Annotated in this window: 106 protein-coding genes, 3 rRNA genes and 3 pseudogenes (1 of these 112 only partly in view); 41 read left to right on the top strand and 71 right to left on the bottom strand. The window is 71.0% G+C overall.

What is annotated here, in order from left to right; all coding sequences use genetic code 11:
- From der to ACH54P_RS46110, 4 genes are all read right to left on the bottom strand, one after another.
- Window positions 1-1289, bottom strand: partial view of a ribosome biogenesis GTPase Der gene (gene der, locus ACH54P_RS46125; RefSeq protein WP_489909613.1) — the 5' portion only. 178 nt of this gene lie to the left of the window's left edge; 1289 of the gene's 1467 nt are visible here — the first part of the coding sequence; it begins with the start codon at window positions 1287-1289; its stop codon lies off the left edge, out of view.
- A gap of 17 nt (window positions 1290-1306) precedes the next feature.
- Entirely contained in the window at window positions 1307-1978 is a 672-nt protein-coding gene (locus ACH54P_RS46120; protein WP_489917028.1) for a lysophospholipid acyltransferase family protein, read from the bottom strand.
- Between the two features lie 53 nt (window positions 1979-2031).
- On the bottom strand, window positions 2032-2736 hold the full coding sequence (cmk, locus tag ACH54P_RS46115) for a (d)CMP kinase (protein ID WP_489917026.1): 705 nt from the start codon (window positions 2734-2736) through the stop codon (window positions 2032-2034).
- 91 nt (window positions 2737-2827) lie between these two features.
- Window positions 2828-3394, bottom strand: coding sequence for a TetR/AcrR family transcriptional regulator (locus ACH54P_RS46110; protein ID WP_489909612.1), 567 nt, complete (start codon window positions 3392-3394; stop codon window positions 2828-2830).
- Between the two features lie 91 nt (window positions 3395-3485).
- On the opposite strand from ACH54P_RS46110, the pseudogene ACH54P_RS46105 reads away from it, so the two are divergent.
- From ACH54P_RS46105 to ACH54P_RS46095, 3 genes and pseudogenes are all read left to right on the top strand, one after another.
- Window positions 3486-3716: pseudogene (locus tag ACH54P_RS46105) on the top strand (DUF4267 domain-containing protein); the annotation flags it as partial.
- Between the two features lie 172 nt (window positions 3717-3888).
- On the top strand, window positions 3889-4371 hold the full coding sequence (locus ACH54P_RS46100) for a cation:proton antiporter regulatory subunit (RefSeq protein WP_489909611.1): 483 nt from the start codon (window positions 3889-3891) through the stop codon (window positions 4369-4371).
- Between the two features lie 7 nt (window positions 4372-4378).
- Entirely contained in the window at window positions 4379-5572 is a 1194-nt protein-coding gene (locus ACH54P_RS46095) for a cation:proton antiporter (protein ID WP_489909610.1), read from the top strand.
- A 113-nt stretch (window positions 5573-5685) separates the two neighbouring features.
- Here ACH54P_RS46095 and ACH54P_RS46090 read toward each other — a convergent pair whose 3' ends face one another.
- On the bottom strand, window positions 5686-7515 hold the full coding sequence (locus ACH54P_RS46090; protein WP_489917024.1) for a Xaa-Pro dipeptidyl-peptidase: 1830 nt from the start codon (window positions 7513-7515) through the stop codon (window positions 5686-5688).
- Window positions 7516-7618: 103 nt separating this feature from the next.
- On the opposite strand from ACH54P_RS46090, the gene ACH54P_RS46085 reads away from it, so the two are divergent.
- Window positions 7619-8437, top strand: a complete 819-nt coding sequence (locus ACH54P_RS46085; protein ID WP_489909609.1) for a class I SAM-dependent methyltransferase — start codon at window positions 7619-7621, stop codon at window positions 8435-8437.
- Window positions 8438-8459: 22 nt separating this feature from the next.
- On the opposite strand, the gene ACH54P_RS46080 is transcribed toward ACH54P_RS46085, so the two are convergent.
- From ACH54P_RS46080 to xerD, 6 genes are all read right to left on the bottom strand, one after another.
- Entirely contained in the window at window positions 8460-9212 is a 753-nt protein-coding gene (locus ACH54P_RS46080; RefSeq protein WP_489909608.1) for a pseudouridine synthase, read from the bottom strand.
- Entirely contained in the window at window positions 9199-10122 is a 924-nt protein-coding gene (gene scpB / locus ACH54P_RS46075) for an SMC-Scp complex subunit ScpB (RefSeq protein WP_489909607.1), read from the bottom strand. The genes ACH54P_RS46080 and scpB overlap by 14 nt, the downstream gene beginning before the upstream one ends.
- The gene (locus ACH54P_RS46070) at window positions 10119-11039 is read right to left on the bottom strand and encodes a segregation and condensation protein A (protein WP_489909606.1); all 921 of its coding nucleotides are present in this window, start codon (window positions 11037-11039) and stop codon (window positions 10119-10121) included. Before ACH54P_RS46070 ends, scpB begins: the two co-directional genes overlap by 4 nt.
- The gene (locus tag ACH54P_RS46065; protein WP_489909605.1) at window positions 11039-11452 is read right to left on the bottom strand and encodes a cobyrinic acid a,c-diamide synthase; all 414 of its coding nucleotides are present in this window, start codon (window positions 11450-11452) and stop codon (window positions 11039-11041) included. The genes ACH54P_RS46070 and ACH54P_RS46065 overlap by 1 nt, the downstream gene beginning before the upstream one ends.
- Window positions 11449-12420, bottom strand: coding sequence for a ParA family protein (locus ACH54P_RS46060; protein ID WP_489909604.1), 972 nt, complete (start codon window positions 12418-12420; stop codon window positions 11449-11451). The genes ACH54P_RS46065 and ACH54P_RS46060 overlap by 4 nt, the downstream gene beginning before the upstream one ends.
- A 147-nt stretch (window positions 12421-12567) precedes the next feature.
- Window positions 12568-13470, bottom strand: coding sequence for a site-specific tyrosine recombinase XerD (gene xerD / locus ACH54P_RS46055; protein WP_489917022.1), 903 nt, complete (start codon window positions 13468-13470; stop codon window positions 12568-12570).
- Between the two features lie 109 nt (window positions 13471-13579).
- On the opposite strand from xerD, the gene ACH54P_RS46050 reads away from it, so the two are divergent.
- Window positions 13580-14086 carry a DUF1707 domain-containing protein gene (locus ACH54P_RS46050; protein WP_489909603.1) on the top strand — a complete coding sequence of 169 codons (507 nt, stop codon included), beginning with the start codon at window positions 13580-13582 and terminating at the stop codon, window positions 14084-14086.
- Window positions 14087-14106: 20 nt separating this feature from the next.
- Here ACH54P_RS46050 and ACH54P_RS46045 read toward each other — a convergent pair whose 3' ends face one another.
- The 5 genes from ACH54P_RS46045 to ACH54P_RS46025 all read right to left on the bottom strand — a co-directional run bounded on the left by ACH54P_RS46045 (window position 14107) and on the right by ACH54P_RS46025 (window position 20026).
- The gene (locus ACH54P_RS46045; RefSeq protein WP_489909602.1) at window positions 14107-14736 is read right to left on the bottom strand and encodes an NUDIX domain-containing protein; all 630 of its coding nucleotides are present in this window, start codon (window positions 14734-14736) and stop codon (window positions 14107-14109) included.
- Window positions 14733-16433, bottom strand: coding sequence for a CTP synthase (gene pyrG, locus ACH54P_RS46040; RefSeq protein ID WP_489909601.1), 1701 nt, complete (start codon window positions 16431-16433; stop codon window positions 14733-14735). The genes ACH54P_RS46045 and pyrG overlap by 4 nt, the downstream gene beginning before the upstream one ends.
- A 158-nt stretch (window positions 16434-16591) precedes the next feature.
- Window positions 16592-17752, bottom strand: coding sequence for an acyltransferase (locus ACH54P_RS46035; RefSeq protein WP_489909600.1), 1161 nt, complete (start codon window positions 17750-17752; stop codon window positions 16592-16594).
- Between the two features lie 235 nt (window positions 17753-17987).
- A complete protein-coding gene (locus tag ACH54P_RS46030; protein ID WP_489909599.1) occupies window positions 17988-19193 on the bottom strand; it encodes a S53 family peptidase in 1206 nt (401 codons plus the stop codon).
- A gap of 164 nt (window positions 19194-19357) precedes the next feature.
- The gene (locus tag ACH54P_RS46025; protein ID WP_489909598.1) at window positions 19358-20026 is read right to left on the bottom strand and encodes a GntR family transcriptional regulator; all 669 of its coding nucleotides are present in this window, start codon (window positions 20024-20026) and stop codon (window positions 19358-19360) included.
- Window positions 20027-20216: 190 nt separating this feature from the next.
- Between ACH54P_RS46025 and ACH54P_RS46020 the strand changes: the two genes are divergently transcribed.
- The 3 genes from ACH54P_RS46020 to ACH54P_RS46010 are packed head-to-tail and all read left to right on the top strand — an operon-like array spanning window position 20217 to window position 23699.
- The gene (locus ACH54P_RS46020) at window positions 20217-21638 is read left to right on the top strand and encodes an NCS1 family nucleobase:cation symporter-1 (RefSeq protein ID WP_489909597.1); all 1422 of its coding nucleotides are present in this window, start codon (window positions 20217-20219) and stop codon (window positions 21636-21638) included.
- The gene (locus tag ACH54P_RS46015; protein WP_489909596.1) at window positions 21635-22342 is read left to right on the top strand and encodes an aspartate/glutamate racemase family protein; all 708 of its coding nucleotides are present in this window, start codon (window positions 21635-21637) and stop codon (window positions 22340-22342) included. Before ACH54P_RS46020 ends, ACH54P_RS46015 begins: the two co-directional genes overlap by 4 nt.
- A gap of 49 nt (window positions 22343-22391) precedes the next feature.
- Window positions 22392-23699: an alginate lyase family protein gene (locus ACH54P_RS46010; protein ID WP_489909595.1), complete on the top strand. Its 1308-nt coding sequence runs from the start codon at window positions 22392-22394 to the stop codon at window positions 23697-23699.
- Between the two features lie 12 nt (window positions 23700-23711).
- On the opposite strand, the gene ACH54P_RS46005 is transcribed toward ACH54P_RS46010, so the two are convergent.
- From ACH54P_RS46005 to ACH54P_RS45990, 4 genes are all read right to left on the bottom strand, one after another.
- Window positions 23712-24662 carry a copper transporter gene (locus ACH54P_RS46005; protein WP_489909594.1) on the bottom strand — a complete coding sequence of 317 codons (951 nt, stop codon included), beginning with the start codon at window positions 24660-24662 and terminating at the stop codon, window positions 23712-23714.
- Entirely contained in the window at window positions 24659-25843 is a 1185-nt protein-coding gene (gene steA, locus ACH54P_RS46000) for a putative cytokinetic ring protein SteA (RefSeq protein WP_489909593.1), read from the bottom strand. The genes ACH54P_RS46005 and steA overlap by 4 nt, the downstream gene beginning before the upstream one ends.
- Window positions 25844-25929: 86 nt before the next feature.
- Window positions 25930-27105, bottom strand: a complete 1176-nt coding sequence (locus ACH54P_RS45995) for a DUF1266 domain-containing protein (RefSeq protein WP_489909592.1) — start codon at window positions 27103-27105, stop codon at window positions 25930-25932.
- On the bottom strand, window positions 27102-28094 hold the full coding sequence (locus ACH54P_RS45990) for a zinc-binding alcohol dehydrogenase family protein (protein ID WP_489909591.1): 993 nt from the start codon (window positions 28092-28094) through the stop codon (window positions 27102-27104). The genes ACH54P_RS45995 and ACH54P_RS45990 overlap by 4 nt, the downstream gene beginning before the upstream one ends.
- 402 nt (window positions 28095-28496) lie before the next feature.
- On the opposite strand from ACH54P_RS45990, the gene ACH54P_RS45985 reads away from it, so the two are divergent.
- A complete protein-coding gene (locus ACH54P_RS45985; protein ID WP_489909590.1) occupies window positions 28497-29111 on the top strand; it encodes a VOC family protein in 615 nt (204 codons plus the stop codon).
- Between the two features lie 35 nt (window positions 29112-29146).
- Here ACH54P_RS45985 and recN read toward each other — a convergent pair whose 3' ends face one another.
- From recN to ACH54P_RS45930, 11 genes are all read right to left on the bottom strand, one after another.
- On the bottom strand, window positions 29147-30925 hold the full coding sequence (gene recN / locus ACH54P_RS45980; RefSeq protein ID WP_489909589.1) for a DNA repair protein RecN: 1779 nt from the start codon (window positions 30923-30925) through the stop codon (window positions 29147-29149).
- Window positions 30926-31014: 89 nt separating this feature from the next.
- Window positions 31015-31941, bottom strand: a complete 927-nt coding sequence (locus ACH54P_RS45975) for an NAD kinase (RefSeq protein ID WP_489909588.1) — start codon at window positions 31939-31941, stop codon at window positions 31015-31017.
- Complete coding sequence (locus ACH54P_RS45970) at window positions 31938-32765, bottom strand: TlyA family RNA methyltransferase (RefSeq protein WP_489909587.1); 828 nt, start codon at window positions 32763-32765, stop codon at window positions 31938-31940. The genes ACH54P_RS45975 and ACH54P_RS45970 overlap by 4 nt, the downstream gene beginning before the upstream one ends.
- Window positions 32766-32770: 5 nt before the next feature.
- The gene (locus tag ACH54P_RS45965; RefSeq protein WP_247021542.1) at window positions 32771-32968 is read right to left on the bottom strand and encodes a hypothetical protein; all 198 of its coding nucleotides are present in this window, start codon (window positions 32966-32968) and stop codon (window positions 32771-32773) included.
- 13 nt (window positions 32969-32981) lie between these two features.
- Complete coding sequence (locus ACH54P_RS45960) at window positions 32982-33962, bottom strand: HAD-IIA family hydrolase (RefSeq protein ID WP_489909586.1); 981 nt, start codon at window positions 33960-33962, stop codon at window positions 32982-32984.
- Window positions 33955-36138 (bottom strand): hypothetical protein, encoded by a 2184-nt coding sequence (locus ACH54P_RS45955; protein WP_489909585.1) that lies wholly within the window; start codon window positions 36136-36138, stop codon window positions 33955-33957. The genes ACH54P_RS45960 and ACH54P_RS45955 overlap by 8 nt, the downstream gene beginning before the upstream one ends.
- A 96-nt stretch (window positions 36139-36234) precedes the next feature.
- A 5S ribosomal RNA gene (rrf, locus tag ACH54P_RS45950) occupies window positions 36235-36351 on the bottom strand.
- Window positions 36352-36417: 66 nt separating this feature from the next.
- Window positions 36418-39541, bottom strand: a 23S ribosomal RNA gene (locus ACH54P_RS45945).
- 321 nt (window positions 39542-39862) lie between these two features.
- Window positions 39863-41383, bottom strand: a 16S ribosomal RNA gene (locus ACH54P_RS45940).
- The 16S, 23S and 5S rRNA genes sit together here, the layout of an rRNA operon.
- 343 nt (window positions 41384-41726) lie before the next feature.
- Complete coding sequence (gene tyrS, locus ACH54P_RS45935; RefSeq protein ID WP_489909584.1) at window positions 41727-43001, bottom strand: tyrosine--tRNA ligase; 1275 nt, start codon at window positions 42999-43001, stop codon at window positions 41727-41729.
- 32 nt (window positions 43002-43033) lie between these two features.
- Window positions 43034-43672: a DNA-3-methyladenine glycosylase gene (locus ACH54P_RS45930; protein WP_489909583.1), complete on the bottom strand. Its 639-nt coding sequence runs from the start codon at window positions 43670-43672 to the stop codon at window positions 43034-43036.
- A gap of 112 nt (window positions 43673-43784) precedes the next feature.
- On the opposite strand from ACH54P_RS45930, the gene ACH54P_RS45925 reads away from it, so the two are divergent.
- Genes ACH54P_RS45925 through ACH54P_RS45915 form a run of 3 tightly spaced genes read left to right on the top strand, consistent with a single transcriptional unit; the run spans window position 43785 to window position 45639 of the window.
- On the top strand, window positions 43785-44330 hold the full coding sequence (locus tag ACH54P_RS45925) for a hypothetical protein (protein ID WP_489909582.1): 546 nt from the start codon (window positions 43785-43787) through the stop codon (window positions 44328-44330).
- Entirely contained in the window at window positions 44327-44986 is a 660-nt protein-coding gene (locus tag ACH54P_RS45920) for a DUF4166 domain-containing protein (protein ID WP_489909581.1), read from the top strand. The genes ACH54P_RS45925 and ACH54P_RS45920 overlap by 4 nt, the downstream gene beginning before the upstream one ends.
- Window positions 44986-45639, top strand: a complete 654-nt coding sequence (locus ACH54P_RS45915) for a TetR/AcrR family transcriptional regulator (RefSeq protein ID WP_489909580.1) — start codon at window positions 44986-44988, stop codon at window positions 45637-45639. Before ACH54P_RS45920 ends, ACH54P_RS45915 begins: the two co-directional genes overlap by 1 nt.
- Here ACH54P_RS45915 and argH read toward each other — a convergent pair.
- The 8 genes from argH to argC are packed head-to-tail and all read right to left on the bottom strand — an operon-like array spanning window position 45632 to window position 53100.
- Window positions 45632-47047 (bottom strand): argininosuccinate lyase, encoded by a 1416-nt coding sequence (gene argH / locus ACH54P_RS45910; protein ID WP_489909579.1) that lies wholly within the window; start codon window positions 47045-47047, stop codon window positions 45632-45634. The genes ACH54P_RS45915 and argH overlap by 8 nt on opposite strands.
- Window positions 47044-47370, bottom strand: coding sequence for an argininosuccinate synthase (locus tag ACH54P_RS45905; protein ID WP_489909578.1), 327 nt, complete (start codon window positions 47368-47370; stop codon window positions 47044-47046). The genes argH and ACH54P_RS45905 overlap by 4 nt, the downstream gene beginning before the upstream one ends.
- Window positions 47367-47879 (bottom strand): arginine repressor, encoded by a 513-nt coding sequence (locus tag ACH54P_RS45900; protein WP_489909577.1) that lies wholly within the window; start codon window positions 47877-47879, stop codon window positions 47367-47369. Before ACH54P_RS45900 ends, ACH54P_RS45905 begins: the two co-directional genes overlap by 4 nt.
- A complete protein-coding gene (gene argF, locus ACH54P_RS45895; RefSeq protein WP_489909576.1) occupies window positions 47876-48802 on the bottom strand; it encodes an ornithine carbamoyltransferase in 927 nt (308 codons plus the stop codon). Before argF ends, ACH54P_RS45900 begins: the two co-directional genes overlap by 4 nt.
- Window positions 48802-50004, bottom strand: a complete 1203-nt coding sequence (locus tag ACH54P_RS45890) for an acetylornithine transaminase (RefSeq protein WP_489909575.1) — start codon at window positions 50002-50004, stop codon at window positions 48802-48804. The genes argF and ACH54P_RS45890 overlap by 1 nt, the downstream gene beginning before the upstream one ends.
- Window positions 50001-50918 (bottom strand): acetylglutamate kinase, encoded by a 918-nt coding sequence (gene argB, locus ACH54P_RS45885; protein WP_489909574.1) that lies wholly within the window; start codon window positions 50916-50918, stop codon window positions 50001-50003. Before argB ends, ACH54P_RS45890 begins: the two co-directional genes overlap by 4 nt.
- On the bottom strand, window positions 50915-52075 hold the full coding sequence (gene argJ / locus ACH54P_RS45880; protein WP_489909573.1) for a bifunctional glutamate N-acetyltransferase/amino-acid acetyltransferase ArgJ: 1161 nt from the start codon (window positions 52073-52075) through the stop codon (window positions 50915-50917). The genes argB and argJ overlap by 4 nt, the downstream gene beginning before the upstream one ends.
- Window positions 52072-53100 (bottom strand): N-acetyl-gamma-glutamyl-phosphate reductase, encoded by a 1029-nt coding sequence (argC, locus tag ACH54P_RS45875; RefSeq protein ID WP_489909572.1) that lies wholly within the window; start codon window positions 53098-53100, stop codon window positions 52072-52074. The genes argJ and argC overlap by 4 nt, the downstream gene beginning before the upstream one ends.
- A gap of 83 nt (window positions 53101-53183) precedes the next feature.
- On the opposite strand from argC, the gene ACH54P_RS45870 reads away from it, so the two are divergent.
- Entirely contained in the window at window positions 53184-54146 is a 963-nt protein-coding gene (locus ACH54P_RS45870) for a helix-turn-helix transcriptional regulator (protein WP_489909571.1), read from the top strand.
- A gap of 171 nt (window positions 54147-54317) precedes the next feature.
- Here the strand turns inward: ACH54P_RS45870 and ACH54P_RS45865 are convergent, their stop codons facing one another.
- Both ACH54P_RS45865 and ACH54P_RS45860 read right to left on the bottom strand, forming a co-directional pair.
- Window positions 54318-54815: a helix-turn-helix domain containing protein gene (locus ACH54P_RS45865; RefSeq protein ID WP_489909570.1), complete on the bottom strand. Its 498-nt coding sequence runs from the start codon at window positions 54813-54815 to the stop codon at window positions 54318-54320.
- A 200-nt stretch (window positions 54816-55015) separates the two neighbouring features.
- A complete protein-coding gene (locus tag ACH54P_RS45860) occupies window positions 55016-56599 on the bottom strand; it encodes an alpha/beta hydrolase (RefSeq protein ID WP_489909569.1) in 1584 nt (527 codons plus the stop codon).
- 193 nt (window positions 56600-56792) lie between these two features.
- Between ACH54P_RS45860 and ACH54P_RS45855 the strand changes: the two genes are divergently transcribed.
- Complete coding sequence (locus ACH54P_RS45855) at window positions 56793-57482, top strand: DNA alkylation repair protein (RefSeq protein ID WP_489909568.1); 690 nt, start codon at window positions 56793-56795, stop codon at window positions 57480-57482.
- Window positions 57483-57709: 227 nt separating this feature from the next.
- Here ACH54P_RS45855 and pheT read toward each other — a convergent pair whose 3' ends face one another.
- The 6 genes from pheT to infC all read right to left on the bottom strand — a co-directional run bounded on the left by pheT (window position 57710) and on the right by infC (window position 63706).
- Window positions 57710-60274, bottom strand: coding sequence for a phenylalanine--tRNA ligase subunit beta (gene pheT, locus ACH54P_RS45850; RefSeq protein WP_489909567.1), 2565 nt, complete (start codon window positions 60272-60274; stop codon window positions 57710-57712).
- Window positions 60274-61335: a phenylalanine--tRNA ligase subunit alpha gene (gene pheS / locus ACH54P_RS45845; protein ID WP_489909566.1), complete on the bottom strand. Its 1062-nt coding sequence runs from the start codon at window positions 61333-61335 to the stop codon at window positions 60274-60276. The genes pheT and pheS overlap by 1 nt, the downstream gene beginning before the upstream one ends.
- 233 nt (window positions 61336-61568) lie before the next feature.
- Window positions 61569-62384, bottom strand: coding sequence for a TrmH family RNA methyltransferase (locus ACH54P_RS45840; protein WP_489917020.1), 816 nt, complete (start codon window positions 62382-62384; stop codon window positions 61569-61571).
- Window positions 62381-62758 (bottom strand): 50S ribosomal protein L20, encoded by a 378-nt coding sequence (gene rplT, locus ACH54P_RS45835; RefSeq protein WP_004559056.1) that lies wholly within the window; start codon window positions 62756-62758, stop codon window positions 62381-62383. The genes ACH54P_RS45840 and rplT overlap by 4 nt, the downstream gene beginning before the upstream one ends.
- A gap of 68 nt (window positions 62759-62826) precedes the next feature.
- Complete coding sequence (gene rpmI / locus ACH54P_RS45830) at window positions 62827-63021, bottom strand: 50S ribosomal protein L35 (RefSeq protein ID WP_086672342.1); 195 nt, start codon at window positions 63019-63021, stop codon at window positions 62827-62829.
- 67 nt (window positions 63022-63088) lie between these two features.
- On the bottom strand, window positions 63089-63706 hold the full coding sequence (gene infC, locus ACH54P_RS45825) for a translation initiation factor IF-3 (protein ID WP_013227848.1): 618 nt from the start codon (window positions 63704-63706) through the stop codon (window positions 63089-63091).
- A 203-nt stretch (window positions 63707-63909) separates the two neighbouring features.
- Here infC and ACH54P_RS45820 point away from each other — a divergent pair, with 203 nt between their 5' ends.
- Genes ACH54P_RS45820 through ACH54P_RS45810 form a run of 3 tightly spaced genes read left to right on the top strand, consistent with a single transcriptional unit; the run spans window position 63910 to window position 65954 of the window.
- Window positions 63910-64269 (top strand): DUF1844 domain-containing protein, encoded by a 360-nt coding sequence (locus tag ACH54P_RS45820; protein ID WP_167441657.1) that lies wholly within the window; start codon window positions 63910-63912, stop codon window positions 64267-64269.
- Between the two features lie 57 nt (window positions 64270-64326).
- Window positions 64327-64962, top strand: a complete 636-nt coding sequence (locus ACH54P_RS45815; RefSeq protein WP_489909565.1) for a GntR family transcriptional regulator — start codon at window positions 64327-64329, stop codon at window positions 64960-64962.
- Window positions 64959-65954: a 1-aminocyclopropane-1-carboxylate deaminase gene (locus ACH54P_RS45810; protein WP_489909564.1), complete on the top strand. Its 996-nt coding sequence runs from the start codon at window positions 64959-64961 to the stop codon at window positions 65952-65954. Before ACH54P_RS45815 ends, ACH54P_RS45810 begins: the two co-directional genes overlap by 4 nt.
- 36 nt (window positions 65955-65990) lie before the next feature.
- Here ACH54P_RS45810 and ACH54P_RS45805 read toward each other — a convergent pair whose 3' ends face one another.
- From ACH54P_RS45805 to ACH54P_RS45795, 3 genes are all read right to left on the bottom strand, one after another.
- Window positions 65991-66374, bottom strand: coding sequence for a RidA family protein (locus ACH54P_RS45805; RefSeq protein WP_004558798.1), 384 nt, complete (start codon window positions 66372-66374; stop codon window positions 65991-65993).
- A complete protein-coding gene (locus tag ACH54P_RS45800; RefSeq protein WP_489909563.1) occupies window positions 66374-67132 on the bottom strand; it encodes an IclR family transcriptional regulator in 759 nt (252 codons plus the stop codon). Before ACH54P_RS45800 ends, ACH54P_RS45805 begins: the two co-directional genes overlap by 1 nt.
- A 73-nt stretch (window positions 67133-67205) precedes the next feature.
- The gene (locus ACH54P_RS45795; RefSeq protein ID WP_489917018.1) at window positions 67206-68141 is read right to left on the bottom strand and encodes a sugar kinase; all 936 of its coding nucleotides are present in this window, start codon (window positions 68139-68141) and stop codon (window positions 67206-67208) included.
- Window positions 68142-68292: 151 nt separating this feature from the next.
- Here ACH54P_RS45795 and ACH54P_RS45790 point away from each other — a divergent pair, with 151 nt between their 5' ends.
- Genes ACH54P_RS45790 through ACH54P_RS45755 form a run of 8 tightly spaced genes read left to right on the top strand, consistent with a single transcriptional unit; the run spans window position 68293 to window position 78222 of the window.
- Window positions 68293-69600: an amino acid deaminase gene (locus ACH54P_RS45790; protein ID WP_489909562.1), complete on the top strand. Its 1308-nt coding sequence runs from the start codon at window positions 68293-68295 to the stop codon at window positions 69598-69600.
- Window positions 69600-71195 (top strand): N-acyl-D-amino-acid deacylase family protein, encoded by a 1596-nt coding sequence (locus ACH54P_RS45785; RefSeq protein WP_489909561.1) that lies wholly within the window; start codon window positions 69600-69602, stop codon window positions 71193-71195. Before ACH54P_RS45790 ends, ACH54P_RS45785 begins: the two co-directional genes overlap by 1 nt.
- A complete protein-coding gene (locus tag ACH54P_RS45780; RefSeq protein ID WP_489909560.1) occupies window positions 71192-72580 on the top strand; it encodes a GntP family permease in 1389 nt (462 codons plus the stop codon). The genes ACH54P_RS45785 and ACH54P_RS45780 overlap by 4 nt, the downstream gene beginning before the upstream one ends.
- Before the next feature lie 40 nt (window positions 72581-72620).
- Window positions 72621-73754: a lactonase family protein gene (locus ACH54P_RS45775; RefSeq protein WP_489909559.1), complete on the top strand. Its 1134-nt coding sequence runs from the start codon at window positions 72621-72623 to the stop codon at window positions 73752-73754.
- Between the two features lie 26 nt (window positions 73755-73780).
- Entirely contained in the window at window positions 73781-75064 is a 1284-nt protein-coding gene (locus ACH54P_RS45770) for an extracellular solute-binding protein (protein ID WP_489909558.1), read from the top strand.
- Entirely contained in the window at window positions 75064-76011 is a 948-nt protein-coding gene (locus ACH54P_RS45765; RefSeq protein ID WP_489909557.1) for a carbohydrate ABC transporter permease, read from the top strand. The genes ACH54P_RS45770 and ACH54P_RS45765 overlap by 1 nt, the downstream gene beginning before the upstream one ends.
- Complete coding sequence (locus ACH54P_RS45760) at window positions 76002-76850, top strand: carbohydrate ABC transporter permease (protein ID WP_489909556.1); 849 nt, start codon at window positions 76002-76004, stop codon at window positions 76848-76850. The genes ACH54P_RS45765 and ACH54P_RS45760 overlap by 10 nt, the downstream gene beginning before the upstream one ends.
- A 1-nt stretch (window position 76851) precedes the next feature.
- On the top strand, window positions 76852-78222 hold the full coding sequence (locus ACH54P_RS45755) for a beta-N-acetylhexosaminidase (RefSeq protein ID WP_489909554.1): 1371 nt from the start codon (window positions 76852-76854) through the stop codon (window positions 78220-78222).
- A 17-nt stretch (window positions 78223-78239) separates the two neighbouring features.
- Here the strand turns inward: ACH54P_RS45755 and ACH54P_RS45750 are convergent, their stop codons facing one another.
- Window positions 78240-78677 (bottom strand): VOC family protein, encoded by a 438-nt coding sequence (locus ACH54P_RS45750; RefSeq protein WP_489909553.1) that lies wholly within the window; start codon window positions 78675-78677, stop codon window positions 78240-78242.
- Between the two features lie 151 nt (window positions 78678-78828).
- On the opposite strand from ACH54P_RS45750, the pseudogene ACH54P_RS45745 reads away from it, so the two are divergent.
- A pseudogene (locus ACH54P_RS45745) lies at window positions 78829-79697 on the top strand (DDE-type integrase/transposase/recombinase).
- Here ACH54P_RS45745 and erm read toward each other — a convergent pair.
- The gene (erm, locus tag ACH54P_RS45740) at window positions 79694-80437 is read right to left on the bottom strand and encodes a 23S ribosomal RNA methyltransferase Erm (protein ID WP_489909552.1); all 744 of its coding nucleotides are present in this window, start codon (window positions 80435-80437) and stop codon (window positions 79694-79696) included. The pseudogene ACH54P_RS45745 and the gene erm overlap by 4 nt on opposite strands.
- A gap of 224 nt (window positions 80438-80661) precedes the next feature.
- Window positions 80662-82413, bottom strand: a complete 1752-nt coding sequence (locus ACH54P_RS45735) for a M64 family metallopeptidase (protein ID WP_489909551.1) — start codon at window positions 82411-82413, stop codon at window positions 80662-80664.
- 112 nt (window positions 82414-82525) lie between these two features.
- On the opposite strand from ACH54P_RS45735, the gene ACH54P_RS45730 reads away from it, so the two are divergent.
- Window positions 82526-83158: a hypothetical protein gene (locus tag ACH54P_RS45730; protein WP_489909550.1), complete on the top strand. Its 633-nt coding sequence runs from the start codon at window positions 82526-82528 to the stop codon at window positions 83156-83158.
- A gap of 1 nt (window position 83159) precedes the next feature.
- On the opposite strand, the gene ACH54P_RS45725 is transcribed toward ACH54P_RS45730, so the two are convergent.
- Window positions 83160-83828, bottom strand: coding sequence for a response regulator (locus ACH54P_RS45725; RefSeq protein ID WP_160702120.1), 669 nt, complete (start codon window positions 83826-83828; stop codon window positions 83160-83162).
- A complete protein-coding gene (locus ACH54P_RS45720; RefSeq protein ID WP_489909549.1) occupies window positions 83825-85399 on the bottom strand; it encodes an ATP-binding protein in 1575 nt (524 codons plus the stop codon). The genes ACH54P_RS45725 and ACH54P_RS45720 overlap by 4 nt, the downstream gene beginning before the upstream one ends.
- Before the next feature lie 156 nt (window positions 85400-85555).
- On the opposite strand from ACH54P_RS45720, the gene ACH54P_RS45715 reads away from it, so the two are divergent.
- Window positions 85556-86902, top strand: coding sequence for a cation:dicarboxylate symporter family transporter (locus ACH54P_RS45715; protein ID WP_489909548.1), 1347 nt, complete (start codon window positions 85556-85558; stop codon window positions 86900-86902).
- A 96-nt stretch (window positions 86903-86998) separates the two neighbouring features.
- On the opposite strand, the gene ACH54P_RS45710 is transcribed toward ACH54P_RS45715, so the two are convergent.
- On the bottom strand, window positions 86999-87400 hold the full coding sequence (locus ACH54P_RS45710; protein ID WP_489909547.1) for a winged helix-turn-helix transcriptional regulator: 402 nt from the start codon (window positions 87398-87400) through the stop codon (window positions 86999-87001).
- Between the two features lie 105 nt (window positions 87401-87505).
- On the opposite strand from ACH54P_RS45710, the gene ACH54P_RS45705 reads away from it, so the two are divergent.
- Window positions 87506-88930: an MFS transporter gene (locus ACH54P_RS45705; RefSeq protein WP_489909546.1), complete on the top strand. Its 1425-nt coding sequence runs from the start codon at window positions 87506-87508 to the stop codon at window positions 88928-88930.
- Here the strand turns inward: ACH54P_RS45705 and ACH54P_RS45700 are convergent.
- From ACH54P_RS45700 to ACH54P_RS45685, 4 genes are all read right to left on the bottom strand, one after another.
- The gene (locus tag ACH54P_RS45700; protein WP_489909545.1) at window positions 88918-89361 is read right to left on the bottom strand and encodes an SRPBCC family protein; all 444 of its coding nucleotides are present in this window, start codon (window positions 89359-89361) and stop codon (window positions 88918-88920) included. The two genes, ACH54P_RS45705 and ACH54P_RS45700, sit on opposite strands and share 13 nt — an antisense overlap.
- Before the next feature lie 5 nt (window positions 89362-89366).
- On the bottom strand, window positions 89367-90071 hold the full coding sequence (locus tag ACH54P_RS45695) for an anti-sigma factor family protein (protein ID WP_489909544.1): 705 nt from the start codon (window positions 90069-90071) through the stop codon (window positions 89367-89369).
- Window positions 90068-90619 carry a sigma-70 family RNA polymerase sigma factor gene (locus ACH54P_RS45690; RefSeq protein WP_489917016.1) on the bottom strand — a complete coding sequence of 184 codons (552 nt, stop codon included), beginning with the start codon at window positions 90617-90619 and terminating at the stop codon, window positions 90068-90070. Before ACH54P_RS45690 ends, ACH54P_RS45695 begins: the two co-directional genes overlap by 4 nt.
- A gap of 145 nt (window positions 90620-90764) precedes the next feature.
- Window positions 90765-91268: a COG4315 family predicted lipoprotein gene (locus tag ACH54P_RS45685; RefSeq protein WP_489909543.1), complete on the bottom strand. Its 504-nt coding sequence runs from the start codon at window positions 91266-91268 to the stop codon at window positions 90765-90767.
- 221 nt (window positions 91269-91489) lie between these two features.
- On the opposite strand from ACH54P_RS45685, the gene ACH54P_RS45680 reads away from it, so the two are divergent.
- A complete protein-coding gene (locus ACH54P_RS45680) occupies window positions 91490-92029 on the top strand; it encodes a fibronectin type III domain-containing protein (RefSeq protein WP_489909542.1) in 540 nt (179 codons plus the stop codon).
- Window positions 92030-92032: 3 nt separating this feature from the next.
- Here ACH54P_RS45680 and uvrA read toward each other — a convergent pair whose 3' ends face one another.
- Window positions 92033-94894 (bottom strand): excinuclease ABC subunit UvrA, encoded by a 2862-nt coding sequence (gene uvrA / locus ACH54P_RS45675; protein ID WP_489909541.1) that lies wholly within the window; start codon window positions 94892-94894, stop codon window positions 92033-92035.
- Between the two features lie 77 nt (window positions 94895-94971).
- Window positions 94972-96192, bottom strand: a complete 1221-nt coding sequence (locus ACH54P_RS45670) for an acyltransferase family protein (protein WP_489909540.1) — start codon at window positions 96190-96192, stop codon at window positions 94972-94974.
- Between the two features lie 106 nt (window positions 96193-96298).
- Between ACH54P_RS45670 and ACH54P_RS45665 the strand changes: the two are divergent.
- Both ACH54P_RS45665 and ACH54P_RS45660 read left to right on the top strand, forming a co-directional pair.
- Window positions 96299-96975, top strand: a pseudogene (locus ACH54P_RS45665) (MBL fold metallo-hydrolase).
- Window positions 96976-97209: 234 nt separating this feature from the next.
- Window positions 97210-97695: an AMIN-like domain-containing (lipo)protein gene (locus ACH54P_RS45660; RefSeq protein ID WP_489909539.1), complete on the top strand. Its 486-nt coding sequence runs from the start codon at window positions 97210-97212 to the stop codon at window positions 97693-97695.
- Window positions 97696-97722: 27 nt separating this feature from the next.
- On the opposite strand, the gene ACH54P_RS45655 is transcribed toward ACH54P_RS45660, so the two are convergent.
- The 5 genes from ACH54P_RS45655 to ACH54P_RS45635 all read right to left on the bottom strand — a co-directional run bounded on the left by ACH54P_RS45655 (window position 97723) and on the right by ACH54P_RS45635 (window position 101296).
- Complete coding sequence (locus ACH54P_RS45655) at window positions 97723-98505, bottom strand: DUF1684 domain-containing protein (protein ID WP_489909538.1); 783 nt, start codon at window positions 98503-98505, stop codon at window positions 97723-97725.
- Between the two features lie 20 nt (window positions 98506-98525).
- On the bottom strand, window positions 98526-99134 hold the full coding sequence (locus tag ACH54P_RS45650; protein ID WP_489909537.1) for a hypothetical protein: 609 nt from the start codon (window positions 99132-99134) through the stop codon (window positions 98526-98528).
- A gap of 6 nt (window positions 99135-99140) precedes the next feature.
- Window positions 99141-100106 (bottom strand): hypothetical protein, encoded by a 966-nt coding sequence (locus ACH54P_RS45645; RefSeq protein WP_489909536.1) that lies wholly within the window; start codon window positions 100104-100106, stop codon window positions 99141-99143.
- A 200-nt stretch (window positions 100107-100306) separates the two neighbouring features.
- The gene (locus ACH54P_RS45640; protein WP_489909535.1) at window positions 100307-100474 is read right to left on the bottom strand and encodes a hypothetical protein; all 168 of its coding nucleotides are present in this window, start codon (window positions 100472-100474) and stop codon (window positions 100307-100309) included.
- A 114-nt stretch (window positions 100475-100588) separates the two neighbouring features.
- Window positions 100589-101296: a Crp/Fnr family transcriptional regulator gene (locus ACH54P_RS45635; RefSeq protein WP_489909534.1), complete on the bottom strand. Its 708-nt coding sequence runs from the start codon at window positions 101294-101296 to the stop codon at window positions 100589-100591.
- A 74-nt stretch (window positions 101297-101370) separates the two neighbouring features.
- On the opposite strand from ACH54P_RS45635, the gene rnhA reads away from it, so the two are divergent.
- The 5 genes from rnhA to ACH54P_RS45610 all read left to right on the top strand — a co-directional run bounded on the left by rnhA (window position 101371) and on the right by ACH54P_RS45610 (window position 107455).
- Window positions 101371-101832, top strand: coding sequence for a ribonuclease HI (gene rnhA, locus ACH54P_RS45630; protein ID WP_489909533.1), 462 nt, complete (start codon window positions 101371-101373; stop codon window positions 101830-101832).
- A 348-nt stretch (window positions 101833-102180) separates the two neighbouring features.
- Window positions 102181-102561, top strand: coding sequence for a YchJ family protein (locus ACH54P_RS45625; protein WP_489909532.1), 381 nt, complete (start codon window positions 102181-102183; stop codon window positions 102559-102561).
- Entirely contained in the window at window positions 102561-102983 is a 423-nt protein-coding gene (locus ACH54P_RS45620) for a hypothetical protein (protein WP_489909531.1), read from the top strand. The genes ACH54P_RS45625 and ACH54P_RS45620 overlap by 1 nt, the downstream gene beginning before the upstream one ends.
- Window positions 102984-103026: 43 nt before the next feature.
- Complete coding sequence (locus ACH54P_RS45615) at window positions 103027-104259, top strand: hypothetical protein (protein ID WP_489909530.1); 1233 nt, start codon at window positions 103027-103029, stop codon at window positions 104257-104259.
- A 124-nt stretch (window positions 104260-104383) separates the two neighbouring features.
- Window positions 104384-107455, top strand: a complete 3072-nt coding sequence (locus ACH54P_RS45610) for a glycosyl hydrolase 2 galactose-binding domain-containing protein (RefSeq protein ID WP_489909529.1) — start codon at window positions 104384-104386, stop codon at window positions 107453-107455.
- Window positions 107456-107612: 157 nt separating this feature from the next.
- Here ACH54P_RS45610 and ACH54P_RS45605 read toward each other — a convergent pair whose 3' ends face one another.
- Window positions 107613-107747, bottom strand: coding sequence for a hypothetical protein (locus ACH54P_RS45605; protein WP_489909528.1), 135 nt, complete (start codon window positions 107745-107747; stop codon window positions 107613-107615).
- Between the two features lie 38 nt (window positions 107748-107785).
- Complete coding sequence (locus ACH54P_RS45600) at window positions 107786-109171, bottom strand: carboxylesterase/lipase family protein (protein ID WP_489909527.1); 1386 nt, start codon at window positions 109169-109171, stop codon at window positions 107786-107788.
- 72 nt (window positions 109172-109243) lie between these two features.
- Between ACH54P_RS45600 and ACH54P_RS45595 the strand changes: the two genes are divergently transcribed.
- The 3 genes from ACH54P_RS45595 to ACH54P_RS45585 all read left to right on the top strand — a co-directional run bounded on the left by ACH54P_RS45595 (window position 109244) and on the right by ACH54P_RS45585 (window position 112318).
- The gene (locus tag ACH54P_RS45595; protein WP_489909526.1) at window positions 109244-109651 is read left to right on the top strand and encodes a nuclear transport factor 2 family protein; all 408 of its coding nucleotides are present in this window, start codon (window positions 109244-109246) and stop codon (window positions 109649-109651) included.
- A 33-nt stretch (window positions 109652-109684) separates the two neighbouring features.
- Window positions 109685-111568, top strand: coding sequence for a Na+/H+ antiporter (locus ACH54P_RS45590; RefSeq protein WP_489909525.1), 1884 nt, complete (start codon window positions 109685-109687; stop codon window positions 111566-111568).
- Between the two features lie 63 nt (window positions 111569-111631).
- Complete coding sequence (locus tag ACH54P_RS45585; RefSeq protein ID WP_489909524.1) at window positions 111632-112318, top strand: histidine phosphatase family protein; 687 nt, start codon at window positions 111632-111634, stop codon at window positions 112316-112318.
- Here the strand turns inward: ACH54P_RS45585 and ACH54P_RS45580 are convergent.
- Complete coding sequence (locus tag ACH54P_RS45580; RefSeq protein WP_489909523.1) at window positions 112302-113048, bottom strand: ABC transporter permease; 747 nt, start codon at window positions 113046-113048, stop codon at window positions 112302-112304. The genes ACH54P_RS45585 and ACH54P_RS45580 overlap by 17 nt on opposite strands.
- A 22-nt stretch (window positions 113049-113070) precedes the next feature.
- On the bottom strand, window positions 113071-113556 hold the full coding sequence (locus tag ACH54P_RS45575; protein WP_489909522.1) for an MmpS family transport accessory protein: 486 nt from the start codon (window positions 113554-113556) through the stop codon (window positions 113071-113073).
- A 156-nt stretch (window positions 113557-113712) separates the two neighbouring features.
- On the opposite strand from ACH54P_RS45575, the gene ACH54P_RS45570 reads away from it, so the two are divergent.
- A complete protein-coding gene (locus tag ACH54P_RS45570; protein WP_489909521.1) occupies window positions 113713-114678 on the top strand; it encodes a helix-turn-helix domain-containing protein in 966 nt (321 codons plus the stop codon).
- Window positions 114679-114765: the final 87 nt, after the last annotated feature.

Raw genomic sequence — 114765 nt, 5'->3', positions numbered from 1 at the left:
GGCGGGCGGATGCCGGCCTGCGTCGCGAACAGCACCTTCGGCTGCTTGCCGCCGCGGACCGGCGGCGGGGTGGCCGCGATCAGGTCGGACAGCCACGCGTTGAGCTGGCCGGTCGGCACCCGCTTGTCCCACGAGCTGAGCGCGGTCCGCAGGGCCGGCGCGAGCTTGCGCACCGAGCGGCCGGTCAGCGCGGAGATGTTGACCTTCTCCGCCCACGGCACGCGGACCAGGCCGCGTTCCAGCTCGCGGACCATCGCGTGCCGGCGGTCCTCGTCGACCAGGTCCCACTTGTTGAACGCCAGCACGCACGCGCGCCCGGCCTCGACGACCATGGTCAGCACCCGCAGGTCCTGCTCGGAGATCGGCTCGGCCGCGTCCAGCAGCACGATCGCGACCTCGGCCGCGTCGATCGCGGTCTTCGTGCGCAGCGAGGCGTAGTACTCGGCGCCCGCGGCGAAGTTGACGCGCTTGCGCAGGCCCGCGGTGTCGACGAACCGCCAGGTCTCGCCGTCCAGCTCGACCAGCGAGTCGACCGGGTCGACGGTGGTGCCGGCCACCGAGTCGACGACCGAGCGCTCCTCGCCGGACAGCTTGTTCAGCAGGCTCGACTTGCCGACGTTGGGCTTGCCGACCAGCGCGACGCGCCGCGGGCCCGACGTCACGGCGCCGCCCTCGCGCGGCGACTCGGGCAGGGCCTTGAGGATGGCGTCGAGCAGGTCGCCGGAGCTGCGGCCGTGCAGCGCGCTGACCGGGTGCGGCTCGCCGAGGCCGAGCGACCACAGCGACGCGGTGTCCGCGAGCAGCCGGTCGTCGTCGACCTTGTTCGCCGCGAGCAGCACCGGCTTCTTCGAGCGGCGCAGCACCTTGGAGACGGCTTCGTCGGTGGCCGTGGCGCCGACCGAGGCGTCGATCACCAGCAGCACCGCGTCCGCGGTCTGCATGGCCAGCTCGGCCTGCGCGGCGACGGAGGCCTGCAGCCCGGTCGCGTCCGGCTCCCAGCCGCCCGTGTCGACCAGGGTGAACCTGCGCCCGCCCCAGTAGGCGTCGTAGGCGACGCGGTCGCGGGTCACGCCCGGCACGTCCTGCACCACGGCTTCGCGGCGGCCGAGGATGCGGTTGACCAGCGTCGACTTGCCCACGTTCGGCCGGCCGACGACGGCGAGCACCGGCTGCGCGAGCGCGGCCTCTTCGGCCGCTTCCGCCGCCTCGATCTGCGCGTCGAGCTTGGCGAACTCGGTCTCGTCGGACCAGGTGCCGTCGACTTCGCCGACGCTGTCGTACTCTTCCATCACTGACCCAATTTCCCTTATGGCGTAACGAATCCGTTTTCGGTACGCCAATCGTCCAAAGTCTTCACGAGCGCCGCGAGCTCGCCGCGCAGCTCTTCGGTGCCCTGGTCGAGCCCGGTCTTCCCGGGTCCGACCGCCGGGGTGAACGGCTCCCCCACGAGGATGTCCACCCGCGGCCGGAACCGCCGGCGGCCGCTCTCCGGCTTGCGCGTGCCCCGCGTCGCGACCGGGAGCACGGTCGCGCCGGAGGCCCGGACGAGCCAGGCCGCACCGCGTTCGGCCGCGCCGACGTCGCCGGCCCCGCGGGTCCCCTCGGGGAAGATCCCGACGACACCGCCGTCCTTCAGCACGCCGACCGCGGTCATCAGCGGTTTGCGGTCGATCTCGCCGCGCTTGAGCGGGATCTGCCCGATCGCCAGCATGAACCTGCCGACGATCCCGCCGAACATCTCGGCCTTGACCAGGAACGCCGAACGCCGCGGCAGCATTCCGAAGATCAGCTGCGGTTCGATCATCGAGCTGTGGTTGGCGATCACCAGCACCGGCCCGGTGGCGGGCATGCGCTCGCGGCCGTGCACCCGGATGCGGAAGGCCGAGCGCAGATAGTACCGGGCGAAGACCCGCCCGGCGTCGTGGAGTGCGCCGACGGAGCCTTCCGGCAGTCCGCCGGCTGCTTTCGGGGGGTCCAGGGGGGCTCGCCCCCCGGCTGGGGTCCGGGGCTCGGCCCCAGAAGACCCAGCGCTCATCGAGCCACCTCGGCGTTGCACCCCGCCAGCAGTCCTCGGTGGCTGGCCAGTTCGCTCAGCGCGACGATCACCTGGTCGATCGACAGTTCCGAGGTGTCGACGTGCACGGCGTCGTCGGCGGCGCGCAGCGGTGACGCCGCCCGGGTCGAGTCGAGGCGGTCGCGGCGCTCGACGCTCGCCAGAGCGTCGGCGACCGAGGACTGCCGCCCCGCCGCGGTGTCCTGCGTGCTGCGGCGCGACGCGCGGACGTCGGCCGAGGCGGTCAGGAAGACCTTGAGCGGCGAGTCCGGCGCGACGACGGTGCCGATGTCCCGGCCTTCGACGACGATCCCGCCGCGGTGCCCCACCACGTCGCCGATGAGCTGCCGCTGCCGCTCGACCAGCAGCTCACGCACGTGCGGCACGGCCGAGACGGGCGAAACGGCCTTGGTGACCTCCGGCCCGCGGATGTCGGCGGCGACGTCCTCCCCGCCCAGGCGGATCTCGGGCCGCTCGGGGCTGGTGCCGATGCTGAACTCGGCCCGGTCGGCGACGGCGGCGACGGCGTTCGCGTCGGCCGGGTCGACGCCCGCGCGCAGCACGGCGAGGGTGACCATCCGGTACATCGCACCGGTGTCGAGGTAGCCGGCCCCGAGCCGCTGGGCGAGCTTGCGGGCGACGGTGGTCTTCCCGGTCCCCGACGGGCCGTCCAGCGCGACCACACCACGTAGGGCTCCCGTCACCGGCACTCTCCTCGCGTTCTCGTCTCGTTCGGCTTTGCCCTTCATTCTGCCGGTCGGGCCCCGGACGAGATCAGTCGCCCCGCGCGCCGAAGCGGGCGACGACCAAGGCGAGGCGCTCGTCACGGTTCTCCGGCGACAGCCGACGGCCGCGATCCAACGTCACGAGGCCGTGCAGCGTGCTCCAGAACACCTCGGTGAGGACGCCCGCGTCCTGCGTCCCCGCCACCGGCTCGATGACCGCGTGCAGCTCCGCGAAGTTCGCCTTCATCACCTCCGGGGTGTCGTCCCGCGCGAACCGGAGCTCGGACGCGAGGGTGAACATCGCGTCGTAGAGCGCCGGTTTCGCCTCGGCGAACTCGACGTACGCGCCCGCAATGCCGGCGAGGCCGCCGTCGCGCGCCCCGGCCAGTGCCGCGGCCAGCTCGGCGAAGCCCTCCAGCGCGGCCGCCGCCATGATCGCGTCCTTGCCGCCGGGGAAGTGGCTGTAGAGCACCGGCTGGCTGTACTCGATCAGCGCCGCGAGCCGCCGGGTGGTGACCGCGTCCCAGCCTTCCTCCTCGGCGAGCTCCCGCGCCGCCGTGACGATCCGCTGTCCGCGCTCGGTCCGGTCGCGCACACGCCGTTGTCGCTGGGTCATACGACACAGGCTAGCACTGCTAGACAAACTAGCGGTGCTAAGTTAGCGTTGCTAGCAACCCTAGCGATGCTAGAAAACTGGAGGGAACACCATGCTCGTCACCGGTTACGTCCTCGTCGCGATCGTCGCGCTCGGGATCATCTACATCGGCCTCAACTACCTCTTCGCGCCGGCGAAGATCGCCGCGGGCTTCGGCTTCACCGAAGTCCCCGAAAACGCCACCGGCTTCCTGAACGTCAAGGGCGGCCGCGACATCGGGGCCGGTCTCGTCCCGCTGGCCCTGATGATCTACGGCGACCCGCACGCGCTCGCCTGGGTCATCCTCACCGCGGCCGTCTGGCCCGTCTTCGACATGCTGATCATCCTGCGCCACCGGGAAGAAGGCCATTGCCTTCGGAGTCCACGGCCTCACCGCCGCCGTGATGGTTGTCGCGGGCCTGCTCCTGCTGCTCGGCTGAACGCCGCGAATCGGACAGCTGGGTTACGGTGGTCGGGTGAACGTCGAAGTAACCCCCCTGCCCGGCATCGGGGTCCGCAAGGACTTCGCCACCCGTACCGGCCGCCGCATCGGCGTCGTCACCCAGCGGGACGGTCACATCGAGCTGATCGTGTCCAAACCGGACGATCCCGATGCCTGCGCCGCCTCGATCCCGCTCACCGCGGACGAGGCCGGCGCGCTGGCCAACCTGCTCGGCGCACCGCAGCTGGTCGCGCAGCTGACCGAGGAGCACCGCGACCTGCCGGGGATCAGCACGCGGCAGCTGCCGATCAAGCCGTCCGGTCCCTTCGACGGCCGGACGCTCGGCGACACCGCGATGCGCACCCGCACCGGCGTTTCGGTGGTCGCGGTGGCCCGGGCGGGCCAGGTGCACCCGTCGCCGGCGCCGGACTTCACGCTCACCGGGGGCGACCTGCTCGTCGCGGTCGGCACGGGCGAGGGCCTCGAAGCCGCCGCCAAGATCCTCAAGTACGGCTGAGCGGCCGATGGACCACACCGCGCTGTCCCTGATCGAACTGGGGGCGGTCTTCTTCGTGCTGGGCGTGCTCGGCCGCCTGGCGGGCAAGATCGGCCTCTCCCCCATCCCGCTCTACCTGCTCGGCGGCCTCTGCTTCGGCTCCGGCGGCCTGATCCCGCTGACCGACATCGGCGGCTTCACGCACCTGGCCAGCGAAATCGGCGTCGTGCTGCTGCTCCTGCTGCTCGGCCTCGAGTACTCCGCGGCCGAGCTGTTCACCGGGCTGCGCCGGTCCTGGACGGCCGGGCTGCTCGACATCGTGCTCAACTCCGTCCCCGGCGCGGCGGTCGCGCTGCTGCTGGGCTGGGGCCCGGTCGGCGCGATGGTGATGGCGGGCGTCACGTACATCTCGTCGTCCGGGATCGTCGCGAAGGTGCTCGGCGACCTCGGCCGCCTCGGCAACCGCGAGACGCCGGTGGTCCTGTCGATCCTCGTGTTCGAGGACCTGGTGATGGCGCTCTACCTGCCGATCCTCACCGCGGTGCTGGGCGGGGTCTCCCTGCTCGGCGGCATGGAGGCCGTCGGGATCTCGCTGCTGGTGATCACCGTGGTGCTGGTGATCGCGCTGAAGTTCGGCCGGTACGTCTCGGCCGCGGTGGACAGCCCGGACCGCGAGGTGTTCCTGCTCAAGGTGCTCGGCGCGGCGTTGCTGGTGGCCGGGCTGGCGTCGGCGATGCAGGTGTCGGCCGCGGTCGGCGCGTTCCTGCTCGGCATCGCGATCTCGGGCTCGACGGCGGAGAACGCGACGCACCTGCTGGAACCGCTGCGGGACCTGTTCGCCGCGGTGTTCTTCGTCGTCTTCGGGCTCAACACGAACCCGGCGTCGATCCCGCCGGTGCTCGGCTGGGCCGTGGTGCTGGCGGTGATCACGACGCTGACGAAGGTCGGCACGGGCTGGTGGGCCGCGCGGCGCCAGGGCATCGGGAAGATGGGCCGCGCCCGCGCCGGAGCGGCGCTGGTCGCGAGAGGCGAGTTCTCGATCGTCATCGCCGGGCTGGCGGTGACGGCGGGCGCGGTTTCGGGTGAGCTGGCCGCCCTGGCGACGGCGTACGTCCTGCTGATGGCGATCCTCGGCCCCACGGCGGCCCGGGTGGTGGAGCCGATCGCCCGGGCGCTGCAGCGGAAGTCGGCGCCGAAGACCGCCCCGGCCGAGGCGAACTGACCGACTACGGCGCGTACGTCCCGGTGGCGGCGAACGGCTCGGTGGTGTTCGTGCGCGACGACGACGGCAGTCCGGCGCTGCCGGGCTAGGTCAGCGAGGAGTGCCGCGCGGACCTAGGGCAGCTCCGCCCGGCCCGCCGACGGCACGAACGCCCTCGTGTCGGGGGCCGGGTGGGTTGTCGCCGCGGGCACCACGCCCGCCAGCGGGACCGACGCCGACGTGCGGGCCAGGTCCAGCGTCACCCGGCCCGGCTGGGCCGGCCCGCGGATGAAGCTGCCGTCCGTTCCTCCGATGATCAACGCCAGGGCGTGGCCGCGAGGCACCACGTGGTCGGTCGACGCCAGCCGGAACGTCATCGTGTACGCCGTGCCGGGAGTCAACGGGCGTTCCTGCGAAAGCGACGCGTAGTTCGCGAGGTCCGCCCAGCCCCGGCTGAGGATCGTGTAGTTCACCTTCTTCACGTCCGCCGACGCCACGCGATAACAAGCGTCGTCCCCGGACGTCGACGAACCCCAGCAGTTCTCGGTGGTCCCCGTCTTGATCCCCTCGCCGCTGCCCGCGAAGTTGCGGATCGTCGCCGGGCCGAGGTCCACGAGCAAGGCCGACAGCCGCGCCGACGACGTGCTCGGCGTCGCCGTCACGGTCACCGAAGTCGTGCCCGAGACCTGCAGGTCGGAGGCCAAGGTCCCGGTCGAGTAGGTCAGCGCGGCGCTGCCCGGGTTCGTCACCCAGGTGTCCTCGCCGACGCTCGGGTTGTCGGTGAACGACGCCGTGCCCGAGCCCGCGGCCGTGCCGAGCGTCCCGGACGCGTGCGGCCGCAGCGTCGTCGCGACGGCGTTCGCCGCCGGGTACGCGCTCTGGTCCACCCACTGGTCCGGCTGCCGCTCGACGCTCGCCTGCGGCCCGTTCTGGACGCCGTTGTCGATGCCGAGCAGGTAGTGGTCGAACCACCGGTGCAGCAGGTCCACCCAGGCCGCCCGCCGGTAGTCGAACGGGTCGACGTGCCCGGTCTGCGACAGCCAGATCTTCTTCTCGACGGTCAGCCCGCTCCACCACTGTCCGAAGTGGATGGTCTTGACGTTGAGGTCGTTGACGCCGTGCGAAAGCAGCACGCTCGCCCGGACGTTGCCCGCGCGGGTGACGTAGTCCCGGTCCGCCCACAGCGGCCCGTAGTCGCCGTTCGCCGTGGCGCCGGCGGTGAGGACCTGGTTCTGCGCCGAACAGTCCTGCCCGCTGTTGCGCGCCTCGACCGTCTGCGCGAGCCCGGCCGGGTTGAAGCCGAAGGTGGCGCCGTCGGAGCGGTAGTAGTCGTACCAGGAGCTGATCGCGGAGATCGGCACGATGGTCTTCAGGCCGGCGACGCCGGTCGCCGCGACGCCGTTGGCGATCGTGCCGTCGTAGGACTTCCCGATCATGCCGACGTTCCCGGTGCTCCAGCCCGCCGTCACCGCGCTGCCGCCGGTCTTCGCGCTGTAGCCGGTCGCGCGGCCGTTCAGCCAGTCGACGACCTTGCGCGCCGAGTCGACGTCCGAAGCGCCGCCGACGTCGGCGCAGCCGGCCGAGCGGTTCGTCCCGGCCAGGTCGACGAGCACCACGGCGTACCCGCGCGGCACGAAGTAGTTGTCGTAGAACAGCGGGAACTTCACCGGCTTCCCGGCGCTGTCGTACGACTTCAGCTCGCTCTCGTTGCCGCGGCCGCAGCAGGAGTAGTAAGGGCTGGCGTCCATGATCACCGGCACGCGTGACGTCGCTTCGCTGGGCCGGACGATGTCGGCGGCGACGCGGTCCGAGCGGCCGTCGCCGTCACCGTCGTGGCCGATGTCGACCCAGACGGTTTCGCGGACCGCCTTCGCGTAGTCGTAGACCGGTTCGCTCGTCGCGGGCGCCGCGGCGGCCGGCGCCACCGAGCCGGACAGGAGCACCGCGAGGATCCCGCACACCACACCGGTTCGCATGGCGCCCACGCTAGGGACGCGGAAAACACCCCCGCCACGGCGGAAAGTCGGGGATCGCGACGCGCCCCTCGTTCGGAGTAGCTTGGCGAGGGTGACCGAGTCCCTGCCCGCGGTGAGCCGCACCGCCGTCGGCGTCGCCGCGCTGCGCGCCTACGAGAGCAACCGGCCGGACCGCCTGTTCGAAGACCCGTACGCGGCCGCGTTTTTCGAGGCGGGCCGGTCAGCGCTGCCCGGCACATCGCCCGAGGGGCCGCAGGCCGGGCTGGGCGCGCTGTTCTACCCGCAGGTCGTGATCCGCACCCGGTTCTACGACGACCACCTGCTCGGCAGCGGCTGCGCGCAGGTCGTCCTGCTCGCGGCCGGGCTCGACACGCGGGCGTTCCGGCTCGCCTGGCCGGACGGCACGCGGCTGTTCGAGCTTGACCTGCCGGAAGTGCTGGCGTTCAAGGACGAGGTGCTCGCCGGGCAGGGCGCCGAACCGGCGTGCGCCCGGGTCGTCGTGCCCGCCGATCTGCGCGAGGACTGGGCCACGGCGCTGCGTGGCGCCGGCTTCGACCCGGCCGTGCCGACCGCGTGGCTGGCCGAGGGCCTGCTGATGTACCTGACCGGCGAGGAGGCCGAGCGGCTGCTGACCACCGTCGGCGAGCTGTCGGCGCCGGGCAGCCGGATCGCGTTCGAGCACCGGCCGGGCACCCCGCCGGGGAGCCTGATCGCCCGCGCGAAGGCGGCCGCGGGCGGCGAGCACGTCACGTCCCTGTGGCGCAGCGGGCTCGGCGGCCGGGCACCGGAGTGGCTGGCCGCCCACGGCTGGACGCCGTCGACGGTCACCCGCGCGGAGCTGGCCACCCGCTACGGCCGGCCGTCGGACGACGACGCGACCGCCGGCGGCTTCGTCACCGCCGTGCTGTGACAACGGGGCTCGCCCGCGGGCGTCAGAGCTCGACGTTGCGGTAGAGCGCGCCGACCTCGCCCTTGGTCAGCCGCCGGATCGAGCCGACGCGCTGGTTGCCGAGCTGGACGTCGCCGACCGCGGTGCGGACCAGCTTGAGCACCGGGTGCCCGGTGTCCTTGAGCAGCCGGCGCACGATGTGCTTCTTCCCCTCGTGGATGACCAGCTCCACCAGCGACTTGCCCGAGTGCATGTCCTTGACGCGGAACTGGTCGACCTTCACGATGCCGTCCGGCAGCTCCCAGCCGTTGCGGAGCTCCTTGCCGAGCCCGCGCGGCACGAGGCCGTCGACCTCGGCGAGGTAGGTCTTGAGCACCCGGTACGACGGGTGCATCAGGCGGTGCCCGAGGTCGCCGTCGTTCGTCAGCAGCAGCAGGCCCTCGGTGTTCTCGTCGAGCCGGCCGACGTGCACGACCCCGGGCGTCTCCTCGTACCGGCCGGCGAGGTAGTCGCCGACGCACGGGCGGCCGCGGTCGTCCGACATCGTCGAGTGCACGCCCTTGGGCTTGTTCAGGGCGAGGTAGATCAGGTCGTCACGCAGGTTCACGCGGGTGCCGTCGACGTGGATGATCGCTTCGTCCGGCTGGACGCGGCGGCCCAGCTCGGTGACGACCTCGCCGTTCACCTCGACCCGGCCGGCGACGATCAGGTCCTCCGCCGCACGCCGGGAGGCGACCCCGGCCTGCGACAGCACCTTCTGCAGCCGGATGCCGTCGGGGTGTTCACTGGATGTCATCGATGGTGTCCACTTCGGGTAGCAACGGAGCGATGGCGGGGAGGTCGTTCAGTGACGACAGCCCCAGTCGCTCCAGGAACAGCTCGGTCGTCACGTACAGCGTCCCGGTCGTCTCGGGGTCGGTCCCCATCTCTTCGATGAGGCCGCGCGCGAGCAGCGTCCGGATCACGCCGTCCACGTTCACGCCGCGCACCGCGGCGACCCTGGCCCGGGTCACCGGCTGCCGGTACGCGATCACGGCGAGGCTCTCCAGCGCGGCCCTGGTCAGCTTCGACCGCTGGCCGTCCAGCAGGAGCTTCTCCACGAACGGGGCGTAGACGTCCCTAGTGTAGAACCGCCACCCTTCACCGACGCGCCGCAGGTCGATCCCGCTGGTCCGGTCGGTGAACTTCTGGGCCATGGTCCGCAGCGCGACGACGATCCGCGACTTCGGCTGGCCGAGGGTGTCGGCGAGCAGTTCTTCGCTCGCGGGCGAGTCGACGATGAGGAGCAGAGCTTCGAGCGCGGCTTCGAGGGCCTCGTCGGAGGTGACGTCGGGCAGGGAGTCGGCATCACCGGCGGCGACGAGGCCGGACTCGGGGTCGGCCGGGCCGGGTTCGGCGGGCCGCTCCTCGGTGGAGATCCCGTCGACCGGCGCTTCAGGCTCGACAGGAGCTTCCTCGGCCGGAGCTTCCCCGACCAGTGGTTCCCCGGCCGGCGCTTCCCCGGCCGGCGCTTCCCCGGCCGGCGCTTCCCCGGCCGGCGCTTCCCCGGCCGGCGGTTCCACCGGCTCGCCGTCCTCGGTCACCGGCTCACCCGAGAGCGCCTCGTCCAGGGCCAGCTCCGCGGCGGCCTCCGCCGGTTCGCCGGCCGGTGGCTCGGGCAGCGCCGGCGTCTCGATCTCGGCCTGCTCGTTGTCCTCGGGGTTCACCCGTACTCCTCTTCGTCTCCGGCGGCGCGGTCCAGCTCGGCCGCCGCGGAGGCTTCTTCCTTCGAGCCGCCCGTCCAGCGGACGTGCAGCTCGGCCAGTGCCTCGGTCTGCTCGAACTGGACCGTCGCCTCGCGGTAGAGCTCCAGCAGCGCCAGGAACCGCGCCACGATCTCGACCGTGTGCTCGCAGTCGTCGACCAGCTCGCCGAACGTCGCCTGGCCGCGTTCGGCCAGCATCACCCGCAGGATCGCCGCGTGCTCGCGCACCGAAATGCGGCCCATGTGGATGTGGGCGATCGACACCGTCGGCGGCGGCTTCGGCCGGAACACCGCCACCGCGATGTCGGCGAACTTCTCCGGCGTCACGCCCAGCATCACCTCGGGCAGCAGCCCGACGAACCGCTCCTCCAGCGCGACCGACCGCGGGTACCGCCGCAGCGCACCCTGCTCCAGCTCGCCGAACAGCGCCGCGACCTGCTTGTACGCGCGGTACTGCAGGATCCGCGCGAACAGCAGGTCGCGGGCCTCGAGCAGGGCGAGGTCGTCCTCGTTCTCCACCTCGGCCGACGGCAGCAGCCGCGCGGCCTTGAGGTCGAGCAGGGTCGCCGCGATGACCAGGAACTCCGTCGTCTCGTCGAGGTTCCAGTCGGAGCCCAGCGCCCGGGTGTAGGCGATGAAGTCGTCGGTGACCGTGTGCAGCGCCACCTCGGTGACGTCGAGCTGGTGCTGCGAGATCAGCTGCAGCAGCAGGTCGAACGGCCCCTCGAAGTTGGCCAGCCGCACCTTGAACTTCGACGTGCTCAGTTCTTCGGTGTTGACCCCCGCCGGGATCATCCCGCCGTGCACCGTCTGGTGCGGCTCCGGGGCCTCCGCAACCGGCTCCGGCGCGTCAGCCGAGGCCGCTGCCGGCTCGTCCATCAGCCCTCGGTTTCGCCGCCGTCTGAGCCGACCACCCGCAGCCGCTGCACCAGCACCGACTCCTCGCCGTTCTGGTCGAAGTCGGCCAGCAGCACGGCGACCGCCTCGCGGACCAGCCGGCCGCGGTCGACGACCAGGTCGTGCTTGGCGCGCAGCGTCAGGCGGGCCTGCTCCATGGCCACGAGCTCGTCCCCGGAGACGTACACGGTGATCTTCGCGTCGTGCTTCGTCCGGCCGGACCCGTGCGGGGCCGCGCTGCGGGCGAGCTGGTCCGCCCGGCCGTTGCCGGCGGGCTTGGCCTTGTCGCCCGCCTCGGCGGGGGCGGGCGGCGCCTGGGGAGGGAGATCGAGAGCGGGACTGGAGGTGATGCGGAAGAGTTCCGACGCTCCGGGCAGGGAGGCGCGCCTGCTCACCGAGCGATCACCTCGCGGGCCAGCTGGCGGTACGCCGCCGCGCCGGCCGACTTGGGCGCCCAGGTCGTGATCGGCTCACCCGCGACCGTCGTCTCGGGGAACCGCACCGTGCGGTTGATGACCGTGTCGAACACGGTCTCGCCGAATGCCTCCACCACGCGAGCCATGACCTCCTTCGAATGCAGGGTTCTCGGGTCGTACATGGTGGCGAGAATCCCGACTATGTCCAGTTTGGGGTTGAGGCGTTCCTGGACCTTCTCGATGGTGTCGATCAGGAGGGCGACGCCTCGCAGACTGAAGAACTCGCACTCCAGCGGGATGATCACGCCGTCCGCGGCGGTCAGCGCGTTCACCGTGAGCAAGCCGAGCGAGGGCTGGCAGTCGACAAGAACATAGTCGTAGTCGTTCATGACCGGACGCAGGACCCGTAACAACGTGTGCTCGCGCCCTACCTCGGCGACGAGCTGGACCTCCGCCGCGGACAGGTCGATGTTGCTCGGCAGCAGGTCAACGCCGTCGACGCGGGTTTTCATCAGCACGTCGGTGGCGCTGACCGACCGCTCCATGATGGCGTTGTAGACCGTGTGGTCCAGTTCGTGCGGCTGGATGCCGAGACCGACGGCGAGCGCGCCCTGCGGGTCGAAGTCGACGAGCAGCACCTTGCGGCCGTACTCGGCGAGGGCGGCGCCGAGGTTGATGGTCGACGTCGTCTTGCCGACGCCGCCCTTCTGGTTGCACATCGCCATGATCTTGGCGGGGCCGTGCTTCTCCAGCGGCGCCGGATCGGGGTGCTCACGGATCGGGCGGCCGGTGGGGCCGATGCCCTCGAGCTTCACCTTCTTGCCGTTGCGCTCTCGCGGGTCGTCGCCCTCGTGGACCGCGGGCGTCGCGATGGTGACCTGGCTGAGGTTCGCCGCGGCCGACCCGGCGGACGCGGCCGGCCCGGCCGGCTGGTTCGGTGTCGACATGGCGAGAAGGCTCCTTGTTCCTCGAAGTCCCCGGCAGCCTATGCGCGGAGTCGGAGCCCCGGCAAAGCAACGCGCCGGACCCGAGGGGGCAATGTCACTCGACCGTCGGTGCAGGCTGGGAAGGCTGTTGCGCCTTTGCCGGGCCATCTAGCCCAGTGCCCGCGGGTGCGCGGTCGCGTACACCTCGCGCAGGGTGTTGACCGTGACCAGCGTGTACACCTGCGTCGTCGTCACCGAGGCGTGGCCGAGCAGTTCCTGGACGACGCGGACGTCGGCGCCGCCCTCGAGCAGGTGCGTGGCGAAGGAGTGGCGGAGGGTGTGCGGCGAGACGACGGCGGTGATCCCCGCCCGTTCGGCGGTGTCCTTGAGGACCTGCCACGCGCTCTGCCGCGACAGGCGGCTGCCGCGGGCGTTGAGGAACAGCGCCGCGGTGCCGCGGCCGTGCGCGGCGAGCGCGGGCCGCGCGCGGACGGTGTAGGCGTGCAGCGCGGCGAGGGCGGGACGGCCGATCGGCACGATCCGCTGCTTGCCGCCCTTGCCGTCGAGCAGGACGGTGCGCTCGGCGTCGTCGACGTCGTCGACGTCCAGCCCGACCGCCTCGGAGATCCGCGCCCCGGTGGAGTAGAGCACCTCGAGCAGCGCCCGGTCGCGCAGCGCGCGTTCGCCGTCCGGCGGCGGGGTCTCGAGCAGCCGGAGCACGTCGTCGACCGGCAGCGCCTTGGGCAGCCGCTTCGCCGGTGTCGGCGGCCGGACCTCGCGGGCCGGGTTGTGCTCGGTGAGGCCCTCGGCGTGGGCGAACTTGTGCAGCCCCCGCACGGCGACCAGCGCCCGGGCGGCCGACGACGCGGCCAGGGGCCGGTGCTCGTCGTCACCCTCCCGCAGGGCGGCGCCGAAGGAGGTGACGTGTTCGGGGGTGACGTCGGCGATCTTCGCGACGCCCACGCCGTCCAGGTGCGCGGTGTACCGGCGCAGGTCACGGGCGTAGCTGTCCAGGGTGTTGCGCGCCGTCCCGCGTTCGACGACGAGGTGGTCGAGGTACGCGGCGATCACGCCGTCCGTGCTGTGCGGGCTGGAGGCCACGCCGGTCACCTTAGGCCGCCCGGGGGCCGTGACCCGGCAGAAACCCCGTTCTCAGCTTGACGCGGTTACCTTGGATTTCATGGAGTCGGACGAACTCCGCATCGGCACGGCCGAGCGGGAGGAAGCGGCGAGGCTGCTCGCCGACCACTTCGGCATGGGCCGCATCACGCCGGACGAGTACGAGACGCGGGTGACGGACGCCTACGCGGCGACCACCCTCGGCGACCTGCGGCCGCTGTTCCGCGACCTGCCCCAGCCGCACCCGGGGTTCTTCGGGCTGCCGCCCGCCCCGATGCCGCTGTACGCGCCGCCGCCCATGCCCGTGCCCGTGCCGTACGCGCCACCGATGCCCGTCCCCTACGCGCCGGCGTACTCGTACCGGTCGAAGACGGTGGCCGGGGTGCTGCAGATCGTGCTGCCGTTCGGCGTCGGCCGGTTCTACACCGGCCAGATCGGCCTCGGCCTGCTGCAGCTGTTCGTCTGCCTGATCACCTTCGGGTTCGGCTCGATCTGGCCGATCATCGACGGCATCCTGCTGCTGGCCAACGGCGGCCTGGACGCCGAAGGCCGCCCGCTGCGCCCCTGAGGCCAGGGGCGCAGCGCGCGTCAGGACTCGCGGCGCTTGGCGAACGCCGTCGGGCGGTCCTCCCACGGCGCGTCCGCCGGGCGCGGCGAGGCAGTCCCGGCGAGCACCGCGTGCGCGGCCAGCACCCCGGACACCGTGGCGCCGTTCACCAGCTCGCCCGCCAGGGCCATCCGCACGGCCTCGGCGAGCGGGAACTTGCGGACGACCAGGTCGGCCTCCTCGTCGCCGAGCACGTCACGATCCACATCGGACAGTCCGCGGGCCAGGAAGACCCGGACCACCTCGTCGGTGAAGCCGGGTGACGCCGCCACGTCGACCAGGGTCACCCAGTCCGAAGCGGTCAGCCCGACCTCCTCGACGAGCTCCCGGCGAGCGGTCCCGACCGGGTCCTCGCCGAGGTGGTCGATCAGGCCGGCGGGCAGCTCCCACAGCCGGTGCCCCATCGGGTGCCGGTACTGGTGGATCAGCGTGACCTGCTGGTCTTCGTCCAGCGCGACGATCGCCACCGCGCCGAGGTGCTCGATCACCTCACGGGTCGCGGTGCCGCCGCCCGGCATCACGACCTCGTCGATCCGGAGGCCGACGACCCGTCCGATGTGGACGTCCCGGCTCGACGCGACGCTGAACTCGTGCTCGCCCGGCGCGGTCACCGGGCGGCCACGGGGGCTTCGGGCAGCTCGACCGGCAGCCGCTCGGCGACCTTGCGGTCCACGACGGCCTTGACGAACGCGCTGAACAGCGGGTGCGGCCGGGTCGGGCGGCTCTTGAGCTCGGGGTGCGCCTGGGTGCCGACGAAGAACGGGTGCTTGTCGGCGGGCAGCTCGACGAACTCGACCAGGCGGTCGTCCGGCGACGTGCCGGAGAAGACCAGGCCCGCGTCCGAGAGCTGCTTGCGGTAGGCGTTGTTCACCTCGTAGCGGTGCCGGTGCCGCTCGGACACCTCGGTGGTGCCGTACGCCTTCGCGACCTGCGAACCCGCCTTGAGCTTGGCGGGGTAGGCGCCGAGCCGCATGGTGCCGCCCATGTCCCGCTCCCCCGCGACGACGTCGCGCTGGTCGGCCATGGTCGAGATCACCGGGTGCTTGGTGTTCTCGTCGAACTCCGACGAGCCGGCGTCCTCGATGCCGGCCAGGTGCCGCGCCGCCTCGATGACCATGCACTGCAGGCCCAGGCACAGCCCGAGCAGCGGGACGCCGCGGGTGCGGGCGAACTCGATCGCCCCCACCTTGCCCTCGATGCCGCGGATGCCGAAGCCGCCCGGGATGAGCACACCGTCCACATCGGACAGCACGGAGGCGGCGCCGGACGCCGTCTGCGCGTCGTCGGAGGCGACCCAGACGATCTCGACCTTGGCGCGGTGGGCGAACCCGCCCGCGCGCAGCGCCTCGGTCACCGACAGGTAGGCGTCCGGCAGGTCGATGTACTTGCCGACGACGGCGACCCGGACGGTCTCGTTCGGGTTGTGCACGCGGTCGAGCAGGTCACCCCAGACCGTCCAGTCGACGTCGCGGAACGGCAGGCCGAGGCGGCGCACCACGTAGGCGTCGAGCGCCTCGCGGTGCAGCACCTTCGGGATGTCGTAGATGGACCGCGCGTCCGGGCAGGCGATGACGGCCTCGTTGTCGACGTCGCACATCAGCCCGATCTTGCGCTTGAGGTCCTCGGGGATCTCCCGGTCGGCCCGGCAGACCAGCGCGTCGGGCTGGATGCCGATGTTGCGCAGCGCGGCGACCGAGTGCTGGGTCGGCTTCGTCTTGAGCTCGCCCGACGGCGCCAGGTACGGCACCAGCGAGACGTGCAGGAAGAAGCACTGGTCGCGGCCGACGTCGTGGCGGACCTGGCGGCAGGCCTCCAGGAACGGCAGGGACTCGATGTCGCCGACCGTGCCCCCGACCTCGGTGATGACGACGTCGGGAGCGGTCCCGGCCTCGTCGGGTTCGGCGGCCGCGGTGATCCGGGCCTTGATCTCGTCGGTGATGTGCGGGATGACCTGCACCGTGTCGCCGAGGTACTCGCCGCGGCGCTCCTTGGCGATCACCTCGGAGTAGACCTGACCGGTCGTGACGTTGGCCTTCCCGTCGAGGTCGCGGTCGAGGAAGCGCTCGTAGTGCCCGATGTCGAGGTCGGTCTCGGCGCCGTCGTCGGTGACGAACACCTCACCGTGCTGGAACGGGTTCATCGTCCCGGGATCGACGTTGAGGTACGGATCGAGCTTCTGCATCGTGACGCGAAGCCCGCGCGCGGTAAGGAGCTGACCCAGGCTGGAAGCCGTGAGTCCCTTACCCAGAGAGGAGGCAACGCCTCCGGTGACAAAGACGTACTTGGTTGCCCGTGACTGAAGTCCCACGGGCCGCCAGCATATCCCAACCCCGGGGATCCGCTCGCTGTGCCATGCCCTTAGCCGCTTTTGGGGGGTTCGTGGGGGCGAAGCCCCCGGCGCGGGTGCGGGGCTCGGCCCCGCAACAACACCGTCTTTTGTGCTCCTGACCACCCGGCGGGGTGAGGTCAGGCGGCGACCTTGGCCGGCCGCAGCCGGGGGCGCCCGGTGAGCGCGCGGCTGCCCGGCAGCCGCCGCAGCACCTCGACGAACAGGACCGTGAGGACGAGCGTCGCCAGGTAGATCACCACGCTCAGCCACGGCGCGCCGAGGTGCTCGGCCACGAGCGGGATCACCGGGCCGAGCAAAGCCAGCGCGAGCGGGTGGACCAGGAAGATGCTGAACGACCGGTTCGCCGCCCACGACACCACGCGGGCGCCCCGGCTGCCTTCGCGGCGCCGCGCGGCCCACCACGTGGTGAACGCGTAGATCGCCGCGATCACCGTGAGGAACCACGGGATCAGGTACGGCTGGAACGGGTCGCTGGCCACCTGCGGGAAGGTTCCACTGTGGACGGTCCGGAGGTAGTACCACTCGGTGCCGGCCAAGACGGCCACCAGCGCGCCGCCGAGCAGCAGCCGGTGCCGGCCCGCCCAGGCGTGCACGGCCTCGAAGTGCATGGCCACCAGCGCGCCGAACAGCGTGTAGAACTGGTACGGCACGATCGTGGCGTACAGGTGCGTGATCGTCTGGTAGCTCACGCCCAGCGGCTGGTAGGTCATGAACAGCGTCACGCCGACCTGCACCAGGCCGCTGCCGAGCAGCAGCCACTTGTGCTTGCCTTCGGTCGCCCGCAGGAGCTTCATCAGCACCGGGAACAGCAGGTACACCTGCATCGTCACGAGCAGGAAGTACAGGTGGTACCAGGCGTTGCCGGTGACGAGATCGGTCAGCAGCAGGCGCATCGACGCCTCCAGCGAACCGGGTTGCTGTTCGCCGGTCACCAGCGAGTACGCCCAGAAGAACATCGACCAGGCCAGGTAGGGCGTCGCGACCAGGGGCAGCCGACGCCGCCAGAAGTCACCGGGGGTGATCTCCCGGCGGCGGTTCTGGAACACCAGCACGAAGCCGGTCAGCGCGAAGAACGCCTCTCGCGTGAAGTGCAGCGGTGTCTCGACGGCGTTGGCGCCGACGTCCTGCGCGAAGTTCGTCGCGCCCACCACGTGGATGAGGATGACGCAGGCGAAGGTGATCAACCGGAACAGGTCGATCTGGTGCAGGTAGGGCGCCTTGCCGCCCGGTCTCGTGACGCGGGCGGGGGCTTCGAGCGTGGCCTGGGCGGTCGTCATCGTGCCGCCGATCCGGCACCGTCGTCGGCGTGGTTCACGTTGTCAGACTTGCCACCCATTCTGTGAATTTCCCATGAAGCCACTGGGAAGCGCCTGTTGGCCGGGCTCCTGGGGCATGTCGGATATGCCACGTCCGCTCGGGGAGCGGGGATGCCGTGATCATGTTAGTGCGGTGCGTGACGGTCCACCACACGGGCGGGGTGGGCGCCCGCGTGGTGGACCACTTCCGCCGGGATCAGAAGGCGCCGGCACCGTTCGGCGTGCCGAGGCCGGTCGGGCCGTCGTACCCGGTCACGGCGGTGCAGAGGTAGCTGCCGCCGCACGAGCCGTTGCTGCCGCCGCTCACGTCGTAGAGCGAAGACGTGTTCGAGTACACAGTGTTCGCGCCCGTGACGCCGCTGACACCGCCGAGCGCATACACACTGCCGACGACCGGTGCCGCGACGCTGGTGCCGCCGAACACCATCCAGCCGGAGCGGCCCTGGTAGGCCGTGCTGTCGTAGACCGCGACCCCGGTGGCCGGGTCGGCGACGGCGCTGACGTCGGCGACGGATCGCCTGCCGCAGCCGCTGTCGGTCTGCCACGACGGCTTCGTGATGTACGCGGAGCAGCCGCTGCCCGCGCCGCTCCACGCCGTCTCGCTCCAGCCGCGGGTGTTCGACGCCCTCTTCAGGCTGGTGCCGCCGACCGCGGTGACGTAGCGCGACGCGGCCGGGAACTCGACGCCGTACCCGGCGTCGCCGGAGCTCACCGTGATCGCGACGCCCGGGTGGTTGAAGTACTGGCCCTCGGAGCTCGCCTCGCCGGAGAACTCGCTGCCGCCGTAGCTGTTGCTGACCACTTCGGCGCCGAGGTTCACAGCGGTGTTCACGGCCGTGCCGAGGTTGACGAAGCTCGACGAGGTCCCCTCGACCAGCAGGATGTTGCACTTCGGGCAGATCGCCGACGCCATGTCCAGGTCGAGCGAGATCTCCTGGGCCCAGCCGCCGTCCTTGCGCGGGTAGGTGGTGCCGCCGTTCTGGTCGGCCTTGGCGAAGCACGGGGTGGTGCTGGCGTTGATCGACGACGGCGTGCAGGAGGCGAGCGCGGGGATGCCGTACTGGGCGCGGTAGACGTTGACGTCGGCGAAGGCCGTCGGGTCGTCGTAGGCGTCGACGATGGCGATCGTGCGGCCGGCACCCGCGCTGCCCGCGAGCGAGCCGAGGTTGTAGGCGGAGAGCAGGTCGGCCGGGCCGAGCCCGGACGGCGCGGCCGCCAAGGCGGCCGTGGCGGCGGTGTCGGTGTTGAGCCAGGCGTTGCAGGCCGCATACCCCGCCGGGGCGACCGAGCAGACGCGCTGGGCGTGCTGCCCGTGGTTGACGGGAGCCGGCGCCGCCTCGGCGGCTCCCGCACCGGTTAGGGCGAGGGTGAAGGCTGCGGCGAGTACTGTCGCTCTACGCACAGTGAACCTCCGGAAAGGTGGGGACCCCGGCGGGTGAAGACCGGTGAGCGAAGACGGTAAGCAGCCGTTCGGCCGTGTGACACAGACCAAAGTCGTGTCATCTTTGGTGCCAACGGATGAAAAACCGGGCGCCGGTGCGCAAATCTCGCCAAAACCGGCAGCGGTCAGCCCGCGGGCCGCTCACCGGGTGCTTCGCCGAAAAGGGAACGCAGCGTCACCTCGCGGTTCACCCGCACGTGTTCGACCGCGGACGCCTTCGCGCGCTCCACGTCCCCGGAGGCGATGGCCTCGTAGAGCCGGCGGTGCTCGTCGAGCAGGTCGCCCCAGTGCTCGTTCTGGCTCGTGAGCCAGCGCAGCCTGCCTTCGAGGGGTTGCAGCATCGTGGTGAGCAGGGCGTTGCCCGCGATGGCCACGATCTCGTCGTGGAAGCGGGAGTTGAGCACGGTGATCCGGGCCGCGTCCCCGCGGGCCGTCGCGCGGGCGGCGTCGGCGAGGACGCGGTCGAGCCCCTTCAGCTCGGCGGCACCCGCCCGGCCGGCGGCGAGTCCCGCGGCGAGCCCTTCAAGGGCCTCGCGGACGTCGAACAGTTCCTCGACGTCGACGCGCGCCAGCTGCCGGACGACGACCCGGCGCGGCGACTGGACGACGATGAAGCCTTCGGCCTCGAGGCTGCGGATGGCCTCCCGGACCGGCACCCGCGAGACGCCGAGGTCCTCGGCCAGCTCCCGCTCGACCAACCGGTCGCCCGGGCGGAGCCGGCCGGTCAGGATCCGTTCGCGCAGTTCCCCGCGGACCCGCTCCCGGGTGGCCGCGAGGGGTTGCCGCTCGTTCACCGCGCCCCCTCCTTCAACACCGGCGTAACCGGCCGTAACACGAGTTTATCGACGGAAGGGTTGACTGCCGAGGACCGCGGGGTGATATTTGGGATGCCAAGTTTTGGTATCCCAAACCGCCGTCGCTGCACTGTCTCACGCGGGGCTCCGCCACCGGACCCCCGGAAGCATCCGTAGATCGGAGGCACGCATGACCGCCGCCCCGCTCACCGATTCCCAGCAAGAGACGAGCCCGCCGCCGGACCCCCGGCTCTGGAACGAAGACCTCGCCCCCGCGAAGGAACGCCGGTGGAAGGTCTACGACATCTTCGCGCTGTGGATGTCGGACGTGCACAACCTCGGCAACTACACCTTCGCGGCCGGGCTGTTCGTGCTCGGCCTGTCGGCCTGGCAGGTGTTCACCGCGCTGCTGTTCGGGTTCGTGATCATCTACGCCGGCATGAACCTGATGGGCCGGATCGGCCAGCGCACCGGTGTCCCGTTCCCGGTCGTGGCGCGGATCAGCTTCGGCACGTTCGGCGCCAACCTCCCCGCGCTGATCCGGGCCGTCATCGCGATCTTCTGGTACGGCATCCAGACCTACCTCGCGAGCGTCGCCATCACACTGCTCGTGCTCACCATCGACCCCGGCCTGAAGCCCCTGACCGAGCACGGTTTCCTCGGCCTGCACGCGCTGGGCTGGATCTGCTTCGTCGCGCTGTGGGCGGTCCAGGCGCTGATCCTGACCCGCGGCATGGAGTCGGTGCGCAAGTTCCAGGACTGGTGCGGCCCGGCGATCTGGGTCGTGATGATCGCCCTCGCCGTCTGGATCCTCGCCGCCGGGCACTGGAACATCTCGTTCACCAGCAGCCCGAAGCACCTGTCCACCGGGGAGCAGATCCGCCAGTGGTTCGGCGCGGCCGGGCTGATCCTGGCCACCTACGGCACGCTCATGCTGAACTTCTGCGACTTCTCCCGGTTCGCCCCGGACCAGAAGACGGTGAAGCGCGGCAACTTCTGGGGCCTGCCGATCAACTCGACGGCGTTCGCGCTGCTGTCGGTCGTCGTCACGGCGGGCAGCATGCAGGTGTTCGGCGAGGCGATCACCGACCCGGCCGAACTGCTGGCCAAGGTGCACAACACGCCGGTGCTGATCGTCGGCGCGCTGACGTTCGCCGTCGCCACCATGGGCGTCAACATCGTCGCGAACTTCGTCTCCCCCGCCTACGACCTGGCCAACATCTGGCCGAAGCGGATCACGTTCACCATCGGCGGGATGATCAGCGCGGTCGCGGCGCTGTGCGTGCTGCCGTGGAAGCTGTACTCGTCGCCGGCGGTGGTCAACTACTTCCTCGGCGGGCTCGGCGCGTTCCTCGGGCCGCTGTTCGGGATCATGATCGTCGACTACTACCTGATCCGGCGCGGCGAGGTCGACGTCGCGCAGCTGTTCGTCGACGGCGGCGCGTACCCCCGGGTGAACCCGCGTGCCTTGGTGACGTTCATCCCGACCGCCGCGCTCGCCGCCGTCATCGCGCTGGTGCCGTACTTCGCCCCCGCCGCGCCGTACTCGTGGTTCATCGGGACGGCGTCGTCGGCTCTGCTCTATTACGCGGTTTCGAGGAAGCACCGATGAGGATCGTCGTCACCAACTGCAACACCACCGAAGCGATGACGAAGGAGATCGAAGCCGGGGCCCGCGCGGCCGCGAGCCCCGGCACGGAGATCCTCGCGCGGACGCCTCGCTGGGGACCGGAATCCGCCGAGGGCTGGCTCGACAGCTTCCTGTCCGCGGCCGCGGTGCTCGATCTGTTGCGGGGTCTGGAAGAACCGTTCGACGCGGTCGTGCTCGCCGGGTTCGGCGAGCACGGCCGCGAAGGCGCCCGCGAGCTGCTGGACGTCCCGGTCGTCGACATCACCGAAGCGGCCGCGCACCTGGCCTGCCTGCTCGGCCGCCGCTACGGCGTGGTGACCACTTTGGACCGGACGTGCGGGCTGATCGAGGACAGCCTGCACGCCGCGGGCGTCGCGCAGAACTGCGTCACGGTCACCGGCGCCGGGCTCGGCGTGCTGGAGCTGACCGACGAACGCCGGACGGAGTCGGCCCTGCTGACCGCGGGCCGCCGGGCGCGCGACGCCGGGGCGGAGGTGCTGGTGCTCGGCTGCGCGGGGATGACGGGGCTCGACCGGAGGATCGCGACGATGCTGGACATCCCGGTCATCGACGGCGTCGCGGCGGCGGTCCGGCTCGCGGAGTCGCTGGTGGCCCTGGGGTTGAAGACGAGCCGCGCGGGCTCCTACGCGCGGCCGCTGGACAAGCGGCGCACCTGGCCCGGTTGACACGCGCCGCCCCGCCTGGTCAGAATCCCTGCAGCCGTACCGCCGCCCGGTGACGAGTGGGGACTTCGACGTCCCCGAAAGGGCGGTCGAGGTGCGAAGCATTCTGGGCGCGCTTGCGTTGTCGGCAAGCATGATCCTGGTCCCGGTGAGCGGGACGGCGGTGGCCGCGTCGCCACCGCACACCGTCGTCACCGACGGCGCCAAGCTCGCGAGCATCCGGCAGGCCGTTCGCAGTGGCCACGCCACCGCCGCCCAGCGTGACGCGCTGAAAGTGGTGCTGGACAAGGCGAACACCGCCCTCACGGCCGGGCCGTGGTCGGTCATGGACAAGCCGGCCGCACCGCCGAGCGGTGACAAGCACGACTACACGAGCCAGGCGCCGTACTGGTGGGCGAGCCAGCCGAAGACACCCGAGAACCCGCAGGGCTGCCCGTACGTCAGCAAGGACGGCCAGCGCAACCCGGAGGCCGACGCGATCACCGACCACACCTACCGGATGTGGGCCTGGGACGCGATGTACTACCTCTCGCTGGCCTGGTACTACACCGGCGACGCGAAGTACGCGAAGCGGGCGGCACTGGACATCCGGACGTGGTTCCTCGACCCGGCCACCCGGATGAACCCGAACATGACGTATTCGCAGATCATCCCGTGCAAGAACACGATCAGCGGTACCGGGATCATCGACTCGACGCAGTCGTTCAGCCAGCTGATGGACGCGTTCGCGCTGCTCGACGGCGGCGCGCCGGGCTGGACCGGCAAGGACCGCTCCGGGCTCGAGGCGTGGCTCGGGCAGTACCTCGACTGGATGCGGACGAGCCCGCAGGCGAAGCTGGAACTGGCCGCCACCAACAACCACGGCACGTTCCTCGACATGCAGAACGCGACGATCTCGGCGTACCTGGGCCACCGCGACGCGGCGCGGAAGATCGTGCTCGACGCGGAGAAGAAGCGGTTCCCGGTGCAGTTCGCCGCCGACGGCAGCCAGCCGCTGGAGCTCTCGCGAACGATGTCGTGGCACTACGTCAACTTCAACCTCACGGCGTGGGGCCGCATGGCGGAGGTGGGGAAGAACCTCGGCGTCGACGTCTGGAAGTACACGGCGCCGAACGGAGTGACGTTGCGGAAGGTCGTCGACCAGCTGATCCCGGGCGCGTTGCACGGCGCGGAAGCTTGGCCGCACCAGCAGATCGGCGTGTTCGACCAGTCGATCGCCGCGGACATCTTCCACGCGGCAGCCGAGGAAGCCCACGACACCGCCGCGGCCGCGGCGCTCAAGCAGATGCCATTGCCCACGGGCGGCGACACGTGGCCGGTGCGCGTGTCGTGCTTCCCGCTCGACCCGCCTCTGAAGTGAGCGGCGCGCCCCTCAGTTGCCGTCGGGATTGGTGACGCCCGGCGCCGGGGCCTGAGCGTTACCCGCGATGCCGTAACGCCCGGCCCCGCCGTCGAGCTGTTCCTTCAACGCCAGCACCGCGCTCACCCGTCCCGCCGAGGAGTCCACGTTGTCCACTGTGGACAGGATGGACGTCGCCGACGTGTCCGCGCGGACCACGCCCACCGCGCCGGTGCCGTCGGCCGAGCCGGCGTCGCCCGCGAGGACCGTGCCCGCGCCGCTGCGGTCGAGCTGCGTGGCGAACCGGGCGATCGTCGCCGCCCGGTCGCCCGCGCCGTCGCCGGTCGCCGGGGCGCCCGTGAGCACGATCGCCAGCTGGGCCGGCCTGACCTCGGGACCCGCCTTGACGAACCCGCCGTCGGTGAGCCCGCCGATCGCGGCCGCGAGCTCCGGGCCCGAGGACTGCGGCTTCGCCGTGGTCTTGTCCAGCAGCAGCACCGAACCGAGCAGGGCGCCGGCGAGCGTGCCGGAGTCACCCGCCGTCGGGAACTTCGAGCCGGCCGGCTGCAGCCGCGTGACGACGTCGCGGAGCTGGTCGGCCTTGTCGGGGTCGGCGAACGCCGCCGTCAGCTGGACCTCACCCGTCACCGAAGCGCCGGACTGGCCGATCAGCTGCTTGAGCGCGTCCCGGTCGGCCGGGCGCGCGTCCTCGGTGGTCACGAGCACCACCGACCGCTTGTCCAGCGCACCGGCGACGACCTTCGGCCCCATCGAGCCGGCGAACGCGTCCGCGTCGGCCAGCCGCGCGTTGAGCGCGTTGCGCTGCGCTTCGAGGTCGGAGACCTGGCTGCCCAGGTCCTTCTTCTCCCCCGCCAGCCCGGACAGCAGCGAGCCGTTCAGGGCCGTCGAACCGAGCACGACGCCGACGGCCAGCGCCAGGAAGCAGGCGGCGATGGAAACAACGTGGTACCGCAGCGAAATCACGTGAAGAGCCCCTTGACCCAGCCGACCGACGAATTCCAGGTGTCCTTCAGCCAGTCCAGGTAGACCGAGCCGACGTCGGACACCAGCAGGGCCGCGGCGACCACCACGACCGCGGCGAGCACGAGCAGGACGACCGCCCCGACCGACACCCGGCTGTGGTGCAGCGTGGCCACCGCCTTCCCGTCGACGAGCTTCGTGCCGAGCTTCAGCCGGGTCAGGAACGTCGACGGGTTCGAACCGGACCGGCCGTGGTCGAGGAATTCGCGCAGGGTGGCCTGGAACCCGACCGTGACGACCAGGCTCGCGCCGTGCGCGTCGGCCAGCAGCAGCGCGAGGTCTTCGGCGTTGCCCGACGCCGGGAACGTCACCGCGCCGATGCCGAGGTCCTGGATGCGTTCGACGCCGGGGGCGTGCCCGTCCGGCTGCGCGGGCACCACGACCTCGGCGCCGCCGCGCAGCGTGGTGGTGCCGATGCCGGTCGGGTCGCCGACGATGACGTCCGGCTTGTACCCCTGCACGCGCAGCGTGTCCGCCCCGGCGTCGACGCCGATCAGCACCGGCCGGTGCTCGGCGACGTACTTCTTGAGCTTCTTGAGGTCTTCGGCGTGCCCGTTGCCGCCCGCGACGACCAGCACGTGCCGGTCGCGCAGCGGCACCTTCAGCTCCGGCACGCCGACGCCGTCGAGGATCAGCGTGCGCTCTCGGCGCAGGAACTCGATGGTGTTCGCCGAGAACGCCTCCAGCTGCGTCGACATCCCGGCCTTGGCCTCGATCATCTGGTCCGCGACGCTGTCGGCGGTCTGCTCGATGCCGGAGGCGACCTGCCGCTCGCCGACGTAGACGACGCCGTCGTGCAGCCGCAGCTTCGTGCCGTCCTTGATCGAGCGCAGCAGCTCACCGCCGACCGAGTCGACGAGCGGGATGCCGGCCGCGACGAGGATCTCCGGACCCATGTTCGGGAACCGGCCGGAGATCGACGGCGACGCGTTGACCACGCCGGCGACCTCGGCGTCGACGAGCGCGTCCGCGGTCGCCCGGTCGAGGTCCAGCTGGTCGAGCACGACGATGTCGCCGGGGCTGATCCGGCGCAGCAGCTCCCGGGTGCGGCGGTCCACCCGGGCGACCCCGGTGATCCCCGGGAGGGGTTCTTGGTTCCGCGTGAGCAAGCCGGTGAGCTTCATGTGGCCGATGGTGACAAATTTGCTCGTGGGACGTGGTACGCCACGCCGTAGCCGTTGTGACTCGTTGTGGTGAGCCAGGTCGCGGCTCAGGCCTCCGACTCCTCCGACAGCGAGCCGAAATCGAGGTTCGACCAGGGGCTCGCCGGGTCCTGAAGAAGCTGGTGGTGGACCCGCACGGCCGCCGGGTACCACTCGCCGAAGTCGTCGTCCTCGGCGTGCAGCACCCGGCCCATGACGTAGCCGGCCGACAGGTCGGCCCATGACTGGTGGTAGCGGCGCGCGAGGGAGCCGGCTTCGAGCACCATCAGCTCGGCGGTCAGCGCGTCGCAGTAGCCGGCCGCGAGTCCGCCGCGGGCGATGGTGACCGCGCGGCCGACGTCCCAGGACAGCGCCGTCGTGACGAAGCCGTCCGCGTCGACCAGGCCGTCGGCGCGGAACCGCTGCTCGTGGCGCGACACCCGGCGGACGGTGTGGCGCAGCTCGTCGATCTGGTCGGTGGCGTCGTTCTCCACGCACCACCGGTCGACCAGCTCGGCCCAGGTCAGCGGATCCAGCTCGCCGCCGGTCAAGCCGTACTCGGCGGCGAACCGCAGCCGCAGCATGAGCACCAGGTTGCCGGGCGTGAGCGCGTAACCGTCGCCGATCAGGTCGGCCATGGTGGCGCGCCAGGCCGGCGGGTCGGGCACGCCCCACCAGTCCCGCAGGCCCCGGACCTCGGCGACGTAGTCGTGGTAGCGGCCGTCGAGGACGTTCCACGGCGCCGCGTTGAGCACCGCCAGGTGCGCGCCGCACGCGAGCGCGTGCGCGATCGGCCCCTCGAGGTGCCCGTACGGCGCGGTGATCAGCCGCTCGACCTGCTCCTCCAGCGGCGTGACGTCGTCGAGGTGCGCGTCGAGCCACGGCTGCAGCGTCGCGCCCGGGAGCCGCCACTCGCCGCGGGTGCCACGGTTGAACACGACCCGCTCGTGCCGCCCGACCCCGTCGACCGCCCAGTCCAGCGCGCCGCTCATGGCCACGACGTCCGGGCCGAGGTCGGGCAGCGCGCCGCGGGTGAAGACCTGCAGGAACTCGTCGCCGCCGGTCTCGAAGTAGACGTTCGGGAACGTCTCCGCATGCTCGTCGAGGATGCTCCGCGCGTCCACCCGCCGGATCGGGACGAACAGCTCCTCCCCGGCGAGCAGGCCGAGGTAGCGGTCGAGGTCGCCCTCCCGCCGGGCGGCGGCGAGCTGGGCTTCCACGTCGGCGGGCGGCGGCAGGATCACGGGGCGGCTCCCTCCGCTCGGCCGGTCAGCACGACGAGCTTGCCCGCCGTCCGGTTGTGCTCCAGGTTGTCGTGCGCCTGCCGGATCTCCGCCATCGAGTAGACCTTGGCCGGGCCGAGGCTCGCTTCGCCGTCGGCGATCCGGTCGAGGTACCGCTGGAGGACGGACGCCGGCAGATCGTCCGCCTCACCACCATAAGCGGTCAACCGCACCCCGGCGGGAAGGTAACCGATCGGATAGAAATCCTTGATTGTCCACTGGTTGGACAACATGCCGGCGAAGCAGACCGTGCCGTGCACGCGGGTGGCGTTCAGGGTGTCGGGCAGGGTCGGCGTCCCGACGAGTTCGAGGGCCGCGTCGACGCCGTCCGGGACGATCTTCCGGACCTGCGCGGCGATGTCGCCGTCGTCGAGGAGCGGGTGGTCGACGCCGTGACCGGCGAGGGTCTGCAGGCGGTCCCGCTGCCGGGTGGTGGCGAAGACGGTGGCGCCGAGGTCGCGGGCCAGCGTCGCCGTCGCGAAGCCGAGGGCGGCCGTGCCGCCGCGGATCAGCAGGGTCTGGCCCTTCCGGAGGTCGAGGCCGGTGGTGAGCGAGCCGTACGCCGTCTGCAGCGTCTCCGGGACCTGGCCGAGGACCTCCCACGGCAGGTCGCTCCGGAACGGGATGACCTGCTCGCGCGGGACGAGTGTGTATTCGGCGTAGCCGCCGTCGAACGTGCGGCCCATCCCGCCCATCATGGTCGCGACCTGCTGCCCGCGCGTCAGGAGCCCGTCGGGGTCCTCGTCGACGATGCCGACGGCCTCGATGCCGGGCACGCGCGGGAACGTGACGCCGTCGGCGAGCCCGAGGCGGGTGTGCAGCTCGGAGCGGTTGAGGCCGAACGCCTTGACGGCGATCCGGACCCACCCCGGCCGCGTCGCGGGGACGGGAGGCTCGGTGAGCTCGAGGTTCTCGACCGGGCCGGGTTCACGGAGTACCACCGCGCGCATGGGGATCCTTTCTTCGCCGTCGAACAGGTCCTCCAACCACTTTGCCCGCGAGAACCTTCCGTGCCCGTGGCTGCTCTCCGAGGTGTTCGCGCGCGTTCTCGAATTTCACGAGGTGTTTTACCAACCATTTACCCGGAATGCGGCTGTCGTTGCCCGGCACTCCTGGTTGGAAAGTGACAGGCAACGCTCTCAACAGGGGAAAAAGGCCGGGTGTGGGCCGTTTGCCGCAGTGGTGACTGTGCGTTCGTGATCCGTTTCCTAACGCTGTCACAATTCTCAGGAAGATTTCTCGCGGGGACCGCCGATACTTGGTCGCACAGCCGACGGCTGTGCAATGCATCCTCATGGGGGGTGATCGCATTGCGCCACCGAGCGATTCTCATGCCACCCAGGAGTATGCCCATGCAGTCCAGCGATGTCGGTGTTCCCGGAACCGGTGTGGTTCCGGGCGTACCCACCCTGCCCGACGTCCCGGCGCCGCGGCTCGCCGCGCTCGAGCGCCTCGCCCCGCCCGCCGTGCGGACCGGCTTCAACCACGCCGCCCTGTCGGTGACCGACCTCGACCGCGCGGTCGCGTGGTACGAGCAGGTCTTCGGCCTCAAGCTCCTGCTCGGCCCGTTCTCCATCAGCAGCGACGCGCCCGGCGGCGGGCCCGCGTCGGACATCTACGGCGAGGGCTGGCAGAGCGCCCGGATCGCGCACATGGTCATGCCGGGCGGCACCGGAATCGAATTGTTCGAATTCACCGGCCCGGTGGCCGAGCGCCGTGCCGAAAACTTCGACTACTGGCGCACCGGCATCTTCCACATCTGCTTCACGTGCCTCGACGTGACCGAGACGGCCGACCGCATCACCCTTTTCGGCGGCCGCCAGCGCAGCAAGATCCACCAGGTGGGGCCGAAGTCGTGGTTCTGCTTCTGCGAAGACCCGTTCGGCAACGTGCTCGAGCTCGTCGACCAGACCTTCGAGGAGCTGTTCACCCCGCCGCCGGGTGTCGAGGACCCGGACGCCTGCTGAGCCGCGTCGGGTGGGGCACCTCGGGCCCCACCCGCCTACTTCTTCTTGGCCCGCTTCCGCTTCGGCTCGGCCTCCGCCTTGTCCTTCTCCGCCGTCGCCAGCAGTTCCTCGGCGTGCGCCCGGCCCGTCTCGTTGTCCATGCCGGCGAGCATCCGGGCCAGTTCGGAAACGCGCTCGGTCTGGCTCAGGTTCTTGACGCCGCTTCGCGTGACCCCGCCGGTGTGGCCCTTGTCCACCACCAGGTGCTGGTCCGCGAACGCCGCGACCTGGGGCAGGTGCGTCACCACCAGGACCTGGTGGGTGCGCGCCAGCCGGGCCAGCCGCCGGCCGATCTCGACCGCCGCACGGCCGCCGACCCCGGCGTCGACCTCGTCGAACACCAGCGTCTGAACCGTGTCCGCGTGCGCGAGGACCACCTCGATCGCCAGCATCACCCGCGACAGCTCACCGCCCGAAGCGGCCTTGTGCACCGGGAGCGGCGGGGCGCCGTCGTGCGCCCGCAGCAGCAGTTCGACGTCGTCGACGCCGTCCGGCCCCGCGTGCACCGCGCGGCCGTCGAGGGTCAGCGCGTGCGTGTCGCCGTGCTCGGCCGGGCGCTGCTCGACCGTCACCTCGATCGCGGCCTGGCCCATCGCCAGCCCGGACAGCTCGCGGGTGATCTCCGCCGCCAGCGATGCGGCCGCGTCGATGCGCGCGGCCGACACCTCGGCGGCGTGCGCGGCCAGCTGCACCGCGAGCCCGTCGCGCCGCATCGCCAGCTCGGCGAGCGCCTCCTCCGAGGTGTCCATGGTCTCGAGCCGCCGCCGGGCGTCGTCGGCCCAGGCGAGCACGCCGTCGACGTCCGCCGCGTACTTGCGGGTGAGCCGCTTGAGGTCGGCCTGGCGGGCCAGCACCTTCTCCAGCAGCGCCGGGTCGGCGTCCAGTGTCTCGACGTAGCTGCCCAGCTCGGCCCCGACGTCGGCCAGCAGCACCGACGCCTCCTCCAGCCGCGGCGCCAGCTCGCGCAGGACGGCGTCCTCGGACGTCGAGAGCCGCCGCAGCGCCTCCGAAACCAGGCCGGCCGCTCCCGGCGCGTCCGGATCGCCGTCCGGGGAGCCGGAGACCGCGGCGTGCGCTTCGGTGGCGGTCGCGCGCAGCTCGTCGACCGCCGCGAGCCGCTTGATCTGCTCGGTGAGCTCGACGTCCTCGCCCGGCTCCGGCGCGACGGCGTCGATTTCGGTGAGCCCGTGCTTGAGCAGGTCGGCCTGCTGGGCCATCTCCCGGGAGCGCGTCGACCGCTCGGTCAGCTCGGCGATCACCGCCAGCCACTCCGACCGGGTCTCCTGGTACGCGCTCAGCGGTTTCGCCACCGAATCGCCGGCGAACCGGTCGATCACCGCGCGCTGCTCGGCCGGGCGCAGCAGCCGGAGCTGGTCGTTCTGCCCGTGCACCGCGATCAGCTGTTCGGACAGCTCCGCGAGCACGCCGACCGGCACGGACCGGCCGCCGAGGTGGGCGCGGGACCGCCCGTCGACAGCGACCGCGCGCAGCGCGATCACGCTGCCGTCCTCGTCCACGTCGGCGCCCGAGTCGGCGACGATCCGTTCGGCGCCTTCGACGCCGGAATACGTGAACCGTCCTTCCACGAACGCCTTGAGCATCCCCGTCCGGACCTTGGACACCTCGGCCCGGCCCCCGGAGAGCAGGTGCAGCCCGGTGACGACCATGGTCTTACCGGCACCCGTCTCACCGGTCACGACGGTGAAGCCCGCGTGCAGTTCCAGCAGGGCGTCCTCGATGACTCCGAGGCCCTGGATGCGCATCTCGGCCAGCACGCCGCCTACCGTAGCGGCCCCCACCGACACTCTGCGCGCGCGGGAGCCCGGCGAGTCGCCGATATGTTCGAATTAGGCGGTGAACGGACTCATTCGGCGGGGCGGGCGTGCCGTTCGCGCCAGCTCTTCACCGGCAGCGAGAACTTCTGCACCAGGCGATCGGTGAACGGGCCGTCCCAGAGCCGCACCAGGCGCACCGGGATCGTGCCGCAGGTGACCCGCACGCGGGCACCTGGCGGCAGGTCGATGTGCCGCGTCCCGTCGCAGGTCAGCACGGCGGACGAGCCGTCCGGGTCGATCCCGACCGTGATCACCGAGCTCCGCGAGACGACCAGCGGCCGCGAGAACATCGCGTGCGCGTTGCTCGGCACGACCAGCAGCGCCTGGACGTCCGGCCAGATGATCGGGCCGCCCGCCGAAAACGCGTACGCCGTCGAACCGGTCGGTGTGGCGCACAGCACACCGTCGCAGCCGAAGGCGGACACCGGGCGGCCGTCGACCTCGATCAGCGCGTCCAGGACCCGCTCGCGGGTGCTCTTCTCGACGCTGGCTTCGTTGAGCGCCCAGGTGCGGGCGACCTCTTCGCCGTCGTGGGTGACCGTGACGTCGATGGTCATCCGCTCTTCGACCTGGTAGTCGCCGTCGACGACGCGCTGCACGGTGTCGGCCAGCGCGTCCGAGTCGGCCTCCGCGAGGAAGCCGACGCGCCCGAGGTTCACGCCGAGCACCGGCACCCCGGCGGGGCGGGCCAGCTCGGCCGCGCGCAGCAGCGTGCCGTCGCCACCCAGGACGAAGACCAGCTCGACGCCGTCGGCGGGGTTGTCGTTCGGGTCCACGACGGTGCAGGACGACCCGACGCCGTGCTCGTCCGGGTTGATCAGCGCGCAGACGTCCTCTTCGATCACCCGGATCCGGATGCCGGCCTTGGCGAAGCGCGCCGAAACTTCGCGCGCGGCCTCGCCCGTCGCGTCGCGATCGGGGTGCACCATGAGGAGCACTTCACGTTCGGTGGTCATGCGGGCCCTTCCTCGACGGCGGTTCGGACGAGCCGCTCGGCCTCAGACCTGTCTACCGCGTCCACAGTGGACCCGGCCACGTGTTCTTTCCTCAGCCACACGAAGTACTCGACGTTCCCGGACGGCCCGGGCAGCGGGCTGGCGGTGACGCCGCGCAGCGCGAGCCCCAGTTTCGCGGCCTCGTCGATCACGGTGAGCACGGATTCGGCGCGCAGTTCCGGGTCGCGGACGACGCCGCCGCTGCCGAGCCGGTCCTTGCCCACCTCGAACTGCGGTTTCACCATCGGCACGAGGTCGGCGCCTTCGCGCGCGCAGGCGGCGAGCGCGGGCAGCACGAGCTTGAGCGAGATGAACGAGAGGTCCCCGACGACGACGTCGACCTGGCCGCCGAGGTCCTCGGGAGAGAGGTTGCGAACATTGGTGCGGTCCATGACCACCACCCGTTCGTCGGTGCGGATCCGCCAGTCGAGGAGGCCGCGGCCGACGTCGGCGGCGATCACGGTCGCGGCGCCGTTGCGGAGCAGGACGTCGGTGAAGCCGCCGGTGGACGCGCCCGCGTCGAGGCAGCGCTTGCCTTCGACGCTGAGCCCGGTGAACGCGGCCAGGGCGCCGAGCAGCTTGTGCGCGCCGCGCGAGGCCCAACCGGGGTCGTCCTCGTCCTTCACGACGATCGGCGCGCCGGTTTCGACGCCGGTGGCGGGTTTGGTCGCGACCATGCCGCGCACGGTGACCTTGCCGCCGGTGATCAGGGCCGACGCCTGCTCGCGCGACCGGGCGAGGCCGCGCCGAACCAGTTCCGCGTCGAGGCGGGCCCGCTTGGGCACGCCGGTCAGACCTTGTCGATGCTGGACAGGGCGACGGTCAGCTCGGTGTGCACGGCGTCGAAGCGCTCGACGTGCTCGGCGAGCGGCAGTGCGTCCAGGTCGTCCAGGCCGGCGACGGCTTCGTCGATACCGGCCCGCGGGTCGGTCTGCGGCGAGAACGAACCGGGCGGGGGTCCCGGGACGGGGTACGGATGATCCTGCACGTTACGAACGGTATCAGCCGGTCAGGCCGAGCCGTGCCAGCGCGGGGTCGTCGCCACGGACCCGGGTGACCCCGGTCTCCCAGGCCATGTGGCACAGCGCGCGGAGCAGGTCCAGGTCGTCGCCTTCGCCGTCCACCACGAGCGCGTCGTCCCGCACCTCGACCGACCAGCCGGGGCGGGGCCCGATCCTGAGGTCCTCGGCCGGCTCGGTGAGCGCGGTGAGGTCCGCGGCGAGGTAGGTGCCGCGCTCGGCCGGGACGGCCGTGACCAGCTGCGCCGGCGTCGCGACGCCGGAGAGCACGACCAGCGAGTCGATGCCCGCGGCGACCGCGCCGGCGATGTCGGTGTCCAGCCGGTCGCCGACGACCAGGGGCCGGTCCGCGCCCGCCGACCGCGCCGCGGTCTCGAACAGCAACGGCTCCGGCTTCCCGGCGACGAGCGGTTCGACGTCCGTGGCGGTGCGGAGGGCGGCGACCATCGAGCCGTTGCCCGGCAGCAGGCCGCGCTCGCTGGGCAGCGTGGCGTCGACGTTGCAGGCCACCCACAGCGCGCCCGCGCGGATGGCCAGGCAGGCCTCGGCCAGCGCGGCCCAGGTGTTGTCCGGCGAGTGGCCCTGGACGACGGCCTGGACGCCGTCGCCGTTCTCCCGCACGGGCTCCAGCCCGGCCTGGCGGACTTCGGCGGCGAGCGACTCGGTGCCGACGACGAGGACCTCGGCGCCGGCCTCGAGCCGGTCCTTGAGGAGCACGACGCCGGCCTGGGCGCTGGTGTGCACCTCGTCGGCCCCGGCGGGCATGCCGAGGTCGACGAGGTGCTCGACGACCTCGGCCGGCGCCTTGGACGCGTTGTTCGTGACGAACCGGACCGGCGTGCCGTGCTCGCGGGCCGCCCGGACCGTCTCGGGAGCGCCCGGGATCACCCGGGCGCCGTGGTAGACGGTGCCGTCGAGGTCGAAGAGGACCGCGTCGTAGGCCGCGAACAAGGCGTCACTCATCGGTGGCTTCGGCGTCCTTCTCCTCGTTCGACAGGTCCGCGGCGCGCTCGGAAGCGTCGGTCTCGTCCTCCGCGTCGGCCTCGGCCGCGTTGAGGAACCACCGGACGGCCTCTTCCTTGCGCCCGGCGGCCGCGAGGTTGTCGGCGTAGGCGTAGAAGAGCCGCGCGCTCCACGGGTCGCGCTTCTCGGCCTTGAGGTTGTCGCTCTGCAGCGACACGACGGCGGCGTCGAGCTGCCCGAGGTCCCGGCGCGCTCCGGCCGCGACGATCGCGAGCTCGATCTGGGTGGCCTTCGCCAGCTTCGCCGTGTCGACCTCCTTCGCGAGGTCGAGGGCCCGCTCGGGGCGCCCGAGCGCGCGCTCGGCGTCGGCGATGATGGCGATGTGGTTGTCGGTGCGGGTCATCCGCCGGACGGCCCGCAGTTCCGACAGCGCCTCCGACCAGTTGCCGGCGTGGTAGGCGACCAGGCCCAGCGCCTCGCGCACGATCGGGACGCGGGAGGCCTTGGCCTTGGCGTACTTGGCGTGCTCGAGAGCGGCCTCGGGATCGCTGTCGATCAGGCCCCCGGCCGCGACGAGGTGCTTCCCGACGGTCTCGGCCAGCCCCTTCGGCAGGGTCCTCAACTCGCGGCGGGCGTCCTCGTCGAGGTCGGAGAACTCGATGTCCTCGGGCAGTTCCGGCGCCTCGAGAAGTTCCCTGGCGAGGGCTTCGTCGTCGAGCGGAGCGCCGACCTTGGGCCGCGGGTCCCGCCGCGGACGGTCGTCCCGGCGGTCTTTGCGGTCCCCATGATCCCGAGCCGCGGGACGGCTGTCCTCGCGCCGCTCGGGCCGGTCGTCGCGGCGCTGGGTGCTGTCGTAGCGCTTGCCGGCGTCGCGGGAGGCACCCCCGGTGCGCTCGCTCCGGTTGTCGCGGTTTTCGTCGTCGCGACGCTGGTAGCTGCCGCGGTCGCCGCGCGAATCGCTGCCGGTACGGCTGCGGTCTTCGGAACGGAAACCACCCGTCCGGGCGCCGCGGTCATCGTCGCGGCGCTGGTAGCTGCCCTTCGAATCGTCGCGACGCTGGTAACCACCGCGGTCACCGCGGGAGTCGCTGCTGCCCCGGCCACGGTTGTCGGAGCGGAAACCACCGGAGCGGGCGCCACGGTCATCGTCGCGGCGGCCCGAGCTGCCGCTGCGGTCTTCCCAGCGCGGCTTGCGGTCGCCGTACGAGGACTTGCCCTGCGGGCGGCCCCCGCTGGGCCGACCGCCACGGTCGTCGAAGCTGCGGCCCGGCCGGCTGTCCGAGCTGCTCCCGGAGCGGTTGTCGCTCCGGTTCTCGTAGCTACCGCCGGAGCGGCTGCCGCCCCGGTTGTCGGAGCGCCCACCGGAACGGCTGTCGCTACGGCCCTGGTAGCCACCGCCCGAGCGGCTATCGCTCCGGCCCTCGTAGCCACCACCGGAACGGCTGCCACCCCGGCTCTCGTAACTGCCGCCCGAACGGCTGCCGCCCCGGCCCTCGTAGCTACCGCCGGAACGGTTGTCGCTACGGCCCTGGTAGCCACCGCTCGAACGGTTGTCGCTACGGCCCTGGTAGCCACCGCTCGAACGGTTGTCGCTACGGCCCTCGTAGCCGCCGCCGGAACGGCTGCCACCCCGGTTCTCGTAGCTACCGCCCGAGCGGCTGTCGCTGCGGCCCTGGTAGCTACCGCCGGAACGGCTGCCGCCCCGGTTCTCGTAGCTGCCGCCGGAACGGGTGTCGCTTCGGTTCTCGGAACTTCCGCCGGAGCGACTGCCGCCCCGGCCCTCGTAGCCGCCACCCGAGCGGCTGCCGCCGCGGTCGTCGGAGCGGCCGCCGCCGGAATAGCGGTTGCCGCCGGTGTCGCGGCTGCCGTAGCCGCCGCGGCGGTCGTCACGGTCGCCCGTGCTGCGGTTGCTGTCGCGGCTCTGACCTGCGTAACCCCCGCGCTGGTCGCGGTCACGGGGACCGTCGCCGCCGCGGAAGGGCTTGCCGCCGCCGCGGACACCGCGGTCGTCGCGGCGTGGCCGCCCCTGGTGGGTACTGTCGCGCCCGCCGCGGTCCTGCCGCGCGCCGCGCCGGTCTCCCCCGGGTGCGTCCGGCCGGCCCCGGGAGCCTTCGTCCCGGCGTGCCGACCGGCCGGACCCATCATCCGCTGAGTCTCGTCGACCGAACTCGGACACCTGGCCTCCTGCCGTGGAAAAAATCATGTCTGGACATACGCGTACGGCCCGCTAGGGCAGCCAACTGGCTATCCTAACGGGCCGTACGGAAGGTTAGTTCGGCGGTGTCCTACTCTCCCACAACCCTTCGGTTGCAGTACCATCGGCGCTGTCAGGCTTAGCTTCCGGGTTCGGAATGGGACCGGGCGTTTCCCTGACGCTATAACCACCGAAACACTACGAAACAACACACACAACGTGTGGTGTTTCAGAGCTGTAGAGTGGATGCGTAACATCTTCGTGGGCAAGTCCTCGGCCTATTAGTACCAGTCAACTCGACAACACATTACTGTGCTTCCATTTCTGGCCTATCAACCCAATGGTCTGTTGGGGGCCTTAACCCACAAAGGGTGGGATACCTCATCTTGGAACAGGCTTCCCGCTTAGATGCCTTCAGCGGTTATCCCTTCCGAACGTGGCCAACCAGCCATGCCCCTGGCGGGACAACTGGCACACCAGAGGTTCGTCCGTCCCGGTCCTCTCGTACTAGGGACAGCCTTCCTCAAGTATCCTACGCGCGCGGCGGATAGGGACCGAACTGTCTCACGACGTTCTAAACCCAGCTCGCGTGCCGCTTTAATGGGCGAACAGCCCAACCCTTGGGACCTACTCCGGCCCCAGGATGCGACGAGCCGACATCGAGGTGCCAAACCATGCCGTCGATATGGACTCTTGGGCAAGATCAGCCTGTTATCCCCGGGGTACCTTTTATCCGTTGAGCGACACCCCTTCCACCAGGTGGTGCCGGATCACTAGTCCCGACTTTCGTCCCTGCTCGACATGTCTGTCTCACAGTCAAGCTCCCTTGTGCACTTGCACTCAACACCTGATTGCCAACCAGGCTGAGGGAACCTTTGGGCGCCTCCGTTACTCTTTAGGAGGCAACCGCCCCAGTTAAACTACCCATCAGGCACTGTCCCTGAACCAGATCATGGCCCGAGGTTCAGATTCCCAATTCGACCAGAGTGGTATTTCAACAACGACTCCACAGCCACTAGCGTGACCACTTCACAGTCTCCCACCTATCCTACACAAGCCGAACCGAAAACCAATACCAAACTATAGTAAAGGTCCCGGGGTCTTTCCGTCCTGCCGCGCGTAACGAGCATCTTTACTCGTAGTGCAATTTCGCCGGGCCTGTGGTTGAGACAGCCGGAAAGTCGTTACGCCATTCGTGCAGGTCGGAACTTACCCGACAAGGAATTTCGCTACCTTAGGATGGTTATAGTTACCACCGCCGTTTACTGGCGCTTAAATTCTCAGCTTCGCCCCGAAAGGCTAACCGGTCCTCTTAACGTTCCAGCACCGGGCAGGCGTCAGTCCATATACATCGTCTTGCGACTTCGCATGGACCTGTGTTTTTAGTAAACAGTCGCTTTCCGCTGGTCTCTGCGGCCACCCACCCCTAGCCCGAAAAAGGCTTCAAGGTGTTTGGCCCCCCTTCTCCCGAAGTTACGGGGGCATTTTGCCGAGTTCCTTAACCACAGTTCACCCGATCGCCTTGGTATTCTCTACCTGACCACCTGTGTTGGTTTGGGGTACGGGCCGTGCATGCACTCACTAGAGGCTTTTCTCGGCAGCATAGGATCACTCTACTTCGCCTCAAACGGCTACGCATCACGTCTCAGAGTATATAAAGCACGGATTTGCCTATGCTTTCTCCTACACGCTTACACCAGGACAACCATCGCCTGGCGGAGCTACCTTCCTGCGTCACCCCATCGCTTGACTACTACGAAATCAGGTCCCACGCTCCACACACACCCCTCCGTCCGAAGACATTGGGACGCGGCTTTGGGTGGTTAGTATCAAACGCCTCGTCATGGGCGCACATGCTCGGGTACGGGAATATCAACCCGTTGTCCATCGACTACGCCTGTCGGCCTCGCCTTAGGTCCCGACTTACCCTGGGCGGATTAGCCTGGCCCAGGAACCCTTGGTCATCCGGCGGCAGAGTTTCTCACTCTGCATTCGCTACTCATGCCTGCATTCTCACTCCCACACCCTCCACCACTGGTTTCCACCGTGGCTTCCCTGGATGCAGGACGCTCCCCTACCCATCAACACGACTACACAACACTCTCAAGGAGCGAAGCGGATCTCATGTGTCAATGACACAGCTTCGGCGGTGTGCTTAAGCCCCGCTACATTGTCGGCGCAGGACCACTTGACCAGTGAGCTATTACGCACTCTTTCAAGGGTGGCTGCTTCTAAGCCAACCTCCTGGTTGTCTGGGCAATCCCACATCCTTTCCCACTGAGCACACACTTAGGGGCCTTAGCTGGTGTTCTGGGCTGTTTCCCTCTCGACGACGAAGCTTATCCCCCGCCGTCTCACTGCCACGCTCTCACTTATTGGTATTCGGAGTTTGGTTGATTTCGGTAACCCGGTAAGGCCCCTAGACCATCCAGTAGCTCTACCCCCAACAAGAAACACGTGACGCTGCACCTAAATGCATTTCGGGGAGAACCAGCTATCACGGAGTTTGATTGGCCTTTCACCCCTACCCACAGCTCATCCCCTCAGTTTTCAACCTAAGTGGGTTCGGGCCTCCACGACGTCTTACCGTCGCTTCACCCTGGCCATGGGTAGATCACTCCGCTTCGGGTCTAGACCACGCGACTCATTCGCCCTATTCAGACTCGCTTTCGCTACGGCTACCCCACACGGGTTAACCTCGCCACGCAGCACTAACTCGCAGGCTCATTCTTCAAAAGGCACGCCATCACCCAACAAAGCAGGCTCTGACGGCTTGTAGGCACACGGTTTCAGGTACTCTTTCACTCCCCTCCCGGGGTACTTTTCATCTTTCCCTCACGGTACTCGTCCGCTATCGGTCTTCAGGAAGTATTTAGGCTTACCGGGTGGTCCCGGCAGATTCACAGCAAATTCCACGAGCTCGCTGCTACTCGGGAACACCAAACAAACAATCCACACCGTGTTTTCGCGTACGGGGCTCTCACCCACTCCGGCCGCCCATCCCAAGGCGTTCCACTAACACGAGTAATCATTCCGAGGACTGTCAGATCCTCGACGCTGGGTCCCACAACACCACACACACAACGCCTGACAGCTTGACATGTGCATGGTTTAGCCTCTTCCGCTTTCGCTCGCCACTACTCACGGAATCACTTTTGTTTTCTCTTCCTACGGGTACTGAGATGTTTCACTTCCCCGCGTTCCCTCCACACACCCTATATATTCAGGTGCGGGTAACACCACATCACTGGTGCTGGGTTTCCCCATTCGGAAATCCTCGGATCACAGCTCGGTTGACAGCTCCCCGAGGCTTATCGCAGCCTCCTACGTCCTTCATCGGCTCCTGAAGCCAAGACATCCACCATGTGCCCTTAACAACTTGACCACAAAGATGCTCGCATCCACTCTACAGTTCTCAAACACCACACCAGAAACAAAACGTCCCTCGGGGGGTTAGCCCCAGGCGTGTTGCCTCAGGACCCAACAGCGTGCCAATGAACAACTTGCCCTCCAGGCGCCGGCCCTGCTTTCCACACGGACAAGTCCGTAGTACTCACCGAGGCATTGCCAACCAGAACAAGCCATAACCAGTAGTTCCACGATTCCTTGAGCAAGCCCGGCAACACCACGTTCGGATGTTAAACCGCGCCCACCCCACGCTCTGAATCCGGGAATCCCGGGAACATGGATGTGTTGTGCTCCTTAGAAAGGAGGTGATCCAGCCGCACCTTCCGGTACGGCTACCTTGTTACGACTTCGTCCCAATCGCCAGTCCCACCTTCGACCACTCCCTCCCCTTACGGGGTTGGGCCATGGGCTTCGGGTGTTACCGACTTTCATGACGTGACGGGCGGTGTGTACAAGGCCCGGGAACGTATTCACCGCAGCGTTGCTGATCTGCGATTACTAGCGACTCCGACTTCACGCAGTCGAGTTGCAGACTGCGATCCGAACTGAGACCGGCTTTAAGGGATTCGCTCCACCTCGCGGTATCGCAGCCCTCTGTACCAGCCATTGTAGCATGTGTGAAGCCCTGGACATAAGGGGCATGATGACTTGACGTCATCCCCACCTTCCTCCGAGTTGACCCCGGCAGTCTCCCACGAGTCCCCGCCATAACGCGCTGGCAACGTAGGATAAGGGTTGCGCTCGTTGCGGGACTTAACCCAACATCTCACGACACGAGCTGACGACAGCCATGCACCACCTGTACACCAACCACAAGGGAAGCCCCATCTCTGGGGATGTCTGGCGCATGTCAAGCCCAGGTAAGGTTCTTCGCGTTGCATCGAATTAATCCACATGCTCCGCCGCTTGTGCGGGCCCCCGTCAATTCCTTTGAGTTTTAGCCTTGCGGCCGTACTCCCCAGGCGGGGCGCTTAATGCGTTAGCTACGGCACGGACAACGTGGATGTCGCCCACACCTAGCGCCCAACGTTTACAGCGTGGACTACCAGGGTATCTAATCCTGTTCGCTCCCCACGCTTTCGCTCCTCAGCGTCAGTATCGGCCCAGAGACCCGCCTTCGCCACCGGTGTTCCTCCTGATATCTGCGCATTTCACCGCTACACCAGGAATTCCAGTCTCCCCTACCGAACTCAAGTCTGCCCGTATCGACCGCACGCTCCACGTTAAGCGTGGAGATTTCACGGCCGACGCGACAAACCGCCTACGAGCTCTTTACGCCCAATAAATCCGGACAACGCTCGCACCCTACGTATTACCGCGGCTGCTGGCACGTAGTTAGCCGGTGCTTCTTATCCAGGTACCGTCACTTGCGCTTCGTCCCTGGCGAAAGAGGTTTACAACCCGAAGGCCGTCATCCCTCACGCGGCGTCGCTGCATCAGGCTTTCGCCCATTGTGCAATATTCCCCACTGCTGCCTCCCGTAGGAGTCTGGGCCGTGTCTCAGTCCCAGTGTGGCCGGTCACCCTCTCAGGCCGGCTACCCGTCGTCGCCTTGGTAGGCCACTACCCCACCAACAAGCTGATAGGCCGCGGGTTCATCCTGCACCGCCAGAACTTTCAACCCTCTCCCATGCGAGAGAAAGTGATATCCGGTATTAGACCCCGTTTCCAAGGCTTATCCCAGAGTGCAGGGCAGATTACCCACGTGTTACTCACCCGTTCGCCACTCATCCCCGGCCGAAACCGGTTCAGCGTTCGACTTGCATGTGTTAAGCACGCCGCCAGCGTTCGTCCTGAGCCAGGATCAAACTCTCCAACAATGAACAGTTTAATCGAGGCAAATTAATGCTCTCAAAGGAACCTCATACGAGGTTCAAAAATAAGCTCTACTGGCTTAGTTCACTAGCACACTGTTGAGTTCTCAAGCAACACACCCCGAACCCGCCGCGATCAAGCGGCCCGCTCGAAGCGAGTCATTCCTAGCAGTTTTTGGTGGGACACCCACTCAATCGCCTTCAGCGAGAGCTTGGTTCGTGTCCCGGCGGCCACCCGGTTTCCCTGGCGACTTGGAGAACTTTACACCCCCTCCGAGGGCCCGGAACAGGGGGGTACCTTAACCGCGTTCCCGCAGGTCAAGACCCTGTTTCGGGCCCTCGGAGGCGGTCACCCGCCGAGGGCGACGCCGGCGACGCTCCGCTTGCCCTTGCGGACCACGAGCCACTTGCCGTGGAGGGCGTCCTCGCGGGCCGGCTTCCACTCCTCGTCCGCGATCTTCACGTTGTTGACGTACGCGCCGCCCTCCTTGACCGTGCGGCGCGCGGCGCCCTTGCTGTCCACCAGTCCCCCGGCGAGCAGGAGGTCGACGATCGTCGACTCACCCGCGGGGTCGACCTGGCCGTTCGGCACCTCGGCCATCGCCGCGTCGAGCGTGCGCTCGTCCAGTTCGCCGAGCTCACCGCGGCCGAACAGGGCCTGGCTGGCGGTGATCACCTGCCGGGTCTGGTCCTCGCCGTGCACCAGGGTGGTGAACTCCTCCGCCAGCCGGCGCTGCGCGGCGCGCAGGTGGGGGCGCTGTTCGGTGTCCTCCGCCAGCGCGGCGATCTCCTCCTGGCCGAGGAACGTGAACATCCGCAGGTAGCGGATCACGTCGGCGTCGCCCACGTTGACGAAGTACTGGTACCAGGCGTACGGCGAGGTCATCTCCGGGTCGAGCCAGAGGTTCCCGCCGCCGGTGGACTTGCCGAACTTCCGCCCCTCGGCGTCGGTGACCAGCGGCGCGGTCAGCGCGTGCACGCCCGCCCCGTCGGTCCGGCGGATCAGGTCGACCCCGCCGACGAGGTTGCCCCACTGGTCGGACCCGCCGACCTGCAGCTTGCAGCCGTACTGGCGGTGCAGCTGCAGGTAGTCCTGCGACTGCAGGAGCAGGTAGCTGAACTCGGTGTAGGACATGCCGTCGCCGTCGAGCCGGCGCTTGACCGTCTCCCGGTTGAGCATGACGTTGACCGAGAAGTGCTTGCCGACGTCGCGCAGGAACTCGAGGACGTTCTGCTGCCCGGTCCAGTTGAGGTTGTTCTCGACGATCGCCCCGGTCGGCGACTCGTCGAAGTCGACGAACCGTTCGAGCTGGCCGCGGATGCGCCCCGCCCACTCGGCGACGACGTCGAGGGTGTTCAGCGTGCGCTCACCGGTGTCGCGCGGGTCGCCGATCATCCCGGTCGCGCCGCCGGCCAGCACGATCGGCCGGTGCCCGGCGCGCTGGAAGCGCTTGAGCATGAGCAGCGGGACGAGGTTGCCGGCGTGCAGGCTGGGCGCGGTGGGGTCGAAGCCGCAATAGAGCGTCACGGGACCCTGGTCGAGCTCGCGCCGGAGGGCGTCGATGTCGGTGGACTGCGCGATGAGACCGCGCCAGGACAGCTCGTCGAGGATGTGTTCGCTCACGCCTGTAGATCCTCCCGCACCAGGTCAACCGACTAACTGGCGGGTCGGACCCGCCGCTTCCCGCCGCGGCGGTAGGTGGACACGGCCGGGGAGCCGTCGACCCAGAACCGCCACGGCGTGTCCATCGCCATCGCGACGCCGACCCGGGGACCGGTGCGGATCTCCTCCGGCGGCACCCGCTCGCCGACGTGCAGACGGACCGGGGACGCCGGGTCGGTCAGGTCGACGCCGTTCTGCTCGCGGTCGATGCGGAGCACCGAAGTGAGGATGGCCGGGCCCTTCGCCAGCTCGCCGGTCCCCCGCGCGGCCGGGCGCCGCTTGCGGACGACGTCGACACCCGTGACGACCTCGCCGGCCCGCAGCAGCACCGCGCCGGCCACGCCGTCGTGGGAACCGACGATGTTCGCGCAGAAGTGCATGCCGTAGACGAAGTAGACGTAGAGGTGGCCGGCGGGACCCCACATGACCGCGTTGCGCGGGGTCTGTCCCCGGTAGCAGTGCGACGCCGGGTCGTCCTCGCCGCGGTAGGCCTCGACTTCGACCAGCCGGACGCCGACCGTGCCGTCGGGGCCGTCGGCCTCCAGGACCGAGCCGAGCAGCAGCTGGGCCAGGTCGACCGGGTCGAGCGCCAGTTCGTCACGGGTGAACAACCGGCCTGCGTCGCCGCTCAAGCGAGCTCCTCTCCTCGGCTGACTGGCGCGATCACCCTAACCCTTGAGCGATCGCTCAAAGTTCCCTAGAGTCTGTTTGAGCAGTCGCTCAAACTCTGAGGGGAGCCGAGAGATGCGGCCGAAGGCGCTCTACGTCGAGACCCTGATCCGCACGGATCTGGACACGCTGTGGCAGCACACGCAGGACCCGGTCCTGCACCGGCGCTGGGACCTGCGCTTCACCGAGATCAGCCCGCTCGAGGGCCATTTCCGCTACACCTCGCGGTTCCTGGGGATCACGGTCACCGGCGTCGGGGTGAGCGCCGCGTCGCGCACCTGGCCGGACGGCTCGCGCACCTCGGTGCTGCGGTTCGCCTCCGCCGATCCGCTGTCGCTGATCAGCGCGGGGGCGGGCTTCTGGCGGTACACGCCGGTCCCCGGTGGCGTCCGCTTCGTCACCGGGTTCGACTACGGCACCCGCTGGGGCCGTTTCGGGCAGCTGGCCGACCGGCTGTTCCGGCCCGTGTTCGGCTGGATGACGGCCTGGTCGTTCGACCGGCTCCGGCTCTGGCTGGAGACGGGCGTTGCTCCGGAAGACCAGCCGCTCACCGCACCATCGGCCGCCCGCTGCGGCCGGACCCGGCCCCGCGACCGGGTGGTCGCCGGAGCGACGCGGTGACCAGTGTCTTCGAGCGCGCGCTCGGCGCGGACTTCGCGAACCTGCACCCCCGGGTGCGGGAGCGGCTCGCCCTGTCGGACGGGCGAGGCATGATCGGCCACGGCGTGATGGACCGCGTCTGGCGCGGCCCCGGGTTCACCGTGCCGTTCCTCTGGCTCGGGTCGACCCGGCACATCCTGTTCCCCGAGTGCGGGCGGAACGTGCCGTTCACCATCGAGAACTACCCGTACGTGGACGGGCACGGCCGCGAGACGGTGTCCTTCGTGCGGACCTTCGAATTCCCGAATCGGCGCAGGCGCTTCGACGCGCAGATGGTCCACAGCCCGGAGCGCGGCCTCGTCGACTACCTGGGAACGCACCAGCGCCTGGCGGTCGACCTCGCCGTGTCGGTCCGGCCGGACGGCGGGTTCCGGATCCGCTCCGGCGAGTTCCGGTTCCGGGCGGGGGCGCGCCTGCCGCGGGGCCTCACCGTGACCGCCACGGTCGACGAGTGGTTCGACGACGGCTGCGGGCAGTTCCGGATCGAGGTCGCGGTGGTCGATCCCCGCTTCGGGCCGGTGTTCGGTTACGAAGGCGGGTTCAGCGCGCGGTACATCGACGTCGGCAGCGGGGTCGGCGGAGCCGTGAAACCACTTCGTGAGAAGGTCATGGACTGATGGGCACCGGCCGGAACTCCAGTTCGCAGGACACGAAGCAGCGGCTCGTGGACGGCGTGCTGGACGTCGTCCGGCGGCAGGGCATCACCGCCGTCTCGGCCCGGTCGGTCGCCAGTGCCGCGGGCGCGAACCAGGCGCTGGTCTTCTACCACTTCGGCAGCGTCGAGGAGCTCGTCGCGCAGGCGTGCATCTCCGCGACGGAGGCCCGCGTCGCCCTCTACCGGGACCGCTTCGCCGCTGTCGCCACGGTGGGCGAGCTGCTGGCGCTCGGCCGGGAGATCCGCACCGCGGAACGCGCGGAAGGCAACCTGGCCCTTCTGGCCCAGACACTGGCCGGGGCGCAGGGCAGCGAACGGCTCGCCGAAGCGACCCGAGAAGGCCTGAACAAGTGGATCACCGAAGTCCGGACGGCGCTCGAGCGCGTGCTCGAGGGGTCGCCGCTGGCCGAGCTCGCCGACCCCGACGGACTGGCCCACGCCGTGTCCACCGGGTTCCTCGGGCTGACGCTGTTCGACACGGTCGACCCCGACGGCGCCGAACAGGCCGTCGCCGCGCTGGAGCAGCTGGCCGTGCTCGTCGACGTCCTGGACGGGCTCGGCCCGGTGGCCACGCGGGCCGTCCGGGCCAAGCTCCGGAAATCTCGCCTCAGTTGAGCCACTGGCGGGCCGCGGTGACCCGCTCTTCCAGCCGCGCCCGCTGCTCGGCCACGCGTTCCGGCGCCGTGCCGCCCCGCGCGTTGCGCGACTTCACCGAGCCTTCGACGGTCAGCACGGCCCGCACCTCGGGGGTGAGCGCCGGGTTGATCTTCTCGAACTCCTCGTCGGTCAGCTCGTCCAGGCCGACGCCGCGGGTCTCGGCGACGCGGACGCTTTCCCCCGCCGCTTCGTGCGCGACGCGGAACGGGACGCCCTGGCGGACCAGCCATTCCGCGATGTCGGTAGCCAGGGTGAAGCCGGCCGGGGCCAGCTCGGCGAGCCGGTCGGTGTGGAAGGTCAGCGTCGCGAGCATGCCCGCGATCGCCGGGAACAGGAGCTCGAGCTGCTCGACCGAGTCGAACACCGGCTCCTTGTCCTCCTGCAGGTCGCGGTTGTAGGCCAGCGGCTGCGCCTTCAACGTGGCCAGCAGGCCGGTGAGGTTGCCGATCAGCCGGCCCGCCTTGCCGCGGGTCAGCTCGGCGACGTCCGGGTTCTTCTTCTGCGGCATGATCGAGCTGCCGGTGGCCCAGGCGTCGTCCAGCGTGACGTACCCGAACTCGGCGGTGTTCCAGATGATCACCTCTTCGGCGATCCGGGACAGGTTCACCGCGAGCATGGCGACGGCGAAGGCGAACTCGGCCACGAAGTCGCGCGAGGCGGTGCCGTCGATGGAGTTCTCGACGCTCGTCGCGAAGCCCAGCTCCTCGGCGACGGCCTCGGGGTCGAGCCCCAGCGACGAGCCGGCGAGCGCGCCCGAGCCGTACGGCGACTCGGCCGTGCGAGCGTCCCAGTCCTGCAGCCGCGAGACGTCGCGCAGCAGCGCCTGGCCGTGGGCCAGCAGGTGGTGCGCGAGCAGCACCGGCTGGGCGTGCTGCAGGTGCGTGCGGCCGGGCAGGATCGCGTCCGGGTGCCGCTTGGCCTGCGACACCAGCGCGTCGACGACCTCCAGCGTGCCGGCGACGACGCGGCGGGCCGCGTCCCGCAGCCACATCCGGAACAGCGTGGCCACCTGGTCGTTGCGGGACCGGCCGGCACGCAGCTTGCCGCCGAGGTCGGTGCCCGCGCGTTCGAGGAGGCCGCGTTCGAGGGCCGTGTGCACGTCCTCGTCGGCGATCGTCGGGGTGAACGCCCCCGACGCGACGTCCTGGGCGAGGGTGTCCAGCGCGGCCAGCATGCCCGTCAGCTCGTCGTCGGTGAGCAGGCCCGCCTTCCGCAGCACGCGGGCGTGCGCGCGGGAGCCGGCGATGTCGTAGGGCGCCAGGCGCCAGTCGAAGTGCGTCGACGCGCTCAGCGCGGCCATGGCCTCCGCCGGACCGCTGGCGAACCGGCCGCCCCACAGCTGCACCGGCTGCTCGTTCCCGCTCACTGTTCTCGCTTCTCCTCGTAGTACGTCGGATTCAAGTCTTCGGCCGTCACCCGGCCGTCGTGGAGGACCAGGCGAACTTCGCCCGACACGGTGTCGGCCAGACTGGCGCATCCGCGGCCGGCCCGCCGTTCGAGCGCGGCGCACGCTTCACGGCGGCCGATTCTCTGCGCCTCGCCGCGCGCGCTCAGCATCCGGCGCGCTTCGGCGACGGAGACGGTCTCGCCGTCGATCGCCACCGGGACCCCGCGATCGAACGTGACGACAACCTCGTCCGGCGCGAGGAACTCACCCTCGGCCGGGAAGATGTCGGCGAGCGCGGTCATGGCGGTCCTTCGTCTCCTTGGTCCTGTGCGGAACGGTGCGCCAGCGCGGCGAAGCGCTCGGCCAGTTCCTTGCCCGTCAGGGGTTCCCGGGCGATCACGGCGACCGTGTCGTCGCCCGCGATCGAGCCGACAACCTCCTCCAGCGCCGCCCGGTCGATGGCGCTGGCCAGGAACTGCGCCGCGCCCGGCGGGGTCCGCAGCACGGTCAGGTTGCCCGACGAGTCCGCCGAGACCATCAGCTCGGCCAGCAGCCGGGAGAGCCGGGAAGTGCCGCCCTGCACCCCGCGGACCGGGCTGCCGTCCTCCGGGATGACGTAGACCGGTGCGCCCGAGTCCGGGCCGCGCAGCTTGACCGCGCCCAGCTCGTCGAGGTCGCGCGACAGTGTCGCCTGGGTGACCTCGATGCCTTCGGCGGCCAGCAGCTTGGCCAGCTCGGTCTGGCTGCGGATGGTCACGCTGGACACCAGCTCGGTGATCCTCGCCTGCCGCCCCACCCGGCTGCTGGTCATCGCCGGCTCTCTTCGAACAGCCAGACCAGGAGGGCCTTCTGGGCGTGGAGCCGGTTCTCGGCCTCGTCCCACACCGCGCTGGCCGGGCCGTCGATCACCTCGTCGGTGATCTCCCAGCCGCGGTGCGCCGGCAGGCAGTGCAGCACGATGGCGTCGTCCGCGGCCTTCTTCAGCAGTTCCGCGTTGACCTGCAGGGCGCGGAACGGGCCCACCCGGTCGAGCCCGTCGTTCTCCTGCCCCATCGACGTCCACGTGTCGGTGACGAGCACGTCCGCGCCGTCGACGGCGGCGTACGGGTCGGTGAAGACGGTGGCGGTGCCGCCCGTCTCACTCGCCCGCTTCTTCGTGTCCAGCAGCACGCCCTGATCCGGCTGGAAGCCGACCGGCGAGACGACCCGGACGTGCATCCCGGCGGTGACGCCGCCGAGCAGCAGCGAGTGCGCCATGTTGTTGGCGCCGTCGCCGAGGTAGACGAGGGTGAGCCCTTCGAGCTTTCCCTTGCGCTCCCGGATCGTCATCAGGTCGGTGAGGACCTGGCACGGGTGGAACTCGTCGGTCAGCGCGTTGATCACCGGGATCGACGCGGCCGACGCCATCGCCTCGATGCGCTTCTGCGCGAAGGTGCGCCACACGATCCCGTCGACGTAGCGCGACAGCACCCGCGAAGTGTCCTCGATGGTCTCTTCGCGCCCGAGCTGCATGGAGCGGCCGTCGACGATCACCGGGTGCCCGCCGAGCTGGCTGATGCCCACCTCGAACGAGAACCGGGTGCGGGTCGAGTTCTTCTCGAAGATCGCCGTGATGGACTTGCCGGCCAGGATCCGGTTCCCGAGCGGGTCGGCCTTCAGCGCGTCGGCGAGGTCGAGGATCGCCTTCTGCTCGGCGGGGCTGACGTCGTCGTCGCGGAGGAAGTGGCGCAGCATCAGTCGGAGTCCTTCGTGGTGGAGTCGAGCGCGTTCGGGAGCGCGGCGAGGAAGCCTTCGGCCTGCTCGCCGTCGAGCACGAGCGGGGGCGCGAGCCGGACGGCGTCCGGGGCGACCGGGTTGACGAGGTAACCGGCGTCCTGGGCGGCCTTCGCGACCGCCGCCGAGACGGGCTGCTTGAGGGCGATGCCGAGCAGCAGCCCGGCGCCGCGCACCCCGGCGACCAGGGGGTGGCCCAGCGCCTCGACGCCCGCCGCGATGTCCTTGCCCAGCGCCGAAACGTGGTCGAGGAGGTTGTCCGCGGCGATGGTCTTCAGCACGGCCAGTCCGGCCGCGCAGCAGACCGGGTTACCGCCGAAGGTGGTGCCGTGCTGGCCGGGCTTGAGCAGGTCGCCGGCGGCGCCGACGCCGATCACGGCGCCCAGCGGCAGCCCGCCGCCGAGGCCCTTGGCCAGGGTGATCACGTCCGGGACGATGCCGGCCTGCTGGTAGCCGAACCAGGTGCCGAGGCGGCCGAGGCCGGTCTGCACCTCGTCGAGCACCAGCAGGGTGCCGGTGGCCTTGGTGATTTCGCGGGCGGCCTGCAGGTAGCCGTCCGGCGCCGGGATCACCCCGGCCTCGCCGAGCACCGGCTCGAGGAAGACCGCCGCGGTGTCGGTGTCGACGGCCGCCTTGAGCGCCTCGACGTCCCCGAACGGCACGTGCTCGACGCCGGGCACCAGTGGCTTGAAGGGGTCGCGCTTGCCGGGCTGGCCGGTGAGCGTCAACGCGCCCATGGTCCGGCCGTGGAACGCGCCCTCGGCGGCGACGACCTTGGTTCGCCCGGTCAGCCGGCTGATCTTCAGCGCGGCTTCGTTCGCTTCGGCGCCGGAGTTGACGAACAGCACCTTGCCGTTGCCGGTGAGGCCGGCGACGTCGAGCAGCGCCTCGGCGAGCTCGACGGCGACCGGGTTGACGTACAGGTTCGAGGTGTGGCCGAGCTGTTTGATCTGGTGGGTGACGGCTTCGACGATCGCGGGGTGGGCGTGCCCCAGCGCGTTGACGGCGATGCCGCCGACCAGGTCGACGTACTCCTTGCCGTCGGCGTCCCACACCTTCGCGCCTTCGCCGCGGACGAGCGTCAGGCCGGGCGTGCCGTAGTTGTCCATGAGGGCGGACTGCCAGTGCTGCTGGCCATCCACATTGGACTTGAGGTCGGTCACGGGAGCTCCGTTTCGGGGAAGACCATGGTGCCGACGCCGCGCGAGGTGAAGACCTCCAGCAGCACCGAGTGGGCGAGGCGGCCGTCGATCACGTGCGCCCGGCGCACGCCGCCGCGGATGGCGCGCACGCACGCCTCCATCTTCGGGATCATGCCGCTGGCCAGGTCGGGCAGCATGGTTTCGAGGCGGTCGACGCGGATGCGGTCGATCAGCGACGACCGGTCGGGCCAGTTCGCGTACAGGCCTTCGACGTCGGTGAGCACGACGAGCTTTTCGGCGCCGAGCGCGGCCGCCAGTGCGCCCGCGGCGGTGTCGGCGTTGACGTTGTGCACGACGCCGTCGATGTCCGGGGCGACCGTGGACACCACCGGGATGCGCCCGGCGTTGACGATGTCGAGCACCGCGTCCGGGTTGACCTCGGCGACCTCGCCGACGAGCCCGATGTCGACCTGTTCACCGTCCACAGTGGCCCGTTTGCGCTCGGCGGTGAACAGCCGGGCGTCCTCGCCGGAGATGCCGACCGCGTACGGCCCGTGGGCGTTGATCAGGCCGACGAGCTCGCGGCTGACCTGCCCGGTGAGCACCATCCGGACGATGTCCATCGTCTCCGGCGTGGTGACCCGCAGGCCGCCCTTGAACTCGCCTTCGACGCCGAGGCGCTTGAGCATCGCGGTGATCTGCGGGCCGCCGCCGTGCACGACCACGGGGCGCAGGCCGGCCAGCCGGAGGAACACCATGTCCTCGGCGAAGGCCGCCTTCAGCTCGTCGTCGATCATGGCGTTGCCGCCGTACTTGACCACCACGGTGGCGCCGTGGAACCGCTGCAGCCACGGCAGCGCCTCGATGAGCACCCCGGCCTTTTCGGCCGCCGTCGCCAGTCTCTCGTCCGCGGAAATCAGAGCCTCCTGGTTCATGAGGAGTACGCGCTGTTCTCTTCGACGTAGCCGTGCGAAAGGTCGGTGGTGTAGATGGTCGCCGCGCTCGCGCCGACGCCGAGGTCGACGACGATCTCGATGGCGCGCCCGGTGAGGTCGGCCTCGGACCGGTCGGCGGCGGGCATCCCCTGCGCGAACAGGGTGACGCCGTTGATCGCGATCGACACCGTCTCCGGGTCGATGCGGGCCGGGACCCGGCCGAGGGCCATGGCGATCCGGCCCCAGTTCGGGTCGGAGCCGAACAGGGCCGTCTTGACCAGGTTGTCCTCGGCGATCGTGCGGGCCACCGCGATCGCGTCGGCTTCGGATGCCGCGCCCCGCACCGTGACGTCGACGTCCTTCGTCGCGCCTTCGGAATCGGCGCGCAGCTGGAGAACGAGGTCGTGGCTCACCGCGGTGAGCAGCTCGGTGAGCTCCGCCTCGGTGGGTTCGACCCCGCTCGCGCCGGAGGCGAGGACCAGGACGGTGTCGTTGGTGGACGTGCCGCCGTCGACGTCGAGCCGGTCGAAGGTGACGTGGGTGGCCGCGCGCAGCGCGCGGTCGAGGGTGCCCTTGTCCACCACGGCGTCGGTGGTCAGGACCGAGAGCATGGTGGCGAGGTTCGGCGCGAGCATGCCCGCGCCCTTGGCGAAGCCGCCGACGCTCCAGCCGCTGTCGTGCTTCGCGAAGGCCTGCTTCGGCTTGCTGTCGGTGGTCATCACGCCGGTGGCGGCGTTCAGGCTCGCCTCGGCACTGGCGTCCAGCGCCTTGAACGCCGTGTCCACGCCGGACAGCACGGCGTCCATCGGCAGGCGCTCGCCGATCAGGCCGGTGGAGCAGACGGCGACCTCGATCGCGCCCGCCTGCAGGACTTCGGCGACCTTCTCGGCGGTGGCGTGGGTGTCCTGGAAGCCGCCGGGGCCGGTGGCCGCGTTGGCGCCGCCCGAGTTGAGGACGACGGCCTTCAGCCGCTGCTGCTTGAGCACCTCCTGCGACCAGAGCACCGGCGCGGCCTTGATGACGTTGCGGGTGAACACGCCGGCCGCGACGTCGAGCGGGCCGTCGTTGACGACCAGAGTGAGGTCGAGCGCGCCGGAGGCCTTGATCCCGGCGGCGACGCCGGCGGCGCGGAAGCCCTGGGGGCCGGTGACGGTCACGGTGCCACTCCTACGGTGGAAAGGCCGGTGGTCTCGGGGAGACCGAGGGCCAGGTTCATCGACTGGACGGCACCGCCGGCGGTGCCCTTGGTGAGGTTGTCGATCGCGGCGACGACGACCAGGCGCTTCGCACCGGCGTCGACCGTGACCTGCAGCTGGACGTTGTTCGAGCCGAGCGTCGCCGAGGTCGTCGGCCAGGCGCCCGCGGGCAGCAGCTGGACGAACGGCTCGGCGTCGTAGGCCTTCTCGTACGCCGCGCGGGCGGCGGACTCGTCGACGTCGCCCTTCAGCGGGGCGCTGGCGGTGGTGAGGATGCCGCGGGGCATCGGCGCGAGCACCGGGGTGAAAGAAACGGTGACCTTCTCCCCCGCGACGGCCGAGAGGTTCTGCGCGAACTCCGGGGTGTGGCGGTGGGCGCCGCCGACGCCGTACGCGCTGGCCGAGCCCATCACCTCGGAACCGAGCAGGTTCGGCTTCAGGCTCTTGCCGGCGCCGGAGGTGCCGGTGACCGCGACGACCGTCACGTCCGGCTCGATGAGCCCGGCGACGAAAGCGGGCGCCAGGGCGAGCGACCCGCCGGTCGGGAAGCAGCCGGGCACGGCGATGCGCTTGGTGCCGGCGAGCTTCTCGCGGGCGCCGGGCAGCTCGGGCAGGCCGTAGGGCCACTGGCCGGCGTGGTCGCCGCCGTACCAGCGCTGCCAGTCGCCCGCGTCGGCCAGCCGGTGGTCGGCGCCGAGGTCGACGACCAGGACGTCCGGGCCGAGCTGCGCCGCGATCTCGGCGGAGTGCCCGTGGGGCAGCGCGAGGAACACGACGTCGTGGCCGGCGAGGGTCTCCGGCGTCGTCTCGGCGAGGACGCGGTCGGCGAGGGGGACGAGGTGGGGCTGGTGGACGCCGAGTTTCGTGCCCGCACTGCTGGCCGCCGTGAGCGCGCCGATCTCGACCCCGGGATGGGTCAGGAGCAGGCGCAGCAGTTCGCCACCCGCGTACCCGCTGGCTCCGGCCACCGCGATGTTCACCGTCATACGCATGATTATGCACGCCCTTGCAAGGCTAAACAAACAGGATTCCCGGGAAGTGGTACCCGCCACCTTGGGATGCTGGGCCCATGACGGACACCCCGGCGCGGCTGCTCGGCCTGCTTTCGCTGCTCCAGACGCCCCGGGAATGGCCGGGCAGCGAACTGGCCGACCGGCTCGGCGTCAGCCCGCGCACGATCCGCCGTGACATCGAGCGGCTGCGCGAACTCGGCTACCCGGTCGAGGCCAGCCGCGGTGTCGCGGGTGGGTACCGGCTGGTCGCGGGCGCCGCGATGCCACCCCTGGTGCTCGACGACGACGAAGCCGTCGCGATCGCGGTGGGCCTGCGGACCGCCGCCGGCCAGGCCGTTTCCGGGATCGAGGAGGCGTCCGTGCGGGCGCTGGCCAAGCTGGAGCAGGTGCTGCCGGCGCGGCTGCGCCGCCGGGTGGGCACGATCGGCACGGCGACCGTCACCGTGGCGGCCACCGGGCCGGTCGTCGACCCCGCGCAGCTGACTGTGTTCGCCGGTGCGATCACCAACCACGAGACGGTCCGGTTCCGCTACCACGCGAACGACGGGACCGAGACGCACCGCCGGGCCGAGCCGCTCCGGCTGGTCGCCACCGGCCGCCGCTGGTACCTGGTCGCGTACGACCTCGACCGGGCGGACTGGCGGATCTTCCGCGCCGACCGGGTCCGCGACGCCCAGGCGACGGGCGGCCGGGCGGTTCCCCGCCGGCCACCCGCGACGGATCTGGCGGCCTACGTCGTCGACCGGCTGTACGACCTGGTCCCGACGTACCGGGCGGTGGCGGTCCTGGCGGAACCGGCGTCGCAGATCGCCCCCCGCCTCGGCGCGGCGGCCGACGAGCTGACCGACCTGGCCGGCGGCCGGAGCCGGTGGCGGAGTCACCCGGACACCCTGGACTGGCTCGCGTTCCGGCTGCTCGGCCTGGGGTGCGCGTTCACGGTCGAGGAACCGCCGGAGCTGGTGGAGCGCTTGAAGGTGCTGGCGGACCGCGCCAACGCGGCGGCAGGCGTCCGGAACTAGCCGCTCGCCGCACCCGCGCAGCACCGCCGGCGCTCCCCGGTGGCTTGCTCGCCGCCCGCCGCAACGGACCGTTCGGTCACCTTTACCGTGCAGCACTGCCGCTCCTCCCTGTCTCTTCGCTCGCCTGCCGCCGCGGTGGGCCGGTCCACTGTGGACCGGCCCACCGGCCGCTCAGCCCGATTCGCCTCCGTCCAGGTCCGTGCGCCTGCTCGGCGGTACCGGCAGGTAGCAGCCCGGGTTCTCCGGGTCGCAGCCCACGCGGGGCAACCGGGCGCGGATGCCGCCGGGGGTGCGTTCGAAGTACGCCGCGATCTCCGCGACGCTCTCGCCCGCGATCCACCGGCTCTCCAGCTCCGCGTCCATCTCCTCGCTCCACGGGCGGCCCTGCTGGGCAGGACGGCCCGCGGATCTTCGCCGCGGCGCCCGGCTTGCGCCGTTCACGGACAGCAACCCGTCCGAGACGAGGTCGGCCACCGTGGCCGCCACCGCGACGTCCAGGTCGAGGCTGCCCTCGGCGACCGGTTCGCCGCCGGGGCCGCCGGCTTCCAGGGTGATCATGACCCTGCTGTTCGGTTCGGCGCGATCGTCATCCGTCCTGGTGGCGACCACAATCTGGTAGGTGTTCTCCTGGGCCCGGATCTCGGTCCGGCGCTCTTCGATGATCGACATGCCACGAAGCTAGCGCGCACCCCCGACAATTTTCGGCCACGCACTGCTCACGGCCGGTTTCGCTCCGAAATTGTCGGACCCCTCCCCTAACGTCCCCCTCGACCACCGCACGTGATCAGGAGGCGACGATGGGACACCGGCGGACAAGACGGTGCCCCGGTCCGGAAGAACCGGACCGGGGCACCTGGGAGAACCTTCGCTCAGAAGTGCAGCAGCTGGGCCAGCGTGCTCTGCTTCTCCTGGGCGGCCTTCGCGGAGCCGTCCGACTTCTGCGCCGCGGCGCCGTCGGGCACCGGAGCCGGCACCGGGTCGCACTGGACGTCCGAGTGGTTGCCGGGCTGGCGCGCGGGCAGCTTGCCGGTGGCCAGGTAGTCGGCGATCTTGTCGTCCACACAGGACACCCCGGACAGCGAACCGGCGTGCGTCGTGCCGCCCGGCGCGCTGATCAGGCTCGACTTCGGGAACCGCTTCCGGACCTCGAGGCTGCCGGTGTACGGCGTGGCGGCGTCGAGCTCCTCGCTGATCAGCAGGGCACCGGCCACGTTCCGGCCGTCGATGTTCACCGGCTTGCCCGCCTTCGCCGGCCAGAACGCGCAGGGCGCGTTGAACCAGGCGTTGCCCCAGGTTTCGAACGGGGCCTTGAAGTAGGTCAGCCAGTTGTCGGCGCGCCACTTGTTCCAGTTGGTCGGCCACTGCACGTCGGTGCACTGCACGCCCAGGTACACGGCGAACCCGTTGTCGTTGCCGGGCGGGTTCGAGTCGTCGTAGAGCGCCTTGAGCGTCTGCCAGTCACCCTGGTGGACGTAACCGTCGAAGGCCTTGGCCATGTCGACCCAGCCGAAGACGTAGTAGCCGGCCTGCAGGAAGATGTCGGTCCACTCGTCGCCGCCGATGACCCCGCCCGCCGGGTTCTTGGCGAGCTTGCGCTGCGTGTCGTACCACAGCTTCTCCACGGCGGCGCCGGTCTTGCCGAGGTGGTAGACGTCGTCGTACCCGGCGAGCCAGTCGAAGTAGATCTTGATGTTCTTGTCGAACGCGACGTCCTGGTCGAGGTTGGCCTGGTACCAGACCTTCCGCGGGTCGACGTTGCCGTCCAGCACCATCCGGCGCACGTTCTTCGGGTACAGCGTGCTGTACACCTGGCCGAGGTAGGTGCCGTAGGAGAAGCCGTAGTAGTTGATCTGCTTCTCACCCAGCGCCTTGCGCAGGCTGTCGATGTCCTGCGCGACGTCGGTCGTCTTGAGGTGGTCGAGGATCGGGCCGTTCTTCTTGCACGCCTCGGCGTACCCCTTCGAACGGTCGAGCCAGGTCTTCTCCAGCTGCGGCGTGGTCGGCACGTACGCCGGCCGGTTGTAGCTGAAGTAGTTCCCGTCGCAGCTGATCGCGGGCTTGCTGGAGCCGACGCCGCGGGGGTCGAAGCCGATCCAGTCGTAGTTGTCCCCGGCGTGGTTCGGCACGTACTTGCCGAGCACCGACAGGCCGAGGCCGGAGCCACCGGGGCCGCCGGGGTTCACCACCATGATCCCCTGGGACTGCGCGGTCTTGTGCTTGATCCGCGACACCGCGACGGAGACCTTCGCCCCGCCCGGCTTCGCGTAGTCCATCGGCACCTCGAGGAAACCGCACTCGGCTCCGTTGGCCTTCAGGCTCGCCGACGCGCAGGGCCCCCAGGCGATCGGCGCGGGGCTGAACTGCACCCCGGGGTCCGCCGAGGCGGCGGGCGCGGCGGCCATCAGCCCGGCCGCGAGCCCCGCGGCGGCGACGGCGGCAACGATTCTTTTCACAGTCGTCCTTTTCGTCCGCATTCGACAGAAGTTCGCCGGATTTCGACGAAACTACCGGCAACCCTGGTCAATCTCGCTGACCGCCGCGCTTTCCGCCATCCGCCTTTCGTCGGTACCTGGGTCGCCGCGCAGGGCCGGAACTGTCGGTGCCCGGCAGTACGCTGCGGGTCGCCCGACGGCGACGGGAGGACGGATGAGCGCGGACGAACGGCTGGTCAAGGCGATCCGCGCCGGGCTGGCCGAGCTGGCCGACCCGGTGAAAGCACCGGCGATGCAGGCGTACATGAAGTCGGCCATGCCGTACCGCGGGGTGGCCAAACCCGAGCGAAGCGTGCTGCTCAACCGGGTCCTGGCCGACCACATACTGCCCGATCGGGTGACATATACGGCGACGGTCCTGGAGTTGTGGCGGACCGCCGAATTCCGCGAGGAGCGCTACGCGGCGATCGATCTTTCCGGGCACCGCGCGTACCGGCGGTGGCAGGACCCGGACCTGGTCCCGATGTACGAGGAGATGATCGTCAGCGGGGCGTGGTGGGACTACGTGGACGAGCTCGCCATCCGCCGGATCGGGCCGATCCTGCGGGCCGCCCGCGCGCAGGTCACGCCGGTGATGCTGAGGTGGGCGGCGGATCGCGACCTCTGGCGCCGCCGCACGGCGATCATCTGCCAGGTCGGCGCGAAGGAGGACACGGACACGGACCTGCTCACCCGCGCGATCGAACCGGCGATCGCCGAGCCGGAGTTCTTCCTGCGCAAGGGAATCGGCTGGGCCCTGCGCGACTACGCGAAGACGGCGCCGGACTGGGTCCGGTGCTTCGTGGACGATCACCCGGGCCTGTCCGGGCTTTCCCGCCGGGAGGCGCTCAAGCACATCGGGTGAAGGTGGGCCGCGGAGGAGCGAATCCGGACGGACGACTCGCGTACTCAGACGGACGACTCGCGTACATGGATGGACGACTCGCGTGCCTGGACGGTCGGCTGGCGTGATTGGGCGGTCGGCTCGGGGGCGAGGGCCGTGCAAGGCGGCGGGAGGCGTGGGCGCGCGGGCTGGAGACGCGAAGAGGGGCCGGTGGCCCGGCCCCTCTCGCGGTACTTCGGCTCCGGCGGTTACGCGCGGAGGGTTGCCTCGAAACGCTCGCCCGCTGCCGCTACTGCGGCGTCGCGGGCCTTGGTGGCCTCGTCGACCGTCAGGGTGCGGTCCGCCGCGCGGAAGCGCAGCTTGTACGCCAGCGACCGCTTGCCTTCGCCGACCTGCTCGCCCGCGTACACGTCGAACAACGTGATGTCCTCGAGCAGCTCGCCCGCCCCGTCGCGGAGCACTGCCGCGAGGTCCGCCGACGGCACGTCCGCCGCCGCCACCAGGGCCACGTCGAGGAGGACCGGGGGGTAGCCGGACACGCTCGGCGCCGGGCGGGAGTCCGGCAGGGGGATCGCGTCCAGGTCCAGCTCCATCGCGACCGTCCGCGGCGGCAGGCCGAGGGCCTCGACCACCTTGGGGTGCAGCTCACCCGCGTGGCCGACCGGCCAGTCGCCGATCTGGAGGCGGGCGCAGCGGCCCGGGTGCCACGGCGGCAGGTCCGCGGCCTGCACCGTCAGCTCGACCCCGGCGGCCTCGGCGACCGTCCGGGCCGCCTGCACCGCGTCGGCCCAGTTCGCCGGCTCGCCCTGGCCCCACCAGCCCGCGCGGTGGCGCTGGCCGGCGAGGACCACGGCGACGTGCACCGGCTGCAGCGGCACGGCCGCTTCGAGCAGCGCGAGCTCCTCGTCGCTCGGCCGCCGGTCGACGCCGAGGTCCGGCACCTTCAGCGGGTTCGGCGCGGGCAGCACCACCTGGCCGATGTGGAACAGCGAGACGTCCTTCATCCCGCGGGACACGTTGCGCTGCAACGTGTCGAGCAGGCCGGGCAGCAGCGTGGTGGCCAGCCGGTTGCGGTCGGCCTCCAGCGGGTTGCGGACGACAACCGCGTTGCGGCGGACGTCGTCGGCCGGGAGGCCGAACGCGTCCCACACCGCGTCGCTGACGAACGGGAACGGCCGCACCTCGACGTACCCCGCCTCGGCCAGGGCGCGCGAGACGCTGCGGCTGCGCCGCTGGGCGTCGGTCAGGCCGCGGCCGGCCGGGGCGGCGGGGAGCGTCGACGGGATGCTGTCGTACCCCTCCAGCCGCAGCACCTCTTCGACGAGGTCGGCGGGCTGGCGCAGGTCGCCGCGCCAGCTCGGCGGGATCGCGGTGACCAGGCCGGTGCCGTCGTCGCCCGTGCCGACCGAGACCTTGCAGCCGATCTGGGTGAGCCGGCGGACGGTCACGCCGCGCTGGTAGTTCACGCCCGCGACCTTGTCGGGCAGGTTGATCGGCATCATGACCGGCGGGTTCGGCTCGACCGTGCCCTCGTCGGTGCGGCCGGGCTGGATGGCGGCGTCGCCGTACTGGCGCAGCAGCCGGGCGGCCAGCTCGACCGCGGCCGCGCACAGCTGCGGGTCGGTGAACCGCTCGAACCGCTTGGCGGCCTCGGAGAACAGCTTGTGCCGCCGCGCGGTGCGGCTGATCGCGGCCGGGTTCCAGTGCGCCGCCTCGAGCAGCACGTCGGTGCTCTCCGCCGTGATCTCGGTGCTCGCGCCGCCCATCGTGCCGGCCAGCGAAATGACGCCGCTGTCGTCGGCGATGATCACGTCGTCCGGGTCGAGCGTGCGCTCGACATCGTCCAAAGTGGTCAGCTTCTCGCCCGGCTTCGCCCGGCGCACCACCAGGTCGCCCTGGATGGCCTTGGTGGCGAACGCGTGCAACGGGTGCCCGAGCTCGAGCATCACGTAGTTCGTGACGTCGACGGCCAGGGAGATGGACCGGATCCCGGCCAGCATCAGCCGCCGCCGCATCCACCACGGGGTCGGCGCCGTCGCGTCCAGGCCGGTGACCCGGCGCAGCACGAACCGCGGGCAGCCTTCCGGGTCCTCGACGCGGACCGGCCACGCGTCGCCCTCGGCCGCCGGGACCTCCAGCAGGGCCGGGTCGCCGAAGGGGACGTCCAGCGCGTTCGACAGCTCGCGCGCGAGGCCGCGGACCGACAGCGCGTAGCCGCGGTCCGGGGTCGGCGCGAGCTCGATCACCGTGTCGCCGAGGTCGAGCAGCTGCTGGGCGTCGTCGCCCGGGCTCGCGGTGCCCGGCGGCAGCACGAGGATGCCGGTGTGGTCGTCGCCGAGGCCGAGCTCGCGCGCCGAGCAGATCATGCCGTCGCTGATCCGGCCGTAGGTCTTGCGGGACGCGATGGCGAAGTCGCCGGGCAGGACCGCGCCGGGCAGCGCGACGACGACCAGGTCGCCCTCGGCGAAGTTGCGCGCGCCGCAGATGATGCCGCGGGTCTTGATGCCGTGCGGGCCCTCGTCGAACTCGCCGGCTTCGTCGTCGTCCTCGTCTTCGTCGGCTTCGTCGACCTCGTCGGTGTCTTCGGCGGGCTCGCCGACGTCGACGCGGCAGAACCGGACCGGCTTCTTGAACTCGGTGAGCTCTTCGATCTCGGCCACCCGGCCGACGACGAGCGGGCCGGTGACGGGCCCGAGCTGCCTCAGGTCGTCGACCTCGATCCCGATCCGCACGAACGCGTCGGCCAGGTCCTGCGGCGTGACCTCCTCAGCGATGTCGAGGTGTTCGGTCAGCCAGCTGACTGGGACTCGCACTACGCCTCCGTTCCGAAGGGAAGGGTGAAGCGGACGTCGCCTTCCACCATGTCGCGCATGTCCGGGATCCCGTTGCGGAACTGCAGGGTGCGCTCGATGCCCATGCCGAAGGCGAAGCCCGAGTACACCTCGGGGTCGACGCCGCAGGCGCGCAGCACGTTCGGGTTGACCATGCCGCAGCCGCCCCACTCGACCCAGCCGGGGCCGCCCTTCTTCTCCTCGAACCAGACGTCCACCTCGGCGGACGGCTCGGTGAACGGGAAGAAGTGCGGGCGCAGCCGGGTCTTCGAGTTCTCGCCGAACATCGCGCGGGCGAAGGCGTCCAGCGTGCCCTTGAGGTGCGCCATCGTGATGCCCTTGTCCACCGCCAGGCCCTCGACCTGGGTGAACACCGGGGTGTGCGTCGAGTCGAGCTCGTCGGTGCGGTACGTCCGGCCGGGGCAGACGACGTACACCGGCAGGTCGCGGTGCAGCAGCGTGCGGGCCTGCACCGGCGAGGTGTGCGTGCGCAGCACCAGGCCGGAGTCCTCCTCGCCGACGTAGAACGTGTCCTGCAGCTGGCGCGCGGGGTGGTCCTTGCCGAAGTTCAGCGCGTCGAAGTTGAACCACTCGGCTTCGAGCTCCGGGCCCTCGGCGACCTCGTAGCCCATCGCGACGAACGCGTCCGCGACGCGCTCGGAGATGGTGCTGATCGGGTGCCGGGCGCCGCGCGGGACGCGGTCCCACGGCAGGGTGACGTCGACGGCCTCTTCGCGCAGCACGCGCTCGTCGCGCTCCGCCTGCAGCTCGGCGCGGCGGGCGTCGAAGGCCGACTGGACGGCCTGCCGGGCCTCGTTGACGCGCTTGCCCGCCTCGGCCTTCTCCTGCTTGGGCAGCGCGCCGATCTCGCGGCGGGCCAGCAGCAGCGGCGAGTGGTCGCCGAGGTGAGCCGGCTTGACCTCGGCCAGCGCGTCGAGCCCGGTCGCGGCGGCGAACGCCGCTTCGGCGGCCTTGACCGCCTCTTGCAGCGTCTCGGGGGCGAGAACCGCGCCCTGGGCTTCCTTCTCCTTGGCTCCGGACATAACTCCTCGGCGTCCGCTGGGACTGGTCGTTCGTGCTCCGCCGGACACGCGGCGCACGAGAGGTCAGAGGCGGGAAAAGTCTATGGGATCGGGTCCGGGTGCCCCCGGTCGCCCTCGGCCGGTGCGCGGGCACGGCCGGCGCGGGGCGCGGCGGCGGCCGGACCGGAGGTCGCCGGGCTGCGGGAAAACGCGGGACGCGGAGCATCCCCGCAGGTCAGCGTGGCGACCGAAGATCAGCGGCGCGCCGCCATCGCGCTCGTGTAGACGCAGACGGCCGCGGCGGTGGCGAGGTTCAGGCTTTCCGCCTTGCCGTACAGGGGGATCCGGACCGCGAGATCGGTCCGGTCGAGGACCTCGGCGGGCAGGCCGTGGGCCTCGTTGCCGAAGACCCACGCCGTCGGCGCGGTGAGATCCACCCGATCGAGTTCGGCGTCCGCGTAGCCGTGCGCGGCGAAGGTGCGCAGACCGGCGCCGGAACAGGCGGCCAGCGCGGCGGGGACGTCACGGACCCGCGCGATCGGCAGGTGGAACAGGCTGCCGGCGGCCGCGCGGACGCACTTGCCGTTGTGGGGGTCGACGGTGTCGCCCGCCAGGACCACCGCGTCGGCGCCCGCGGCGTCGGCGACGCGGATCACGGTGCCCGCGTTGCCGGGGTCGGCGACGTCCACCAGCACGACGACGAGCCGCGCGGCCGGGGTCACGGCCTCGGCGAGGGGACGGTCCAGCAGCGCGCAGACGGCCACGATGCCTTGCGGCGTCACCGTTTCCGAAAGCCCGTCGGCGGCGCGGTCGGTGATCGGCGAAACCGGGACACCGGCCGCGCGGGCGGCGTCGATCAGGTCCGCGTGCTGCGCGGACGCGCGCGAGGTGACGAACAGCTCGTGCACCGTGCCACCGGTCAGGGCGGCCTCGACGGCGTTGGCGCCTTCGGCCAGGAACCGGCCGGTCTTGTCGCGTTCCGCGCGCCGCGTCAGCTTGCGCGCAGCAACGACCCGGGGGGTCCGTTCGGTGAACGGTTCCGCCCCGGGTCGGGAAAAGCTGCCGGTCAGGCCGACTTCGCTTCGCCGGTGTTCACGTTGGCCTTGGCGAGCTCGGCCAGCGCGGTGAAGGCGGCGGCGTCGTTGACGGCGAGGTCCGCGAGGATCTTGCGGTCGACCTCGACACCCGCGGCCTTGATGCCCTGGATGAACCGGTTGTAGGTCACGCCGTTCGCGCGGGCGGCCGCGTTGATGCGGGTGATCCACAGCTGGCGGAAGTCACCCTTGCGGGCACGACGGTCCCGGTAGGCGTAGTTGAGCGAGTGAAGCGTCTGCTCCTTGGCCTTGCGGTACAGCCGCGAACGCTGGCCGCGGTAGCCGCTGGCCAGTTCGAGAGTTGCGCGACGCTTCTTCTGGGCGTTGACCGCCCGCTTGACGCGTGCCACGGGTCCATCCTGTCGATCTCAGGGGGCGAAGGGGAACGCCCCGGGTGGTTACAGCAAGTTCTGCGGGATCAGATGCCGAGAAGGCGCTTGACCCGACCGGCCTCGGTCTTCGCCAGCTCGGTGGTGCCCTCGAGGCGGCGGGTGAGGCGGTTGGACTTCTTCTCCATCAGGTGCCGACGGCCGGCCTTCTGGCGGCGCAGCTTGCCCGTGCCCGTGACGCGGATCCGCTTGGAGGTCCCGCTGTGGGTCTTCATCTTCGGCATTACAAGTCCTCTTTCGTGCGGCGGCTCACCGGAGAACCGGTGAGCCGCTGACTGTGCTGGTCGGCGCTTACGCCTCGGGAGTCGGCTCGGGGGCCGCCTCGGCCTTCGCCTTGGGCTTCACGTTCTTGTGCGGGGCCAGCACCATGATCATGTTGCGACCGTCCTGCTTGGCCGACGACTCGACGAAGCCGAGCTCCGTGACGTCTTCGGCGAGCTTCTGCAGCAGCCGGTAGCCGAGCTCCGGCCGGGACTGCTCGCGACCGCGGAACATGATCGTGACCTTGACCTTGTTGCCCGCCGCCAGGAAGCGCGACACGTGACCCTTCTTGGTCTCGTAGTCGTGCTGGTCGATCTTGGGGCGCAGCTTCTGTTCCTTGATGACGGTCAGCTGCTGGTTGCGCCGCGACTCACGGGCCTTCTGCGCGCTCTCGTACTTGAACTTGCCGAAGTCCATGAGCTTGCACACCGGCGGGCGGGCCTGCGGCGCGACCTCGACGAGGTCGAGGTCGTTCTCCTGCGCCAGGCGCAGCGCATCCTCGATCCGGACGATGCCGACCTGTTCACCGGCGGGTCCGACGAGTCGGACCTCCGGCACCCGGATTCGGTCGTTGATGCGTGTCTCGGAGCTGATGGGGCCTCCTTGGTCCGAGGAATGTTTCCTGTTCTCGTTCGACCTGGTGCCCACATAGCGAAGGCCCCGACACCGTTCGGTGCGCGGGGCCCACTCTGTTCCGATCGCCCCCGGCCGCGAGGCCGGGCACTCCACCCGGAACTTGCGTCCGGGCGAGACCGGACCCGGACACCTGTACGGTGACGCGGGTGGGAGCGGGGCTCCACTTGCCGCCCCCGATCGCTCGGAGGCTGGTCGCTCGTGGAAGGGTACCAGACGTGTCGGAACAACCTTCGCAACAGCCCCCGTATTCCCCGGAAGCGCGCCACCTGGAGGACATCCCCAGCGTGGAGGTGATCAGCCGCGCCGCCGTCATGCTGCTGTCGGCCGGCGCCGAACGGCTCGGCCTCGCCGACGCCGACCCGGCGACCTCCCCGCACCGCGACCTCGACGAAGCGCGCCGCCTGATCACCGCGCTCGCCGGGCTCGTGACGGCCTCGGCGGAGTACCTGGGCCTGCACGCGGGTCCGTTGCGGGACGGTCTGCAGTCGCTGCAGAAGGCCTTCCGCGAGGCCTCGGTCGTGCCCGATCCGCCCGGTCAGGGCCCCGGGGAAAAGTACACCGGTCCCGTCTACTGACCTCTCCCTCGTCCGGCTCCTTGCCGGACGAGCCCTCTGACATCTAAAATGTTAGATGTGAGTCTCTCAAAGGTCACCCGTCCGCTCCTGCGTGACGAGGCCTACGAACGCATCCGGCGCGCGATCGTCGACGGCACGCTCCCCCCGGGCGCCCCGCTCAGGGACGCCGAACTCGCGAACGAGCTCGGCCTGTCGAAGGCCCCGGTCCGCCAGGCCCTGCTGCGGCTGGCGGACGACGGGCTGGTCGACTCCAAGCCCCAGAGCTACACGCGGGTCTCCGACGTGATGTCGCGCGACGTCCTGGACGCCCGGGAGATCGTCCGCGTGCTGCACGAGTTCGCGGTGAAACAGGCCGTCCCGAAGTGCCGGCCGGCCGACATCGCCGCGATGCGCGCGGCCAACGACCGCTTCGCCGCGGCGATCGAAGCCCGCGACATCGCGGCCGCGGTCGCGGCGGACGACGAGCTGCACGACGTCCCGGTCCGCCTGGCGGGCAACGCCGCCGTCGCCGCGACCCTCGACCGCTACACGCCCCTGCTGCGCCGGCTGGAGCACGCCCGGTTCAGCTCGGCGCTGGCCTGGAACTCCGTCGAGCGCCACACGAAGCTCATCGACGCGCTCGAGAAGCGCGACACCGAAACCGCCGTCTCCGTGATCTCGACCATCTGGACCGACCTGCTGGAGGAACTGTGACCCTCGCCGACTTCCCGCGCTTCCCCCTGCTGTTCGGCCCGTCGCCGGTGCACCCGCTGGAGCGGCTCACCGAGCACCTCGGCGGCGCGAAGATCTGGGCCAAGCGCGAGGACGTGAACTCCGGGCTCGCGTTCGGCGGCAACAAGACCCGCAAGCTCGAGTACCTCGTCGCCGACGCCCTGAAAGAAGGGGCCGACACCCTCGTCTCCATCGGCGGCGTCCAGTCCAACCACACCCGGCAGGTCGCGGCCGCCGCGGCGCGCGCCGGGCTGAAGGCCGTGCTCGTGCAGGAAAGCTGGGTCGACTGGCACGACCCGCTCTACGACAAGGTCGGCAACATCCAGCTCTCGCGGATCCTCGGCGCCGACGTCCGGCTCGTCGAAGCCGGCTTCGGCATCGGCTTCAAGCAGACCTGGGAGGACGCGATCGCCGAGATCGAGGCCGGCGGCGGGAAGCCGTACGCCATCCCGGCCGGCGCCTCCGACCACCGGCTCGGCGGGCTCGGCTTCGCGAACTGGATCGTCGAGCTCGAAAAGCAGGAGGAAGAACTGGGCGTCTTCTTCGACACCGTCGTCGTCTGCTCGGTCACCGGCAGCACGCAGGCCGGGATGGTCGCGGGCACCGCGCTGGGCAAGCGGCGCCGGATCCTCGGCATCGACGGCTCCGCCAAGCCCGAGGAGACCCGCGAGCAGGTCACGCGGATCGCGCGGAACACCGCCGAGCTGATCGGGGCGGGACAGCTCCCGGACGTCGAACTCGACGACCGCTACCACGCCGGGATCTACGGCATCCCCGACAAGTCCACGATCGACGCCATCGAGACGTGCGCGCGGCTGGAGGGGATGATCACCGACCCGGTGTACGAGGGCAAGTCGATGGCCGGGCTGATCGACCTGGTCGGCCGCGGCGAGATCCCGCGCGACTCGACCGTGCTCTACGCCCACCTCGGCGGGCAGCCCGCCCTCAACGGCTACACGAGCGTCCTCGGCTGACCACCCGGGGCCGGGCCGGCCCGGCCCCGGAAGCGGTCAGTCCAGCACGCAGAGCACGTCGATCTCGACGAGCAGCTCGCCCGGGAGGCCGACGTAGACCGTCGTGCGGGCGGCGTGCGGAGCGTCGCCGATCAGCTCGTTGTAGACCTCGTTGAACGGCGCGAAGTGCGCCGTGTCGGTCAGGTACACCCGGACCATGATCGCGTCGGCGAGGCTCGCGCCCGCCTCCGCCAGCACGGCCTCGATGTTCTTGAACGTCTGCCGGGTCTGGCCCACGACGTCGTCGCCGACGATTTCGTTCGTGGCCGGGTCGAACGCGACCTGGCCGGCGACCTGCAGCAGGTTCCCCTTGCGGACGGCCTGCGAGAACTTCGCCGGCGGCTTCGGCGCGTTCTCGGTGGAAACTGCCGTCTTGCTCATCAGTGCCCCTTTCCGTTCTCCGTCCATCCACTGTGGACGGAAGCTTCCTTCGTGGCGGCCCGCAGCTCGGGCACCAGCGCCAGCAGGCCTTCGTAGTCGAGCAGCACCTTCGGCACCGACATCGACGCGGCGGCCAGCACCTCGCCGTCCGCGCCGCGGACGGGCGCGGCGATGCAGTGGATGAAGTCCTCGTGCTCGGCGTTGTCGACGGCGTACCCGAGCTGCGCGACGCGGTCCAGCTCGGCCAGGTAGGCCTCGGGGGTCGTGATCGTGTTCGGCGTCCGCACCGGGTAGTCGATCGACCGCGCGATCTCCTCGCGCCGCGCCGCCGGCATCGCCGCGACGAGCACCTTCCCCACCGCCGTGCAGTGCAGCGGCGCGCGTTTGCCGATGCGCGAGTACATCCGCACCGAGTGCCGGCCCTCGAACTTGTCGATGTAGACGACTTCGCCGTCCTCGTAGCTGGCCAGGTGCACGGTGTGCCCCGTGCGCGCGTTGAGCGCGGCCAGCGCGGGGTGGGCGCTGCGCCGGACGTCGAAGGAATCGAGAGCCTGGTTGGCGAGGTCGAACATGGCGCTGCCGAGCCGGTAGTACCGGGTGCCCTCCCGGCGGACGAAGTGGTGCTGTTCGAGGGTGCGCAGCAGCCGCAGCACCGTCGACTTGTGCACGCCGATCTCCTCGGCGAGGTCGTCGAGGGTGCGGGCGTCCTTCGCGATCGAGTTCAGCAGCGTCAGCGCGCGATCCAAGCTCTGACTCACGCGCCCACCTCGCTGACGCTCGGTGCGCCATTCGCCGAAGACGCGGTGTCGAATGGTTCGGTCGCAAGCTCCCTCACGTGCGCACCACACCCTCTCCGGTCAGCCGCGCCGAACGCCACTCGTCCGGGTCGGCCTGCAGCAGCGTATCCACGACCGGGCGGGGCAGCGGCACGCCGACGTCGTCGTGGGTGAGCAGCGTGACGGCGGCCTGCAGGTGCCCCTGCCGCAGCCGTTCCAGCGGTGACGCGCCGCGCAGCGTGGCGGCGAGGAACCCGGCGGCGAACGCGTCGCCGGCGCCGACCGGCTCGACGACGTCGACCTTCAGCGCGGGCGCGAACAGCGGCTCGCCTTCGACGAGGGTCGCCCCGCGTTCGCCGTGCTTGACGACGAGCGTGCGCGGCCCCGGCAGCAGGGCCCGCAGCTCGGCCGGGTCGCCGGTCCCCCACACCCGCTCGGCCTCGTCGTCGCCGGTCAGCACGATGTCGGCCTGCCCGGCCAGCTCCGCGAGCAGGCGGGGGTCGCGGCCGGCCCAGAGCGCGGGCCGCAGGTTGACGTCGAAGGAGACCAGCCGGTCGCCGCGGGGCATGTCCAGGAGGGCGCGCACGAGCGCGAGGCAGCTGTCGGACAGCGCCGGGGTGATCCCCGACAGGTGCAGGACGCGGACGCCGTCGAGGTCCAGCCGGTCGAGCAGCGACGGGCCCATCGCCGACGCCGCCGAGCCGGTCCGGTAGTAGCGCACGGGGCTGCCGCCCGCGCCGCTTTCCTTGACGTAGAGCCCGGTCGGGCGCGCCGGGTCGACGGAGCACGCGCTGACGTCGACGCCCGCCGCCGCGATCTCGCGCAGCATCGCGCGGCCGAACGGGTCGTCACCGACCGCGCTCACCCAGCCGCTCGCCACGCCGAGCGTGGGGAGGTTGCACGCCACGTTCGATTCGGCGCCGCCGATGGTGCGCACCCACTGCTTCACCTCGTCCGGCGGGCCGGGTTCGGCGGGCACGAACAGCGCCATGGACTCGCCGATACACAGCACCTCGGGCCCGCTCGTCACTTTCCGTCTCCCTGCCCTTCACCCCGTTGACCTGTGGCGACCCGGATGCTACACCTATGGCGCGCAACATGCGCAACAGTCGTTGCAACATACGCAACCGAGGTCGCCGCCGATGAACACACCCGCCGCCTGCACCATGGACACCGCCGCGCTCGACGCCCTCCGCCAGGAGCGCGTCGACTGGCGGTTCCGCTCGGCCGCCCCCGCGCTGACCGGGCTCACCCTCGCCGAAGCCGCGGAACGCCGGCTCAACCTGTTCACCGACGGGTTCTTCGCGCCCTTCGTCGTGCTCGACGACGAAGCCCTCGAGCACAACCTGCGGACGATGGCCGCGTGGTGCGCCGCGCGCGGCGTGGTGCTCGCCCCGCACGGCAAGACGACCATGGCACCACAGCTGTTCGCGCGCCAGATCGAGCACGGCGCGTGGGGCGTGACCTGCGCGAACGCCGGTCACCTCCGGATCTACCGCGCCTTCGGCGTCTCCCGGATCCTGCTGGCCAACCAGCTCCTCGACCCGGCGGGCCTGCGCTGGCTGGCCGCCGAGCTGGCGGCCGACCCGGCGTTCGAGTTCGTCTGCTGGGTCGACTCGGTCCGCGGCGTCGAGCTGATGACCGAGGCCCTCGCAGGCACCCGGCGGCCGGTGGACGTCCTGGTCGAGCTGGGTGCCGACGGCGGCCGCACCGGCGTCCGCGACACGGCGACCGCGTGGGCCGTCGCCGAAGCGGTGGACGCCAGCCCGGTGCTGCGGCTGCGCGGCACCGGCGGCTACGAGGGCGCACTCTCCCACCACACCGACGAAGCCGCGCTCGCCAAGATCAGCTCCTATGTGGACGGTCTGCGCGACCTCGCGATCTCCTTCGCGGACAAGGGACTCCTCGACGGGCAGATCATCGTCACGGCCGGCGGCAGCGCGTACTTCGACCAGGTCGCGAACGAGCTGACGAAACCGTGGCCGGAGGGCCTCGACGTGCTGCCGGTGCTGCGCAGCGGCGCGTACCTCACCCACGACGACGGCTTCTACCGCGAGATCTCCCCGCTCGGCGACCACCCGCGCATCGACGGCGTCGAGTCGTTCCGGCCCGCCCTCCGGGCCTGGGCGCAGGTGACGTCGAAGCCGTCGGGCGAACTGGCGCTGCTGACCATCGGCAAGCGCGACGCCTCGTTCGACGAGGGCATGCCCGAGCCGCAGCTGCGCCGGACCCCGGGCGGCCCCGCGGAGCCGCTCGAAGGCCACGTCGTCGCGAAGATGAACGACCAGCACGCGTTCCTGACCCTGCCGCCGGGGTCCCCGGTCGAGGTCGGCGACTGGATCGGGCTCGGGCTTTCGCACCCGTGCACGGTGTTCGACAAGTGGCCGCTCATCCCGGTGACCGCGGCCGACGGCGAGACCGTCGTCGACCTCGTCCGGACGTGGTTCTGATGGACGTCGTCCTCCGCGGCGCGCTGGTCGCCGACGGCACCGGCGACGCACTGACCCGCCAGGACGTCGGCCTCACCGGCGACCGCATCGCGAGCGTCGCCGATCCCGGATCGCTCACCGGCGGCCGGGTCGTCGACGCCGACGGCCTGGTGCTCGCGCCCGGGTTCATCGACATGCACTCGCACTCCGACCTGCAGCTGCTGGCCAACCCGGACCACCCGGCCAAGATCACCCAGGGCGTCACCACGGAGGTCCTCGGGCAGGACGGGCTGTCGTACGCGCCGGTCGACGACGTCGTCCTCGAAGCCCTGCGGCAGCAGCTGGCGGGCTGGAACGACGACCCACCGGGCTTCGACTGGAACTGGCGCTCGGTCGGCGAGTACCTCGACCGGCTCGACCGGGGCATCGCCGTCAACGCGGCCTACCTCGTACCGCAGGGCACCGTCCGGATGCTCGCCGTCGGCTGGGACGACCGTCCCGCCACCGATGCCGAGCTGGCCCGGATGAAGGAGCTCGTCGCCACGGGCCTGCGCGAAGGCGCGATGGGGATGTCGTCCGGCCTCACCTACACGCCCGGGATGTACGCGGACACCGGTGAGCTGGTCGAGCTGTGCCGGGTAGTCGGCGAGCTGGGCGGCTTCTACAGCCCGCACCACCGCAGCTACGGCAAGGGCGCCCTGGAGGCGTTCGCCGAGATGATCGACGTCTCGCGCCGCTCGGGCTGCCCGCTGCACCTGGCGCACGCGACGATGAACTTCTCGGTCAACAAGGGCAAGGCACCCGACCTGCTGAAGCTGCTGGACGACGCGCTCGACGACGGCTGCGACATCAGTCTCGACACCTATCCCTACCTGCCGGGCGCGACCTACCTCTCCGCGCTGCTGCCGAGCTGGGCCACCGAAGGCGGACTCGACGCGACGCTGGCCCGTTTGTCCGATGTGGACGAACGCGAGCGGATCCGCGCCGAGATCGAGGAGTCCGGTTCGGACGGTGCCCACGGCGTCCCGATCGACTGGAACGCCATCGAAATCAACGGTGTCCGCAACGAACGCAACGCCCACCTCGTCGGGCACAGCGTCGCCGCGTCGGCCCGCGACCAAGGCACCGAACCGGCGAACCTGTACTTCGACACGCTCCTCGACGAGAAGCTCGGGACGTCGTGCCTGATGCACGTCGGGCACGAGGAGAACGTCCAGGCGATCATGCGGCACCGGACGCACACCGGCGGCAGCGACGGGCTGCTCGTCGGCGCCCGGCCGCACCCGCGGGCCTGGGGCACGTTCCCCCGCTACCTCGCCCGGTACGTCCGCGAACTGGGCGTGCTGGACCTCGCCGAGTGCGTCGCCCACCTGACCGGGCGGGCCGCGCGGCGGCTGCGGCTGACCGACCGCGGGCTGGTCCGCGCCGGGTACGCCGCGGACCTGGTGCTGTTCGACCCGGACGCGGTCGCCGACACCGCCACCTTCGACAACCCGCGGCAGCCCGCCGCGGGCATCAAACACGTCTTCGTCAACGGCGTCGCCGCCCTCGACGACGGAAGCCCCACCGGCGCCCTCGCCGGCCGTTCCCTGCGCAACCCCGGGAGAGCCCGATGATCCACTGGCTGCAACACACCACGGGCGGCCTGCTCACGCTCGCCGCCGTCTCGATCGCCGTCCTGCTGGTGCTCATCATCAAGCTGCGGCTCGAACCCTTCATCGCCCTCATCGTCGTCGGCCTGCTCACCGCGCTGGCCGCGGGCCTGCCCGTCGGCACCATCGTCGGCTCGGCCCAGAAGGCGTCGGACTCCCTGCTGGAAAAGGGCTTCGGCAGCATCCTCGGGCACATCACGGCGATCATCGGGCTGGGCACGATCCTCGGGTCGATCCTGGAACGCTCGGGCGGCGCCAAGGTGCTCACCGGCGCGCTGCTGCGGTCGTTCGGCGAGAAGCGGGCGCCGCTGGCCATGGGTGTCGCCGGGTTCGTCTTCGGCATCCCGGTGTTCTTCGACATCGGCATCTTCGTGCTGGCCCCGCTCGTCTACGTCGCCGCGCGGCAGGGCGGCCGCTCGCTCGTGCTCTACGCGATGCCGCTGCTCGCCGGCCTGTCGATCACGCACGCCTTCCTGCCGCCGCACCCCGGTCCGGTGGCCGCGGCCGGGCTGCTGCACGTCGAGCTCGGCTGGATCATCCTGATGGGCCTGGCCTGCGGTATCCCCGCGTTCCTCATCGGCGGCGTCCTCTACTCGACGTGGATCGGCAAGCGCATCACCGTCGACGTACCCGAGGACATGGTCTTCGCCGAGGAAGAGGGTGAGCGCGAAGAAAACCCGCCGTCCCTGGGCCTGGTGGCCGCGATCATCGCGGTGCCGCTGGTGCTGATCCTGGCCGGCACGTTCGGCAGCATCTGGCTGCCGAAGGGCTCGGCCCTGGCCGGGGTCGCCGCGTTCATCGGGACGCCCGCGGTCGCGCTGACCGTCGCCGTGCTGCTCGCGTCCTGGCTGCTCGGGCTGCGGCGCGGGTTCACCGGCAAGGACCTCAACGAGCTGGCCGCGAAGTCGCTGCGGCCGGTGGCGATGATCCTGCTGGTCGTCGGCGCGGGCGCGTTCTTCGGCGCGGTGCTCTCGGCGACCGGGATCGGCAAGGCCGTGGCCGACTCGCTGCACGACGCCGGGCTCCCGGTGCTGCTCGCCGCGTACGTCATCAGCTGCGGCATGCGCATCGCGCAGGGCTCGGCGACCGTCGCCATCGTGACCACGAGCGGGATCATCGCGCCGACCGTCGCCCAGCTCGGCTATTCGCAGATCCAGCTGGCCCTGCTCGTGATGGCGATCTCCGCCGGATCGATCATCGCCTCGCACGTCAACGACGGCGGGTTCTGGATCGTCTCCCGCTACTTCAACCTCACGGTGCCCCAGACGATCAAGTCCTGGACCGCACTGGAAACCGTGCTTTCCGTTTCGGGATTCGGGGTTTCGGCATTGCTCATGGCCGTGGTCTAGACCATACTGGGTGAGCCGCCGCCGAAACCGTTGGGAGACAATGACGATGACCGGACTTTCCCGTCGCACGTTCCTCGGCGCCGCCGCGGGCGCGAGCGCCGCCACCGTTCTCGGCGCGCCGCTCGCGGCCGCGGCCACCACGGCCAAGGGCTGCATCGCCGGAGCCACCGTGTACATCGGCAGCTACACCACCGGGGCGACCGGGCACGGCCTCGACGTCACGAACCGGACCGGGGCCACGCTGAACCCGGTCCGGACGGTGCCCGGGATCACCGACACCTCGTGGTTCGACCGCAGCGCCGACGGCAGGACGCTGTACGTCACCAACGAAGGCGACCCGGCCGGGTACGTCTCGGCGCTGAACATCACCGACGCCACGAAACCGAAGCTGCTCAACAAGGTTTCGTCGAAGGGCGGCGCGCCGACGCACCTGAGCGTGCACTCGAGCCAGAAGTACGTGCTGGCGGCGAACTACAGCTCGGGCAGCGTCGTCGTGCTGCCGATCCTCGGCGGCGGCAAGCTCGGCGCGGCCACGGACCTGGCCCAGCACACCGGGGCCGAGCGGGACGCGCACGCGCACCAGGTCGTCAACGACCCGACCGGCCGCTGGGTGCTGGCGGTCGACCTCGGCGCCGACTCGGTGTACGTCTACTCGCTCGACGTCGCCACCGGCAAGCTTTCACTGCACCAGCAGCTCAAGCTGCCGTCCGGCGCCGGGCCGCGGCACCTCGTGTTCGACCGCACCGGGAAGTTCGCCTACATCCTGCAGGAACTGCGGGCGGAGGTGACGGTCGCGAGCTGGGACGCGGCCGCCGGGACCCTGAAGGCGCTGTCGGTCGTCCCGGCCGTGCCCGCCGGGAGCACCGGCGAGCTCTACCCGGGCGAGATCGCCCTGTCGAAGGACGGGAAGTTCGCCTACGCGACCGTCCGCGGCCCGAACACCCTGGCGACGTTCGCCGTCGCCGGTGACTCGCTGAAGCTGGTGTCCACTGTGTCCAGTGGCGGCAACTGGCCGCGGCACGTGGCCCTCGACCCGGCGGAGAACTGGTTCTACGTCTCGAACCAGCGTTCCGGCACCGTCACCTGGCTGCCCCGCGACCCGGCCACCGGCCTGCCCGGCGCGGTCGCCGGCCGCCTGGCCGTCGGCAGCGTCAACTCCGTCCACTTCGCCTGAGCCGCTCGCGCACCACTGGAGGACCCATGAGACTGCGCCGCACCCTGCCCGTCGTAGCCGGGCTGGCCCTGCTGGCCGGCTGCGCGCCCACCCAGTCCGCACCCGCGGGCGCCGGCGCGGACGACAAGACCGGCACCGTCCGCGTCTGGCTGTTCGACGAGGCCAACCGCGCGCCGAAGGAGGCCGCGGTCAAGGAGGCCATCACCGAGTTCAAGGCGGCGCACCAAGGCGTCGAGGTCGACGTCCAGTGGGTGCCCGTCGAAGGCCGCGCCGACAAGTTCTCCGGCGCCTTCAACGACCCGGCCAACGCGCCGGACGTCGCCGAGTTCGGCAACACCGACGTCTCCAGCTACGCCGCCACCGGCGCGCTCGCGGACCTGACCGGCGACCTCGCGTCCTGGAGCGAGGGCAAGGACCTCATCCCGACCGTGCTGGACACCGCCAAGTCCGGCGGCAAGACCTACGGCCTGCCCTGGTACACCGGGATCCGCGCGTTGTACTACCGCACCGACGTCTTCACCGAGCTGGGCCTCAAGCCGCCGTCGACGCTGTCGGAGCTCACCGACGACGCCCGGAAGATCCGCGCCGCCAAGCCGGACCTCTACGGCATCTCCGTCGGCGGCAAGTACACCTACGCGATGCTGCCCTTCCTCTGGGCCAACGGCGGCGAGCTGGCCCAGCAGACCGACGGCAAGTGGAAGTCGACGATCACCGGCGAGCAGGCGAAGGCGGGCGTGACCGAGTACGCCACCCTGCTCAAGGACGACATCTGCCCGCCGGCGCAGTGCGCGAACCTGACCGGCACGCAGAGCGTCACGGCGTTCGCCGGCGGCAAGGCCGGGATGACCATCGGCGGCGACTTCAACCGCAAGGCCGTCGAACAGGGCGCGGTGAAGGGCAAGTACGCCGTCGTCCCGATCCCGGGCGCGGCCGCGGGCAGCATCGCCCCGGCGTTCGCCGGCGGCAACCTGCTCGGGGTCTTCAACGCGAGCAAGCACCGCGGCCTGGCGCTGGAGTTCGTCGAGCTGCTCGGCGGCGCGAAGTACCAGGAGAAGATGTACACCGCCATGGGGAACCTGCCGACGCTGGGCAGCGTGCAGCAGAAGCTCGCGGCGAACGACCCGTTCCTCAAGCCGTTCGTCGACACCCTCAAGGCGGGCACGAAGTTCGTCCCGGCGACGCCGTCGTGGTCGAAGATCGACAGCCAGAACGTGCTGCCGACCGCCGTCCAGCAGATCGCGACCGGCGGCAAGGACCCGTCGGCGGCGCTGTCCGACGCGGCCGCGGCGATGGACAAGGCCTTCGGCTAGTGGTGCTCACCCAGGAAGCCCGTCCCGTCGCCGCGCCCCCGCGGGTCCGGCGACGGCGGCGGGACGGCCGGGCCGCCGCGCTCTACCTCGCCCCGGCGGGCGTCCTGCTCGCGGCGCTGCTGGCCTACCCGATCTACCAGCTGGTCCTGATCTCGTTCTACGACTACGGCCAGCCGCAGGCCGCGGGCAACGCGCCGCTGGTGTTCCTCGGCTTCGAGAACTACGCGGACCTGCTGTCCCAGGCGCAGTTCTGGACGGTGCTCGGCAAGACGGTCGGGTTCGCCGCGGCCTGCGTCGCCGGTTCGCTCGTCGTCGGCACCGGGCTCGCGGTGCTGGCTTCGCGGGTGCGCTCACTCCCCCGCATGCTGCTGTCCCTGGCGGCGCTGGGCGCGTGGTCGACGCCGGCGATCGCGGGCTCCTACGTCTGGCTGTTCCTCTTCGACACCGACTTCGGGCTGGTCAACGAGGTGCTGTCGGGGATCGGGCTGCCGTTCGAGCACCACTCGTGGACCTTCGGCACGCTCGGCGCGTTCGGGTTGGTCGCCGCCGAGGTGATCTGGTGCTCGTTCCCGTTCGTGCTGGTCACGATGTACGCGGGAATCAAGGGCATCCCGGACGAGGTGCTCGAAGCCGCGTCGCTCGACGGCGCGTCGATGTGGCGCACGACGTGGACGATCGTGCTGCCGATGGTGCGGCCGCTGCTGATGATCGCCACCGTGCAGTCGATCATCTGGGACTTCAAGGTGTTCACCCAGATCTACGTGATGACCAACGGCGGCGGCGTGGCCGGACGCAACCTCGTGCTCAACGTCTACGCCTACCAGCAGGCCTTCGCCGGGCAGGAGTACGGCCTCGGCTCGGCGATCGGAGTCGTCATGACGCTCTTGCTGCTCTCGGTCACCGGGCTGTACGTCCGGTCGCAGCGCCGGAGCGCGGCATGGCTGTGAACCGTCCCGGCCGGCTGGTCGCCGAGATCGTCACGGTCGTGATCGCCGGGATCGTCGCCTTCCCGCTGTACTGGATGCTGCTCTCGGCGTTCAAGCCGCCGGGCGAGATCCAGTCGGCGAACCCCAAGCCGTGGACGTTCAGCCCGTCGTTCGACAGCTTCTCGCGGGTCCTGACCGTGTCGGGCTTCGGGCGGTTCTTCGTGAACAGCCTGCTGGTGGCGCTGGTCGTCGTGGTGCTGTCGCTGCTGCTCTCGTTCCTCTCGGCGGTGGCCCTGACGCGGTTTTCGTTCAAGGGCCGGACCGTGCTGCTGGTGATGACGCTGGTCGCGCAGATGGTGCCGGTGGAGGCGCTGACCATCCCGCTGTTCTTCCTGATGCGTCAGATCGGCGGCGTGGTGCCGGCGTTCGGGCTGAACGAGCTGGGTTCGCTGGTGCTGGTGCACCTGGCGTTCAGCCTGCCGTTCGCGATCTGGATGCTGCGCGGGTTCGTCGCCGCCGTGCCGGTGGAACTCGAAGAAGCGGCGAAGCTCGACGGCGCGTCCCGGATGCGGTTCACGTGGCAGATCCTGTTCCCGCTGGTGGCGCCCGGGCTGGTCGCGGTCAGCGTGCTGGCGTTCATCCACGCGTGGAACGACTTCCTGTTCGCCAAGACGTTCATCATCTCCAAGACCGAGAACCAGACGCTGCCCCAGGCGATCCTGGTGTTCTTCAAACCGGAGGACACCGACTGGGGCGCGGTGATGGCGTCGTCGACGCTGATGACGATCCCGGTGCTCGTGTTCTTCGTCCTCGTGCAACGACGGCTGGTGTCCGGGATGGCCGGCGCCGTGAAGGGCTGACATGTCTTCCTTCGACGCACTGCTCCCCCGGCCGGTTTCGGTGACGCCTTCGCCGGGGGTCTGCCCATGGCCGTCCCCCGTGGACGTCCGGTCCGCTTCCCTGCCGGCGGAGGGCTATCGGCTCGAGATCTCGCCCTCCGGCGTCGTGTTGGACCGTGCCGACGCGGCCGGCGAGTTCTACGGGCGGCAGACCCTGCGGCAGCTTCTCGGGCCCGCGGCGTTCCGTGCCGCCGGGTTCGCGCCGTCGGCGCTGCCCTGCGGGGTCGTCGAGGACCACCCGCGGTTCGGGTGGCGCGGGTGCCTGCTCGACGTCGCCCGGCACTTCCGGACCAAGGCGGAGGTGCTGCGGTTCGTCGACCTGCTGGCCGCGCACAAGCTGAACGTGCTGAACCTGCACCTCACCGACGACCAGGGCTGGCGGTTCGAGGTCCCCGCGTTCCCCCGGTTGACGTCGGTGGGCGCGTGGCGGCCGTCGTCGATGGTGGGCAGCGGCGGTGCGCAGGACGGTCGCCCGCACGGCGGCTTCTACACCGGAGACGACCTGCGGGAGATCGTGGCTTACGCGGCTTCTCGTTCGGTCACGGTGGTTCCGGAGATCGACATCCCGGGGCACGCGCGGGCGGCGTTGGCGGCTTATCCTGAACTCGGCTCCGAAGAAACTTACGAAATCTGGACCTCCTGGGGCATCAGCACCTCCCTGCTCGACCCTTCCCCGTCTACTTTGGACTTCTTCCGGCAGGTGTTCGACCACCTGCTGGAGATCTTCCCGTCGCAGGTGATCGCCTTGGGCGGCGACGAGACGCCGGGCGCGACCGAATCGCACCGCGATTTCGTCCGTCGGCTGGCGGAGCACCTGGTGGCGCGAGGCCGGACGCCGATGGGCTGGGACGAGGTCCTCGACATCCCCGATCTGCCCCCGATGGTGATCGGCTCGTGGCAGAACGAGGCGGCGGGCGTCCGGGCGGCGTCGGCCGGGCACGACGTGGTGATGTGCCCCGAGCAGCACGTCTACCTGGACCACCGGCAGTCTCCGGATCCCGCCGAGCCGATCCCGGTGGGGATGCTGCACACGCTGGAGGACGTCTACGCGTACGAACCGGCGCTGACCGGACCTCGGCTGCGCGGGGTGCAGGCGCAGGTGTGGACCGAGCACATGGACAGCGTGCAGCGGGTGGACTACATGGCGTTCCCGCGGTTGTCGGCGTTCGCGGAGGTGGCGTGGAGCAGCGGACCGCGGGACTACGCGGAGTTCCTGCCGCGGTTGCGGGACCACCACCTGCCGCGGCTGGACGCGCTCGGGGTGGAATACCGGCCACTGGACGGGCCGCTGCCGTGGCAGACGAGGCCCGGGGTGCCGGGGCGGCCGCGCTAGACCGGGCCGTTCGGACGTCAGTTCTTCTTCAGCTCCTCGGCGAGCATCACGATGATGCCGCTGGGACCGCGGACGTAGGTGAGCTTGTAGACGTCCTCATAGGTGGCCACGCCGCGAAGCGGATGGCATCCGTGTTTCGCGGCTGTCTCAAGGGCTTTGTCGATGTCGTCGACTGAGAAGGCGACGCGGTGCATGCCGATCTCGTGGGGACGAGTGGGATTCGACTCGATCGCTTCGGGGTGGATGTACTCGAAGAGCTCGAGGCGACCGTGACCGTCCGGCGTCTGCAGCATCGCAATGGTGGCGTGGTTGCCATCAAGGCCGACGGCAGTGTCGGTCCACTCGCCACTGACCGTGTCACGGCCGACGACCGTGAGACCGAGGTCGGTGAAAAAGGAGATCGCCGCTTCGAGGTCGCGAACGGTGATGCCGACGTTCTCAAGTTTGATGGGCATGTGTCGCATGCTACCGAGCCGGGACTCGCTAGCCGTTCTGTCCAGGGAGGTTGCGATCGTGGTGACACGTGATCGGATGATCTTGATGTAGGGAAGGGCCTCCGGGTTCGGTGTGGATTGCGACGTCTACACCGATCAACGGAGGCCCTTCGTGACTCACGCTAACGCACCTTTGACTGCGACCGGGAGATTGCGGCTGGCCCGCTGTGTCGGGGAAGACCGGTGGCCGTTGCGGCGGGCTGCGGAACGGTTCCAGGTGTCGGTCTCCACCGCTGCGCGGTGGTCCGGCCGCCACCGCGACCTGGGCGAAGCCGGCATGGCCGACCGGTCCAGCCGCCCTCACGCCAGCCCGAACCGAACCGAGCGGCGGATCATCAAGGTCCGGGTACTGCGCCGGTGGGGACCGGCCCGGATCGCCTACCTGCTCGGATTGAACCCCTCGACGGTGCATCGGGTCCTGACCCGCTACCGGCCGGCCCACCTGAGGCGCCTGGATCGGGCCACCGGCCGAGTGGTGCGCCGCTACGAACACGCCGCGCCCGGTGATCTGGTGCACGTGGACATCAAGAAGCTGGGCAACATTCCCGACGGCGGCGGACACCGCGTGCACGGCCGGGCTGCCGGCGGGCGGAACAGCTCCGCCCACCGCGACCCTTCCCGGCCCCGCCAGGTCCACGGGCGCCCGAACCTCGGTCACAGCTACCTGCACAACGCCGTCGACAACCACTCCCGCCTGGCCCACACCGAGATCCTGCCCGATGAAACCAAGGAAACCGCGGCCGCGTTCTGGACCCGGGCACAAGCGTTCTTCACCGACTGCGGGATCACCATCCGCCGGGTCTTGACCGACAACGGGTCCTGCTACCGCTCCCGCACCTGGCGCGACGCGCAGATCACTTTGCCGTTGGTCTGCGGCCGGTAGGGACGGGTGCGTTTGTGGGTGACCACCGCGGACACACCGCACTCAACCGCAAACCACCCGCCACCCGCGTCCCCAACCTCACAGGTCACTACAACTAGCCGTTCCACAGCGCCGTCCATTGCCGCGGGGTGAGGTCGCGCGGCAGGGCCGTCGGCGGGATCCCGGCCGCCTTCAGGGTCGCGCGCCAGGGCTTCCGGACCACCGAGCTGAGGATCTGCTCGATCCCGCGGCCGCGTCCGGTGAACACCTCGCGCACGAACCGTTCGTAGCCGGCCCGTTCGGCCGGGTCGACGAGCGGCGAACGCCGTCGCGAGATCGTGAGGAGCCCGCCGTCGACAGCCGGTTTCGGGCGGAACCCGTCGGCCGGGACGCGCCCGTGCAGGGTGAAAGTGAACCAGGGAGCCGTCTGGGCGGTCAGCATGGTCCGCCCGCCGACGCCGGCGCGTTTGCGCGCCACCTCCCACTGCGTGAGGAGGACAGCCTCGGCCCAGCCGCCGGCGGTGAGGAGCCGCCGCAGGATCGGCGTGGTGAGGTGGAACGGCAGGTTGCCGACGACGACCGGCCGGTCCAGCCGGGTCCGGAGCGCATCGCCGTGCACCACGGTCACCGAAGGCAAGCGGCGCCGGAGCCGGCGCACGCGGTGCTCGTCGAGGTCGACGGCCAGGACGTCACGGCCGAGGGTCGCGAGGTGCCCGGTGATCGCGCCGTCGCCGGCGCCGATCTCGAGGATCGGCCCGTCCGTCTCGCGCACGAGCCGGACGATCCGGTCGATCGTCGGGGGGTGGTACAGGAAGTTCTGGCCGAGTTCGTGGCGGCCGCCGTGGACTGAGCGGGACAAGGGAGGCACTCCAGGCTTGCGGAACGGAGCACCCGGGGATGGGAGCGGAGTCGCTCGACCGCCTCCGGGTGCCGGGGCATCCGGAAGTACGGCGCGATCGGATCTTCAGCGAGGCGCGCCGTCAGGCGCGGCGGAGACGCTGAGCCTTACGCCCGCAGGCGGGCATCCACAAAGTTCCCATGGCCGGGCACCCTACAAGCGCGCGACGGCGACCTGCGACCGATTTACGGCAGCAGCGTCACCGTGACCGACCGCGTCGGGCCCACGTTGCCCGCCGCGTCGATGGACCGGTACTCGATGCGGTGCTTGCCGTAGCCCGGCTTTCGCTCGCTGAACGGGGAGACCGTCAGGCCGTCCGGGCCGAGGTTGCCGTACGCCAGGCCGTCGATTTCCGTGCCACGGGCGGTGAACAGGTACGGCGCGTTGCGGTCCGTCGGCCAGCCGTAGTACTTGTGCCAGCCGTCGCCGTCCACGCGGAACTCCGGCATTCCGTCGGGCGACGCGAGGCGCATGGTGAACGAACCGTGGAACACCTGGCCGTCCGGGAGCTCGGCCGTCGTCGTCGGGCCCGTCGCGTCCACCGTCCAGGTCAGCGTGTTGCCGCCGGTCGTCGCCGTGAGCGTGTGCGTCCCGCGTGACTCGCGCAACGCGAAGTCGGGTCCGGTGCCGGCCGGCTTGCCGTCGAGGGCCCAGCGGACCGGCGGGATCGACCCGGTCGGCTCGCCGGTCTCGACGTAGACGACGTCCGTGCCGCCGACGGGCTGGGTGGTGGGCGTCGACGCCACAATTGTCACGCTGCCGCCGGCGGGCGGGGTGACGACCGACGTGTCGACGGTCCAGGTGCGGGTCGCCACCGGCCGGACCAGCGGGTCGCGGACGAACGGCGTCGGATCGGTCACCGTCGCCGTCAACGTGTGCCGGCCCGGCTTGACGTGCACCTGGCGCAGGTCGAGGGCGTCGGAGCCGCGCAGCGGGCGGCCGTCGAGGGTCCAGGTGACGTCGAGGCGGTGGCTCACCGGGTGCATCGTGCGCACCCGGACGACGCGGTCGGCGCCGATCGTCCCGGCCGGCGTGCCGCCGCTGATGAGCGGCACCTTCGCCGAGATCCGCTGTGTCATCCGTTCGCGGCCGACCTGGTCGAACGCGTAGCCGAGCGTCTTCATCATCGAGTGCCTGCTGGGCCGCCAGACGCCGGTCTGGGTGTACAACCCGCCTTCGACGCGGCCGATCCGGCCGCCGGACTCGCTGGGCTCGCCGAGCCAGCGCCACCACTTCGCGTGCTGGTCGCGCATCTGCCGTTCGGTCAGCAGCGTGTGGTGGATCGAGCCGGGCTCGCCGCCTTCGTACGCGCCGCCCGGGACGTTGCGGGCGTAGTAGTCGTACTCGTCGTCGAGGCCGCCGAGCGAATGGCCCAGTTCGTGCGGGGAGATCAGCGCGGACAGCGCGTTCCCGCCGGACGCCGTCGCGTAGGTGCCGCCCGCGCCGCCGTAGGTGTCGCTGTTGCCCAGCGCCAGGATCTGCCGGTTGGCGCGGGTGGTGCCGGGCACGAGGTCGGCGTACCGCTGCGCGGCGGCGTCGTCGACGGTCAGCAGCCGCTGCACGCTGCCGGCGTTGCAGCCGCCCCAGAACCCCATGTTCAGCGGGGTGTCCCGGCGTGGCGCGTCGAGCGAAGGGTCACAGTCCACACCGGACTCGGGCGACGCGATCGACACGGCGTAGACGTTGAAGTAGCTGCGGTAGGACTTGAACGGCTCGAGCGACCAGAGGGTGTTCACGTGCCGCTGGACATCGGCGAAGAACTTCGGCTGCTCGGCGGCGGTGTAGCCGTCCCCGAGGACGACGAGGGAGAACCGCTGCGCGACGGGCCCGGTCACCTGGACGTCCGTGACGGTGGCCGCGGGCTCGTCGGCGTACGCGGGAACAGCGAGGGTGGCGGTGAACAGCGCCGCCGCCACGACCCCGGCCCAGTTCCGCATGGCGGCGCTCCCCTCGTCGGCTGATCCCGGTCTACCGCAGTGCCTCGGTCGCGGGAACCCGCCGGAAGTCGGGGACGAGGTATAGATCGTTATACGCCGCTATGCTGGGATCATGGGGATCCGAGGGGGAATTCTGCCGGCGGCTGCTGCGCTCGCGCTGCTCACCGCCTGCACGACCGCCGAACCGGTGGCGCAGACCACGACCACGACCGCCACGACTTCGAGCAAGCCGGTCCCGACGTCCGACGCGCCCGCGCTGGGCCCGGGGCCCGGTTCGCAGCCGCCGACCACGTCGCAACCGCCGCCGCCTCAGTCGCCGGACAAGGTCACCTCCGCGTGTCCTTTCCTCGGCATCAAGGACGTCAGTGAGGCGATGGGGGCCGCCCTCGATTCCTATGCCGTCGAAGAGGCGCCCGACTCGCGGCCGGGGGTCATGGGTTACCACTGCAACTACGCCAGCCGGACCGGGGGGCGGCAGGTGTTCGACCTCTACCTCGACGTCGTTCGGGGTACCGGGCAGTTCACCTCGCTGGTCAAGGAGTGGACCAAGGACTGCACGGAACCCGCGTCCCCGGTCGCCGGCGTGAACGGAACCGCGCGGACCTGCCGCGTCGACGGGCACGACGTCAAGCTGCTGGTCGCGAAGAAGAGCCACGGCGAGACGCGGCTGGCCGGGCTCTACCTGGCCTCCCACCGGGCCGACACCTACACGCGCATCGCCCAGCTCCTCACCGAGCGGCTGTAGCTCAGACGCGGGTCAGGCGGTACCAGACCTCGGGCCGCCCGACCTGGCCGTAGTGGGGCTCGCGGTGGGCCATCCCGTTGTCCGCCAAGTACTCCAGGTACCGGCGCGCCGTGACGCGGGACGCGCCGATCGCGCTCGCCGCCGCCCCCGCCGACAGGCCTTCCGCGGCGCCGGACAGCGCGTCCCTGATCGCTTCGAGCGTCTGGACGCTCATCCCCTTCGGCAGCGGGGGCTGCTCGGTGGTGCGCAGCGCCCCGAGGGCCCGGTCGATCTCGGCCTGGCCGGTGACCTCGCCGGACGCGTCGCGGAACTCGGCGTAGCGCTCGAGTTTCTCGCGCAGGGTGGCGAAGGTGAACGGCTTGAGCAGGTACTGCACCACGCCGACCGACACCGCGGCCTTCACCAGGCCGAGGTCCCGCGCCGACGTCACGGCGATGACGTCGATCGGCAGCCCGGCCGCGCGCAGCGAGCGGCACACCGCCAGGCCGTGCGTGTCCGGCAGGTAGAAGTCCAGCAGCACCAGGTCGACCGGCTCGCGCTCGCAGAACCGCAGCGCGTCGCCGCCGGAGTGGACCACGCCGGCCACCGAGAACCCCGGGAGCCGTTCGACGTAGACGCGGTGCGCCTCGGCGGCCACCGGCTCGTCCTCCACCACCAGCACCCGGATCACCGGTCCGCCTCCTGCCGCGGCAGCCGCACGGTGAACACCGCGCCCCCGTCCCGGCCGACGTCGACCGTACCGCCGTAGCGGCGCACCGCCTGGCCGACGAGCGCCAGCCCCAGCCCGTGGCCGTCCTCCGCCTTCGTCGACCAGCCGCGGCGGAACACGTCGGCGTCGTCGGGGACGCCCGGGCCCGTGTCGGCGACGCGCAGGAGCAGCCCGCCGTCGTCGGTGCGGGCGGTGACGACGACCTTGGGGTGCCCGCTCCCGCGCACGGCCGCGTCGAGGCCGTTGTCGATCAGGTTGCCGAGGATGGTCACCAGGTCCCTCGCTTCGATCCCCAGCGAGACGTCGTCGATCACGGTGTCCGGCGTGACCGTCAGCTCGACCCCGCGTTCGCTGGCTTCGGCGGCCTTGCCGAGCAGCAGGGCCGCGAGCACCGGCTCGGCGACGGCGCCGACGACGCGGTCGGTCAGCTCCTGGGCGAGCGCGAGCTCGGCGGTCGCGAACTCGACGGCCTGCTCGGGTTTGCCGATCTCCACCAGGGAAACGACGGTGTGCAGCCGGTTCGCGGCCTCGTGCGCCTGCGACCGCAGCGCCTCGGCCAGGCCGCGGGCGGTGGTCAGCTCGCCGGTCAGCGTCTGCAGTTCCGTGTGGTCGCGCAGGACGACGACGGTGCCCTGCGCGCGGCCGCCCGAGCGGACCGCGGTCGTGCTGACCAGCAGCACGCGGGAGTCCGTCAGGTGCACCTCCTCGGCCCGGTTCTCCGACGACGTGAACGCCTTCGCCAGCTCGTCCGGCAGGCCCAGCGACGCCAGGTCGCGCCCGACCGGGTCGGCGGTGAGGCCGAGGAGGGTGCGCGCGCCGTCGTTGCAGAGCCCGATCCGCCCGTCGTGGCCGACCAGCAGCACGCCTTCGCGCACCGAATGCAGCACGGCCTCGTGGTACTCGAAGAGGTTGCTCAGCTCGTCCGGCGCGACCCCCCGGGTCTGGCGCCGCAGCCGGGCGCTGATCAGCCAGCCGCCGAGGGCGCCGACCAGCAGCACCGCGCCGGCGACGCCGAACAGCGGCCACAGCCGTTCGCGCAGCTCGGCCGAGATCGCCGCGACGGTGATCCCGACCGCGACCAGCGCGATCACCCGGTGGCCGGCGTCGAACACCGGCACGACCGTGCGCACCGACGGGCCGAGCGAGCCGGTGTAGGTCTCGGTGAGCTCTTCGCCGCGCTGGGCCTTGTCGATGTTCCCGATGTAGTGCCGGCCGATCAGCGCGGGGGTCGGGTGCGTGTAGCGGATCCCGGCCGGGCTCATGATCGTGATGAAGTCGACGTGGGTCTGGTCCTTCAGGCGCAGCGCGAACGGCTGGAGCGCCGCGCTCGGGTCCGGCGACGCCACCGCCGCCACGACGCCGGGCTCTTCGGCGACCGTCACGGCGACCGCGCGGACCTGGTCCTCGGCGTTCTGCTTGACCGCGCGCCGCGCGTCGAGCCAGGCGAACGTGATCCCGGCTCCGGCCAGCACGCAGAGCACCACGAGCTGCAGCACGAGCAGCTGGCGGGCCAGGCTCCAGTGGGACCGCACCGTCGGGAACACCTCCTCATACCAGCACACCCGCGCGCCGGTGTCCGAACGGGACGGTCCGATCCACACGCGAACTCAATGAACACAAGTGAGCCGGGTCACCGGAGTGCGCCTACAGTGTGCCGCAACCTGGACACCCCTGAGCTGGAGGCAACGGTGCCTACACCGACCCCCGACGCGGCGCCGCGCCGCGACAAGACCCGCTACCTGTACCTGGCCGTGATCGTCGCGGTCGCCCTGGGCATCGCGGTCGGCTTCCTCTTCCCCGGCTTCGCCAAGGGCCTGAAGCCGCTGGGCGACGGCTTCGTCAACCTGATCAAGATGATGATCTCGCCGATCATCTTCTGCACCATCGTGATCGGCGTCGGCTCGGTCGCGAAGGCGGCGAAGGTCGGCAAGATCGGCCTGATGGCGCTGGTCTACTTCATCGCGATGTCGACGTTCGCGCTGGCGATCGGCCTGATCGTGGGCAACCTGCTGCACCCCGGCAGCGGGCTGCACCTGAACCCCGCCGACGTGAAGAGCGCCCAGAAGTCGGCCACCGGCGCCGCCGGCCCGGTCGAGTTCGCGTTGAGCATCATCCCGAAGACGCTCGTCTCGGCGTTCACCGAAGGCCAGGTGCTGCAGACGCTGCTGGTCGCGCTGCTCGTCGGCTTCGCGCTGCAGAAGCTCGGCCCGAAGGGCGCGCCGATCCTGCGCGGGATCGAGCACATCCAGCGGCTGGTGTTCCGGATCCTGGCGATGATCATGTGGGCCGCCCCGATCGGCGCGTTCGGCGCCATCGCCGCGGTGGTCGGCGCGACCGGGGTCAACGCGCTGAAGAGCCTCGCCGTGATCATGATCGGCTTCTACCTGACCTGCCTGGTGTTCGTCTTCGGCATCCTCGGCCTGGTGCTGTGGGCCGGTGCGCGGGTGAACATCCTGAAGCTGCTCAACTACCTGCGCCGCGAGTTCCTGCTGATCCTGTCGACGTCGTCGTCCGAGTCGGCCCTGCCGCGGCTGATCGCGAAGATGGAGCACCTCGGCGTCGGCAAGTCGGTCGTCGGCATCACCGTGCCGACCGGCTACTCGTTCAACCTCGACGGCACCGCGATCTACCTGACCATGGCGACGCTGTTCATCGCCTCTGCCCAGGACGCGCCGCTGTCGATCGGTTCGCAGATCGTCCTGCTGCTGTTCATGATCATCGCCTCGAAGGGCGCGGCCGGCGTCAGCGGCTCGGGCATCGCGGTGCTCGCCAGCGGCCTGCAGTCGCACCGGCCCGACCTGGTCAACGGCGTCGGGTTCATCCTCGGCATCGACCGGTTCATGTCGGAGGCCCGCGCGCTGACCAACTTCGCCGGCAACGCCGTCGCGACCGTCCTCATCGGAAACTGGACGAAGGAGTTCGACCGCGAACAGGCGCAGCGCGTCTTCGCCGGGCAGGAGCCGTTCGACGAAGCCACGATGCTCGACGAGCACGAGGCGAGGCCGGAGCCGGAGGGCGAAAAGGTTCCGGTCTGACCCCCTGACGTTCGTGCTCACTGCCCCCGCTGAGCACGAACCACCGCGGGCCGCGGCGCGAGTTCCCCCGACCTCGCGCCGCGGCCCGTTCCACGTTCAGCCGGCGGCCTGGCCGTCGTAGGCGACGCGTGCGGCGGCGATCTCCTCGCGGTGCCGCTCCGCCCAGCCGAGAAAGCCGTTCAACGACTGGTAGAGCTCCTTCGCCATCGGCGTGGCTTCGTACTCCACGCGCGGCGGGACGGTCGGGTAGACCGTGCGGACCAGGAGGCCGTCGCGCTCGAGGTTGCGCAGGGTCAGCGTCAGCATCCGGCGGCTGATCCCCTCGACCGAGCGCTCCAGCTCGGTGAACCGCACCGGGCCCCGCGTGGCCTCCAGGAGGATGCCGATCGCCCACTTCCCGCTGATCCGGTTGATGACCTCGAGCACGGTGCAGACGTCGAGTTTTTCCGGGTCGATCTCGGTGACCTGGACGGGTACATCGATGTTCCCCTGGGACATGAAAGTGCCTCCTTCCGGGCGCACCCATGGTCACACATGATGGGCACTGTTACAAGAAGTGCCCTGGCAACGACCAGGGGGAACGCTCGACTGGAGGGGCCTGACATGGCCGAGAACCACCCCACCCGCTCCCGCGGCCTCGCGTTGGCGGTGCTCTGCGCCGCTTCGCTGATGGTCGTGCTGGACAGCAGCATCGTCGCGGTGGCGCTGCCCGCCATCCAGGCCGACCTCGGGTTCACGCCCGCCGGCCTCGCCTGGGTGGTGACCGCCTACCTGGTCGCCTTCGGCGGCCTGCTCCTGATCTCCGGCCGGCTCGGCGACCTGCTGGGCCGCCGCCGCGTCTTCCTCGGCGGGCTCGGCCTGTTCACCTTCGCGTCCCTGGTCGCGGGTCTGGCCACGGACGCGGGCGTCCTGGTCGTGTCGCGGTTCGCCCAGGGCGTCGGCGGCGCGCTCGCGTCGGCCGTGGTGCTGGGCATGATCGTCACGATGTACCCCGAGCCGCGAGCCAGGGCCAAGGCGATCGGCGTGTACAGCTTCACGCAGGCGGCGGGCGCGTCGATCGGGCTCATCGCGGGCGGCGCGCTCACCCAGGCGCTGGACTGGCACTGGACGTTCTACGTGAACCTGCCGATCGGCGTGGTCGCCCTGGTGCTGGCCGTCCGCGTGGTCGAGGCGGACCGCGGGACCGGCCTGCGGGCCGGGCTCGACGTCCTCGGCGCCGTGCTGGTCACCGCCGCCGTGATGCTCGGTGTGTACGCGATCTCGTCCGCCGTCTGGGGCGCCCTGGCCGCGGCCGTCGTCCTGCTGGCCGCGTTCGTGGTGCGGCAGGCGAAGGCCCGCACGCCGCTGCTGCCGTTGCGGGTGTTCCGGATCCGCGCGGTCACCGGCGCGAACCTGGTGATGGTGCTGATGGTCGCCGGGATGCTCGGCTTCCAGTTCGTCACGGCGTTGTACCTGCAGCAGGTGCTGGGCTTCGACGCGCTGGGCACCGGTGTCGCGTTCCTGCCGGTGCCGGTGGTGATCGCGGTGGCGTCGCTGGGCTTCGCGGACAAGCTCGCCGCGCGGTTCGGGCCGCGGGGGGTGCTGCTGGGCGGCCTCGGCCTGGTGATCGTCGGCCTGGTGCTGCTCACCCGGGTTTCGGGCTCCTACTTCGCCGACGTCCTGCCCGCGCTGCTGCTGATGGGTCTCGGCGCCGGCGTGGCGATCCCGGCCCTGATGGGGCTGGCGATGTCGGACGTCGCCCCGTCGGACGCGGGTGTCGCGTCCGGCCTGATCAACACGACCCAGCAGGTCGGCGCGGCGGTCGGGACGGCGGTGCTGGCGTCGGTCGCGGCATCCCGCACCGCGAGCCTCGGCGGGGTGGACCACCGCGAGGCGCTGGCGGCCGGGTTCCGGCTGGCCTACGGCGTCAGCGCCGGGTTCCTGATCGCGGCGGTGGCGCTGGGCGGGCTGGTCCTGGCTCGCCGCGCCCGCCGGGTCACGGCTCCCGTCGCCGAGCCGGAAGTGTGCGTCGCCGGTCAGGTCAGGTAGGCGGAAAGACCACGGTGGCCCCGCCGCATCATCAGCGCGTGGTTCGCGCGGAAGATCGGCCGGGCCACCGTGTCGAGGCGCCGCAGCAACTCCTTGCGGGCCTGGACGTCCTGGGTGATCTCCAGCAGCGTGCCCGCGCCCGCCGCGCGGACCGCGCCCGCCAGTACCCCGTCGAGGTCGCCGCTGAGCCTGACCCGCATCAGGCCCGTGCGCTCGTCCTGGTGTTCCCGGTGCATCCGGACGACCAGCCGGAACGGCAGCCGGGACCGGCAGACCAGCTCGGCGGTGTCGTCGTCCACCCGGCGCACCGCGCGGACGTCCGACCACCACCGCGGGTAGCCGGCGAGGTCGGTGACCACGCCGAACACCCGCTCGGGCACGGTTCCCGGCAGCAGCCACGTGCTGCGGAACCGGTAGCGCGCGTCCGTCATGCCCGTCAAACCTGGGCCGAGACCAGCTTCCGGCCGTCCACCGTGACGATGTCGACCGACTTCACGTCGTCGGGCGCGACCAGCGCGGACCCGTCGAGCGTGAAGCCCTGGCTCTCCCACTTCTCGGACACCTGCCAGCTGCCCGCCGTCACCGCCTGGCCTTCCTTGGTGACGATCTGGAGCAGGCACTTCTCCCCGGCCCGGACGCCCTTGACGCTGACGTTCGTCCGGACCCAGCCCTGGAACGGGCTCACCGACGCGGTCAGCTGCACCCCGGTCGTCGGGTCCCGGCCTTCGACGGTCTTCGTGCCGGGCACCTCCGGCCCGGGAAGCGCCTGCGGCGGTGGCTCGGCCGTCTGGCGGCCCACCAGCACGCCGCCGCCGAGCGCGGCCACCACCAGCACCGCCGCGGCGACCAGGGCCAGGCCCCGGCGTGGCGAGCGGGCGGGTGCCACCGTCTTCTCCTCGTCGCGCACCCGGCGCAGGGTCTTCTGCAGCAGCAGATCCCCACCCTCGGGCGGCCCTTCGAGGAACGCCTCGGGCGGCACCTCATCGAGCGACTCGCGCAACGCCACGAGCTCGTTCAGGTCGAACCGGCACTGCGCGCAGGTCTGCAGGTGCCGCCGCTCGAAGTCGGCCGCCTCCGCCGGGTCGAGCGCCCCGAGGGCGTACGCGCCGAGCTGCGTGTGACTCTCGTCGACCGAGTTCATCGCGCCACCTCCGTTCCGCTCGAAATCATCGCTGCCCTCAGTGCTCTCAGTGCGTAGTAAGACCTTGATTTCACGGTACCCGGTGCGACGCCCAGTGTTCTCGCCGCTTCGGCCACCGTCCGTCCCCGGTAGTAGATCTCCACCAGGACCTCTCGGTGTTCGTTCGAAAGGCCGTCCATCGCGCCGAGCACGGTCATCGAGTCGACCACGCTCTGGGCGTGGTCCCGCTCGACGGCCGGGGTCGGCACGCCTTCGGCCGGTTCGGCCACCTCCTGTGGCCGCGCCGCCCGGGCACGTGCCCGGTCGGTCACCAAGTTGCGCGCGACGGTCAGCAACCAGCCGCGCACCGAGCCCTTCCCGTCGTTCTGCAGGTTGTCGGCGTGTTTCCACGCCCGGACCAGCGTCTCCTGGACCACGTCCTCGGCTGCCGCCCGATCACCGGTCAGCCTCGTCGCGTAGGCCAGCAGGCTTCGCCCGTGTTCGGCGTACAGCTGCCGAATCAGGTCTTCGCCTTTGGCCTTCTTAGGCCGCCTGCCTCCTATGGCCACCCTCGTCCTCCCGACGGTGTTCTGAGTCGGCGAGGACAGTACTGCAAGCCTGAGTGCCACCGGCGGTGCGTGCGTCGAGCGCAGCGCGACCATGGTGTTCATCGGCTGCCCGTCCTTCCTCGTTGTCCCGGAAAACCGTCGTCTGTCAGGACCCGGCGCCGCCGGCCTTGCCACCCGCGGTGATCTTGCTGCCGTCCGGGGCGACGGCGAACCACGTGCCATTCGCGCCCTGGCCGTTCAGGTCACCCGCCGCCTTGTCGCCCGCGAACTCGTACAAGGGCCAGCCGTTGAGCGTGATCTGCTTGCTGCCGTCCTTGCGGGTCGCGGTGCCCACCTGGGTGTCCTGGATGCCCTTGAGCATCGGCGTGGCCACTCCGGCGAGCATCGGCGGCCACTGGGTGGCGCACTCGCCGTCGCAGTTGGACGTCGGCGGCTGGGAGAGGTCCTTGTCGAACCGGTAGAGCGTCTTGCCGTCGGCGTCGGTGACCACCGCGCCCACGCCGTTGACCGTGGCGACCTGGAGCATCTTGTGCCCCGGTTCCCCGTGTTGCGGCCCTTGGGCACCATCGGCCATCTCACCGCAGGCGGACAACGAGGCGACGGCGACCAGCGCCACCGCGCTGACGACCACCGGCCGGATACGGTTCATGACGTTCTCTCCTCGGTGAGGGCGGCACCGCCGTCCGGCGGACCTCGACACCTCAGACACGGACGGTGGCCGGGAACGGTTCAGCGGGATTCGCGCGCTTCGGCGCCGGGGTGCGGCCGGATTGGTGTGTTCCGGTGATCGGCACGATCTTGTCGCCGTGCGGCCGGGTTCCTAAGCTGATCACGTCCGCACCGCCGCCCCCGCAGTTCCCGGAGGCCGCCGTGCCCGTCAAACCCCTCGTCCTGGTGGCGCTGCTGGCCGCGGGCTGTTCCGCGGCTCCCCCGCCGTCCTTCACCGCGACCCTGACTTCGCCCACGGACGTGGTGCTCAGCTGGCCGGACGACGCCGACGGGCACCGCGTCGAGTACGCCAACGACCCCGCCGGACCGTGGACGACGCTGCGGTTCCTGCCACCGCACGTGACGAGTTACCACCACCCGGACCTGATCCCGGAGACGCCGTTCTACTACCGGGAGCAGCCGTTCTCCGGCCCGGTCTCGACGGAGTTGCACGCGGTGCCCACGGGCGACACGGTGACGTTCACGTGGCCCGACCGCACCCCGGACGAGGCCGGGTTCCTGCTGGAGATCCGGCGTCCGGGCGCGCCGGAGTTCGACCCGGTCGAAGTGACCGGGCCGGACGTGACGACCTGTGCGCTTTCGCTGCTGCCCGGCGAGGAGGGCTCGGCCTACCGGCTCCGGGCGCTGCGCTACGGCCCGCTCTCGCCGGTGGTCCACCAGACCACCGGCAAGGAGCGGTAGCCGTCACTCGGCCGAGAGCACCGTCCGCAGGAACTCGCCCGTGTAGCTCTCCTCGACGCCGGCGACGTGCTCCGGCGTGCCCTCGGCGACGATCGTGCCGCCGCCGGAGCCGCCCTCGGGGCCCATGTCGATGATCCAGTCGGACGTCTTGATCACGTCGAGGTTGTGCTCGATCACGATCACGGAGTTGCCCTTGTCGACCAGGCCGTTGATCACGCCGATCAGCTTGTTGATGTCCTCGAAGTGCAGGCCGGTTGTCGGCTCGTCGAGGATGTAGACCGTCTTGCCCGTGGAGCGCTTCTGCAGCTCGCTCGCCAGCTTGACGCGCTGCGCCTCACCGCCGGACAGCGTCGGCGCGGGCTGGCCGAGCCGGACGTAGCCGAGGCCGACGTCCACCAGCGTCTGCAGGTGGCGGTGGATGGCCTTGATCGGCTCGAAGAACTGCGCGGCCTCCTCGATGGGCATGTCGAGCACGTCCGAGACGGTCTTGCCCTTGTAGTGCACCTCGAGGGTTTCCCGGTTGTACCGCGCGCCCTTGCAGACCTCGCACGGGACGTAGACGTCCGGCAGGAAGTTCATCTCGATCTTGATCGTGCCGTCGCCGGCGCACGCCTCGCAGCGGCCGCCCTTGACGTTGAACGAGAACCGGCCCTGCTGGTAGCCGCGCACCTTCGCCTCGGTGGTCGCCGCGAACAGCTTCCGGACGTGGTCCCAGACCCCCGTGTAGGTGGCCGGGTTGGACCGCGGGGTCCGCCCGATCGGCGACTGGTCGACGCGCACCAGTTTGTCGACGTGGCCCAAGCCGTTGACGCGGGTGTGCCGGCCGGGCACCTGGCGGGCGCCGTTGAGCTTGTTCGCCAGCACCGTCGCGAGGATGTCGTTCACCAGCGTCGACTTGCCCGAGCCGGAGACGCCGGTCACCGAGACCAGGCAGCCGAGCGGGAACGAGACGTCCAGGCCGCGCAGGTTGTGCTCGCGCGCGCCGACGACGGTCAGCTGGCGCTTCTTGTCGACCGGCCGCCGGATCGCCGGGATCTCGATCCGGCGGCGGCCGGACAGGTACGCGCCGGTGAGCGATTCCTTGCTCTTCAGCAGCTTCTTGTACGGTCCACTGTGGACGATATGGCCGCCGTGCTCGCCCGCGCCCGGGCCGATGTCGACCACCCAGTCGCTCGAGCGGATGGTGTCCTCGTCGTGCTCCACGACGATCAGCGTGTTGCCCAGGTTGCGGAGCCGGGTGAGCGTCTCGATCAACCGGTGGTTGTCGCGCTGGTGCAGGCCGATCGACGGCTCGTCGAGCACGTACAGCACGCCCACGAGACCCGAGCCGATCTGGGTGGCGAGCCGGATCCGCTGCGCCTCGCCGCCCGACAGCGTCGCCGACGCGCGGTCGAGCGAGAGGTACGTGAGGCCGACGTCGAGCAGGAAGCGCAGCCGCGCCTGGATCTCCTTGAGCACCGCGCCGGCGATCATCGCCTCGCGCTGGCCCAGCTCCAGCTCGTCGAGGAACTGCGACGCCTCCGCGATGGACAGCGCGCAGACCTCGGCGATCGACATGTCGCCGCGGGTCTTGTGCTGCAGCGTGACGGCGAGGATCTCCGGCTTGAGCCGGGTGCCCTGGCAGGCCGGGCACGGCACCTCGCGCATGTAGCCCTCGTACCGCTCGCGCATGTACTCGGACTCGGTCTGCTCCTGCCGCCGCTCGAGGAACGGGATGACGCCCTCGAAGTTCGCGTAGTACGAGCGCTGGCGGCCGTAGCGGTTCTTGTAGCGGACGTGCACCTGCTCGTCGACGCCGTGCAGCACCGCCTTCTGGGCGCGCGCCGGCAGCTTGCGCCACGGCGTGTCCATCCGGAAGCCGATGGTCTCCGACAGCGACTCGAGCAGCCGGATGAAGTAGTCCGCGCTCTGCCCGCCCGACCACGGCGCGATCGCGCCCTCGGCCAGCGACAGCTCGTCGTCCGGCACCACCAGCTCCGGGTCGACCTCCTTGCGGATGCCGATGCCGGTGCACTCGGGGCAGGCGCCGTACGGCGAGTTGAAGGAGAACGAGCGGGGCTCGAGGTCCTCGATCGCCAGGGGGTGGCCGTTGGGGCAGGCCAGGTTCTCGGAGAAGCCGCGGATCCGGTGCGGGTCGTTCTCCGGCAGGTCGACGAACTCGAGCTCGATCAGGCCGTCGGCCAGCCGCAGCGCCGTCTCGACCGAGTCGGTGAGCCGCTGGCGCGAGCTCGACTTGACGCTCAGCCGGTCGATCACCACGCCGATCTGGTGCTTTTCCTGCTTCTTCAGCTTCGGCGGGTCGGTGAGCGCGTGCACGGTGCCGTCGACGACCACGCGCGCGTAGCCCTGCTGCTGCAGGTTCTCGAACAGGTCGACGTACTCGCCCTTGCGCCCGCGCACCACGGGCGCGAGCACCTGGAAGCGGACGCCTTCGTCCATCTCCAGCACCTGGTCGACGATCTGCTGCGGGGTCTGCTTGCTGATCGGCTCGCCGCACTTCGGGCAGTGCGCCTTGCCGGCGCGGGCGTAGAGCAGGCGCAGGTAGTCGTAGACCTCGGTGATCGTGCCCACGGTCGAGCGCGGGTTGCGCGAGGTGGACTTCTGGTCGATCGACACCGCGGGCGAGAGGCCCTCGATGAAGTCGACGTCCGGCTTGTCCATCTGCCCGAGGAACTGGCGAGCGTACGCCGACAGCGACTCGACGTAGCGCCGCTGCCCCTCGGCGAAGATGGTGTCGAAGGCGAGGCTCGACTTCCCGGACCCGGACAGGCCGGTGAACACGATCAGGCTGTCGCGGGGCAGGTCGAGATCCACGCCGCGGAGGTTGTGCTCGCGGGCGCCGCGAACAACGAGGCGATCAGCCACGCCAGGGTCCCTTCAATGTCATTCTCAGGTGCGGTCGCCGGCCCGGCCTGGAGGCTCTACGGGCGGCCGCGTCCATGCTACGAGCCACCACCGACAGAAACTGGCTCCGAGTCTCTGACCTGCGGTTCTTCGGGCTTCCGGCGGCTGGTGAGCCACCGGTGGGCCGGACGTTCGACCCCCGCGGTGATCGCCCAGCCCCCCAGCACGGCGGCGGCCAGGACCGCGGGGAGCCGCAGCCAGCCGGGGACGCCGGTGTTCAGGAGCGCGCGGGCCAGGATGTAACCCAGTTCCTGGTGCACCAGGTAAAGACCATACGAGATGCCCGCGAGCCAGGTGACGGCCGGGGCGATCCGCGCCAGTCCGGGGAACCGCCAGTCCGGGCCGCGGGCGGCCAGGCAGACCAGCAGGAGCAGGACGGCGAACCCGATCGTGGACGGCCAGCGCTCGGCGTCCTGCGGCAGCGCCCGGTGGAACGGGAACACCTGCAGGTCCTGCGCGGCGACGGCGGCGACCACGAACAGGGCGGCGTGCCACGTCTCCAGGCGCTTGCGGCTCCACAGCCAGATCGCGGCGCCGATGGCGAAGACGTGCGTGCGCTGCAGGCCGAGGCCGTAGAAGACCGAGTCGACAACCTTCTGGGCCGTCGTCGGCGCGAGCGACGGGGGGAAGACCGCGAACCGCAGGACCAGCGGCACGAGAACGAGCGCCCAGAGCAGGCCGACGGTCACCCGGTGCGTGCGCCAGGCCCGCGGCCACAGCAGCGCGGCGGCGGCGAAGGCCATCAGCTGCACCGGGAGCGTCCAGTAGGCGCCGTCGAGGTAGTAGAACGTCTCGAAGCGCCAGCCCCACTCCTGGACCATGCCCAGGTTGGCGAGCAGGTCGAGCGGGGTCGGGACGTACCAGGGCGACGGGTCCGAAGGCAGGCCCTGCGGCACGCCGAAGAGGAAGCCGGTGAGGCCCGGCGGGAACGGCAGCCCGCTGAAGCGGATGGCGGCGTACCGGGTCACGAGGTAGGTGAGGACCACCGCGGCGAAGTAGGCGGGGACGAGCCGCGCGATCCGGTTCCAGAGCCACCGGCGCGGATTGCCCTTGCGGAGGCTGGCGCAAACGAAGAAGGCGGAGATCACCAGCAGGATCGCGGCGCCGAACTGCGCCGTCACCCGCACGGGGTACCCCGTGAGCTCGGGGTGCAGGAGCGCGCCCTGGTGGGTGACGTGCCCGAGGACCACCGCGAGGACGGCGACGACGCGGAGGACGTCCCAGCTGATCCGGCGCGGCGCTGTCGGGGTGGTGGGCACGGTCTTCCTGGGGTCGGCTGGCAGGGCTTTCGAAGCCTACGTGGCGCGGCGGCCGGGCCCTTGTGCGGGTGGAACCGCTTGGAACGAAACGACTACCGTGTGCAGGGTGAACATCGTGGAGACCTACACCGGGCACGTCGAACCGGGCGGCGACGCCACCCGGCGGACGCTGGAGGCGCTGACCATCACCAAGCTGTCCGTCGGCCCGATGGACAACAACACGTACCTGCTGGTGTGCCGGGAGTCGAACGAGGCGCTGCTGATCGACGCGGCGAACGACCCCGAGCGCATCTCGGACCTGATCGGCCACGGCCCGGACCGCCCCGCGCTGCGCACGGTCGTCACCACCCACCAGCACCAGGACCACTGGCAGGCCCTGGGAGCGGTCGCGGGAGCGAACGGCTCCAACACGGCGGCCCACCCGCTGGACGCCGGCCCCTGCCGGTCCCGCCCGACTTCCTGGTCGAGCACGGCGACACGCTGTCGGTGGGCCAGGTCACCCTGTCGGTGATCCACCTGCGGGGGCACACCCCGGGATCGATCGCCCTGCTGTACCGCGACCCGGCCGGCCACCCGCACCTGTTCACCGGGGACTCGCTGTTCCCGGGCGGGGTCGGTCGGACGACGTCACCTTCGGATTTCCAGTCCCTGCTGGACGACGTGTCCTCGCGGATCTTCGACGAACTGCCGGACGAGACGTGGTTCTACCCCGGTCACGGCGACGACTCGACGCTGGGAGCGGAGCGGGCGAAGCTGCCGGAGTGGCGCGAGCGCGGCTGGTGACACGGGGCTGCCCGCTTGCCGGGCGGCCCGCCACCGCGCCGGCTACGGCACCGACCGGGGACGGGCCGACCCGGTCTTCTCGCGCGCAGTCGATCAGGTCGTCCTCGGAGGACCCGCCCGGATAACGCTTGGGACGTCACTACCGGGCACCGGGCAACTCTCCGGGCGGACCGGGCGTCTCCTGCAGACCCAGCGCTGGGACTTCCACCGGTTCGCTCTGCCAGGAGGTCCACCATGTCCAGACCCGTGCCCCGCGCCCTCGTCGGCGTCGGCCTGCTGATCGCCGGGAGCCTCGCCGCCGCCGGCGGGCCCGCGGAAGCCGCTTCCGCCGCTCCTGCCCTCACCGACATCCGGACCGGGCTGAACTCCGGGTTCGACCGGGTCGTGCTCGATCTGGGCAGCGGGTCCGCGCCCGCCGTCTCCCACCAGCTCGTCGACGACCTCACCGCCGACCCGAGCGGTGAGGTCGTCTGGCTCACCGGCGAGTACTTCGTCAACGTCAGCGCGACGCCCGCCGCCGCGCACGACGAGGCCGGGAACCTCACCTACACCGGGCCGCAGAAGTTCCGGACGCGGAACCTCGCCAACGTCATGGCCGTCGCCGTCACCGGGGACTTCGAAGCGCACCTCACCATCGGGCTCGGGGTGCGGTCGCGGACCGCGGTGAACGTCTTCACGCTCACCGCGCCCAACCGCGTCGTCATCGACGTCGCCCACTGAGCCCGCGCGGCGCGGGTGGCCCCGGTGTCACCCGCGCTCGTACGGGATCTTCTCCCCCGCCTCGACCGCGAACGGCAGGTGGTTGCCCGCCGGCGGGAGCGGGCACGTCGCGAAGTCCGTGAACGCGCACGGCAGGTTCACGGCCCGGTTGAAGTCCAACGTCACCGATCCGTCCGGCGCGGGCGCGCCCACCGGCAGCGACCGGTTCGCCGCGTACGTCGTGTTGCCGCTCGTCGCGTCCGTGAACAGGATGCTGAGCCCGCCGTCCTTGCCGTTGAACGCCGTCAGCGTGTGCGACGAACCGCCGTGGGAAAAGTGGACCACGCCCGGCGCCGTGTAGACGTGGCTCAGGCCCTCCACCACGGCGCCCACCGTGGTCGGCCGCGGCGAGTCGAACGGCTCGAAGCGCCCCGGAAGCACCCACGACTCCGACGGCTCGTACGCCGGGACGCCGTGGAAGGCGCGCAGGACCTCGGCCTTCGGGTCGTGCACGCGGATCAGGTACCCCGACCGGCGGGCGACCTCGATCTCGACGTCGCCGGCCAGCACGCGCGTGCCCGCGCCGCTGTTGACCAGCTCGAACCGGCGGACCTCGGTGATCGGCGAACCCTCGTGGGTCAGCGAAGCGCCGGCCGGGTCGACGTACGCCGCGTCCGCGTCCTGCCACCAGCGGCCGGGGATGCCGGGGTACTCGCGCGGCGCGTCGGTCAGCCAGTCCAGCGAGACCAGCGCCAGCCACCCGTGCGGTGCCGCGAGGTCCGCTTCGCGCCCGGTCTTCCAGTCCTGCCACTCCTGCGTGAACGTGCTCATCGCGGGCCCCTTCCCATCGGCTACGACGGTGCCAACCCGCCGCCCGCGCCGGTATTCCGCGTCCCAGTATCCGGACCCGTCCGCACCCAGGCGATTTCGCGCTCGCCGCCGGCGGACACGACGACCCGCCGGAACTCCGCCGGGTCCTCGGCGACGGCGGCGTGGAAGCGGTCGGAGACGATCAGCAGCTGGTCCGCCTCCGGCGCCGCCGCCATCGCCCCCTTCAGCTCCTCGGATTCGCACAGCCACGCCGACAACGCGATCGCCGCACCGCCGAAGTACGGCGGGCGCAGCACGACGTCGCCGTGGTCGGCCGCGAGCCTCAGCCGCAGCCTGCCGAACTCGTTGAGGTGGCGGTTGCGGCGGCGCAGCGCCTCGTCCAGCAGGCCGACGAGGCCGGTCGCGACCCACCGCCGCGGCACCGTCGGCGGGATGACCAGCGTCGTGTGGTCCCCCTCCGGCCTGCGGAACCACGTCGGGGTGCGGTACGGGACCGGGACGCGCTCGAACACCTCGTCCAGCACCGCGTCGAGGGTGACGCCGAGGTGCACCGCGCGGGCGGTGCGGCCGCGGCTCGGGGCGACGATCCCGATCCGGACGACGGTCGCGGCCACCGGGACGGTCCGCATGAGCCCTCAGCCCTCCGGCGGATCGAACGACCACTGGAGGCCGTAGCTCAGCCCCTGGTGCAGCTCGTGGAACTCGAGCCCCACCTCGCCGACCCGGTTGACCGTCAGCGCGTCACCCGAGTCGACGCCGTCGTCGATCACCCGGCTCGGCACGCCGTTGAGGCGCCACACCCGCGACGGCGGGGCGGCGCGGTCGAACCGGACGCGCACCGAGAACTCCTCGCAGCGGCGCAGCGGCGTCATGGTGTAGTACGGCCGCAACGTCGTGCGGCGCGGCGCGAAGCGGATGCCGTACTCGTGGCGCTGCCCGAGCCGCAACGGGCTCGGGAGCCGCATGACGAACTGGGCGTGGCTCGCCGAAACCTGCCGCGCTTCGACGATTTCGCCGCCGAACAGCACGTCCGCGGTGATGTCCGGCACCGGGTCGCTGCCCGGCTCGGCCGGCACGCTGAACGACAGGACCAGCTCGTCGAGTTCGTCGACCTCCGCGACGATCCGGCGTTCCTCCTGCAGGTCCGGCGGGTCGCGGTCGAGGCGCAGCATCGCCTTCATCGACTCGACGTACCAGCCGGCCAGCGGGTGCAGGTCGCGGCCGCGCGCGGGCGCGCCGAGCAGCTCGTCGAGCCGCCGGAACGCGAGGTCGATCCGGCGGCGCGCGGTGCGCGGGTCGCGGTCCAGGACGCTGGCCAGCCACGAGATCCGGCGGTCGAGGAACTCCCCCGCGGCCTCCTCGTGCAGGCCGAGCGCCGCGAGGGCGGCCAGCCGCAGGTCCGCCGGCAGCCGCCCGCACAGTTCGGTGAGCCGCAGCACGAGCTTGTGCCGCGCCGCGGCGGGCTGGTCGATTTCGGTGATTTCGCACGCCGCCCGCAGGTACGGGCCGATCCGCTGGTGCAGGTCCGCCGCGTCGAGCCCGCGGCCGCGGCGCAGTTCGTTGAGTTCGCGCACGAACGGGAAGGTGTTCTCCTCCGTCATCCCACCCCCTCACGCGAAAATAGAAGCTCACATTACCAGTGGCGAGTTCCGCGGCGGCAGGACAGATCACGGACACGCGCATTCGCGGAATGGCCGGGCCGGCCGGCCCCCCACGAGCCGGCCGGCCGGGCCCCGCCGCGGGTCAGTTCGCCCCGAAGATCAGCGCCCAGATCGAGTGGCTCTCCATCACACACACCTCCTCATCGCTGTACCCAGGCCGAGGCGGAGAAGGGTGCGGAGCCGTGCAACGCCGGCGCGGCCGGTTCCGCCACGTTTCCGGTGGCCGTCAGGAATCCCGCGACGGCACCGACCACGAACGCGGCGAAGACCGATTTCACCAGGGTCAAAATCTTGCAGTAGACGTTCACGACAAGCACTCCCCCGACCTCGCTCGAAAATGAAATCCGGCCGGTCGGCATCGCTTTCTTTTCCCGGCCGGACTCCAGGATCGCCGGGTGGCGGCGTGGGTCAGATGCCCGCTGTCACGGGTGTTGTGTGCCGTTTGGCTCAGAACGGGCGAAGGCACGCAGGACGCGCGGACGGCGGATGAGGATCCGGCGGCGGCCGGTCTCGACGATCCCGCGCTCCCGCAGCACGCGCAGTGCCCGGGCGACGGTACGCCGGGCGGCGCCGATCTGCGCGGCGATGTCCTCCTGCGACAGGGAAGCCTCGATGACGATTCCCTCCGGGCCGGTCCGGCCGTGCTCTTCGGCCAGCCGGACCAGGTGCACCGCGACGCGGCGGGTGACGTCGAGGGCGGCGGAGTCGACCCGCGCCGACTCGGCGGCGCGGAGGCGGGCCGCGACCGTCTTGATCGTCGCGATGGCGATCTCGGGCCGGGCGTGCAGGACGTCGACGAACTGGGCCCCGGTCAGCTGGAAGACGGTGCACGGCTCGATCGCGCGCACCGACGCCGACCGCGGCCGGCCGGTCACCGCCGCGAGGTCACCGAGCACTTCGCCGGGACCCCGCAGCCCGAAGAGCACCTCGCGGCCGTCGTCGATGACCGCGGAAACCCGCACCCAGCCGGCGACCAGCACGTGGACGTGATCGGACGGGTCGCCCTCCATGAGGACGACGTCGTTGGCGCGGAACCGGCGGCGGGTGCCGCGGGCGAGCAGGTATTCGCGATCGGCGTCGGCGAGGTAGGCCAGGAGCGCCCCCTCGCCCGTGTCGTCGTGCCCGCTCATGGCTCCCCTCCGGATCTCCACCGTAACCCGGCGTGGTGGCCTGGGGCGAGGGTCGCGACCGGTAGGGTCGCCGCGTGGACGTGGAGATCTACACCGACGGCGCGTGCAGCGGGAACCCGGGACCGGGCGGCTGGGGCGCGGTGCTGCGCTACGGACGGCACGAGCGCGAGCTGTACGGCGGCGAAGCCACGCCGACGACGAACAACCGGATGGAGCTGACGGCGCCGATCCGGGCGTTGGAGAGCCTGACCCGGCCTTCGCAGGTCCGCGTGTACACGGACAGCACGTACGTCCGCAACGGGATCACGCAGTGGCTGCCCCGCTGGAAGAACAACGGCTGGCAGACGGCGGCGCGCGCCCCGGTGAAGAACGCGGACCTGTGGCAGCGCCTGGACGCGGCGATCGGCGAGCACGAGGTCGAATGGCTCTGGGTGAAGGGCCACGCGGGACACCCGGAGAACGAGCGCGCCGACCGCCTCGCGGTCCGGGGCGCGCAGGAGGCCCGGGAGAGCGGGAAACCGGTCAACGCCGGTTAGTCCGAAAAGGACGGACGCTGCGCCGTCCGGGCGATCGGCGTTCCCTCTCCCGGCGTTCCGATGCAGGAAACGCCTTCGCCGGCGACCACTACGCCTCCCGGCTCGACGGTTTCCTCTTCGTGAACGCCGAGGCGACGAGCGGTGGCGGCCACCCCGATCCGGGGGTGCTCGACGACGCCGCGGACGTCGCCGCCGCATTTCCGGTGCCCTGAAACCGCGTCCGGCGGAACTGCTGTTCCCGGCGAATTGCCGCGGGTACGGCTGGCGAACGTCGGCTCCACCGACAACCGGTGCGAGTGAATCCCGGTGTCGTCCAGGGACCCCCACCCGCCGTGGCACAATTCGCCCGTGCCTTCCGCCCTCTGCCCGTGCGGCCTCGCCGCGTCCTACGCCGACTGTTGTGGCCGGTTTCACGAGGGCAGCCTCGCCGCTCCCACGGCCGAACTGCTGATGCGGTCGCGGTTCAGCGCCTTCGCCGTCGGGGACACCGGCTACCTGCTGCGCACCTGGCACCCGGACACGCGCCCGCGCCGGCTGAGCCTCGACCCCGGCCAGGAGTGGACGCGGCTGGAGATCCTCGGCCGCACCGGCGGGGGCCTGCTGCACGCCGAGGGCACCGTCGAGTTCCGGGCGCACTACCGCCACCAGGGCCGGGACGGCTTCCTCGAGGAGAACAGCCGGTTCCGCCGCGCGGACGGCCAGTGGGTCTACCTCGACGCGGACGCCTGATGGGCACCGCCGTCGTCGGGGTCGCCGGTGCGCTCCTCGGTGTCCTGGCCGGCGGTCTGCTGCAGCACACGCTGGCGGCGCGCACCCGCCGGTGGCAGCGGGAGGACGCGCTCGGCAAGCTCAAGCAGGCCGTCTACGCCGAGTTCCTGCGCGCGATCAGCGCGAGCTACGGCCAGGCGCTGGCCGGCGACCGGAGCCGGTCGGAGGACGCCCGCCTGCACGCCGCCACGGCCGAGATCGAGGTGCTGGCCGGCCCGGACGTGGCCGGACCGGCCCGGGCGCTGGCGAACACCGTCATCGAGGTGCACTCGAAGATCGCCGCGGCCGAGGGGGTCGAGCAGGCGACCGTGGACGCGGTCGACGCCCGCCGGCTCGCGGTGATCGAGCTCTTCAAGGCCGACCTCGGGACCTTGAGTCGGTAAACCCGCCCCACGCCCCGCCCGAGCCGTGCTAAACAGTGCGGCGATGGGAAAACTGACGCGCCGCGCCCGGGCGAAGGCGGACTACCTCGGCTTCATCGGCGCCCGGGAGTGGCCGCTCGCCGCGTCCGGCCTGGGTGTCGTGCTCGGCGTCGTCACCCTCCTGCCGAGCGCCGTCGGCGTCGTGCTCTCCGTCGTCGCACTGGGGCTCGGCGTCGCCACCTTCACCCGGGACGTCCGGCTGCTGCGCCGGCGCTGGGCCGGGTTCGAGTTCACCACCATCGCCGCCCCCTTCCCGACCGCGGAGCTGCCGCCGCCGCCGGCGTACCCGGCGTCGGAGTACCTCGCCGTGCCCGCCCGCGGGACGGCGCTGGTCAGCGCCGCGATCGACCGGGACCTGTGGGAGGCGCGGCACACGATCGACGTTGCCGAGGAGCCCTACCGGCTGCCGCCCGTGCTGAAGGCGACCGCGCCGCACGTGCTGCCGCTGCGGGCCCGCGGCCGCCTGTTGTTCAACGGCCCGATCATCGGCATGCGCGGGGACCCGCTGCCCGCCACGGGCGCCCGGCCGGCGCCGATCCGGGTGCACCGGGCCCGGTTCTTCGACGCCGTCTGCTCGAACGAGCTCGGCACGCTCCGCATCACGCGCGCCGGCACCGGCGAGGAGTACGACCTGCGCAAGGCCGAGCTCACCGACACCGACGGCGCGCTCCGGGAGCTCGGCAGCAGCACGCTGGCCGACCTGGTCGGCGTCTCCACGGTCGCGTTCACCACCGACGGCAAGCTGGTCACGGTCCGCCAGTCGTCGCTCAACTCCGTCAGCGGGCTGCTGCTGGCGCCGTCGGGCAGCGGCTCGCTCGAGCCGAGGGACCTGCGCACGCCCGACGGCGGCACGCGCCGGTTCCTGCACACGACCGTCTGCGCCGGGATGGAACGCGAGCTCTGCGAGGAAAGCGGGATCGGACCCGCGGACGTCCGCTCGACGAAGCTGGTCGGGTTCGCGCGCTGGATGGAGCGCGGCGCCAAGCCTGAGTTCTTCGGGCTGACCGAGCTGTCCCTCGACAGCGCCGAGGTCGCCCGCCGCCGCCCGGTGAGCGGCGAACGGCTCTACAGCGCCGGGCTGACGTTCTTCGACGTCGACCTCCCCGCGATCGGCGCCGCGCTGGCCGGCGGTGTCCCGCTGAGCGAGGCACTTCCGCAGCGGCTCTGGGAAGACGGCTCGCTGCCGCTCCTGCTGGCCCTGCGCGCCGCCGCGGCGTGGCAGGCCGCCCGCGTCTGACCAACCGGACGAACGCCCCTGTTCCCCGCGTGACCCGACCGCTACTATCGTCCGCAATTGTTAGGGAACTTTACTAACAATTGCCACCTTTCCCTCGCCGCCGCGGTGCCTAGGAGGCGCGCAAGTGAGCTATCGGCAGAGAAGAACACGGACCCTACTGGTGGCGGCCGCCTTGGCCGTCGCCGTGAGCGGGGCGACCGTCCCGGCGGCGACCGGGCAGGAACCGGCGAAGGCGGTGGTCGCGGCCGCGGCACCGGCCACCCCGGTGCCCGGCTTCCTGATCCAGACGTCGGCGCAGGTCAGCGACGACTCGGCGGTCTCGAAGCCCGGCTTCAACACGGCCGGCTGGTACCCCGTCGGGCCGCGCTCGACCGTCTACGCCGGCCTGCTGGCCAACGGCAAGTACGCGGACCCGTTCTACTCGACCAACATGAAGAACGTGCCGGTCGCGGACTTCCAGGTCCCGTGGTGGTACCGCACCGACCTCACGGTCGCCGACACCACCCAGCGCACCTACCTCGACTTCAGCGGTGTGCTCTCCAAGGCCGACGTCTGGGTCAACGGGACGCGCGTCGCCGACAAGACGCAGGTCAACGGCGCCTACACGCGCCACGACCTCGACATCACCGCGCTGGTGAAGGCGGGCACGAACAGCGTCGCGTTCAAGGTCTACCCGAACGACCCGAACAAGGACCTGTCGATGGGCTGGATCGACTGGGCGCAGACCCCGCCGGACCAGAACATGGGCATCGTGCGGGACGTCCTCGTCCGGCGCAGCGGCCCGGTGGCGCTGCGCGGCGGCCACGTCGTCACGAAGCTGACCGGCCTGACCCACGCCGACCTGACGGTGAAGGCCGACGTCCGCAACGACTCCGCGTCCGCCGTCTCGACGACGGTGTCCGGCACGGTCGCCGGGCGCGCGATCAGCCAGACGGTGAGCCTGGCGGCGAAGGAAAAGAAGACCGTCACGTTCCCGGTGGTCGGGATCGACAACCCGCAGGTCTGGTGGCCGGCCGGGATGGGCGGGCAGCCGCTCTACGACCTCGACCTGACCGCGAGCGTCGGCAGCGCGGCGTCGGACTCCTCGCACTCGAGCTTCGGCGTGCGCCAGGTGACGGCGAACAAGAACTCCAGCGGCGGCCGGGCGTACACGATCAACGGGCGCCCGCTGCTGATCAAGGGCGGCGGCTACTCGCCGGATCTCTTCCTGCGCTGGAACGAGCAGTACGCGGCGGACAAGCTCGCCTACGTCAAGGACCTCGGGCTCAACACGGTGCGCCTGGAGGGGCACATCGAGCCGGACGAGTTCTTCGACCTCGCCGACCGGATGGGCGTGCTGACGCTGCCCGGCTGGGAGTGCTGCGACAAGTGGGAGGGCCAGGTCAACGGCGAGGAGAAGGGTGACCCCTGGACCGCCGCCGACTACCCGGTCGCGAAGGCGTCGATGACCGCGGAGGCCGAGCGGCTGCGCGACCACCCGAGCGTCATCTCCTTCCTCATCGGCAGCGACTTCGCCCCCGACGCGACGATCGAGAAGAACTACCTCGACGCGCTGAGCGCCGCGGACTGGCCCACGCCGGTGGTCCCGGCCGCGTCGGCGAAGTCGTCGCCGCAGCTCGGCTCGTCCGGGATGAAGATGAACGGGCCGTACGACTGGATCCCGCCGAACTACTGGTACGACAAGGCGCACTCGGACAGCGGGGGCGCGTGGAGCTTCAACTCCGAAACCAGCGCCGGGCCGGACATCCCGACCATGGACACGCTCAAGCGGATGATGTCGGCGAGCGAGCTGGACACGCTGTGGAAGAACCCGTCGGCCGCGCAGTACCACCGGTCCTCGTCGTCGACGTTCGCCAACCTGAAGCTGTTCGGCAACGCGCTGTCCGGCCGCTACGGCGCGCCGTCGAGCCTCGCCGACTACGTCCGGAAGGCGCAGCTGGCGCAGTACGAGAACGTCCGCGCCGAGTTCGAGTCGCACTCGCGCAACTTCAGCGACAGCTCGAACCCGGCCACCGGGATCATCTACTGGATGCTCAACAGCGGCTGGACGTCGCTGCACTGGCAGCTGTTCGACGCCTACCTCGACCAGAACGGCTCCTACTTCGGGGCCAAGAAGGCGAACGAGCCGCTGCACATCCAGTACTCGTACGACAACAAGTCGGTCGTGGTCGTGAACCACAACCACGACGCGGCGTCGAACCTCACCGCGTCCGTGAAGCTCTACAACCTCGACGGGACGGAGAAGTTCAACCAGTCCAAGACCGTTTCGGTGGGCGGTGACGGCGCGAAGACGACCGCGCTGACCATCGGCTCGGTGAGCGGGCTGTCGACGACGTACCTGGCGAAGCTGGTGCTCACCGACGCGGCGGGCAAGGAGGTCAGCCGGAACGTCTACTGGCTGTCCACCAAGGCCGACACCCTCGACTGGGCCAACAGCGACTGGTACTACACGCCGACGACGTCCTACGCCGACCTGTCCGGGCTGAACGGCCTGGCCCAGGTGACGCTGGGGTCGACCGCCACCTCGACCACCAACGGCGACGGCACCACGACGACCAAGGTGACGCTGACGAACGGCTCGGCGAACAAGGTGCCGGCCTTCTTCGTCGACGCGCACGTGGTCGGCGGGGCGGGCGCGCCGGTGCTGCCGGTGCGGTGGACCGACAACCAGGTCAGCCTCTGGCCCGGCGAGTCCACCACGCTCACGGCGACGTACCGGACGGCGGACCTGCACGGGGCCGCGCCGTCGGTACGGGTCTCGGGCTGGAACACGGGGACGAAGACGGTGCCCGCGGACGGCACGGTCGACCCGGGCAACCCGGCGGATTACCAGGCCGAGGACGCGACGATCGCCGGCGGCGTCGCGGAGTCGAACCACCTCGGCTACACGGGCACGGGATTCGTCAACTACGACAACGCGACCGGTAGCGCGGTGGAGTTCACCGTGCCGGCGGCCGCGGCGGGTAGCGCGAACGTCGTCCTGCGGTTCGCCAACGGCACCACGACGAACCGGCCGATGGACATTTCGGTCAACGGCACGAAGGTGGCGTCCGGAGTGGCGTTCGGCGGCACCGGCAACTGGGACACCTGGCAGACGGTCACGGTCCCGGTGACGCTGACCGCGGGCACGAACAAGATCAAGGCGACCGCGACAACCGCCAACGGCGGCCCGAACGTCGACAAGATCACCGTCTAGCGCGAAGTGAAGGCCACCTTCCGGGCCTCCGACGCCCGGAAGGTGGCCAGCTCCGGTCCTCGCGCCAGGAACTCCCTCGTGGGGCCGACCGCCGCCGGATCGCTTCGGCGGTGAACTCTCCGCCACGGATCCGGGCGGTCCTCGATCGCGGTGCGGATCAGCCCGGTCCAGCGGGCCAGGACGAGTGCGGTTGTGCCCACGCGTTGGCGGGCAGGGCCGGATCATCGGCCACGTCGGCGAGGGCGCGGACGGCGGCGACGGCCTCGGCCCTCAGCCGGCCGGGTCCCACCACGCCGAGCAAGGTGTCCGGGGCGGCCCCGGCCGCTCGGCTCAGTCCCAGAGCAGGCGCTGCTCCCGGTCCGGATCGGACACCGTGGCCGAGACGTCGTCGAAGAGGCGCGTCACGCGGTCCGCCGGGGTGTAGCGCGGCCAGCCCGGGTCGCCGGTCGTGACGAACCGGACCCACGCGTCGAACATCTCGGTCGCCATCGCCTGCAGCCGCTCGGCCGGGAACGGGCGGCCGGCGAACAGGAACCGCCAGTTCTTGTTGCGGATGTCGTCGAACACCAGCGGCAGGTCGAGCCCGTGCGGCGCCCCGAGGCCGCGGCCGCGCGGGGCGATCCGCCAGTCCAGGCGGTACATCCAGGCGTCCGGCCGCGCTTCGGCGAAGCGGATCGCGGGGATCCACCAGTCGCCCGCCGTCAGGGCGCGGTTGCGGATCTGGTCTTCGGGCCAGTCGAGCAGCTCGGTGTACGCCGCGACAGCCTTCTCCACCGCGGACGGGTCCAGCATCGTCGAGCCGACGCCGAGCAGTTTCGCGCCTCCCGACTGCAGCCAGCTGAACAGGTCCTCCTCGTCGGCCGTCGTGCCGATGAGCAGCGGGACGTCCCGTACGCCGTCCAGCGGCCGGTGCGGGAGCAGCTCGTCGCCGACGACCACCCGGTAGGTCACCTTGGTGCCGGACACCGCCGAAACCCGTTGCTGCGCCTCGAGAATCCGCGTCACGGGCAGCGTCGCCAGGTCCTCCGGCGAGGCGGCCAGCTCGGAAAGGACCGCCGCAGCGACCGCCGCGCCTTCGGCCGGGGTGTGGACGACCGAGCCGACGCCGGTGCCGCTCTGCACGATCGCCTGGTGGACCAGCCCGCGGGTGGCGGGCACGGCGAGCAGCGTCCCGACCGTCCGGCCGCCGTTGGACTGTCCCGCGAGGGTGACGCGCCCCGGGTCGCCGCCGAACGCGGCGACGTTGTCCCGCACCCACTCGAGCGCGGCGACCTGGTCACGCAGGGACAGGTTCGAGTCGGCGACGCCGGGCAGGTGCAGCAGGCCGAGCACCCCGAGCCGGTAGGCGACGGTCACGACGACCACGCCCCGCCGCGCGTACGCCGACGCGTCGAACTGGTGCGGCGCGCCCATCACGCCACCGCCGCCGTGGATCCAGACGAGAACGGGGTGCGGCCCGGCCTCCGCGGGCGCGTAGACGTTCAGGTACAGGCAGTCCTCGTCGCCGGTGAAGCCCCGGCCGGTCAGCTCCGGCTGCGGCGCCCGCGGCGCCCACTTCGTCGCGTCGCGTTCGCCGGACCACGGCGGCACCGGGCGGGGCGCGCGGAACCGCAGCTCTCCCACCGGCGGCTCGGCGTACGGCACGCCGAGGAAGGTCCGGACGCCGTTCCCTTCGGAGCCACGCAGGGCGCCGGCCGCGATCTCCACCGTCGTCACGACCTCAGCCTAGGAGCTTGCGCCGGAGTGCGCTCCAGCGTGTTGACTGGGCCACACACACTGGGAGGAACCATGAGCGCGGCCGAAAACAAGCAGCTCCTGAAGACGGCGTTCGACGCCTGGGCGACCGGCGACATCCGGCCGCTGATCGCCGCCATGGCCGACGACGTCACGTGGACCGTCAGCGGCCACAACAGCTGGGCCGGCAGCTTCCGCGGCAAGGACGCCGTCCGCCGCGACCTGCTCGGGCCGCTCGGCGAGCAGTTCGCCGGCACCTACACCAGCACGGCGAGCCGGTTCGTCGCCGAGGACGACGTCGTCGTGGTCGAGACGCGGGGCAACGTGACCACGAAGGGCGGGGCGCGGTACGACAACCGGTACTGCTTCGTGTTCCGCCTCGAGGACGGCCGGATCCGCGAGATCACCGAGTACATGGACACCCAGCTGGTCGCGGAGGTGCTGGCCGACCCGGCCCGCTGACGCCCGCCTCGGCGCCCGGGTGATGATTACCCCGTGCACATCGCGGCAGAGATAGTGGCGCTGGTCGTGACCGTCCTCGTCGTCAGCGCGGTGGCGCGGCGCCTGGACTGGTCCGCCCCGCTGTGCCTGATCGTCGTCGGCGTCGGCGCGTCCTACGTCCCCGGGGTGCCCGAGTACCACCTCGACCCCGAGGTCGTGCTGCTCGGCCTGCTGCCCCCGCTGCTGTACTCGGCGGCCATCCAGACGTCGCTGGTCGACTTCCGGAAGAACCGCGGGGCGATCGGCCTGATGTCGGTCGGGCTCGTCGTGTTCACCGCGGTCGGCGTCGGCCTGGTCGCCTGGGCGGTGATCCCCGGCCTGCCGCTGGCCGGCGGGATCGCGCTCGGCGCGGTCGTCGCGCCGCCGGACGCGGTCGCCGCCAGCGTCGTCGCCCGCCGGGTCGGCATGCCCCGCAAGCTGATCCGGCTGCTCGAGGGCGAGAGCCTGTTCAACGACGCGGCCGCGCTGGTCGCCCTCCGCACGGCGATCGCCGCGCTGGCCGGGTCGGTCAGCCTGTGGCAGGTCGGCGCCGACTTCTTCCGCGCGGCGATCGGCGGGGCCGTGGTCGGGCTCGTCGTCGGGTTCGTGGCCGCGTTCATCCGCGCCCGGATGGACGAGCCGGTGCTCGACACCGCGCTCTCGTTCGCCGTGCCGTTCATCGCCTACATCCCGGCCGAGGCGATCCACGGCTCCGGCGTGCTCGCCGTGGTCATCGCCGGGCTGATCCTCGGGCACAAGGCGCCGCAGATCCTCTCCGGCTCGACGCGCCTGGCGTCCCGGCTGAACTGGCAGACCATCGCGTTCCTGCTGGAGAACATGGTCTTCCTGCTGATCGGCCTGCAGCTGCGGCGGATCCTCGCCGAGGTCGGCGAGAGCGGGCTGTCGCTGGCGGTGCTCGTCTGGATCTGCGCCGCGGTGCTGGGCGCGACGATCCTCACGCGGGTGCTGTACCTGATCGGCATCGGGACGGTGAAGCGCGTCGAACGGCGCTTCCTGCCCGGCAAGACCCGGACGAAGATCTGGCCGTGGCGCTACTCGGCGGTGATCGCCTGGGCGGGCATGCGCGGGGTGGTCACGCTCGCCGCGGCGTTCGTGCTGCCCGCGGACACCCCGCAGCGGGCCGTGCTGGTGCTCGCGGCGTTCGTCGTCGTGGCCGGCACCCTGGCCCTGCAGGGCATGACGCTGCCGCCCCTGATCCGGCGGCTGCGCCTGCCGCGGCCGGACCCGGCGGAGGACGCCCTGCAGGAAGCGGCCGTGCTGCACGACATGACCCGCGCGGCGCTGGCCAAGCTGGAGGAGATCCGGCAGCCCGACAACCCGCCGGAGATCATCCAGCGCCTGCGCGACCGGCTGCAGCACCGCGCCGACTCGGCGTGGGAGCAGCTCGGGCGCCAGAGCGCGCTGGCGGAGACGCCGAGTGACGCCTACCGCCGCCTCCGGCTGCAGCTCCTCGACGTCGAACGCCGGCAGTTCCTGAAGGCCCGCGCCGGCGGCACCGCCGACGACGACGTCCTGCGGCGGGTCCTGGAACGGCTCGACATCGAGGAGTCGATGCTCGACCGCGCCGAGGAGGAACCCGAGGTCGAAGGCCGCGAGCTGCGCACCCCGGCCGCGACGGCCGGTTCGTGCAAGCACCTGGCCCACGAGTGGGTCGACAAGGAACCGAGCTCGGCCGACAGCTGCGCCGCCTGCATCGCCGAGGGGACGACCTGGGTCCACCTGCGGATGTGCCTCAAGTGCGGCAACGTCGCGTGCTGCGACTCGTCGCCGCGCCGCCACGCGACCCAGCACTTCCACGAGAGCCGCCACCCGGTGATGCGCAGCTTCGAGCCGGGCGAGACGTGGCGATGGTGTTTCGTGGACAAACAACTCGGCTGACTCCGCCTTCCTCCCCGCCACCGCCCTCAACCGAGGCGCTTCGCGCCGCTGTACCGTCGAAGCATGAGCACGCCCGAGCAGGAGATCGAGTACCGCCAGCACCGCTTCAGCCCGCCGCCGGGCGCGACGGAGATCTTCCTGGTGCGGCACGGCGAGTCGGCTCCCGCCCGCGGGGACAACCCGTTCGAGCTGGTCGAGGGTCAGGCCGACCCGGAGCTCGCGCCCGACGGCCGCGACCACGCCCGGCGCGTCGGCGACCGGCTGGCCGGCGAGCGGATCGACGCGATCTACGTGACGACGCTGCGGCGCACGGTCGAGACCGCCGCACCGCTGGCGGAGAAGCTCGGGCTGACGCCGGCCGTCGAGCGCGATCTTCGCGAGATCCACCTGGGCGACTGGGAGAACGGCCTCTTCCGCAAGTACAGCGCCGACGGCCACCCGATCATCGAGCGGCTGTGGGCCGAGCAGCGCTGGGACGTCATCCCGGGCGCGGAGTCCGACGAGGCGTTCGGCGCCCGGCTGCGCGGCGCGCTGACCCGCATCGCCGCCGCGCACCCCGACCAGCGCGTCGCCGTGTTCACCCACGGTGGCGTGATCGGCGAGGTGTTCGCGCAGGCCAGCCGCTCGGTCGAACGGTTCGCGTTCCTCGGCGCGGACAACGGCTCCATCTCGCACCTGGTGATCCACGGCGACAACTGGATCATCCGGCGGTTCAACGACACGGCCCACCTGGCTACTCCGCTCGGCTGAGCTTCCCGGCCGCGACGAACTGGACGGTCACCAGGATCGAGACCGCCTCCGCGGCGAGCAGCCCGATCAGCACCAGCACCTGCGTCAAGCCCGCCTCGACCGGTCCCGCGCCGCCGAGCAGCACGCCGACGTAGGCGCCCGGGAGCGTGACCAGGCCGACCGTGCGGGTCTGGTCCAGCGCCGGGATCAGCGCGTGCCCGGCCGACGGGCGGCAGATCTCCAGCGCGGCCGGGCGCGGCAGGAAGCCCAGCGCGAGCGCGGCTTCGTACTCGCCGTGCCGGGACTTGAGCTCGTCGAGGGCGCGGCGCCCGGCCTGCGACGTCGCGGTCATCGCGCCGCCGATCACGATGCCCGCGATCGGCACGACGGCGATCGGCCGCGGCGGGACCACCCCGGCGCCGAGGACCAGGGCCAGCACCGGAGCCACCCCGGCCGCGATCGCGCACGCGGTCCACGGCAGGTTCGCCCAGGTCCCGACGCGGCGCGCCGACGTCACCGCGGCGATGCCGAACATCAGCAGCACGAACAGGCCGGTGAGCGGGGCCGAGCGCAGGACGGCGGTGATCACCAGCGAGACGAGGGCCAGCTGCGCGACCGCCCGGACGGCCGCGACCAGCACGGCGCGCCCGGACCCGAGCCCGCCCGCCTGGACGACCGCGGCTCCGGCGACGGCGAGCAGGACCAGGACCGCCACCAAGGCGGGTCCGAAGGTGATCGCGGCGTCCTTCACGCCGCCGATCTTGCCGGAGAACTCAGGCGGCGCAGCTGAAGAGGCGACCCGGTTCGGTCACGGCCTTCTCGGCGACGACGACGCCGTCGACGAGGATCCGGCAGCGCAGCTCGCCGGGCCCGGGGTTCTGCGCGGCGATGCTGGAGAACTCGGTGCGGTCGGCCGGGCCGACGCGGGTGAACGTCACCGACCACGGCGTCGTCACCTCGGTGCGCTGGGTCAGCGCCGAACCCGCGGCGGCGTAGGTGACGTTGCGGGCGCCGTGCGCGCCCAGCAGCTCGTAGACGACGGTGTGGCTCGCCGTGCGGACCGCGGCGGGGGCGACCGGCGCGGCCACCGGCTCCTCCTTGACCGGCCCGCGCCCGGACCGGGGCACGACGTACGACGTCACCGCGAAGGCCGCGGCGAGGACACCCAGGACCACGACGACGCTGCCGGCCGAGCGGGCCCGGGCCACGCAGTCACGGTGGTCCGTCGAAGCGGGCCGGGTCGCGGTGGGAACACCCATGGAGAGGTCTTCTCTCGTCGCGCGCACTTCCGTCGAGTGCGTCGTCTACATCTCGCCGTGACCTCACTGCGCGTTACCCGCTCGGCGCGAGAAGTCGCACTTTCACCCGGACGGGTGTGCTCGGTTTTTGTCGGACCCCGGGTGCATGATCGGGGTATGTACGAGGAGGCGGCGCCACCGCGGCGGCTGGCGGGCGTGGCCCGCTGCGTGTGGCGATCGGCTTCGGCGGGCCCGAAGCGAATCGTCCCCGACGGCTGCCTGGACCTGGTCGTCGGCGACGGCGCGGTGTTCGTGGCGGGCCCGGACACGGCGGCGTGGTCCTCGGTGACGAAGCCGGAGGCGGTGCTGCACGGAGTCCGTTTCATCCCGGGCCGAGCGTCGGCGGTCCTCGGCGTGGCCGCCGACGAGCTGCGCGACCGCCGGGTCCCGCTGGGCGAGCTGTGGGGTCGCGAGGGGGAGCTGCTGGCGGAGCGGCTGCTGGCGGGTGAGCTGTCCCCGGCCCAGGCGGTGGCTTCGCGGCTGCCGGAGGTGCCCGCGGCGGATGAGGCGGTGGCGGCGTTGATCGCGAAACTGGACGCAGGAGTGTCGCGCGTAGCCGAGGCGGCGGCGCTGATCCGGCCTGGAGCGGCGGTGAGGGGCGGCCTCGGTCGCGGCGGGGCGCGGGCAGCCGAGGTGCTGGCCCGACCCGGCCCCACCGCCGCGGAGCTCGCCGAGGCAGCCGCCGTGCTCGCCCGACCAGGCCCCACCGCCGCGAGAATCGCCGAAGCAGCCGCCCTGCTCGCCCGGTCCGGCGGCCGCCCGATCCGGCCCGATGACGCTGCGGCGCGGGTCGAGGATCCCGTCGCCACCGTTGCCGTCAGTGAGCGGCGGCTTCGGCGGCGGTTCGTCCAGGCCGTCGGGTATGGGCCCGCCACCTATCTCCGCGTCACCCGGTTCCAGCGCGCCGTCGCCCTCGCGCCGCGGGTTTCCGGGCTGGCCGCGCTGGCCGTTGCCGCGGGGTATGCCGATCAAGCTCACCTCAGCCGGGACTGCCGGGCCCTCACCGGGCTGACGCCGCGCTCCTACTTCCGTGGACCCTCCACTGTGGACGACACGGACGGTGGCCGGCTCCGTTCGGCGTAACCCGCACGGACAACCGGAAGTGAGCCTTCGGCCGAAAAGGTAAGCGGACGGTAAACGACCACCGGGAGCGCTATTCTCCCCCGAAGC

Source organism: Amycolatopsis sp. N2S4-7 (assembly GCF_058119595.1).
The sequence above is the reverse complement of the archived record's forward strand: the minus strand, read 5'-3'. Positions and strand labels throughout refer to the sequence as shown.

Bases quoted from the DNA above. Each gene is read 5' to 3' on its own strand.
- ACH54P_RS46110 (WP_489909612.1), bottom strand. From the start codon at position 3,394: ATGACCCAGCGACAACGGCGTGTGCGCGACCGGACCGAGCGCGGACAG.
- ACH54P_RS46095 (WP_489909610.1), top strand. From the start codon at position 4,379: ATGGACCACACCGCGCTGTCCCTGATCGAACTGGGGGCGGTCTTCTTC.
- ACH54P_RS46080 (WP_489909608.1), bottom strand. From the start codon at position 9,212: ATGACATCCAGTGAACACCCCGACGGCATCCGGCTGCAGAAGGTGCTG.
- ACH54P_RS46070 (WP_489909606.1), bottom strand. From the start codon at position 11,039: ATGGACGAGCCGGCAGCGGCCTCGGCTGACGCGCCGGAGCCGGTTGCG.
- ACH54P_RS46060 (WP_489909604.1), bottom strand. From the start codon at position 12,420: ATGTCGACACCGAACCAGCCGGCCGGGCCGGCCGCGTCCGCCGGGTCG.
- ACH54P_RS46050 (WP_489909603.1), top strand. From the start codon at position 13,580: ATGGAGTCGGACGAACTCCGCATCGGCACGGCCGAGCGGGAGGAAGCG.
- ACH54P_RS46035 (WP_489909600.1), bottom strand. From the start codon at position 17,752: ATGACGACCGCCCAGGCCACGCTCGAAGCCCCCGCCCGCGTCACGAGA.
- ACH54P_RS46020 (WP_489909597.1), top strand. From the start codon at position 20,217: ATGACCGCCGCCCCGCTCACCGATTCCCAGCAAGAGACGAGCCCGCCG.
- ACH54P_RS46015 (WP_489909596.1), top strand. From the start codon at position 21,635: ATGAGGATCGTCGTCACCAACTGCAACACCACCGAAGCGATGACGAAG.
- steA (WP_489909593.1), bottom strand. From the start codon at position 25,843: ATGAAGCTCACCGGCTTGCTCACGCGGAACCAAGAACCCCTCCCGGGG.
- ACH54P_RS45990 (WP_489909591.1), bottom strand. From the start codon at position 28,094: ATGCGCGCGGTGGTACTCCGTGAACCCGGCCCGGTCGAGAACCTCGAG.
- ACH54P_RS45985 (WP_489909590.1), top strand. From the start codon at position 28,497: ATGCAGTCCAGCGATGTCGGTGTTCCCGGAACCGGTGTGGTTCCGGGC.
- ACH54P_RS45975 (WP_489909588.1), bottom strand. From the start codon at position 31,941: ATGACCACCGAACGTGAAGTGCTCCTCATGGTGCACCCCGATCGCGAC.
- ACH54P_RS45960 (WP_489909586.1), bottom strand. From the start codon at position 33,962: ATGAGTGACGCCTTGTTCGCGGCCTACGACGCGGTCCTCTTCGACCTC.
- ACH54P_RS45925 (WP_489909582.1), top strand. From the start codon at position 43,785: ATGCGGCCGAAGGCGCTCTACGTCGAGACCCTGATCCGCACGGATCTG.
- ACH54P_RS45915 (WP_489909580.1), top strand. From the start codon at position 44,986: ATGGGCACCGGCCGGAACTCCAGTTCGCAGGACACGAAGCAGCGGCTC.
- ACH54P_RS45905 (WP_489909578.1), bottom strand. From the start codon at position 47,370: ATGACCGCGCTCGCCGACATCTTCCCGGCCGAGGGTGAGTTCCTCGCG.
- ACH54P_RS45900 (WP_489909577.1), bottom strand. From the start codon at position 47,879: ATGACCAGCAGCCGGGTGGGGCGGCAGGCGAGGATCACCGAGCTGGTG.
- argF (WP_489909576.1), bottom strand. From the start codon at position 48,802: ATGCTGCGCCACTTCCTCCGCGACGACGACGTCAGCCCCGCCGAGCAG.
- argB (WP_489909574.1), bottom strand. From the start codon at position 50,918: ATGAACCAGGAGGCTCTGATTTCCGCGGACGAGAGACTGGCGACGGCG.
- argC (WP_489909572.1), bottom strand. From the start codon at position 53,100: ATGACGGTGAACATCGCGGTGGCCGGAGCCAGCGGGTACGCGGGTGGC.
- ACH54P_RS45870 (WP_489909571.1), top strand. From the start codon at position 53,184: ATGACGGACACCCCGGCGCGGCTGCTCGGCCTGCTTTCGCTGCTCCAG.
- ACH54P_RS45865 (WP_489909570.1), bottom strand. From the start codon at position 54,815: ATGTCGATCATCGAAGAGCGCCGGACCGAGATCCGGGCCCAGGAGAAC.
- ACH54P_RS45855 (WP_489909568.1), top strand. From the start codon at position 56,793: ATGAGCGCGGACGAACGGCTGGTCAAGGCGATCCGCGCCGGGCTGGCC.
- pheS (WP_489909566.1), bottom strand. From the start codon at position 61,335: ATGTCCGGAGCCAAGGAGAAGGAAGCCCAGGGCGCGGTTCTCGCCCCC.
- rpmI (WP_086672342.1), bottom strand. From the start codon at position 63,021: ATGCCGAAGATGAAGACCCACAGCGGGACCTCCAAGCGGATCCGCGTC.
- ACH54P_RS45805 (WP_004558798.1), bottom strand. From the start codon at position 66,374: ATGAGCAAGACGGCAGTTTCCACCGAGAACGCGCCGAAGCCGCCGGCG.
- ACH54P_RS45795 (WP_489917018.1), bottom strand. From the start codon at position 68,141: ATGGCGCTGTTCGTGCCCGCCGAACCCGGCCCGCCGGACGAGGTGAAG.
- ACH54P_RS45790 (WP_489909562.1), top strand. From the start codon at position 68,293: ATGAACACACCCGCCGCCTGCACCATGGACACCGCCGCGCTCGACGCC.
- ACH54P_RS45785 (WP_489909561.1), top strand. From the start codon at position 69,600: ATGGACGTCGTCCTCCGCGGCGCGCTGGTCGCCGACGGCACCGGCGAC.
- ACH54P_RS45780 (WP_489909560.1), top strand. From the start codon at position 71,192: ATGATCCACTGGCTGCAACACACCACGGGCGGCCTGCTCACGCTCGCC.
- ACH54P_RS45775 (WP_489909559.1), top strand. From the start codon at position 72,621: ATGACGATGACCGGACTTTCCCGTCGCACGTTCCTCGGCGCCGCCGCG.
- ACH54P_RS45770 (WP_489909558.1), top strand. From the start codon at position 73,781: ATGAGACTGCGCCGCACCCTGCCCGTCGTAGCCGGGCTGGCCCTGCTG.
- ACH54P_RS45760 (WP_489909556.1), top strand. From the start codon at position 76,002: ATGGCTGTGAACCGTCCCGGCCGGCTGGTCGCCGAGATCGTCACGGTC.
- ACH54P_RS45755 (WP_489909554.1), top strand. From the start codon at position 76,852: ATGTCTTCCTTCGACGCACTGCTCCCCCGGCCGGTTTCGGTGACGCCT.
- ACH54P_RS45750 (WP_489909553.1), bottom strand. From the start codon at position 78,677: ATGCCCATCAAACTTGAGAACGTCGGCATCACCGTTCGCGACCTCGAA.
- ACH54P_RS45735 (WP_489909551.1), bottom strand. From the start codon at position 82,413: ATGCGGAACTGGGCCGGGGTCGTGGCGGCGGCGCTGTTCACCGCCACC.
- ACH54P_RS45730 (WP_489909550.1), top strand. From the start codon at position 82,526: ATGGGGATCCGAGGGGGAATTCTGCCGGCGGCTGCTGCGCTCGCGCTG.
- ACH54P_RS45710 (WP_489909547.1), bottom strand. From the start codon at position 87,400: ATGTCCCAGGGGAACATCGATGTACCCGTCCAGGTCACCGAGATCGAC.
- ACH54P_RS45705 (WP_489909546.1), top strand. From the start codon at position 87,506: ATGGCCGAGAACCACCCCACCCGCTCCCGCGGCCTCGCGTTGGCGGTG.
- ACH54P_RS45700 (WP_489909545.1), bottom strand. From the start codon at position 89,361: ATGACGGACGCGCGCTACCGGTTCCGCAGCACGTGGCTGCTGCCGGGA.
- ACH54P_RS45695 (WP_489909544.1), bottom strand. From the start codon at position 90,071: ATGAACTCGGTCGACGAGAGTCACACGCAGCTCGGCGCGTACGCCCTC.
- ACH54P_RS45685 (WP_489909543.1), bottom strand. From the start codon at position 91,268: ATGAACCGTATCCGGCCGGTGGTCGTCAGCGCGGTGGCGCTGGTCGCC.
- ACH54P_RS45660 (WP_489909539.1), top strand. From the start codon at position 97,210: ATGTCCAGACCCGTGCCCCGCGCCCTCGTCGGCGTCGGCCTGCTGATC.
- ACH54P_RS45655 (WP_489909538.1), bottom strand. From the start codon at position 98,505: ATGAGCACGTTCACGCAGGAGTGGCAGGACTGGAAGACCGGGCGCGAA.
- ACH54P_RS45650 (WP_489909537.1), bottom strand. From the start codon at position 99,134: ATGCGGACCGTCCCGGTGGCCGCGACCGTCGTCCGGATCGGGATCGTC.
- ACH54P_RS45645 (WP_489909536.1), bottom strand. From the start codon at position 100,106: ATGACGGAGGAGAACACCTTCCCGTTCGTGCGCGAACTCAACGAACTG.
- ACH54P_RS45635 (WP_489909534.1), bottom strand. From the start codon at position 101,296: ATGAGCGGGCACGACGACACGGGCGAGGGGGCGCTCCTGGCCTACCTC.
- ACH54P_RS45620 (WP_489909531.1), top strand. From the start codon at position 102,561: ATGGGCACCGCCGTCGTCGGGGTCGCCGGTGCGCTCCTCGGTGTCCTG.
- ACH54P_RS45615 (WP_489909530.1), top strand. From the start codon at position 103,027: ATGGGAAAACTGACGCGCCGCGCCCGGGCGAAGGCGGACTACCTCGGC.
- ACH54P_RS45595 (WP_489909526.1), top strand. From the start codon at position 109,244: ATGAGCGCGGCCGAAAACAAGCAGCTCCTGAAGACGGCGTTCGACGCC.
- ACH54P_RS45585 (WP_489909524.1), top strand. From the start codon at position 111,632: ATGAGCACGCCCGAGCAGGAGATCGAGTACCGCCAGCACCGCTTCAGC.
- ACH54P_RS45575 (WP_489909522.1), bottom strand. From the start codon at position 113,556: ATGGGTGTTCCCACCGCGACCCGGCCCGCTTCGACGGACCACCGTGAC.
- ACH54P_RS45570 (WP_489909521.1), top strand. From the start codon at position 113,713: ATGTACGAGGAGGCGGCGCCACCGCGGCGGCTGGCGGGCGTGGCCCGC.